Below are 86,949 nucleotides of genomic sequence, written 5' to 3'. Positions count from 1 at the left end.
CAAGAAGCGTGCACGGCTGCTGCAGCGTTTTGGCGGGGTGCGCGGTGTGGCTGCGGCCAGTGTGGAGGACCTGGTCACCGTGGACGGCATCTCGCGTGAGCTGGCCGAAGAGATCTATCGCGCCTTGCGTTGAGTCCCCGGCCGGACTGCTCGCCTGCCGTGACACAATCGACCCATGTTCTGGACTATCCCCACCTTGATGACCTGGACGCGCATCGTCGCGATACCTTTGATCGTGGGGGTGTTCTACGCGCCACTGGACCCGGCCACGCGCAACCTCATTGCCACCGTGATGTTTGTGGTGTTCGCCGCCACCGACTGGCTGGACGGCTACCTGGCCCGCAAACTGAACCAGACCTCGTCGTTTGGCGCCTTTCTTGACCCGGTGGCCGACAAGTTTCTGGTGTGTGCATCGCTGCTGGTGCTGGTGCATCTGCAGCGTGCCGATGTGTTCGTTGCGCTCATCATCATCGGCCGCGAGATCGCCATATCAGCCCTGCGCGAGTGGATGGCGCAGATCGGCGCGAGCAAAAGCGTTGCTGTGCACATGATCGGCAAGGTCAAGACTACGGTGCAGATGGTGGCCATCCCCTTCCTTCTTTATGACGGGCGCCTGTTCGGCGTCATCGATACCGGCGTGTGGGGCACCTGGCTCATCTGGGCCTCGGCTGTGCTCACGGTCTGGTCGATGGTGTACTACCTGCAAAAGGCATTGCCGGAAATCCGGGCGCGTGTGAAGTAGCAGGAGTGGAGCGCGCGCATCCTGTCGGTGGTTTGGCGGATGAATGCGAGGGACTGTGGCCTGCGCTGCATTGTCGGAACTGGGGTGTCAATACGGAGTGCTGCCCATACGGCGTGTTTGAGACAAAAACGCCCCACAAGCCCTGTCGCAGCGTGAAATACGACTAGAATTCATCCCAACGCTGCGCCAAACCAGCGTGTTGTATTGACACCCGGAAACTCGATGGCTTTAATCTGATACAGCAGCCACTGCTGTGTATGCCAGTCATTCCCCCGTCTGTTTTCAACCAGCCTCCGGCTGCGCTTTCGGACGTGTGAAGACCAGATATCCGCGAGACATTCCATCAACTCTTTTCCGAGAGGCTTCTTGTGAACAAAACCGAACTGATTGAGCACATCGCTACCAACGCCGACATCTCCAAGGCCGCCGCTGCTCGTGCCCTGGAATCCACGATCGAGGCCGTCAAGAAGACCCTGAAGAAGGGCGGCACTGTTTCGCTCGTCGGTTTCGGTACCTTTGCGGTCGGCAAACGCGCTGCTCGCACGGGCCGCAATCCCCGTACCGGCGCTACGATTAAAATCAAAGCTGCTAAAGTTCCAAAGTTCCGTCCTGGCAAGGCATTGAAAGATGCCTTGAACTGAGGATCAGTTTAGGTGGGGTCCTTAGCTCAGTTGGTAGAGCGGCTCCTTTACACGGAGTAGGTCGGCGGTTCGAGACCGTCAGGACCCACCACCACCGAACAAAGGCGAACGCAAGTTCGCCTTTTGTTTTTTGCCTTCTGAAAGATCGACCATGTTTGAATCCATCCGCAAGCACTCCAAGATCGTGATGATCTTATTGTTCTTGCTGATCATTCCATCGTTTGTGCTGGTAGGCATTGACAGCAACTACTTCTCTGAAAAGAGCCCAGTGGTGGCGCGCGTCGATGGCGACAAGATCAACCAGACTGACTGGGACAATGCCCATCGCATGGAGACCGACCGCATGCGTGCGCAGTCTCCCTCGGTCGATCCCAAGCTTCTTGACTCTCCCCAGGCCCGCTACGCCACGCTGGAGCGCCTGGTGCGTGACCGCGTGCTGGCAGCTGCGGCCAAGGAAATGCACCTGGTGACGAGTGATTCGCGGCTGGCACGCAGCCTGCAGGAGATTCCCGCCATCGCAGGACTCAAGCGCGCTGACGGTACGCTGGACGCAGAAGCCTATCGGGCCCTGGTGGGTACGCAAGGTTTGACGCCGGAAGGCTTCGAGGCCAATGTGCGCCGCGATCTGTCGATCAACCAGGTCATCGGTGGTGTGATGGGTACCGCCTTCAGCACCAATGCCCAGGTCAAGCTCGCGCTGGACCCTCTCTATGAGCAGCGAGAAATCCAGGTGGTGCGCTTCAAGTCGGCAGATTTCTCTGCCAAGGTTGCGCCCACGGACGCGGATCTGGAGTCCTACTACAAGGCAAATCCTGCAAAGTTCCTTCAGATGGAGCAGGCTTCGGTGGAGTATGTGGTTCTGGACCTCGACAGCGTGCGTTCCGGTATCACCCTCAATGAGGACGACTTGCGCACCTACTACAAGGAAAACGTGGCGCGCATGGCCGGCAAGGAAGAGCGTCGCGCCAGCCACATCCTGATCAATGCCTCCAAGGATGCATCGTCTGCCGACCGTGAGAAGGCCAAGGCACGTGCTGCGGAACTGCTGGCGCAGGTGCGCAAGGCGCCAGCCACGTTTGCGGATGTGGCCAAGAAGGCCTCGGACGACAAAGGCTCGGCCACCGCAGGTGGCGATCTGAATTTCTTCGGACGGGGCGCCATGGTCAAGCCGTTTGAAGACGCGGCCTTTGCCCTCAAGAAGGGTGAAATCAGCGATCTGGTGGAAACCGACTTCGGTTACCACATCATCCAGCTGACCGACATCAAGGCACCCCGCCAGCCTTCCTTTGAAGAGTTGCGCCCCACCATGGAAGCCGAACTCAAGCAGCAGCAGGCCCAGCGCAAGTTTGCCGAGGTGGCGGAGTCATTCACGAACAGCGTGTATGAACAGGCCGATAGCCTCAAGCCGATGGCAGACAAGCTCAAGCTCAAGGTGCAGACCGCGTCCGGCCTCACCCGCACGCCAGCACCTGGCGCGGTGGGGCCGCTGGCCAACCCCAAGTTCCTGGAAGCACTTTTCTCTTCGGATTCGGTGCAGAACAAACGCAACACCGAGGCCGTGGAAATAGGCCCCAGCCAACTGGCTGCTGGCCGCGTGGTGCAGTACACCCCGACCAAAACCCTGCCGCTGGACGAAGTGCGAGCCCGCGTGCGCGAACTGTATGTGGGGCAGAAAGCCTCTGAATTGGCGCGCAAGGATGGCGAAGCCAAGCTGGCTGCGTGGAAAGCGGCCCCGGCCACCGCCAGCGGCCTGGGTGCTCCCATCCAGATTTCGCGTGAGCAGGTCCAGAACCTGCCCCGTCCTCTGATTGATGCAGCGTTGCACGCGCCGACAGCCGACGCGCTCCCAGCCTGGGTTGGTGTGGACCTGGGGAGCGAGGGTTATGCCGTGGTCAAGGTAAACCGTGTGGTGCCTCGGCCGGCTCCAGAGGGCCAGCGCGCGCAACAGGAACGGCAGCAATATATGCAGTGGTGGGCTTCGGCGGAAGGCCAGGCGTACTACGAGATGCTCAAGAAGCGTTTCAAGGCAGAGATCAAAGCGCCGCGACCCTCGGCCACTTTGCAGGCCGCTGCAGAAAATTAAGCAAATTGGCCTTGGGACTCAAAATCCCAGGCTATAATACAAAGCTACGGTGGCTGTAGCTCAGTTGGTAGAGTCCAGGATTGTGATTCCTGTTGTCGTGGGTTCGAGCCCCATCAGCCACCCCAAATCAGAAAAAGCGCCGCAACAAATGTTGCGGCGCTTTTTTGTTTTGGGCCTCCAGCATGTGAGGGGCAGTCCGGAGCCATTACTTCTGCCCACTCTTCGAACAGTCTTTCTTGGCGGGATTTGGGTAGTGCCGGGATGGAGCGCGTCGTATGCAGCGCATACTGCGTCTTTAGCTTTTTCTGGAGTCTTCCATGAGCCTTGTGATCCGCGACGCGTCGCCCAGCGAAAAACGTGGCAACGCCATGTCAGCAGCCCTTGCCAAGGAGCAGCTGGAGTACGCGGTCCAGATCGTTCGGGAGGTTTTGCCTCAGAGTGCGGGCGATGGCGCGCTCATTGGCGCAGTGGTCCAGGCCATTGCCATGAACTACGCTGCAGTCCCGCAGCCAAACCGATAGTGCTCCGATTTTTGATGGAAGGGAGTGTCACTTCAGGCATCAGTGCATGAAATGTCCGTGCCGACGTAGAACTGAGCCACCGCGCCGCTTGAATCGTGAGCCAGGGGTGGAAGCCGACGCTGTGATGGTCGGCTGTGGACCGCATTCCATGCTGTGGCTGTGCCGTCTCCTGATCCATTGAACGCTGATGATCCTGACGCTGAGAATCGACAAGATAGAACCCGGGAGCTACCGGGCCCAAGTATTTGACGGCCTAGAGGGGCTGGGTGAGTTCGGAGCCCCGGGAGGACATAGACAAATTCACCAGCTTGGCGCCTTGCATCGCCCTTCGGGAGCTGGAGGGGCCGACCTTTTCACCACCCCAAAACCGACGTTACATGGGCCGTGCTCGCAACTTTGGCTTAGGCTGGATTAAAGACATCCTCTACACTTCAAATGATACGTATTCTTATGAAGGGGTGGAGATGAATTTGCGAGACGTTGGCGTGGGCTTGATTTTCTTCCTGGGAGCGAACCTAGCTCAGGCCGTCTACACGATCAACATCGAACAGGTGGGGCCTGATGTTGTGATGAGTGGCTCAGGCTCGATAAACACCAGTTCTTTCTCCTCCGTGGGCCTCATTGGACCGTGTCTTCTTGGTGATGGATTCATCGGTACAAATGCCCTCTGCGTTGGCTCAGACACAAACGGAGATTGGTATCCTGGGGCGCTGTCGCCTGGCATTTCGCTGCCTTCTATAGTGCCGACCGCTGGGTCAAGCTCTTCGGGGCCCAACGTGTTCCTCCTGGGAACTGAACTGTACCTACCTGAAAACTATGTTTCAGCGTCTCCGCTCGTCAATCAAACGACTTTTGCAGGTACGACGTTGGCAGCGATTGGCCTCAACGTGGGGACTCAAACGTTGTTCGTGCCATCTGGCGACGAGATCATCATCAATGTGGGGCTAGCGCCACCCGCCGCTCCAGCTAGCATTCCCACGCTCGGTGAGTACGCCTTACTTGGACTGTCGTCATTGCTAGCTATTCTGGGCATGGTAGCTATGCGGCGTCAGCGGGGCTAAGGGACGTCCGCAATCGGAAGAAATCTGGTCCTGGGCGACAGGCCCACAGGATCTGCACCTTCATCCTCAATTTCGCCAACGTAGTCCGGCCCTGATTGGGGGAGCTGGGGCTGCGGGGGGATAGTCGGCGTCTCGGTACTGGGCGGCAGGTCGCCCGGGGGAAGGGGATAGGTCTCGGGGACCTTGTGGGCTGGGTGTTCGTTCGGGTCGGTGGCCATGGCGAGCTCCTTGTGGAAAGAGTCCATTGGGACACTCGCCTGTGTCGGCCGTCGTAGGAGGTCATCCATATAGAACGACCGTCCAGAGCTGGCTTCAGGCGTGAGCTAGTTGGTCAAAGTCCGCCAGCGGCATCTCGGTGCCATCGTGGGCCACAAGAACGCCAGCAGTGGCATCCGATACCTCTATCGGGCTGCCATTGAATTTGCCTTGCTCTGGCTTCACGCCATTCATTGGCACGCAGCCATAGAGGCGGCACAGAAGCAGATCGTCGGCCTGGGCCCTGGTCAGGACCAGCTTCTGCGGTTGCGCTGTACCGTGTGCGCGCCAGTGTGCGCGGAATGCGTTTGTCGCGCGGCGGTGGGTGTCTGCCATGCCTGGGCGGCAGGGTGGGAGGTCTACGATGTTCTGGGCGGCCATGCCTGCGATTTTGTCAGGATGGCGTCGCATGAATCGAAAATTCCTCCCCGATTCTTCCCTGGCGCAATGCAGAAAAGGTGTTTTTCAGAGGGGATGGGGTGGCCTGCCCGGAGGGACTCGAACCCCCGACCTATAGCTTAGAAGGCTATTGCTCTATCCAGTTGAGCTACGGGCAGTAATGTTTTCAGCGATAGCGCTTACTAACTTATTGCGTATTGCTACGCAAAGTCACCTTATGCAGGTGCCGAATCATACCTGCTGCGCCTACCTGGTCGGACCAACAACACGGCCTTTTCGCAGGTAGTGGCGCTGGGTGGTAGTCACGCTGTCGTGGCCTAGTAGCTCTGCCGCCGCCGCCTCGCCACGCACTTCCGACACATCGTCTGCAGCCTTGGCCCGCAGGTCGTAGAAACGCATGGTTTTGATCTGGTCTGCCAGCTTTGGGTTCAGCTTGGCCGCCTTCTTCCGAGCTCGCTTGTAGACCTCTGCCAACGCCTTCTGAGAAAGCGCTTCCCCGGCCTGGTTCACCACAAGCGCAGAGCTCCACATCTTGCAGGCATCCTTGCGGGCCTTGATGCGGTCCAGCAACACAGCCAGTTCTCCTTCTATCCGGATGCGCAGCTTCGCCCCGGTCTTCCCTTGGGTTACTTTCAGCCGACCGTCTTCAATGTCGCCGTCCGTCATGCCCACGGTGTCGGCGGGGCGCTGGCCGGTCAGGTAGGCAAGATCCATAGCATCTCGCAGCGGCCACGCCGCGACGTTCCACACCGCACGGAACACCTCGTCGGTGATGTACTGCTCGCGCTTTTTTACCGGCAGGCCCTTGATCCCCATGCATGGGTTTGCTTTATCGGTGTAACCCCAGGCCCTTGCCATGTTGAACATGTGCGAGAACGTGCGCTTGAGCCGGTTTGCCGTGGTGGGCTGGTGCTTCTTCCACTGCAGCAGGGCATGGATGTGGCTGGGTTTGATCTCGTCCAGTGGAGCAGGGGATGGCAAGCAAAAGAACTCACGAAGCAGATTGATGTCGGACGACTGCAGTACCTGCGTGCTTTTTGCCTTCAATGGCACCACCTCGCGTTCGTACTTGTCCGCCAGGGATGCAAAGTTTGCAACGGCTGCTTTCTCGGTGGTGGCGATCAATTCGGACCACTTGCGCACGGCCAGCACGTAGTCTCTCCCCAGGGGGATCTCCTTGCGCGGCTTCCCGCCCTTGTCGAAGTAGTAGTACGTGATGCCCGAGCGATGGGTTCTTGAGCGGAAATATTGCATGGTCAGGCCAAGGCCGGTTCCCAGCCCTTGTGTTGTTGTGGTGGTTGTTGTGCCCCGCCCTCGATGACGGCACGCGCCACCACCGGGCAGCCACGGGCGTTGACGAAGTGGGGGATTTTCATGCGCTTGAGCTCGGCAACTTGCAGCTGCTCACGGGTCTTGCCGCCTTTGCCGATGCGGACCCCGGTAAGGTCCGCGATCTCGCGCTGATTCAGGAAGGTGCTCATGGTGTCTTTCTCCTGTGTTCTCGTTCCGGCTGGCCGCCGTAGTAGATGCGGGCGATTCCGGCTTTCATGGCAATACCGCTCCTTTGACGATCTGCTCGCCCGTCTGCTCTGCGTGGCGGCGGAAAAGCATCTCCAAGATGAGCAGGGAATCCGCTGCGTTTTCTGCGCCATCGTTTAGCAGAGCCCTGTCCAGCGCATCAAGCCGCAATCTCGCAATGTCGTCGCAACCGATGGAGCCGTGAAACTCGATGGTCTTGTCCAGGGCCTTCTTGCAGATGTAGAAATCCATGGTTACTCCCATTCGTCGGGGTCAACCTCCGGCACCTTCCATCCTTGAATGAGCCCAGATTCATCGACCTTGAAGATGATGTAATCGCCATACCCTTGGGATCCATGGCAAAGGAAATCGTTTGGCACGTAGCAGCCGCGCCACTTGGCGATGCGCTTTTCTTCGTCGCGCAACCAGTATTCGCCCTGGTCGCACACCTTGTAGTGAACGTCTGCAGTGGTGCCTTTGGGCCAGCTCATGATCTGGCCGTCCTCCAGCCTGATGACTGGAACCCAGTTTTTGCCCAGTTTCATGGGGATCAATTCACCGTCCGTGTCATCCAGTCCGTTCACGGTTGCATCTTCCCAATAGCGCACCTCTGCGCTGACCTCGATGTAGATGGCGCTCATCTAGTTTCCCCAAAAAAAATAGGCCCCTCTCGGAGCCCTGGTGTGGTGTGTTTGCCTGTTAGGCGGTGGTGGGTGGCCGTGTGAAGGTGCGCTGTGTGACTGTCACTTGCTTTTCTTCGCAGTTCAGGTCATATGCCTCGTCCATCCAATCAATAGCTTCTGGTTCGCCGTGCTTGCCGCCGCCATACCAGTAGGTCCAGCCGACCCATGAACCATCGATGTACTGGGCTGCAACAGACTTGGCTTCGTAGTGGCTGGATGAGGGTGGCCGGATGTTGGTTTCAATGCCGCTGCAGCGTATTTCGCTCCTGGCGTCCTGCAATGCGTAGCCCCCGTCAGCATCATCTGCTTCGTTGTAATAGCGTTCGATGTTCTCGGCGCTCAAGTCTTCAGGGACGGTGTAAACATCGTCAAAGCTCGCGTGATTGATAAGCACCATGTGCATGAGTTTTTGTTCAGGCGTCATTTCGGTTCCCCATAAAAAAAGCCGCTCAGTGGCGGCTAGTGAAAAGTGTGAATCGGTTCCGGTTCCTCGGGCTCCGGTGGTGGCTTGTCGGCTTCATCCCGCTGTTCCTGCCACCGCTGAGCCTCCCAGCGGTCGCGCTTGTCGTCGCGGTCATGCTTGCGTTGATGGCTCATTTCCTTCTCCTTCGGTATTGAGGGCGCGGATAGCGGCGGCAAACTCGAATCCGCAAGCCGGGATGTCGTTGCGCTGCGGCTCAATCCACGCGGCAATCCGCTCCCGCTCTCGCGCAGCCACAAGGGCGGCATCCTTGCACAGCCGCTCAAGCTCCCGCGCCTGCGCTTCCAGGGCGTTGGCGGCTGCATAAGCGTCGTCAGGGGTTAGCCCGTCTTCAGACGACGCGTGCAGCCGCTCAATCAAATCAGTGTGTTGGGTCATGGTGCTTTCTCCGGCCAAACAGTGCGGTAATCGGGCCACGATTCCTTGATGGCATCCTCTGCCACGAGCTGCGGGTGCACATCGTCATAGTCCTCCGGACGCTTGAGCGCCACCAGGACTTCGTCGTCTTCGACTTCTACAGTGATGGTTTTCACAGAGCACCTCCTTCGCGCAGCTTCTGCGGATCAACACCGGCCCATGCCTTTGCGCCGCGCTCGGTGAGTTTGGATAGGTCAGAGTCGAACAGGCGGGCGCGGGCGGCTGCAATGGCAGACATGTGCAGTGCGTGCAGCGCTTCCCCATCCACTGGGGCGGTTAGCGCCTCCAGCATCTGCCTGATAAGCGATTCGTCGTCCTTGCGGACCTCGGCCTCGATGGCGTAGCCAAATCCAAACAACCTCTCCCATTGGGACTTGTAACCACTCAGTTGCTTTGCCCAAAGGTTCATCATGTCGAGTTCACTCAGCGCCATGCTGGCCTCCTTTGATGCCGCGCACCCATGACTCGGCTTTCTCGTCCCAGTAGTAGCCAAGCTCCCGCAACTTTTCCGCCGCGCTGTACGCAGTCAGACGGTTGGGCTGAGACATGGGCGCTGCCCCGGCCTGCGCCTTGGTTGCAGCCTTCTTTCCGGCGTAGTAGCCCTTGGAATACGCATTGGCCTCGGCATACGTCTGGAAAGACTTTGCGCCAGATTTAAAACCGGCCTGCGCCTGGGTGGGCTGCGGGGTGGTGTCTCCGAACACTAGCGGTCTTGCTGGGTCGGTATCTTTTGGCTTCGTGAAGCACAAATACCGCTCTCCGATGCTATCTGTTGATAGCCACGCCACCACTTCTTCCGCCCCTGCAGGTGTGCCCCACTTTGCCAAGACTGCGCGTCGGTTCCAAGCTGCGATAGCGCCGTTTCTGTAGCTGCTCACGCTCCCTGTCGCCCCGCAGCTCAAACAGCCTGCATGGAAGGTGAGCAGATCGTCATACACGATTGCGTTTGCGTTGCCGCAGAACGGGCATGCCTCCAGTTCTGCATCCGTGGGCTGTGTTTGCTCAGTCATGTGTGCCTCCTTGCTTGCGGGCATCCACCTTGTCGCTGGCGATGATGTTTGTGCATTGCTGGATATCGTGCGCACAAGCATCTGGCATGCCGTCCGGGAACGACATACAGCAACTTGAGCAGATCCATGCGCACTCGCCACGGGCGGCTCGCATAGTCCATTCCTTCGTCAGTTTGTCCATGAGACTGATCTGATCTTCGAGCGCTTTGCCTGTCGCTGTGGTTATGAAAACTCCTTCCATCACGCACCTCCTGGCTTCTGAGTTGCGACGATGGCGGCGTTCGAGCAATCACGCCCAAAGGCAAGCATCTGGGCGCCGCTGTATGCGTCCCAGTCGAGGCCAACAGTCCCGGCTGGCGCTTCTGGCTTCGGGCGTTGAGGGAGTTGCAGAAAGAATCCTGCGCTCGCCGCGTCCTCCAGCACGCTGTCTGCCTGGGCGGCTGGGGTGGGCTGGGGTGCGGCGGCAAGCATGGCTTTGTAAATCTTGCAGGCTTCGGCCATTGAATCGACTCGGCGCGATGCTTCTTTACCTTCCCACTCTTGGTCCACGGAGGGCTCCAAGGGCACCAGTTTCCAGCCCGCTTGCTGTGTGGCTGGTGCTGGCTGCATTGGCGAAATGGAAGCGTCATATTTGTCTCCATTCGCCTCCCACCAATTCACTTTGGCCGCGCCCTCGGCTGCTGGCTGCGCGGGGGGCTGCTGAGACCATGTTTTGCGGGTTGCTCAGCCACGTTTCGCCTTTGCCATCGGTCATTTCAAACCAGCGGCCTGGGTTCACGCCACCGCCTGATCGGTGCACCTCTCGGATAAAGTAAGCATCGCGGCGCGGGTTGCTCTCGCTTGCCATCGTATTTCGCAGCAGATCGCCAAACTTTGGCCGCAGCGCTTCTGTCTGGGCGTGTTCGCCTTGGGTGGGGGATGTCATGGGGTTTCCTTGATGGTTTTCACCAGTTGTCTAGGCTGGCCAATCGGCTGAGGCTGACGCTTTTGTGGTGCGACCTGTTCAGCTTTTGAATATCTTTGTCGGTCATGTACGGCGCCCACCGCTGACTCTTCGCGTCCCAGTTTTTCACTGTGTCCACAACTCGTTCAAGATCGAACAATGGGTAGCGTTTTTTGTACGGGGCAAGCCTTTCTCGCAGCTTTCCCTCTACCCATGGCTCGCAGAATTCAGGTTCGTTGCTCATATCGGCTCCTTTGCCTCAGATGCGGGAAGTGGTGGGGCGGCGGCGATCATCGCCTCGTAGACCTCGCCGTAGATGCCTTCCTCGATGCGCAGCACTTCGGCCTTCACGTTCTTGTAGACCGCAGTCCCGTTCGCATACTTCACTGCCGCAGCCTTCATTTCTTCAGTCGGCTCCACCGGAACCCATTTCCACCCTGCCATTCCCTCTGGGGGAGAGGGGTGGGTGGACAACAGGACATCGGACATTGCGCGCAATGGTTCAGCGCAGCCCGTGTAGCCGTGCCGCGCCAAAAGATCGGATGCAGTTCGCAGAAGCCGTCCATCGGGGTGTTGAAGGTAGTGCGGGAATGCGTGCCATCCAATTACCGGCTCACTCCCCGCACTTGCTGCGAGAGATGCGCGGGCGGCATCTGCGTATTCCCAGACTGGGTGGCATCGGCTCAAGTCTTCCAATTCCTCATCGCAGCGATCTTCGTGCTCGCGCATCAGAGCCCAAATTGCTCGCGCAACAGCCTCGCGCTCTGCTGTATTCGTGTCGGTCATGTCTTTTGCTCCTGTGCCCATTGAAGGACTTCGCGAATTTCATCAAGCGCGACTTTTTGCGCAGCCCGCTCCCGCGCAGACGTCAGTTCTTGCTGAGCCTCCAGAGACCGCACGTTCTGGATGAACTCGATCTGCGCTTCGGCTTTGAGCGCTCGGCGCTTCCACTCTTTCAGGGTGGGCTCTTTGTCAGCCATACGGCCTCCATGTGGTGGTGCACCAGGGGTGCGGTTATGCGGCCTTCTTCAAACCAGCCCAGACCGTCTCAGGCTTCTTCGCTTCTTTCTCGCCAAGCCACCACACGCCGCCCTTGCCGTCATCGCAAGCGCGCTTGGTGCGGATAACCGGCTGCTTTGCGCCCAGGTTCTTCACCAGCCACTTTTCGTAAGCGTGGGCAATGGCGCCTGCGCGTCCTGGTGGGCAGACGATGCGCTGGCCTTGCTTGACCTTGCAGAAGATTTCTGCGTACTTGCCTTCGTTCGTGCGCTCGCGCCCGGTGTAGGGGTCGTTGGAAATGCTCAGTTCGGATGGGTCAATGGGTTGGTATGTGGTTGGCTTCGTCATATCTGGTCCTGAAATGAGAAGACCCGCTACTGCGGGCCTTTGGGTGGGGTGGGGGAGTGGTTACGCGGCTTGCGCCATTTGAAACGTCATACGTTTGTAAGCCTCGCGTGTGGCGGTCACATCTTTCAGGCAGTACGCTGCGACCTCGTCAATCCGCCCATCCCGTACCGCGTCCCACACCATGGCGCCAGTAATTCCGTCTTTCGGGGTGGGGATGGAAAGAGCCTTGCATAGCTTGTCGAGGCTGATGCGCACACTGGCGGAGCCAGTCCACTGCACCATGGTGTCAAAGACCTTGTCACCTTCCCATGGCTTTGCCTGGGCGGCTCGCGCCAGCGTCGCGTGCGGGCGGATGCCGTTCACGATGCTTCGCTGAAGCAGGAATCGCAGGTCAAAGGCGCTGACGTTGTGGCCGATCACGCATGTTGTGAACGTACCGTTTGGCGCAATCAAGTCGGTTAGCTGGCAACCCAGTGTCTCCAAAATACGTCGCTCTGCGCCTGGGTCTTCCCAGTCCAGCTCGCAAATGGCAACGGGGTCAAAGTCATTCACAGCCAAGCCCACCACGCAAATTTGCCCGTAGGCTCCATCTAATCCGGTTTTGCGGTATGCCTCTTCGACGGCGCCGGGGCCTTCTGTGCGCATCCATTCCGCGATGCTTTCGGGCTTCTTGAACGTGGCTGGCGGCTTGATGTTGGCTTTGATTTCCTCCATCACATCAGGGCGTTGCGCTGGGATGGTTTCAATATCAATGAAGAGGTTCATTTTTTCCCCAAGAAGTAAGAAGGCCAGCGACTTGTGCAGTGCTGGCCTTCGGTTGTTGATTCAGTTCACGGCGTTTTTCGATGTACCGTGCATGCGCCCTGGCTCTTGCTGCCTTGCCCTTGGGCGATTGGGCGTAGGCACGGTAATCGCGCTGCGGCATGGTCAGTAGGGCGCGTCGCCGAAGTCGTCAAACCCACCCGCTGCCGGATGGCCTGGGGGAGGACCGCCATGATCGGTGCGATGTGATGCACCGGCGGGGCGGGTCTTCAATGGGCGATCTGCTATGGTCGCCAGGATTGACGAAAGCTTTTGCGGCTGCGTCTTGTTGCCAACAACTTCGCTTGCGGTCAATTCGGTGTCGGCTTGAAATGGCACCACCAGCTCAAGGCGCCAGCCGGTTTCCCCGGTCAATTGACCATCGCGCATCTTGGCGTACTCGGTGTTGCGCATCACCAGCCCAATCGGACGATTGATCAGGTCGGGGAAGGTTTCGGCTGTCACCTTGTTGGTTTGCCGCGTGTCGTAGTCGTAGCGGTCTACCTGGGCTTGAAGAACCTTGAGTTCTCGTCCTGCCGGGAAGCGCAGCACAGCCAGGATTGCCTGCACTGATTTGAAGCCCATCAGCGGCTTGTTGTCGCGGTCCATCGTCCAGAGGTCAAAGCGGCACGTGCGCTTGGACTCATCTTCAAATGTGAAACCGATGCCGTGCGTTCCCTTGTTGGTGCTTACCAGCTTTTCGGCCCGCGTGAACTTGCCTTTGTACTTTCCGGTTTCGTCGAGGTAAGCGCTGATGTTGTCGGCTTCTGCCGCAGTTGCTGCATTGAATTGGTACATGATGTGTCCTTGGTGTTAGACGGTTTCTTGAAGGCCGTAGTAGGAAAAAATGGCCGCATCGACAGCGGCTAGGTCGTTGTCGATCTGGTCTGCCTCGAACAAGCCCATGGGACTTTTTACGGTGTCGAGGCCGTTGTTCTTGGTGGTGAAAAGGTACTGACCGTTGATCACGGTGGTGCGCAGGACAATGGTCAGCAGGCCCTCCAGCGTGATCTTTTCATCCAGCAACTTGCCGATGGTCTTGGCCTTCACCCGTCCGTTCTCATCCTCTTGGGTGTGCCCTAGGATGTAGACGCGCTTGTGGTCTGGCAGCTGGCTTGCGGCCATCAAAATCGACCATGCGTTGTGCGCAATCTCGTTGTATTTGGCAAACGCGGCATTGCCGGTTTCTTTGTCCAACACGCGACGCATGAACTCGTTTGCCAGGATGTACTGGAAGTCATCCAGCACGATCACATCCCGGCGTGTGCCCTTCATCATCTTGATGATCTGGTCAGCGTTGTCGGATACAAAGACATTGCCGTGGGGCTTGTTTTCTTTGTGGAACCAGCCCCACCCCTCAGAGCGGAATGGAAGCGGCTTTTTGACCGCCTGAATCAGAAGCGTGTGCGCCGGGTCCAGATTGCGAAGGCTGGTCGTCTTTCCCGTGCCGGACTGGCCCAGGATGAGGGTTGCGATTGACATGGTGTGTTCCTTGGAATGCTTGGTGTGATTGGTCGAATTCAATTTGTGCGCAGGCCATAGCCTCATCGCACGACTCTTGCAAAACTGGATGCATGGCGCACCTCTCAATAAATCGGTGTTGAATACCCCCGCACAAAAGCAAGTGCGAGAGCTAGAGCGCAGGCAAGGAGCCACGCGGCAAAGAATGCGAGGTGCTTCATGCAATCCACGGCGATGCAACCACCACCGCCAGCATCAGCGCAACGACAAAGGCCAGGGCGATTTCGATTGAGTCGCGCTGGCCTTCGGTGATGTTGAGTTCGTCTTCTGTCATGGGGATGGCTCCTTGGTCTGTTGTTCACCGCGCATCTCGCGGACGTAGCCGATGTAGCGAGCGCCTTCTTCTTCAAAGCCCTTGCGGCGCAGCGCCTCGCCAGCGTCTTCCAGGGCTTCTTTCGAGAACAAGAACTGCTCGTGTTCGGTCATTTGAGAGAGTGGGATCATTGCCGTGCTCCCGGCATAGGAGAGCGCTTGATGGCGACTGCCATGCGACCCAATTCAAAAGCAAGGCCGCTTCCTTCTGCGCCTGGAGCAATGTCGCTCCATGTATCAATAGCGTCACCGAGCAGGTTCCCGTGCGCCCAGCAGAAGCATGGAGCGTGGGCTTTTAGATGCTCCCGCAACGCTGTGCAGCGACTGCAAGTCTTGAATACATCTACGATGCCCTCCCACTTTGCGCTGACACGCTCGTAGGTCTCGCCCGGGCTGATGGCGTGCCCGCATTCATAGCAGCGGTGCTCCTTCCGCGCCACGGGCTTCGTAGCGCAGTAAAAGTCCGCTGGGTCGTAGTCGCAAAAGCATGAATCATTCATTGCCCGCTCCTTGCTTGCGCCACAGCATCCCGAAGGCTTGCGGCTGTGTTTTCTTCTGATGCCATGTCAACGCATCCGGCCAGGACAATGACAGCCAGCACCACAGGCACTAGCAGCCATCCACGACGCACAAAGGCGTAAAAAAACCGGCGATGGGCCGGGGTCTTGTAGTAGTAGATTGCGTGTCCGTCGCATCGCGTGGTGCGGGGAAAGCGCAGGGTCCAGTTTGAATCACTCATGTGGCTCTCCTTGTGCTTTGGCGATTGCTGCGCGGACGAAGCCTTGATAGAACGAGTCATAAGCCTCAGCAGCAGATGCCCCGGCTTCGGCGCACAGCGTGAACCGCTGGTCAATCGTTATGAGCGTGCTGAGAAGCTCTGCTTTCAGGTTCTCCGCCTTCACCTTAGCCTGCGCCTCAGCGCTTGCCTTCCGTGCTGCTGGGAGGTCTTTGAGTAGCCTGGTCATGGCTCAAACTCCGGCTCTGGTTGGCAGGTTGCGAATTGTTCTTCCAACTCCGCGATCTGCTTCTGACTGAGAAGCCGGTAGCAGTCCCAGCCCCGCACATATGAGCTGGTGAGGTTCACTTCTTCCGGGCAACCCGGGTAGTCAATGGTTTGAGCCTCGCCAGGGATGTACTCAAAATGGCACACCACTGGTTCGTCGTTGGCCCATTCTGGGTACAGGGTTAGCTCATGCTCCCCCTTTGGGCAGCGCGGCGCCCGATACTCTGCAGGTATTGATGTTTGCGACATTGCTGCCTCCATGAAAAAGCCCGACTAAGCGGGCTCAAGGAAATCAGGCGGGAGGATGACGGCTTCCTCTCCGGGCCACCAACTCAATGGCGGTTCTTCTCGTATCACTGCATTGAGTGCATCGAACGCAGCCATGAGCCGGTCGCTTACCTCGCCATCTTCTGGAAGGTCGTCGTGGTAGTGCTCGTTCGGATCAATTTCGCTGGCCGTTTGTGGCTTGCAGAACACCAAGCGTGCGTCTTCTGGTTTGATGTCGTTATCAACCAGCCAATCCGCTATTTCTTGGGCGTCGAAGAAGTAGGTCTCCCCATCAAACACAGCCACTGGCGTGCCGTCGTATGCGCGGCGCGGCATCGCTGCGAACCTCGCATTCATGCGCTCATCGCGGCACATCCGGCACCATCCGCGCGTCTCGACAACGCCATGCGCCGGGTTCTCGCTACAGACTTTGTGAGTAGACCCGTCGTAACGAGCCATATGCTCATCCTGGCCCCAGAAGTGCCCCGTGCGCGATACCCAGCCAGTGACGGTTTGTAGGCTGGCTGCCTCATCGGATTCGTAGAGGACAATTGCTTTGTCTGCTGGCATGCGTTTCTCCATGAAAAAGCCGCCTCAGAGGGCGGCTAGGGTGGGTGTATGGTGCTGGTTACGTCTCCAGCGTCCCGAGGGACCGCGCCAAATTGCCAAGGGCATTCGCCACTAACAGGCTTCACGGCTTTGGATGGCCGGTTGTTGCTTTTTCAAGTCGGTGTGCTCCGACCGGGTCATGCTCCGCGTTTACAAGTCGCTGCAGTCATCCCGCTTTCCGCCCCACTCATCAAACACTGCACGCAACGCTTGATGAGTGGCCCTGGGGCCTTTCACCCAGGAGGTTGTCGGAGCTTCCATCCGCACCAGCCGCGATACCGCAGCCTGTGGAGTTTGTTAGCCTTCGATTCCCTGCAGCACTTTCATCGAGCGAAGCATTGCGACAACATCGCCGGATGCCATCGCCTTATCTGCAGCGCGCAACTCCGCTTCGATCATCGCCGCGCCAAAAAAGCCTGCCGGGCTTACTGCTTTGTAGTAGCCAAGCACCTCGCGAACACGTGCGCATTCTTTAGGCAGTGCGTCTGCCAGCGTTTCGGTTGTCATGCTCTCTCTCCTGTTCGTTGATTGGTGGAGCTGGTTAGCACCATTCATTCGGGATACCTGCTGCATCGCAGGCATCACTCAGATCCTGGTATCCATTCCCGCGAAACCAAGCGCGGCATTCGTCGTGCTTTGCATCAAGCCAAACATCAGCCGCCTCGCTATCTCTCGCAACTCCATCTGGCAGCGGTCCGATGTAGTCAAGCCAAGAGTCATCGTTATCAAGAACGAGCGTGTAGTGATCGCGGTTCAAATCGCCACTACGAAACGCTGCGGCAAGTTCAGTGAGGTTTTGGTATTTCATGCTCTCTCTCCTGTTCGTTGATTGGTGATTGCTTTGAAGGGCGGGCTAGGGTGCGAACCTAGCTAGGTCTTATGTGGGCGTCACTTATTTCAGCTTCTTACCTACCTGTCTCGACAACAGGTCACCGGCATGGCCTTCCTCAATGCCTGCACACACAGCCCCTACTGGCCTCTTTGCGGGTCCAACCCGCCAGAATTTCCATCTACTCACTGTGTGTCGCGCTTCTCTCAGCGCTTCCGCCCATCAAAGCAATCACCCCTGGATAGCCTGTGGGGTGGGGGGGTGGTTACTTGATCAACTTAGCTACTGCTTCTGCGACCTTGAGTTGCGCTGCGGCGACAGCGGCTTCCACGGCCTGTTTGATCTCTTTCTGCATCGTGTAGTCGATAGTGGCCTCGACGTTCTTTTTCACGATGTAGTCAAGGCGGCTTTGGTTTGCTTGATAGCCGCCAGCTTCGCCGCGATCATTGACTTTGGCGCCTAGATAACCTTCTGCAGCCTTTCCGATCAGTGCCTTCAAGGTGGTGGGTTCGCCAATTTTTTCGCCGTAGCCGTTGTGCTGCTGGATAGGTTCGTTTACAACCTTCTCGATGATCGCGCCAACGCTGGATTGAATCGTCAGCCGAACCTCGTTTTGCACGGCTTGGCGAATGTCTCCGCGAGACTGCTCCACGATTTGGTGGGCAGCAATGCGCGCAATGGAGTCAAACATCTTTTCCGCGTCGTACTGGATCACGTTCGGGTTGATCGTCACTGCGCCTTTTGCTTCTGGTGCTGGGTTGCTTTCTACTTCATAGTCTTCGTCGTACATCTCTATCTCCTAGTTGAAAACAAAGCGCCTCTGAGGCGCTGGTGGGGGGGGGGGGTTACTTTGGAAGGCTGGCCGTCACGCTCAGCTGCAGCACAAACGGCTCACCGCGTGGAGTTCCCTGCGGAGTGGTCTTGTAGTTCTTTGCGAACCACTGCCGGTTTTCTTCGGCGGTCTGCTCGTTGTCGAACAGCAATGGCCTCGGGTCCTCAGGCCAACACAAAGCCCAGGCCTTGAGCTTGCTGTGGTCAATGGCCATGGGCAGCATCCACTGAAACCTTGGCTTGCTCTGGCGTTTGGTTGCGCGCAGCACAAGGTGTGCAGCGGCAGGTAATGGGCTGCCCTTTGCCCCACTGAGTAAGGCGCACACAGCGCTCTGGCATAACGCGCTTGAACTCGACACCGCTGATGATGATTGCGTGCATGTCTATCTCCTGTTGAAAATCCAAAGCAGCCTCTGTGAAGCGGCTTTGGGTTTGGCCCACGTTGGCAGGCCGGGGGGTTACTTGATTTCCTGCGCATCTACTGGATGCCATCCGCCCTTTTGGCACATGGCCATGGCGTCGCAGGCCGAAAACGCTTGCACTGTCACGCGCTTGCAGCGGCCGTCGTAGTTCTCCAGCGTGACGCGGAACTTTGTTGGGACTTGAATGCTGATGGCCATGTCGTTCTCCTGTTGAATGTCAAAGCACCGACCCGCGATGCTTTGAAATCGCCCCGCGTTAGCAGGGCTCCGGTCTTGCTTTTCTTGGCGACCTAGCCTCACCGCCGTATAGAACCCAGCGTTGGATTTCGCAGTGCTGGGGCAGCCGGTCGTTTCCTTCCTTCGCCCTACATATCTCGTTCGCGTTGCCTGATCCCATCCGGGGGCAGAGCGCTACTAGCCTTCACACCGACGATCTTTTCTATACCGCTACCGCCTGCGGTTGCCTTGTGTTTATCCAGCCGGGCTTGCTGCAAGAACCCGAGGTGTGCGCCGATCCGCTTCACCCGTCGCCGCGTTTTGCGTCGATGGGTGTTACTGTAAGTGCGCTAACAATCAAAGTCAAGTGCTTTAACAATATTTTTGTAAATGCACTAACATTTGTTCTACGCCCAATCCGGGCGGGCAACAAAAAACCGCCTCGATGGGCGGTTGGAAGGGTGGCTATGGCCGGTTATCTAGAGTGGGTGGCGATCACAGCGGTTGTGGTTGCGGTCGCCGCACTGGCGGCGGGGCTGGCAGAGATGCGCAAGCGTCGGCACCGCGAAACAGCGGTGCGGGCGGGGTATGAGGCTTGGCAGGGCCTTGCCGAGAGGCGGGTGGACCCCGAGCTGGCCGCCTGCAATCAAAAATGGGAGCGTGAAATCAAGAAGCACGAGGCCGATCAGGATTCCACTATTTCACAGTGGTCAGCGGGGCTGCGGGAAGCTGTTTATCAACCAATTTCTGAAAGCGATCTAGCACATCGATTTCAGCGTCCGTGAGGGTGGTGTTTAGCAGCCGGTCTTTCGATTTGTTAGCAAGTTCGTTGAAGTTGGAGCGCAGGATCGCGGGGCTGTTGCACTGTAGCGCGAGGGAGACGACGAGATGGTGGTCCACCGCAAACTGCAGGTACAGCTGCCTCAATTCTCTTTTCAAGACCACGACTTCGGCTTGCAGTTTTTCAACGTCCGTTGGTTTTTTAGGCATAGGCAATCGTTGCTTTGGCGGCTTCGGGCCAAGCCGCCTATTTGGCTTATCCGTCTTCCCACTTGCCCAGCACGGTGCCCAGGATGTGGAATTTCTCGCGGATTGGCTCATGTGACGGGTTAAGTGGCTGCAGCCACTGGCGGCCGTCTTCATTCTTGTAGACCTTGAATGTCACTTCGTCCGTTCCATCCAAACAGGCCACCACGCGATCACCGTTCACCGGGTTTTTGCGCTCGGGGTCCACAAAGATGTAACAACCCTCTGGGTAAGTCCGGCTGTTACCGCTGGGCGCTGTCATGGAGTCACCGCGCACTCTGAGGGCGAAGGTGCTGCTGCTGTGGTTGACGGGGCAATCCATCCAGCGATCCGCTTGGCCTGGCAGATGTGGGTCCGCTGCGTTGCACCACTCGCCAGCCTGCACCCAGGAAATCAATGGCACTTTGCCGCGCAGGTCCGGCCCAGCTTCGGTGTTGGAAACGCCGTGCGACATTTTTGGGCCTTCGCCGCTGGATAGCCAGAGTGCACGAAATCCCGTCTTTGCCGAGAGCCTGGCGGCTGGCGCGGCTTTCAGCGTTTTGGTCGGCCCATCCTTCCACTGTGTGGCTGCCGAAGAAGTTACGCCAGCAATGTCGGCCAGCTCTCCAACAGTCAGCCCAGCAACGGCCATTACTTCAGCGATCCTGTCCTGCAGCGTATTCATGTAAGCGAGCTTACTGTTTCCGCTTGTTAGTGTGCTTGACTTCATTTGTAAGAGTGCTAACATGACGACATGGAAAAGATCAAAGCCATCGAATTACTGGGCGGAACCGTTGCAAAAGCAGCGGATGCCATAGGCATCAACTCCCAGGCCATTTCGCAATGGCCAGACACATTGCCGCCCCGGCTGGCCGACCGAGTGATTGCTGCCTGCGTTCGATCAGGCATTGCAGTTCCCCGTGAGTTTGCTAAGCCCGCCCGCAAGGCAAAGCAGCAGGAGGCCGCGTGAGATCAGCGTCCCTTCATGTAGCGCCGAATGGCTGCTTTCTCCCTGGCCTCCAGCAGTGCCCAGTGGTGAGCGCGCACCAAGCTCATGGTTTCGTAGAAGACATAGATGCCGAAGTGCGCTGTGGTGACCGCGCCCAAGAAAAAGTAGCGCCATGCCTCGAAAGTGGTGGTTGCCGTGGCTGAAAACCAAAACAGCAGCACCGGCACTGCGCCAAGGCTCCAGAAGCGTTTTGCCGCCGCCAGCGCAAACCGTCGCCTTCGCCACATTGGCAACGCCATGACCTTCATTGCTTACCTCCTGATGGTTGCTGGCGCAACTGTAGGCGGTTTGCCGGGCGAGCTGCTTTTGATCGCTGCGTTCATCGCGCTCCCCATCGGCAGCGTCTGTCTCGCCAAAGGCGCCTAACCCATGGCCCGCACCCATTCCCTCCTCAGTCGCTTCGCAGCGGCCTTTCCAGTCGGCGCTTCGTGCGTCGGCTGGCTTTTCTTCACCAACCAACCGATGAGGTAATTCATGCAGAACTCTGAGCAACCCCGCAGAACCCTTCAGTCCATAGCCGATGGATTGGTAGTTAAAGCTCAAGCGCCGATCAGCGATGTGCAGGCCCAGATCGAGTACCTGGAGGACTCCATCGCGAAATTGGACGCGGCAAGCTGCAACTTGCTCGCACGCCTTTCGCCGGTTTTGTGCCCATGCGCTGATCCAAGCGAAAGGCCCGGACCCGCCCGCGCTCTTGCTTCCACCGAGCTGGCCGTACAGATCAGCACCTTGGCCAGCCGGGTCGATTCCGTTCGCGGCGCACTGGCCGACGCACACGGCCGCCTGGGCATCTAAGCCGTGCCCCTCTCCATTTCCCTCCTCGCCGCTGCAACGGCTTGCTCCTGCTCCGGCAGGGGCCTTTTTGATGCATCCCCCCGCCTGGTCATGCGCCATCCGGCTGCCCTCCGTGGCGCTGGTTTGGTGGGTCGGGTGCATCAAAAAGGCGTTTTGTTTCATGCCTCCATCTTGCTTTTTATTTGCCCCAACAGGGTACACAAACGGGTTCAAACATCATGACGCAGCTTGTAGACCAGCCTGAACTGGCCCTGGTTCGTGCGCCGCATCGCGGCACTGTTCCTCTTGAAATGGTCCGCGCACAGAAGACCGCCGCAGCAGCTTTCACACTGGCCTGCAGCGTCTCTGGCTTGGAAGACAAGGAAATCTATTTGGCACTCGGCATTGACGCCGGGTACTTCTCCAACATCAAGAAGGGCAAGGCCACCCTGCAGGCTGATCTTGTTTCGCAGTTCTGCGAGCTGGTTGGCAACACGATCTATCCAGAGTGGTCCGCTTATCAAGTCGGGTGCACCTTGGTGATGGTGAAGACAGAAGCCGAGCGCCGCGCCGAACTGGCAGAGCAGCGCGCTCAAGCCGCCGAAGCTGAGAACCGGCTGATGCGTCAATTGCTGCAAGGGAGGGTTGCAGCATGAACGAGCCCATCAAATCAGGCGACGTTTGCGTTGTCATTGACGGCATCTTTGGTGCCAACAGTCCAAACATCGGCAAGCAAGTAACGGTCCATGGCTTGCGCGGTGAGCACTCCAAGTACGGGCGCATCTGGCTCTGCGCTGGCAAAGACCTTGTGACCGAGTACGGCGCGAAGGGCAACAGCTGCGAATTCGCCGCCGACTGGTTGCAAAAGCTGCCAGAGCAAGTGATTGAGGTTCAGTCGGAAATGAGGGCAGCCGCATGAACAACAGCCTCCCACTCAACGCCTTCATGGCGGTCCGCCCACGCGGCGCTGACCTCGACATCCCCGCAGTACCCCCACGCAAGACCAACACCAGCCGCGCACCCATGGACGGCCCTATCCGCGCTCTGGATCGCAATGGGCGCCCAACGGTTGGACTGCCGCCTCGGGTGCTGGGCGGTATCTCAATCCAGAACCGCGAAGACGGCCGCGCCAGCCAGGACCGCAATGACGCGATCAAGCGGGGGACTTCGGCATGAGCTGGCAAGCCTACGAAGCCTCCAAGCGCGCATGGATCGCGGCCAATCCTGGCTCTACCACCGAGCAATACGAAGCGGCCATGAAGGCGCTTGCGCGGCGGTTCAAGGTTTGACCATGCGCACCGCCATCAAGCGCGCCGTGATGACGGCCTATTGCTGGGGTCTGGTGCCCGCGTGGCTGGTGGCTTTTGTTTTTCGCGTGTTTCGGTTGAAGCACGTATGAGTTTCACCCGGCTAGGTTCGCTACCGAAAAGCAGCCTCACCCACTGCCTGCCGACGTGATTTTTCTGGGTTTTCTTGAAAGGGTATCAAGTGCAAACGTCCTTCAAATTCCAAAACGGCGCCATTGGCGAACTGGCGCTGGCGGACGGCCAGCCGCTGTTCGTACTGACCGGCGTGCCCGGCCTTCCAGGTGAATTGCGCTACTTTGCGGCGCAGTGGGTGGATGCGGCGGCGAGAAGCAGTGGTTTCACTATGGCTGGCGGCTATATCGACGACCCGCTGGTCACAGTTTCCCCCGCTGAAACCGCCTGCGCGGCGGAATGGGTGCGAGCCCGCGTATCTTTTCTCCGACTGGGGGAGTTCAAGGTTGCGTTCGTTGATTCTGACCCAAGCATGCCGTTCTGAAAGTCGCAGGCATGATCGTAGATCCTGATTTCTTCGACCATTGGCGCACGCGCATGGTGGCCGACATGCTGAAAGACCAGCTCGCGCCGGTTTACATCATGCGGCTGTGGGCGCACTGCCAAAACCGCAAGGGCGATGTTTTTGATATCCCCGCCGCAGGCTTGAAGGCTTTATGCCAATTCCCTGGCGCAGCCCAAGACCTTGAGGAAGCACTGATTGCTGCCGAGTACATCGCCCGCGATGGCCTGACGGTGACGGTTACCGGGTGGGCTGAAAAGAATGCCGCATTGCTTGCTGCATGGGAGAACGGAAACAAGGGCGGTAGGCCAAAAAAGAACCCAAAACAAACCGATGGGCAACCCGAAGAAAACCCACCGGTAACCCATGGGTTACCCATGGCTAACCCATCGCTAACCCAGACGAAACCGATAAGAGTAGATAAGAGAAGAGAAGAAAGAAATACCCCCCCTACCCCCCACGGGGGGTTTGCGGAGTTTTGGGCAGCGTTCCCGAAAAAAGTCGGCAGGGATGCCGCGTTGAAGGCGTTCGAGAAGCGAAAACCGGACGCGGACCTGCTCGCCAGGATGCTGGCAGCAATCGCAGCTCAGGCCGCATCGGAGCAATGGCGCAAGGACGGCGGACAGTTCATCCCGAACCCGGCGACGTGGCTGAATCAAGCCCGATGGGAGGATGCGGGCGTCCACCTTGGCGGATCAGGGCCGAGGCGCGACAGCGACGAATACGCCGCGCTCCATCGCAACGCATCGTGGTGGCGCGATGCCGGGTTTGATAGCGTCTGGTCCGCCATATCCGCCAAGTGTTGGCACAACACCGCCCACCAGTTCCGCGACGGCAAGCGCGTGGAGGTGGCGGCATGAATGCGAAGGAATTGTCACAGCGCATGGCCGGTGAAGCCGCCGCGATTGCCCAGTACCTGCTGCCCGGAGGCAAGCGCAAAGCGGGCGAATGGGCCGCAGGCAGCACCAGCGGCGAAGAAGGCCAGTCCTTGTCCGTCAGGCTAACCGGTGCCAAGGCCGGTGTTTGGGCTGACTTCGCATCGGGCGAGAAAGGCGACCTGCTCGATTTGTGGGCGGCTGTCCGTGGATGCTCCATTTCTGAGGCCATCAGCGAAGCAAAGGACTATCTTGGTGTGCGCGACTCCATGCCCGAGCGCGAGAAAAAGACTTTCAAGCGTCCCGCCAAGCCGCAATGCCAATCCGCCAAGGCTGGCGCGCTGGAATGGCTCAAAGGCCGGGGCCTGACGCCTGAAACCATCGCCGCGTTCCGCATCGCGGAGCAGACACGCGGGGACAAGACCTATGCCGTGTTCCCGTACCTGCGCGACGGCGAGCTGGTCAACGTCAAGTATCGCAACATCGCGGAGAAGAAGGACATGCGCCAAGAGGGCGGGGCAGAGCCTTGCCTGTTCGGCTGGCACCTGATCGACCCGAAGGCCCGGACGGTGGCAATCACCGAGGGCGAGATTGACGCAATGACGCTGCACCAGTGCGGAGTACCGGCGCTGTCCGTGAACGCCGGGGCAGGCAATCACCAGTGGATGGAAAACGACTGGGAGCGGCTGGATCGGTTCAGCGAAATTCTGATCTTCTTTGACAGTGACGAAGCCGGGAAGGCCGGGGCGCAGGAGATTGTTCGCCGCCTCGGGTTGGAGCGCTGCAAGCTGGTCACGTTGCCCGCCAAGGATGCGAACGATTTCCTTTTGCAAGGTGCCGATGCTTCGGACTTCTGGGAGGCAACCCGCACCGCGAAGACGCTCGACCCCGAGGAACTGCGGCAGGCGTCCGACTTCATCAACAAAGTGAAGTCGATGTTTTACCCCGCTCACACAGACGAGCGCGACCCGGTGCTGAGGCTGGACAAGGAGCTGGATTGGTTCGAGTTCCGCCCCGGCGAGCTATCGGTGTGGACGGGCTACAACGGCCACGGCAAGAGCTTGATGCTGTCCCAAGTTCTCCTTGGCCTGATGGCGCAAGGCGAGCGCGTGACGGTGTTTAGCGGGGAGATGACGCCAGAGCGCCAGCTCAAGCGCGTGGTGAAGCAGGCGACCGGACTGGACCGCCCGACGATGAAGTACATCGACGCTGTGGGCGAGTGGGTCACGGACAAGCTGTGGTTCTTCAACGTGGTTGGCAGCGCCAGTATTGACCGTTTGTTGCAAGTGTTCCTGTACGCGAATAAGCGCTATGGGATGCGGCATTTCGTTATCGACAGTCTGATGATGACGGACGTGCCCGAGGATGGCCCCGGATCCATGACGGCGCAGAAAGAGGCCGTGCGCAAGCTGTGCGACTTCGCCCGCCGCAATGGTTGCCACCTTCACCTGGTAGCCCACCCACGCAAAGGTGCGGACGAAACCAAGGGGCCGGGAAAGCTCGACGTGGCCGGATCATCAAAGATCACCGACGGCGCAGACAACGTATTCACCGTGTGGAGTGCCCGCCGGGATGAAAACGATCCCGACATTGACCCCGACAAGCCGGACGCCCGCCTGGAGCTGCAAAAGCAGCGCAACGGCGACACCCAGCACTACACGCAGCACCTGTGGTTTTGCAAATCGGCGCAGCAGTTCGCGACTACACCCCGTCGCCAGCCGGTTTCATACGTCCCCTATTCGGGCGATGCGGTCTATGCACAGCAATGACGGATTACGAAAAGCAGCTATCCCATCTGATCAAGTTGGCAAGCCATCAATCAACAAAGGCCCATTCGTGGCACAGAGCACAGGAGTTGGAGCGATGCGAAACGGGAATGTGGAACGGAATCAGCGAGGAACTACGACAGCACATGGCAAAGCGTGCCGAGTGGCAGGTGGAGCCGCAAGGAAGGAAGGGGTGAAGTGATGCGATGCAAAGTTGGAGATTTAGCGGTGATCGTCAGCAGCCAACGTGGTCCAAAGCCAGTCGGTTCCTTCGTTCGCATTCTGCTAAGAGGGCCGGATTGGCTTGGGCATGCCACGTGGTTGACGACAGCAGCGAGGGATGGAAGCGACTGGCATCGCGACTGTGTTCTCAGACCCATCCGCGACCCAGGCGACGACGCCCGCGACGAGAGCCTGTCCTGGCTCCCAGTGCCCAGCACTGTGAAGGAGGTGGCATGAACTACTTTTTATGGGTGATGGTAGTCATTTTGGCAGTCGATGTTGCTGGCAAAGGCCTCATGGTGGGAACTGGGATGTTCCCTCCAAGAAGCAGAGGCGCTACCTGCTTCGACCTGATTCTCAATGTCGTGTTGCTGTGCTGGGTCGTTGCGCTCTTGATGGGGGTGAAGTGATGAAGACACGAAAACAGAGACCGTTGACTAGTCGTCAGCAGCAGGTTCTTGCATTCATGCGTGAGTTCTTTTTGGACAACGACCAAATTCCTCCCATTCATGCGATTCAGGAGAAGTTTGAGTTTGCTTCCATCAATGCCGCGACAAGCCATGTCATGGCACTTGCGCGCAAGGGGTTCATTGAAAAGAACCTTGTCGGCAAATGGAAATTTGCCCGGGGCCAAAAGGAGGGCGCATGCTGATCCTAGGCATAGACCCCGGCACCCACACCGGCATCGCCAGCTACATCAACGGCAAGCTGATGAACCTTGCCACAGTCGCCCCGATTGACATTGCGGAGTGCATCGAGGCCACACGCCCGGCCAGAGTGGTGTTTGAGGATTCCCGCCTGGAGTCCTACACCTGGACCTCGATCAAATCCCGGCCGGCCGCTTTGAAGATGGCGCGCAACGTTGGCGAGGTTGATGCGTGGTGCAAGCTGATCGTGGCTATCTGCGCGAAGCTGGACATCCCCGCCCACGGCATCAGCCCCAAGGGCAAGGGCGCGAAGGTTGATGCGGCGCGGTTCGCGGAAATTACCGGCTGGTCCGGCGCCAGCAATGAGCACACAAGGGACGCTGCAATGGTTGCGTGGCCGTACAGAGGGGCTAGCAATGTCTGATGACCGCATTTCAATCCGCCTGACGAACATCCCACAGGCCGCCTCAGACCTGCCAAACGCATGGCGCTGGATCAAGGCAATGCTGTTCTCCGGCCGCCGTGTGCTGCTGGAAGCCCGCACCGAAACCCGTAGCGCCAAGCAGAACCGCGTGATGTGGTCCTGCCTCACCGACTTGTCCAATCAGGTGACGTGGTTTGGGAAGAAGTTGACCAAGGAGGGCTGGAAGGACTTCATCACCGGACACCTCGACGGACAGGACTTGGTCCCCAACATGGACGGCACGGGCTTCATCAGCATTCAGCGCGGGCGCAGCACCAGCCAAATGACGATCAAGGAAATGATCGCGGTCATCGACCTTTGCCACGCCTTCGGCAGCGACAAGGGTGTGATCTGGTCGGTCACTTCGCTGGGGATCAACGAGGTGGACCAAGACACGGGCGAAATCATGGGGGGTGTGCAGTCATGAGCAAGCTGTCGCAACTCAAGTCCAAGCTGAACTATCAGGAGCAGGTGCCCCGGTGTTCCACCTGCAAGCACTTCAAGCAAAAGAGCGAGAAGCGCGTAACGGGCGCCGTGTTCTGGGTAAAGCACTGCGATCTGCACGGGTTCGTCGTCAAGACGCATGCCTGTTGTGATTCTTGGGAATCGTCAGCCGGGGAGGTTGTTGCATGAGCGCTAGAAGCCATCTGTTCGCACACATGCGGGCGAATCGGGCCAAAAGGAATGAAGCCCTGGAACGGCTCGCACAGGCCGACCACGAAGCATGCGCCATCAACAGCCTTGCTGTGTCGCTTGGAATGCGGCCATCGCACACCGAGGCAAGCAACTACCAAGAGTGCCTTCAGCGGTTCGCGACCCCAGTGGTGTGGAGGGACAGGATTTTCCCAGATTGGAAGAAAGCATGAAGCGCACCGGATTCAAACCCCGCGCACAACACCGCGAGCCACGCGACCCAGACCGCGCCCGCGCCACGCCGACCGTGACGCCGGGGGCATTCCGCGCGCCGCAGTCGGTGGTGGCCGCGCCAGTAGCTGCGCCGAAGTCGGCGGCCCACCGCAACGCCCACTTGCGCGAAATGGCCCGGGGTATGCCTTGCCTGCTGCGCGTCCCGGGCGTGTGCACCCAGGACCGCGCCACGGTGGTGTGCTGCCACAGCAACCTGAGCATCCACGGCAAAGCAGGAGCCCGCAAGGCAGACGACCACTACAGCGTGTGGGGCTGCGCCGCGTGCCACCAATGGCTGGATCAAGGGGCCGCGCCGCGCGCGCAGAAGGCCGCCGCGTTCATGTCCGCCCATCTGGCCCAGGTGCTGGAGTGGCGCGCCATCGCCTTTGACACCAACAGCTCGCCACGCGACCGGGGCGCCGCGCTCTGGGCGCTGGGGCTGTTGAACGCAACGCCTGCAGGAGCACAACCATGACAACCCGCCACTACCTTGGAGAAAACACCAAGGCGATTCTCAACACACTGGACGCCAACGGCCCAATGAGCCGGGATCAGGTGGTCGCCGCCACTGGCATAGAGCGCGACACCGTGCGCCAGTACCTGCGCCGCTGCGCATTCCGTGGACTGGTGACGGCAGACAGAACCGTGAACCCGCCAGTTTTTGCAACAAAGCCTGGCTGGCAAGCCTTCCTTGTGACGACCCGCCCACCGGACAAGCCAAAGAAGCCCAGGCCCGAGCCCGTCACCACTGTGGCCATCGCCCGGCAGACACAACCGAACAGCGTCTTTGCTCTGGGAGCGCATCAATGACGAGAAAACACTGCAAACGCAAGGTGTGGAGCACCGCCATCAACCCGATACAGCACGCCATAGAGGGCGCGGCCATCACATCCGAGGCCCTGCTGAACCAACTCCGCGCCCGCGAACTGGCTGCAGTGGAGGCTTTCCGGACGGGGTCCGCCACGCTGCAGGAGTGGGCGGACATCACCGGAATGCTCAACATCTGCGAAACCATGGCGCGCGGAGGGATTGGCCCCGAAGCGTTGGAGGCCTGCGAGCGGGCCGAACGTGAACTGATTGCCGCAGGGCTGCGCTTTGAGAAAACACGGCGCATGGCAACCAGCGGCCCGGGGCTGCAGGCCTTCCGAGACATCTACCAGTTCCATGATTTGCAAAGGCAATGCGTGAGCCGTGCGGAGTACGACCGCTGGATTAAGAAGACATCACTGCGGACCAAGTCCAAGGCGCCAGAGGTGCGCGACATGGCAGAGGCGGAGAGGTGAGCCCCTGAAAAAGGAAAGCCACCCGTAGGTGGCGATCCCGGTCCATCTGACCTGAGCAATCAGATTTTACCGGGAGAATGATGATGACCGACAAGAACCTCAGTGAAAAGCGCAGCAGCCGTGTGCAGGTGCTGGAAGCTGTGCACGCCTTGAACGATCAAGAGATGGAGATCAACGTGTCCGCGCTGGTCCGCCACACCGGATTGAAGGTGGTCACGGTGAACGACTGCATCAAGGAGTTGAAGGAGCGCGGGGACATTTTTTCACCGGCCCGGGGGATCTATAAACCCAGCCTGCGGCACGAACCGAGCGAGTCGGTAATCCTGATCGCAATGCCAACAGGGCATGTGAAGCTGGAGAAGGGCGACACGGTGATGGAGTTCACCCCGCATGAGTGGCGGCTGCAGGTGGCGCCGTTCGCGGCCGGAGCATCTGCGCAGACGGCAGTGATTGAGGCCACGCACCACACGCTGCAGCTGCTGGAACAGGTCCGCAAGCTCCAGCGCCAGGTGGACGGGCTGCGCACGGTCATCGCCACTAACCCGGCGCAGCTGGCGTTGCTGGAGGCGGCGTGAAGTTCTTTGAATGGGTGTTTTGTGCAGCGGTGGCCGTCGCCTTGGTTGCTGTTCTGTGGCTGGCAATCAATCGTGACGGGTGCGAAGATCACGGCGGACGGTTGGTGTTCACGCACTACGCAATTAACACCATCATGGTTGGCAAGGTCTTGATGCCTATATCGACACCTCAGTACCGATGCGACGGGGCACGGCCGTGAGGTGTGCCGAGTCATCTCAACACCCGCCCGCTACCATACCCACCACACATGAAAGGCCGCTATGTCAGATGAAGCGATGACTGAAATCCAGATGCTTGAACTAGCCGCAAAGGCGATTGGGTACAAGCCCACAGGAGAGATGTGGATGGGCGGTTTGGTGTGCGCCTGGGATGGCAAAACACAAGTGCGAAATCTAAAGCAGCACATGGTCGATGACGGAGACAAGATTCGTATCAGTCATACGTTCGTCTGGAACCCACGAAATGACGATGGAGACTCACGAAGGTTGCAGAACCATTTGCGGATTGGCGTGGAGTATGAAAAGCTGCATACCGTAGTGGTGTGGTGCCAGGTTGTTGACGGATGGATCACTGAGCACTGCGAAGACGGAATGGGGGCGGACATTGACGACAAAACACGGCTTGCAGTTCTTCGGGCTGCCGCCGAATTCGGGAAGGCGATGCATTGATCAGGGCACTCGAACCAGCCGCTTGCATACGGGTGTGGAGTTGGATAGCTGGGGTGGATCTGGACGAACGATGAATGGAGAATGACGACATGACGCAAGACGATTGGAACGACGGAGAAACCCCGCCAACAGCTCACGGCTGGTATGCGATTCAGATTTGCTTTGACCTCCAATAAGGCATCCATGTATATGCTGTGGAGTTTCCCGGCCAAGGTTGGGATGGATTCGCGTCGCATCAGCCGAAGTGGCACGGTCCGCACCCATCAAAGCAAGCCGCCCAGGATTGGGGGTATGCACATGATCCAGAGGGGCCGCTATGAACGAAACCGCAGAACAAGCCGCCCGCGACATGCTTGAACGCATGGGAATCGAAGACGCCCAGAGCTTCACAAGCGGGGATCTTATGGAGTGGGCAAACCTCATCGCCGCGAGCAAAAAGGCAACTCCAGCCCAAGCATGGGAGCCCCTGACGCCTGAGCGGCTGGAGAGGTTGCAGAAGGAGCCGCTGCATACCAAATACTGGCTGGCCTGCAAGCAGTATTACCCAGAGCCAGTGATAGCAGCTACCAAGCTACATGCTGGCCGTGTGTATTTCAGTGGAGAAGAGGAAGGCTACGACCCCGACTTCATCACCCACATCATGCCGTTCATAACGCCGGAGATGCCAAAGGCTTGACACCACCGCAGAGCGCGGCATCATGTTCAGGGATGGTGAATGCGCAAGAGCATACGGCGCCACGCTCGGCAAGTAGGCGCCCAAGCCGATCCAACTTCTACGACTGATGAGGCCATAAGGCCGAAACCTTCGGGTATCGTAGTCCCCCATGGATCGGCTCGGTGGGGGAGTGAGCCGAGCACCAATGCCGGGAATGCCGCACCGGCCACCACATGGGGTGAAAGTCCCACAAGCCATCCGGGGGAAGGGCGCCTGGAGCCATTGAAATATCGCGGTGTAGCTCAGACAGTAGAGCGCCGGGTTCATACCCCGAAAGTCGAGGATGCGAGCGCCTCCACCGCAACCAACACGGGCATAGCTCAACGGTAGAGCGCTTGCTTTCTAAGCAAGAGGTAGCTTGTTCAATTCAGCAACCCGGGTCAGATAAAGCCGTCCAGTGAGGCGGCTTTTCTTTGCCACCCCCAGTAGGGTTCGCCTGCAAAGCCCGTCCTCGGAACACTCCGGGGAATGGTCAAACCCACCGCGCCGAAGAAGGCGCCCACCAAAGCCAACAAGCCAGCCACCGCAGTAAAGGGTGCTGGCGTTGTCGCGCCTGGAAAGCAGCAGAGAAAGCCAAAGACCGAATACACCGCCGAACTGGCGTCGCAAATATGCGACCACATTGCATCCGGCCTGCCGTTGCGTGCGATTGCGGCTATGCCAGGGATGCCAGCCCTGAGCACGATGATGGTTTGGCTGGATGGGCGACACGCCGAATTCACGGAGCAGTACGCGCGCGCGCGCGAGGCCCAGGCCGACAAAATGGCCGAGGAGATCCTATCCATTGCTGACGAGGAATGCACGATGGTGCGCTCCGACAAGCACGGCAGCAAGGATGACGACGGCGCAGGGAACACCGAAGTTTTGTTCGATGCGACGGCGGTGGCCCGGAATCGCCTGCGTGTAGACGCGCGCAAGTGGCTGGCATCCAAGATGGCGCCCAAGAAGTACGGCGACAAGATCCAAGCGGAGCACAGCGGCCCCAATGGTGGGGCCATTGAGGTTCGCTCCACCGTGCGCCTGGTCAAAGCTGCGCCTGCAGAGAGCCAAGAATGACCGAGGCGCTTGAGCTTGAAATCTCGGTGCCTGAAATCCTGGCGCCGCTGTATGAGCCGCGCCGGTACAAGGTCATGCACGGCGGTCGAGGGGGAGGCAAGAGCCACACCGTCGCCCAGGTGCTATTGGAAATGGGCACGCGCGAGCAGCTGCGCATTCTGTGTGCACGTGAAATCCAAAAGTCCATGCGGGACTCGGTTCACCGGCTGCTCAAGGACTACATCGTCAAACTGGGCCTGACCGCCTTCTATGAGGTGCTGGACACCGAAATCCGAGGGGTGAACGGCACGCTGTTTCTGTTTGCCGGGCTGCAAAGCCACACGGTTGACTCGATCAAATCCTTTGAGGGTGTTGATCGCGTATGGATTGAAGAGGCTCACGCAATCAGCAAGAAGAGCCTGGACACGCTGATTCCAACGATCCGTAAGGATGGCTCTGAAATCTGGATGACCTTGAATCCAGATATGGAAACCGACGAGGTTTACCAGCGATTCATTGCGACCCCAAGTCCTGACACGTGGGTCTGCCAAGTCAACTGGCGCGACAACCCATGGTTCCCTCAAGTGCTGGAGGAAGAGCGCCAGAAGGCCAAGCGCTCCATGTTGGCCGATGACTATGCGCACATCTGGGAAGGCAAGGCAAGGCGAGTCGCAGCGGGGGCGATCTATCGGCACGAAATAGAGCACCTGTACGCGGATAACCGAGCTGGCCGGGTGCCTTATGACCCGCGCATCCCGGTTCACACCGTCTGGGATTTGGGGTGGAACGACTCCATGACCATCGCGATGGTGCAAGTCGGGCCGCAGGATGTGCGCGTCATCGACTACATCGAAGACAGCCACCGGACCTACGACTGGTATGTGACCCAGCTTGAAAAGCGTCCGTATCGGTGGGGCACGGATTACCTGCCACACGATGGGAAGACGAAGAACGCCCAGACCGGGAAAAACGCCGAAATGGTGTTGAAAGAGCTGGGGCGCTCGCGCGTCGTGTGTCTGTCGGCTTTGGACGTAGAGGAGGGGATCAAGTCCGCACGGATGATGTTCCCCCGCTGCTATTTCGATAGCGCCAAGACTGCCCGACTGTTGGAATGCCTTAAGAGATACCAACGCGCAATCCACACAAGCACAGGTGAGGCGATGGGGCCGCTCCACGATGAATTCAGCCACGGCGCCGACTGTTTCCGTTACCTGTCGCAAGCGGCAGAGCACATGTTGCGTTCGCAGCAGCAAAAGCCACTTGCGCCAGTTGGTGGCGGCTGGGCTCCCTTGGACAAAGAGATTGGTTGGTGATGCCATGGAAAAGCAATGCTACTGCTGCATGCAGATAAAGCCAGTGGAAGCCTTTTCTTTGCACAAGCGAATGCGCGACGGCCGATTGAATAAGTGCAAGGAATGCCACGTCGCGTATGTGCGCAAGATGCGCGACAAAAAAACAAAGGCCGAGTTGCAGCAGATACGCCATTTGGAATACCTGGCGTGTATCAAGACGGGCTCTAGAAGTAGGAGTAGATCGCTCTCCGAAATCCGAGAGCAGCACGACCCTGTAAATCGAAAAATCTCGGCTCTTCGGCATTTCCACCAGAAAAGAGCGAATGCCACAAAACCTACCGAACTTGATGATTTGGTTTTTGAAGAGGCAGTGCGCTTGTGCCATATGAGGGCGGCATCGACGGGCATCCGTTGGGAAATTGACCACATCGTTCCAGTCAAAGGACGACATGTTTGCGGGCTTCACAACGCCCACAACATTCAAGTCGTGCCGAAGTCGTGGAACGAAAAAAAGTCAAACGTCCACGTTATCGAATTTTTGCCTAGAACTGGGTACTGATATGCAAGCCAACGTACAACACGGGGGCGAGCAGCCCGGCGAAGACCCCAAAGACATGCGCGCGATCTTCGTGCAGACGCTTCTGTCCAAACGGAGTGAGGCGATTTCCGGCCGCGCCAGCTCCGGCATCGAGGAAGAGTGGACCGAAGACGAGGAGCACTACCAAAGCATCGACGACGCCAACCGGGCGTACCAGAACGCCAATCAGCTGTTTCGCGGGCGCAAGGCTGCGATCACCGGGCAGTCGCCAAGCGTCAGCGGGCCATCGCGCTCTGTGGTGTTCTTGAACATCACCCGGCCATACACCGACGCCGCCAGCGCGCGGGTGGCGGACATGCTGCTGCCTACTGATGACAGGGCCTGGGAGATCAAGCCGACACCACTGCCAAAACTGAGCCCTTCGCAGCTGACGCAGCTTGCTACATCGATGGGCATGGCGGACCCAGCAGAAGCGCAGGCCCAGATCGAGGCCAACCAGGCGCAGGCAAAGCAGGCCGCCACGAAGATGCAGCAGGCTATCGAAGATCCGCTTGTCGAAAGCAACTGGCACGGCGAGGTTCGCCAGGTGATCGAGGACGCCGCGCGCATCGGCTCCGGTGTGCTCAAGGGGCCATTCCCCATCCAGCGCACCCAGCGGATGGTTCGGCGCGACCCAGTCACGCAGATGACCGCAGTAGTTCGGGTGGACAGCATCCAGCCCGGCTCCAAGCGCATTGACCCGTGGAACTTCTTCCCTGACGCTGCCTGTGGCGAGAACCTGCACAACGGCAGCCACACGTGGGAGCGCGAGTACATCGGCAAGCGTCAGATCAAGATGATGCTGTCAGACCCGAGCTATGACCGCAACGAGTTGCTGGCGGCACTGCGGGAAGGCCCGGCGCGCACGCGACAAGGCACCGAGGCGGTGTACCGCGCCAGTGACGACGAGTATGAAATGTGGATCTTCTACGGCCACTGCGCGGGCGACCAGCTTCGCACCGTGGGCGTGGAACTGGACGAAGGCGACGAAGACCGCGTGCCGACCATGGCGGTTCTGATCAACGACCGGCTGGTGAAAGCCACCCAGAGCCCGGTCGAGAACGGCGAATTCCCCTATGACATCCTGGCCTGGCAGCGCCGCCCCGGTATGCCGTGGGGTATGGGAATCAGCCGCCAGATCCGCACCGTGCAGCGCATGCTCAACGGGTCAACGCGCGCCATGATGGACAACTCCGGACTGTCTGCAGCCCCTCAGATCGTCATTGGCAACGGCATCACACCAGAAGATGGGCGGCATTCGATCAGCCCTGGCAAGGTGTGGCGGGCCAATTCAGAAGCTGACGTGCAAGACGTCCGCGCCGCTTTCTCCGCGTTCGTGGTCCCCAGCGTGCAGACCGAGCTGATGAACATCATCAACTTCTGCTTGAAGATGGCCGAGGACACCACCGGGATGCCCGCCATGCTGCAGGGCATCCGGGGCGACGCCCCGAACACGCTAGGCGGGATGCAGATGCAGAACAACAACGCCACCAGCGTTCTGCGCCGTCTTGCCAAGCGCTTTGATGACTACCTGACCCGCCCGCACATCCAGCGTTACTTCGACTGGATGATGAGCTACAGCGACGACGAAAGCATCAAGGGTGACTTCGAGATCGACGTCCGGGCGTCGTCGGCGCTGGTTGAGCGTGACGCACAGCAGCAATTCCTGATGTCGCTGCTGCAGGTGGCGAAAGACCCTGTCTATGAGCTGGACCCCGCCAAACTGGCGGCCGAACTATGCAAGGGCCAGCGCCTGGACCCCAAGAACTTCCAGCTGGACGAACAACAGAAGGCGCAGCGCGCGCAACTGCCGCCCGATCCTGTCGCTATCGCAAAAGCCAAGCTGCTAGAGGCCCAGACGCGCAAGGTCGAGTCGGACCGATCCGGGACGGATATGAAGACGCTTTACAGCGGAGTGCAGACCGCCCAGGTGCTCGCAACCAATCCTGGCGTGGCGCCACTGGCCGACGAATTGGCGCAGTCTGTCGGGGTCGAGGACCAAAACGGCGGCACGATTGTTCCCCAGCTGGCAGAGGCCGCAATGACCCAGCCGGAACCCGTTTCCGTGCCTTCCAGCACCGACCCACTCACTCCCACAAGCCCTGCGCTTGGGTTCCAAGACGGCATCGAAACACCCGAGGCTGATGGCCTCCAGTGACGCGACCCCCCAGTAGGGTTCGCGCAGATCGTCGGCCATCGGAACACTGCAGCGCATGAAAGGCATCGACCTCACCTCACCAACGTGGCGCGCTATCGAGCGAACAGCTCAAGAGCAGATCGACACGTTGCGAGCGAAGAACGACACCCCTTCTATGGACGCTTTGCGAACCGCTGAACTCAGGGGGCGCATTGCGGCTTGGAAAGAACTGCTGGCGCTGGCTAAACCGGCCCCGGCTCCAACCGTTGACGCTGGCGGTTACTGACCCCGGCCTCAGCACAAGCATTTAGGAGTGCATGACGCATGGACGAACAACAGCAGGAGCTGGCCGCTTTCCAAAGCAGCATCAATGACACCCAGGTGATTGAGCCGACCACCACTGTCGCAGACAACGCGACGGCCGTGGAAAGCCAGGAAACCCAAGCGGTGGATGGTGCTGCCGAGCAAGGAGCTGTAGCGCAAGCCGAAGTCTCAGATGCCGCACAAGGCCAGCCTGAAAAGGCCACGCCTGCAGCGGAGGATGACGACCCGGTATTGCTGGACGGCCTCAAGCGAAGCGAACTCCGGCGCCTGTTTGAGAGCGCTGCTGAAGTTGGAACTTTGAAACGCCAGATCGACAAGGCGCATGGGCACATTGGGGAGCTGAATCGCAAGCTCCAGCAAGCCGCCCAGGCAGCACCGGCCCAAGTGCCGGAGTTGCCCGCCGAGATCAAGCAATTCGAAGCCGACTATCCAGAAGTCGCTCAGTACGTCCGAGCGTTGGGCGTCACGCCTCAACAACCGCAGACCGCCCCACCGGCTGATGTGCAGCAAACCGCCCATGCGGATGCACAGCCAGCGCAGGCCGGGCTCGATCCGCTGGATATTGAGCTGGTTGTGATGGACCGCATGCACAAGGGTTGGCGCGAAAAGATCAGCACGCAGGACTTCAACCTGTGGCTGGGATCGCAAGGAGAACAGGCACAGCAAGTGTTCCACACGGCGCAAACCGCCGATGAACTGTCTGCTGTGTTGGGGCAATACGACCAATGGGCCAGCGCTCGCGCCGCCGCCTCCGACAAGGTGGCGAAGGGACAGCAACGGCTGCAACGGGCGTTGACCCCAAGCGGAAACGCACCTCTCCCGCAAAGCGCGCCGACCGAATTGGACGCATTTAGGGCCGCGCTCAAGTCGTAGGCCGGGAGAAGACCATGTCAGCATTTACCAGCACCAGCCCAGCAGCTCGCATCGGCAAGCTCAAGGGCGACATCCTCAAGCACGCAATGCCTGCTGAGGTACTGGGTATCACGGGCCAGCAGCGCATGATGCCGAAGAACCAGAGCAAGACGATTTCCCACCGTATGTACCTGCCCTATGGTGCCGCGAACACGAACTGGGACACGCGCAACCGCCCCGTTGTGGACGCCGCCGCGCATGAGCTGCAGGAAGGCGTGACGCCGACTGCCGACAGCCTGACGCCCTACGACATCACCGTTACGCTCAAGCAGTATGGCTGTCTGTATGAGCTGACCGACCAGACTGCCGACACCTACGAGGACGACGTCCCCGAGGAAATGAAAAAGCAGTGCGGCGAACGCATCGCCCTGGTGCGCGAAATGATTCGCTGGGGCACGGTGAAGGCTGGCACCAACGTGTATTACGGCGGTGGCGGCTCGACCCGTGTCAGCGTGAACGCAAAGATCACGCTGCCGATCCTGCGCCGCATCAGCCGCAACCTGCAGGCGAACCATGCCAAGCGCATCACCGGCATTCTGGAGCCCAGCGACAAGATCTCCACGCAATCGGTGGAAGCTGCGTACATGGTGTTTGCGCATACCGATGCTGAATCGGATATCCGTGACCTGCCAGGGTTCAAGCACGTTGCCGAATACGGCTCGCGCAAGGTGGCCAGCCCTTACGAAATTGGATCATGCGAGAACTATCGCTTCATCCTGTCTCCTGAGCTGGCTCCTTACGCCAATGCCGGTGCGGCCGTTGGCTCGACGGGGCTGTACTCCACTGGTGGCTCCAACGTGGACGTGTACCCGTTCATCGTGGCTGGCGAGGATGCATGGGGCCATGTCGCTCTGCGTGGTCTGGATGCCATTGACCCAACCTACATCCAGCCGGGTGTGAAGGACAAGAGCGATCCGCTGGGCCAACGCGGCTACGTAGGCGCCAAGTTCTATATGAGCTGTGTGCTGCTCAACGAAGGTTGGATGGCTGTGGCTGAGGTTGGTGTTTCCAGCCTTGCCTGATGAATAGGGGAGGGCTTCGGCCCTCTCCGAACTACGGGAGAACTACATGACCACATCGATTGCGCAGCGCATCAACGCTGCCCCGCTGAGCCCCGCCGAATCGCGCGAGCTTCTGGCCTTGTTTTCGTCTGTCCACGCCGATTTGACAGCCCTGGCAACGCAGTTCAACCAGCTGCGCACGGACTACAACGCGAACGCGACCATCGCCACCGACACGACCGCCACGGCCGTGACCCTGAACACCACCGCTTAAGGAGCCCATCATGGCCGACAACTCTGCGGGCCAAACCCGCACCAACTCCGACAAACAAGACTCGCCAGCAATTGCTCGCGGCAAGGTGGTCTATGACGCCACCGCGATCACCGCCACCGAGTACACCCGTGTCCTGACCGGCTTCAAGCCGCGTTACGTGCGCTGGGTCAACCTGACCGACCGCGTGGAAGTGGAGTGGTTTGAAGGCATGGCCGACAACACCAGCCTCAAGACCATTGCTGACGGGACCCGCACCCTGGAGACCACGAACGGCGGTGTCACTGTGGACGACAAGGGCTTCCGCGTGCTGCAGAACGCCACGCTGGCCGCGATCTTGGCATCCAAGACCTGCTACTACGAAGCCCAAGGCTAAACCCCAGCGCCCTGGCTTCGGCTGGGGCGCCAATTTTGGAGAACTTGCATGAGCAGAAAACCCGCAGTGGATGCGACCGACGAATACCTGGGCCGCACGGACAGCATGGAGTTTGGCGTAGTGCCCAATTTCAGTGCCGAGCTTATTGATGCCCCGGTGACGATGGAGGGCGTTGATCTTGAGGCGTTCATGAATGAGCCCGTGATGGTCACCGTGCTGTCGGGCAGCAAGGATCATGAGGCCGTGTATGTTCCCGTGTCGGTCAACGGCATCACGCAGATGTTCAAGCGCGATACCCCCATGGTGGTCAAGCGCAAGTACGTCGAACGCCTGGCCCGCGCTAAGGAAACCGGCTACGACCAAACCGTCGATGACCGTCTTGGCGAGCGCATGAACACCTTGCACAACCGGCACAGCCTGCGCTACCCATTCCAAGTGAACCGCGACGACAACCCACGCGGCGCCGCCTGGCTGCGCTCCATCCTGGCGGGCCGTTGATATGACGCTGTCGGAGTTGATCACGCTGTACCGGGCGCAGGCGCAGGACACAGCAGAGCCCTATTTCTGCTCCGACGAACTGTTGACCATCTACGCCAACGAAGGCCAGGACGAAGCCTGCCGCCGTGGGCAGCTGCTGCGCGATGCAGCATCGCCCCTGTGCGCGGTGGCATACGCGCAGGACGCTGAATCGGTGGCGCTGGATTATCGGGTCTGGACCGTTCTGCAGGCATTCGTAAACGGGCAACAGGTTGACGTGGTGGGCGCCGACGAGATGGCTGCGTTCATGCCAAACTGGACCGCACAGGCATCCAGCGCAAAGCAGCCGACGCGGGTGGTGACCGGTGTCACCGCTGGCCGACTGCATCTGTGGCCCATTCCTAGTGAGGCCGGGCAGATCAAGCTGCATGTGCTGCGCCTGCCGCTCAATCGCATGTCCAATGTGAACGACAGGCCAGAGATCCGCCAGGAAGCCCACCCAGCCCTGGTGGAGTGGATGCTGTACCGCGCGTACAGCCGACAGGATGCTGACCTTGGCGACCCAACCAAAGCCGCGACTGCCCTGCGCAAGTTCGTTGCTGAATTTGGCGAAAAGCACGGCGCCCGCAATGAGCAGTGGATGCGCGACCGCGACACGCACGCTCCCGGCCCCATCGCCTGACGCCCCCAGTAGGGTTCGCCAGAACCCATCCCAATCGGGAGACTTGGCGGCAAGACACCCCGAAAGGCTCACCGATGTACGGCTACCAGCCACCGGCAGCGCGCCGTCTCGCGCAAACCCCTGAACAATATGCAGACGGCGGCCTGGTTGCGCGCATGAAAAGCGCCGATGCTGGGCCTGCTGCGTTTGGCTCGCGCGGCCTGAGCCAATTGCGCGAAATGATCCCAAAGATGGCCGCGATGGGCTACCCACAACAAGCCCAGGCACCAGCTCCAGCCCCTGTATCCGACCCACGCGCTGCCCAGTTGATGGCCATGATCCCGAAAATGGAAGCCATGGGTTTCAAGCAACAGCCGCAGATGCTAGCCCGTGGCGGCATGGTGCGCGGCCCTGGCACAGGAACAAGCGACAGCATCCCAGACGAAGCCGAGCCGGGCACGTTCATCATGCCTGCCGACAGCACCGAGGCCATTGGCCCGAGCGCGCTGGAAAAGCTGGGCACCATGCCCGTGCGTCTCAGCGACGGTGAATTCAAGATCCCTCCCGAACAGGTGATGGCGTTGGGCGCTGCTGTGCTCAAGCTGTACAAGGACGCCACGCACACACCCGTGAACGGCGAAGACGGCGGGCAGACCGACGCCGAGGTGGACGACGATGACGGCGCCCGTGGCTTCAACCCAGCCGACCGCATGGCGCAGATGCCCCAGATGTACGCAGACGGCGGCATAGTGGACCCGAACCGCCCCAACAGCTTTGGCGATGCCGCAGCGGTGACGCGCGATCCTGGTGTGACCCAGGTGGATTCCGGCTATCAGCCTGGAAACGGAACGGTCAGCGTTGTGCCATCGCAGCCCGTCGCACCACCTGCACCGACACGCCCACCAAACACGGTGGTCAGCATGATCAACCCTGAGTGGGACCGCGTCGCCAAGCAGCAGAACGCGGCAGCGCCTGCTCCACAGAATGCAGCGGCTGCGCTTGCTGCGCCTCCTGCTCCGGCAGCGGCACCAACTGCGCCCACTCCAGCACCGCAACCAACGGCTGCCATGGGCTGGTTGGACCGCAACAAGCAGCGCAATGCCGAAGTGTCGGCGGCGTCCATCACGAACCGGCCCGAGTGGAGCAAGACGCCGATCAAGCCTCCCGCACAGCCACCTGAGCCCACGCCACCCGCACCGCCGCCAGTCGATTCGCGCATCTCCATGCCGCAATCCACGTTCCAGAGCCGTGCAGCCTATGGCTATCAACCGCGCCGGTATGCGGACGGTGGGATGGTCGAAGACGACCTGCAGAAACGCCTGATGCAGATTACATCTAGCGCACCTCCTGGCTGGAATGGCGGCGGCGGCGGTTCTGGCGGTGGTGGGGGCGCCGGAGGTGTCACGGGCAGCTGGGAAGCGCCACAAGCCGCGCCAGCACCCGCACCTTCGCAACCCGCTGGCGCCCTTACGCGCGCTGCATCCATGTCGGCTCCGGCTCCAGCAGTGCAGGCCATGGGCACATTGCCATTGAATCCCAACGGCGGGCAGGTCAGCACGCAGAGCATGGGTGCCGCCGATGGGCTTGCGCGCCGTGGTGCTGCCGATGCCTTGGCCCAGATGCCAAACGCCCCGGCTCCAGTGCAAGCGCCTACCGTGCTGACCAGCGAGAACAGTTGGCAAAAGCGCAACGACCTGCGCAATGCCCTGGTGAGCGCGTCCTCGATCACCGCAAACGGTGGCCGGTTCGACCGCAACAAGGGCGAATCTCCCGAATCGCTGACCTACCGCGCCATGCTGGGCACCGACCAAGCGCTCCAAGCCAGCGCGCCGGGCCTGGCCCAGGCTGCCATGCGGGAGCAGGGTGACACCCAGCGCGCGGGGCTGCAGGTTTCGGCAACTACCGCAGAAGGTGCTGCCAATCGGCAGAACGACTTTGTGCGGACCCTGTTGAAGGAGCAAGGAGACAACACGCGAACCGGATTGACCAACCAGGCTACGCTGGATGCAGCAAAGATTAAGGCCCAGCAGGAGCTCGCGGAGCAGCAGCGCAAAGCCGCCCTCAAGAATCCCGAGATATCGACCGCCTTGCGCAAGGAATTCGAGGGTCTTCCAGAGGTGAAAAACTACAAGCAGGCGCTGCCAGCTTACAAGGGCATCGAGGATGCGGTGACGCGCAACACCCCAATGTCTGACATCAACATCGTGTACGGCATTGCCAAGCTCTACGACCCGAACAGCGTGGTGCGAGAGGGTGAATACGCCACTGTGGCCAACGCTCCAAACATCCCTGAGCGCGTCAAGGGCTGGGTGCAGTACGCCACCAACGGCGGGAAGCTGACGCCCGAGGTGAAGAAGCAAATCATGGATGAGGCCAGCTCTCGCATGATGTCGTTCCAGAATGAGTTTGAAGGCTCAAGCGCCCGCTATCGCGACATTGCGGAGCGGTCCAACGCCGACCCGACTCTGGTGATTTCGAGCGACTACAAACCAGCAGTTGCCAAAAAGGAGGATCAAGCGGCGGTGCCACCGCAGATCGCTGAGTTGCAGCGGCGCGCCGCTTCCAACCCGGCGCTCGCTGCGCGCCTGAAAGAGATGGGGTACTGAAATGGCGACACCTGATTTTTCCGGAATGAGCGACGACGATCTGCTGGCTTCGGTAAAGCCGCGAGCGCAGACTCCAGCCAGCACACCTTCTGCTACTCCAGATTTCTCCGCAATGTCGGATGACGATCTGTTGGCCAGTGTCAAGCCAAAGGCTGCTCCAGCACCAGCAGCACCACAGCGATCCCTTGTTGACAGCGCAGCACGCGGCTTGGGCATCGGCGTACGAGGCGCAGTTCAGGGTCTGACCGACCTTCCCGCCATGGTCACAGACAACCTGATCGCCAAGCCCATCAATGCGGGGTTGAACGCAGTCATGGGTGAAGGCCAGGGGCCGCGCATGAAGATGTTGGGAGAAGCCACGGGCGACCTGCTGACAAAGGCTGGACTACCCACCGCAGAGACGGCGAGCGAGCGCGTGGTTCAGGACATAAACCGAGGCGGCGCTTCTGCACTGACGGGGATTGCCACTGGCGCCGGGCTGGCAAATGCCGCAGGTGGAGTTACCCAGGCGGTTGGCAAGACGTTGTCTGCCGCGCCGCTTGCACAGGTTGCCAGCGGGGCATCCGGCGCAGGGGCGCAGGGCCTCACGCGCGAAGGCGGGGGCGGTGAGGGCGCGCAGTTCGCCGCCAACGTTGCTGGTTCACTGGCGCCATCCGTGGTGCCGTTCGTGGCTCGGTCTGCCGTGCGTGGTGCGCTGCGCGGCGGTGAGGCTGGCCGCCAGCGGGTGGCCGAGAACATCAAGATCTTCGAGGAAGCATCGGGCACGGTGCCCACCATGGGGCAGGCCACGCAGTCGCGCACGCTGCAGGCGGCGGAAACCGGGCTGTCCAACGTGATCGGCGGCTCTGGGCTCATGGCGCGCCGTGGCGAGGTGCAGGCAAAGGCGCTGGAAGATTCTGTTCAGGCGCTGTCGCGCGAGTTGGCGCCGGACGCTACGGGCTGGGGCGCGGGCGAAGCTATCACCAAGGGCGTGAACGCCTTCAAGGACAGCGTGGAGACCACGCAAAAGCAGCTCTATGGCAAGCTGGACGAGTTCATCCCGGCGAACACGCCTGTCAGTGTCAATCGCACGCAGGAAGCGCTCAAGGCGTTGAACGAGGGGATCGAAGGCGCGCCCAACATCTCGCAGTTCTTTCGCAATGCCAAGATCGGCAACATCGAACGCGCCATGCTCAAGGACGTGGAAGGCGCCACGCTGGCCAACGTACCGCCCGGCATGTCGTCCACGGGTGTGACGCCCACTGCAGGGCAGTTGCCTTACCAAGCCATCCAGAAGCTGCGCACCCTGGTAGGACAGGAAATCTCCGAGAACTCTCTGACAAGCGACGTTCCAAGGTCGAAATGGCGCGCCTTGTACGCCGCCCTCAGCGATGACCTGGGCACGGCTGCCGAAGCTGCAGGCCCGCAGGCACAGCAGGCATGGAGCCGGGCGAACCAGTACACCCGTGGCAGTATGCAGCGCCTGGACCAACTCGAATCCATCGTGAACCGGGATGCGCCGGAGAAGATTTTCAAGGCCGCGACCACGGGGCTTTCTGACGGTGGCACGCAGATCAACCGCCTGATGAAGTCCATGCCAGAGGAAAACCGCCGCGAGGTGGCCGCCGCCGTCCTGCAGCGCCTGGGCCGGGCCAAGAACTCCAGCCAGAACGAGATGGGGGACGCTTTCAGCAGCGAGACGTTCCTGACCAACCTTGCGGCAATGTCGCTGCCTGCGCGTCGGGCGCTGTTCTCGAATTCCGGGTTTCCGGGTTTGGAACAGAAGATTCAGACCATGGGGAAGATGGCTGCCAACCGGCGCGAGGGTGCGCAGGTGTTTGCGAACCCATCGGGGACGGCGCGGCAGATCGGTCTGGGGGCCTGGGCCAGCACGCTGATCGGCGGCTTGGCAACAGGAAACCCAGTGATGATTTCGGGCGCACTTGCGGCGCCAGCTAGCGCCAACGTGCTGGCGCGCGGGTTGACTTCAGAGAAGGCTGTCAGGGGACTTGCAGAGCGGACTACGCTCAATCCAGCGGCAGCGCCTGCGGGCTTGGCGGCGCTGGCAAGAGAAGACCGGGAGCGTTGAGCTACTTTTTACCGGCCTTGGAAATTTCCACGATGGCGTATATCAGCACAGCCGCCGCGACCGCCCACCCGATGACTGGGACGGATATGCACAGGTATGTGATGGCGGCAATGGCTGCGACCACCAGAAGGAACTTGCCAACGCCTTTCGCCAGCCCAAACCAGAACCCAAACAGTTCAGCGTCTGCGTTGCGGCCCTTCAGCAGCTCTTCAGACTCTGAAAGAGACATGGGCGGGCGGTGGGGGTCGAACTGGGCCATGCGTGCACTTTATCAGGTTGGCCTCTTTGCAGATGTCAACGTGACAATTTCAAACTCACACGCCGTAGAGCCACCTGTACAAACCGAACGTCAACAACACCAATCCAATACCCGCACCAAGTGGCGGAATGTTCATCTGCCGCAATGGCCCGGCCATGCTCCCATTTGCGTAGGTCATGCGGACCCTTGAAGAAAACTGCAGGTAGCAATACCACAATGCGCATCCCACGAAGGCCTTGGCGACCCCTTTTGCGCCTTCCTCTCGCAACACCGACATTACTTCAGGTGGAAATCCTTGAATTGTGGAGAGCGCAACGAGTTGCACCAATGACATAAAGAAGACCGCCACTAGATAAACCTTTGCAAACACTACCGCGCTGGCAAACCGTTTCCAGAGTAAATATGCCGCCATCATTCCCAACCCTGCGGTAAGAACTCCGCTTGTGGCTTCTATTCCGAACAATTGCCGGAACTGCGGGTACTGCGCGTAAAACGGCGCTACTTCAGCATACCCAGCCCGAATGTTTCCAAGAATGATCAAAGGGTTGAGAAAACCAAGAAGCACGCAAAAAAAGCGAAGCCAGCCATAGACCCCGAGGATTTTGGAATCTGTGATTGGCGCTTTGATTTCAGGCTCTACAGATGCGGTTGGCTCTGAGGTTTGGGGCTTCGCTTCTGTGTTCAGCAAGGCCCCTGGCGCTGTCTCTTGCCAAGTCGGCACGCCGCACTTGTAGCAAAAATTGGCCCGATCTGAGTTTGATGAGCCACATTGAGTGCAGAACATTTTTCCCCTCCTGCCCCAACTCTATCAGGAGCAGTAGGGAACGGGTGATTTACGCCGCTATTCGCGCCTGCCCGGCCCGCCTTTGCAGACGCTGCATACAGGCAGATGCCATCTCGATCAAATCAGAGTTGGAACGCAGGCATTCCCCGCCCTCCACGTCCTTGACCAATCTCGGCCAAGGGGCGGCAATGGCTCCGACTTCCATCGGGTGCACGTAAGCCAGCAAGTTCTTTGCTACATCCTCACGGAACGTGATCATCCAGCGGTCGTCTTTCCAGTCGTCGCCGCCAGACATAACGGCGTTGAAAACCGCGTTTTGCACGAATGCGGCTGCTTGCGTCGCAGCGTCAAATGCTGCGCGGGTGCGGTCTGCGTCGTGGGCGGGCTTCTGAAGTTCGGCCTCCATCTTGTTGAAGGCGTCGATGTAAGCCAACTTCCACTGCAGCGCTTCCTTGCCCGTGAAGCCCATGGCCAGGAGGGTGAAACCGTCGCGGGTGATCCGGTAGCAGGGCGAGGGAATAGGAGCGCCACCGCTAGGATTGGCGCGGGTTTCGACCGTGCGCGCAAAATTGCGCTGACGGTCTGCGGGCATTTCCGCGAGCAGGTTGCGAATGGCGCGCAGTACGTCGTTGTGACGCTTGCCGAAGTGCTCGGCCAGTTGAATGCTGGTGGTTGTGACCACGCCGTCATCGGTGGACAGTTCGGGGGTTACGATCGCGCAGAGTGTCTTGGGCATGATCGACTCCTTACTTGACTGTCACGAACGTAACGGATTGAGGAATCGCCACCTTTAAAACGGGGGCGACCGCTATCCCATGCGAGCAGCCGAATACACGCATGTATCGCGCCAATTGCTCAAGTGCTGCTTTATCGAAGAAGTCACGCTTCACCTCAACCGGTGAGACAACGCCATTCCATTCGACCCAGGCATCAGGTTGGTGCCGATGATCTTTTGCCGGTGGGGTGATGATTCGCGCACCCGGAAGCAGGGCGGAGACATTTTCACGAAAACGGTTTTGGGTGCCGCCGATCTCCGAGCTGTCGATTATCGAATGCCACGAGGTTTGCATCCTCGCCGCCCCGTATAGATCAAGCATGTCGCTACGCTCGTCCCCCTCCGGCATATGGGCAATGATTGTCATCGCCTCGCGGTAGCCTGCCTCCTGCATTTCGCGGGATTCGCTCTTGAGAACGGCAATAAGGAGCCGTATCGCAATGGTCGCTTGAGGGCCGAATGGGTGAAACACTTGAGAATGCGCCGCGCTAGTCATTTTTAGCTCCTGGTGGTCAAACTGTTAAGCCACTACCAACCGCCAAGAAGGTGGTGACCCAGAGCGGGATTGGCGGACCGGGACCACGCGGAGCGTAAACCGGCGAGCCTTGCGGCTCTCCCACCTGGGCCACCGAAACTGGTTGCGCCAAGGCATGAAAAAAGCCGCTGACTGCGGTGTCGAAGCGGCTTTTGGGCCGCGTGGTCTTTCCGGGCCGCCAAGCCCGTATCCCCGAAAGGACAGCGCCAGTGTAAGCGGGAAGTGGGGCGTGGCGCAAGGAGTAGGCTCTACTCAGACTCGCACGGGCTCCAAAGTCAGCTTGAACCCCATTGCGTGGATGACCTTGAAAAGCGTGTCTGAACTGGGGGCACGTTCTCCGGACAGGCTCTTGTAAAGGCTCTCTCTGGACAGTCCTGTTTCCTTTGCAAGCTGTGTCATTCCACGCGCGCGGGCAATGTCGCCAAGCGCTGCAGCAAGCTCCACGGGATCACCTTCCTCCAGGACTTGGCGCAAATACTCGCCCACCTCGACATCTGTGCCGAGGTAGTTCGCCATATCAAACGGGCGGGTCTTGATCTTGCTCATTTTGCAACTCCATGGCCATAGCTTGGGCCTGTTCAATGTCACGCTCTTGGGTCGATTTGTCACCACCGCCGAGCATCACGATGATTGCTGAGCCCTGCTTCAGGTAGTACATGCGCCAGCCAGGGCCGAAGAACTCGCGCATTTCCCATACGCCCTGGCCAACTGACTTCACATCGCCCAAGTTCCCGCGTGCAGCCTTGCCTAGGCGACGGCGCAACCTGATGCGCGTTGAGAGGTCACGAATGCCGTCAACCCACTCCGCAAACGTTTCGGTTTCAAGGACGCTGTACATGGTGTGATTGTAGCCGCGTGGCTACGAATTGCAACCCATGAAAGCCCCTGGGATACCCTCGCGCCCCCAGTGGGGTTTTCTGAAATCTTGTCTTCGCTCAATCATTGCGCCATGGCACACACCTACACCAAACTACGAGCCCAGCAGTCTGGATCTATCGCTTGGCGGAAACGCAAGCGCATGCGCGCTGCAAAGGATGCGCTCGCCTGCATTTCCCAGCAAGTTGTGGATGCATGGGCGAGAATCAGGGCGGAGAACCTGAAGGAATTTCAGCGCTGTGCTGGAAACTACATCAGAACGGAGCAGGAAAAAATAGACCGCTATATCCAGTCACTCAGCCCAGAAAAGCGAGAAGCGTGGGAGCGATGGAAAGCCGCTGTGGGGGTGCAAAAGCCCCCACACGAGGACTTTCGTTGATCAGTCTCGGTAGAGCACAGCCGCGCCGTATCGGCGACGGATCACTTCCAGAGCCCGCTGCGCCCGATCCATGCTGGTGTACCAGGGCGTTGCCATCTCCACGCCGGAGCGCTTGAAGATGACGCAGCGCTTGATGGTGGCGGCGCTCATGCCGCAACCTTTCGAGACTTCCGCACGCGCCGGGGCTTGGCTAGCAGCCGCAACTTGAACGACTGAAATTCTGTGTCGGCCTGCGCCATTGTCAATGGCGTAACCGGCGTGGACTGAAAGACCCGCACCACACCGTCAGAAATCAGGCCCTGAGCCAGAAGTTTGTCCCGTGGAGACAGGTGTGGGGTGCAGGCGATTGCCGCTAGCAATGCTGCTGCACGCTGGGCTACCGTTTCGCAGCCTTGCAAAAATTGATCGCGTGTTGTATCGTTCATCTCGATTCCTACTCTTGCGTGAGGGGGTTTCACCTTGAAGGCCTGTCGAGTTCCAGTCGACGGGCCTTCGCCTTTTGTGGGGCTGATCCCACTGAAGAACCACCTGTTGCCAAGTGGCTCCCCGCTGTTTACAGCCCATGTCCTGCCGCATCCAACCTCGCCTGGCCGCGCCCGAACGCGCTCGCGCCGCAGATGCTGATCGCATCAGGTTGCTCCCTCTCGCGAAGAAGCAGCCTGCTGTTGACAGCCCATGCCTGACCTTACCTGCCCGAACCAAATCTCGCCATACCGTAAGGCGCCGAAGATGCTTACCGCATCCCACAGCCCTCTCTCTCGAAAGGGCTGGGAGCTGTTGTCAGCCCTTGCACTACCGTGCCGCGCCTTTCCGGGCCGCACCTCACCTTGCCAGACCGAGCCTGGGCCGGTCATATCCAGGCCTTGCTGCGGCTGATGCTTAACCGCATCCCCAAGCACCGCACGCGATGCTTGAGGCTGTTGTCAGCCCATACCCTGCCGATGCGTACACCAGCCGACCAGACCAAACCTGACCCGACCGCGCCCTGCCTAACCGCGCGATACCCGATCAAACCGATCCATGATGCTTTTGCATCCACAAGCCCTCACCCGGAAGGCTTGCAGCTGCGTCACTTCAACACCGTGCGGGTCATGCCTCGCAGTTGTGACACCTTCGCCACGGCGTCCGAGTTCTCCCGGCGTTGCTCGTCGCTCAGTTCGTGCAGCCGCACGTGGCGCAGCCGCTGGCCCACGGCGCGGAAAGCCTTGCCCGCATCCCGCTCAAACTCCTTGGTAGCCAGGCCTGTCTGCTCGCCCGGTGTGGCCCAGCGGTAGCCAGACCCCCGCACTGGCTGCAGGTATATCTGGTGCTTGGTCAGCAGCTCGTGCTTGAACTGCTCTACGTTGGACATCAGATCTAACTGGCGGCGCTTGAACTGTGTTTCTGTCAATCGATGGCCTTCCAGCGAGGTCATTCCGAAGTGCTCCAACAACCACCCGTGCGAAACGAGGTCGCCGTATTTGTGTTCGGCCATGAAGTCCACTACCGCCTGTTTCCAGCGTGGGGACAGAGAGATTGCTTCATCAGACATAAGACACCTCAAAACGGCCAAAGCGTGGGCGGTACTCGCAGGTTCCGATAAGAGCACCACCGTCTTCAATGGCCTTGCGTGCTTCCTGCATGTCCAGCACTTCGGTGTTGATGGTTACCGACAGTTCGGCGGCCCAGTTAAGGAAGATGGGGCGGTAGCGCATCAATTTCGCGGCGCCGACCTTCACGCCACGGCAGTCCACGAAGGCGGGGTTCTCCCACAGCGCATCAGGGGTGTCTGGGCCGTCGTGCAGCAACTTGACTTTGTTCTCCAGCACCAGGGCGCCGCGCTTCCAGCGCACCCCGTTTTTCTGCAGCTTCGCGCCGCCCAGAAAAGTCGCGTCGAGGTTTTGGCCTGGGACGAAGAATCCGTCTGCGGCGCTCCAGTAGCAGCCCGCCACGAACTCGCTACGCGCGATAGCCAGATGGTCGTCATCCGTCTTTTTGCGCTTGGAGGTCAGTTCCTTGTGCGCCTTGGTCACCGCCGCCAGGGGATTGGCGAGAGTGTCGGCATGCATCATCAAGGGGCTGGTGCCGGTTATCTTGATCTTGAGCTGTTCCATGGTGTTCTTTCTTGCGTGAGAGTTTTCAAAGTGCTCGACAGGAGTTCCAGTCTTGACGGGCGTTCAGGGGCGGACGTTCATCAGTTGAGCAACACTGTGCGCTGCGTGATCACAAGAATCGGCGCACGCTTGATTGCCGCGCTGGTTCTTCACCTCGATCCGCTTCTTGGCTACCAGCTCGCTCATGGCCGTCATGATCAGTTGGTCGGAGTTCATGACGTTGCGCAGGTTGGTTGTCTTGGGCAGGCCGCGCGCTGCGCAAACTTCGCTCTTCTTGCCGCCCAAGATGTTCTTGTAGATTGCATTGGTGCAATCTGCGAATCCCTTCCCGGCGACACCATGGGCAGCCAGGGTGCTAGTGAGCTGATTGCGGGCTACGGTCCCTTGAACTCGTCGGGCGAGCCATTCGGCGTCTTTGGGCGCTGCCTTGTCTGCGATCTCGGCCGCGAGGGTCACATCGCCCGACTTGTATCGCGCAAAGACCTCGTTGACTTCCATGTGGAGCACATCGCTGAGGTATTTCGCGTAAGCCAGTGCTATTTGCCAGTGCGCATAAGTGCCGCCGGACTTTCCCCGTGACGTGGCGTAAATATGTCGCTCCGACATATTCAACTGCGCGCCCACGAAACCAATGAAGTGCCGCCCATCCCTGCGCGCCCAATTGGATGGGTCCTGCTTTCCTTGCACAAGATTTGCCGCCTTGCCTGCTTTGAACATGTCTGTCAGGCTGACCAAGCCATCATCGTTCGTCTTGACGGGCTTTCCGCAAACTTGGAGCGCCTTCATGCAGGTACTCCTTCCGGCTGCAGCGTCTTGGCGCGAGCTTCTTCCAAAACTTTGTTGATCACCCAGTTAGCTGAGCGCTCCTGCCCAGCAGCTTGGCTATGCACCCACTCGTGGAGTTCTGGCTTCAGTCGTACCTGCACAGGCTTGGGTAGATAGTTCACATGTTTCGTGTTCATTTACATCCTTTCGTATGGCATTGAGCCATGACGCAACTTTAATGGCTTTGAGCCATGTTGTGTTGGGAAATTATGGCTCTGAGCCATTGTTTTTTTCTATGGCTCGACGCCATATGATGTGGCCATGGCTGAAGACAGAACTCCCCAAGACGCTGACAAGTACATCGTTCGTTTCCCGGAGGGGATGCGTGAACGTCTGAAGAACTTGGCAAAGGCCAACAATCGAACGCTGAACGCTGAAATCATTGCGCGTCTTCAAGCCAGCTTCGCCGAGCCAGCTCAAGACGTTGATCGTGATGCTGCGATTGCATCAAGCACAGCAGAGGCCATGCTGAAGGCTCTAGACCGGGCGAACGAGCACGGCAAGTTGCTTCTGAAAAAGGTGGAGGCCATTGAGGCCCGCCTGATTCAGCCAGAGGGCGCGAGTTTGTTCAAGGCTGGCACACCCAGAGTTCGATAGAGAGCCGCGCAGCACGGTACAGCCCGCCACGCGCGGGCTTTTTCGCGCCCCCCAGTAGGGTTCGCCCAATACACCCATCGTCGGAACACTGCAAGGCATTCACCTCGCAGGAGTTCCCGAATGGCCAATAAGCTTTATCCTCTTGGCGCCCAGAAGATCCTTGGCGCCGTCAACCTCTCTACGGACACCATCAAGGCGGCGCTGCTGTCTGATGCCTACACCTACAGCGCCGCGCACGAGTTCCTGTCGGATGTGTCGGCAACCGTGCTCGACACCGCAGTAACCCTGACCTCCAAGTCCATCACGGGCGGCGTGTTTGATGCCGCTGATGCGGTTTTCACGCTTGTAGACCCGGGCGCAAACGCGAAGTTTGTGGTGCTCTATGTCGATACCGGCGTGGCTGGCACATCGTCGCTGCTCTACCTTGTGGACACTGCAACGGGCCTGACCATGACCACCAACGGCGGCGACATCACCGCACAGTGGGATAACGGCGCCAACAAGATTTTCTCGCTGGTGTAAGGGGCCGCAATGGCCGACCTGGTCCCCACCACGTGGAACCCTGCCGACAAAGACGCGACGGTCACCCTCAGCGGTTCTGACCTGACAGCCGCGTCCACGGCGGGCGGTGTCCGCTCGGTCTTTGGCGCCACGTCAGGGAAGTTTTACTGGGAAATCACCGTACCCGACAACGTCGGGCAGATGGTGGGGATTGGAACCGAGGCCTACAGCACCGGCAGCTGGCCTGGCAATGACGCTGAGTCCTGGGCGTTTGATGTCAGCGCTGGCATTCTGTACAACAGCGGTTCGAGTCTTGCGACGCTTTCCGGGTACGCAGGGGTCACGGTCATCAGCGTTCTGCTGGACGTCGACGCCCAAACTGTGCAACTTCTGCTCGATGGTGACGCACTCAGCGGCCTGTTGATTGCTAGTTTTGCCGGTAGAACCGGGGCGCTGATGCACGCGACTTTCGGGTACGCTGGCAGCGCGACAGCCAATTTCGGTGATACCGCCTTCGTGTACACCCCGCCGGTTGGGTATGAGGCTGGTTTTGGGTTAGATCCTGACCAGTTCCTGCAGGTCCCGGGCGTCAAGGTCTTCACGGCTGGCTCGCCATCTGTCATTCGCGGCCCCAACCAGGTTATCGGCGTCAGCGGGCTTGCGGCCTTCAAGGCTGGCACACCGGTCGTTCAGCTCGGCTATCCCGAGACCATCCTGCCCAGCGGCGCCAGTGTGTTTTCCGCAGGCGCTCCCACGCTGCTGCCGTACTCCCACCGGACGGTGCAAGTCGCTGGCGCCTCATTGTTCCAGGCGGGCTATCCAACCATTGGGTACAACCCCATCGTGGGCGGGATGGGGTTTATTGCGCCCCCCGGGGTGAAGGTGTTCACCGCTGGAACGCCGACGATGGCTGCATCGGCATCCATCCAAGTGAGTGGCGCGTCGGTGTTCTCCGCTGGCACGCCGACATTGCACACCACGTTGGGAGTGACAGGGACTTCTCTGCTGTCTACCGGGACGCCCACCATTGGGGTGGGCCTGGGCGCCGCTGGCGTCTCGGTGTTCCGCGCGGGCACCCCCAAGATGAACGTGACTGTTCAGCCGCAGGGACAGTCGCTGTTGCGCGCTGGGCTACCCAAAGTTATCGCTGGCGGATACGTGATATCGCCCCCCGGAGCCGCTGTGTTCACCGCAGGCACGCCGCGCATCTCCAACATGACCATCCACCCCTGGGGCAAGTCGCATTTTCGCGCCGGGACGCCCAAGCTCCTGCGGGGGACGAAATGCTGACTTTCGAAGGCTTCACCGGCATCAACAATCAGGTGCCAGCCCATCGGCTCAAGGGCTCCGACCTGGTTGCGGCAAACGACGTTGACATTGGGTTGACGGGCGAGATACTGCGCCGGGGCGGCTATGCCAAGACCGACACCGACTGCCACAAGAACGTGCACCAGTCGGCTGGCTACAAGCTGGCCACAGTCGAAAGCGATCTGACGGCCATCCACCCGAACGGCGACCGCCACATCATCTATGAATCGCTGGGCATGTCCCGCGTCTGGTACACCGACCTACCGGACGGCCGCACAACGTTCAGCAATGGTTTGATCAACGGCATCACGGACGGCCTCACCGGCAGGGCGTGGTCAGTGCCTGTGCCTGCATCGCTTGGCGTTGCGCGGGCGATTGGGGGAAGCATGTTCCCCGGGGCCTACACCTACCACCTGACGTTTCGGCGCAGCGATGGCGCCGAGAGCCCGGCCGCCAGTGCTGATGCGCTGCAGATTGACTCTGGCGGCATCTACCTGTCCGGCCTGCCCATGCTGGACGGCCACACGCTGCAGGTCTATCTCAGCGGCCCGAACGGGGAGGGTGCCTACCTGGCAGGCAGCACGGCCAACGACGAATTCCAGTACACCGGCCCATCGACTGACCTGATCCTGCCCTGCCGCACCATCGGCACGGTGCCCATGCCGGTTGGCACCATCAGCGCATTTTGGCGCGGGCGGCTGCTGGTGGCGCAAGGCCGTGTCTTGTGGGCTTCCCGCCCCATGGCACCGCACCTCGCGGAGTGGCGCGACTTCCGGCCCATGCCTGCCGACATCACGGCCATCCAACCTATGGACGGCGGGATCTACGTGGGCACAGAAGACGACTTGATCTGGCTCGGTGGCGACACCTTCGACCAGCTGGCCTATGTGCCGACCAAGCGCGGCCCCGTGGTGCTGGGTTCCGGCGTGGCCGCGCCAGGCGATCAGATCAAGCTGGGCGACGGCACCGGGGTGGGCAACGCCATGCTGTGCATTGCTGGTGGCAAGATCGTGGCCGGGTTCAACGGCGGGCAGACATCGAGCCTCACCGGTAATCGGTACAAGACCACGGCCACGGAGGTGTGCTCCACGTTCCGCGTCCTGAACGGCATCCCCCAATACGTCGCGGTGCCGCAATGACCATCTGGAACCCGCTGTTTTTTACCCCCACGGGGCAACCAGTCGGCGCAGTGGCGCCGCCGACCTTGCGCGTGTATGGCGCCATGGCCACGGCCGCGCAGGTGGCGATGGCGCAGACGGCTTTTCAGAACTTCACGGCGAGCGCGCGCTTGTCTGCGGCCCCTAACCCCACGGGCATTGGAGCACTGCCTGATGGCTCGCGGTTCAGGATCTTCGTCGTCGGCAACCAGAGCATCATGGAACTCTGGACGGCGGGCGGCGTGGCCCCTGGCACTGGCGTTTTCAGCGGCATCCTGTTCCGGGACCACAACATCGTCTTGGTCAACGATGGGACGGTGGACGTAGCCTTGAAGCAGTGGGTGATTCGGGACGTCACCAGCGTCCCCACCTTGACTGGCTATTTCAACGCATTCGCCAACCAGTCCCTAGCCCCGTACAACACGCAGGCCATCGTGGCGCCGTCGTCGATCATTCCGGCACCGATGCGCTACATGTACCGCAGTGCCGAGATAGTGGCGCGGTACGGGCACAACTACGCCAACTACATCTGGCCTATCGGGGTCAATGCCGCGCGCGACAAGTTCATCTCGCTGGTTTACGGCGTGGGTGGCAGCCAGGCATGGAGCATCGTCTATTCGTTCGCCGTGGATGTGGAGTCCTTGTTCAAGGACTTTGGCGCGCCGCTGGGCTCGGTGCCGACCGTTTCCCTCGATTACGACTCTGCCGTGGAGATGATCGCGCAGTCCCCAGGCGATCCAGATGTTTCCATTTCAGGCCCCTACATCCGCAAGGATGGCGCCCAGGTGCTGTTTCGCAAGTACGTCAGCAGCAACAAATACACGGAGGCCGATGCTGGCTTTCTGTTCCGGGTAAAGCGCATCGACCGCGCCACCGCAAGCCGAAGCACCGTCAATGGCGCGATCACCGTGCCGAACACGGTGGTTCGAATGAGCTTCAAGAACATCGACCAGACGGCCGTGGTGTTCGATCGCGACGGAGATTCGTTTGTCGGCCCGACCGTGGTGCACACCGTGCCCCAGGACGACATCAGCGCCGAAGGGCTTTATTCCGGCACGTGGGATGGCGCGCAGTCGGCCATTGTCACCAGCGACGATGTGGGGGTCCACGTTGACTACAAGAGCGGGCCTTCGCGCGTCATCACCAACGAGTACACAGACACCGAGGGCGACGACCCAGCGCACAGGGGCAGTGAGGCCATTGCTGGCCCCATCAGCGGGCGGTTCACCCGCATTGAAAAGACCTACGACTGCCAGCCGCATTTCGTGGCCGGTGAGATGGTGCTGCTGCCGCGCGCCAAGGTGACTTCGCACGAATCGGAGTGCACGGGCAGCGTCAGTTACAGCTACCTGGATGGGTATTTCGACTTCGAATCCACCCACACCGGCCCCCATGAGCCTGGTCAATTGACCGAGGCCAAGGAGGTGCACCTGCTGTCCAACCAGTCGCCATCCAGCAGCCTGCACATTGATGAATATCTCACGCTGAACGATGGCTCGCGGTTCTACCTGGTCAAGTATGACTACGTGGAAATCGGGACGGTGGACACCGAAGAGCACTACCTGAACAACGTCATCGGGGAGCCCGCGCAACGATACGGCCAGGACTCCAAGGCGTTTCAGTACACCGTCCAACGGGAGCAACGGGAACTGCTGGTGTACGACCCGGCCCTTGATCTGCTGTGCTACTTGGAGTGCACATTCCAGGCCACGCGGAGTTTCAGCCAGTTCTTTGCCTGGGAAAGTGAACCCGACACCAGTTCGACCTACACCAACTCGGGCGGCGGCGGGCTTCCTACAGCTCCCACGCCAAAACTGGTCATCAAGTGCAAGTCCGTCGAGATCCGGCTGGACGTGCCTTTCAACTCAGGCAATTTCAACCTCGCCAGCCTGCTGCCTGCCACGGGGATTTCGCCCTACGCAGACCCAAACGGCGACCTGCTGACCTCGCAGGGCTTCCCGGGCTGGACGATTCAGGAATCCGCCGCGATACCCGAATTTCTGCTGGCCGACACCTTCTTGCTGGATGGTGAAAACCGCTCTGGTGACTTCAACGTTTCCGGCGTGCGCGGCCTTGCTCCAAGGATCGTGACCCGGGTTCCGACCGTGGAGTACGTCAAAACCCCGGTGACGGGCGGCGCCTACCTGCGCGCCACACTGACCGTTGACGGTTCTTCGGTGTTGGACAAGGCCTATCTGATCGACGGAACCGGCATCCGGCCCGTGCAAAACGTGTTCCCGGCTTTCAACGTGGACAACGAAAAAGGAGTGCCATTTTGACCGCCATTGTCTGCAACACCCTTCTTGGAGCCGTGACCGAATACACGGGGCACGCATTCCAGAGCATCACCCCCACACACGCAGGTTCGTCGGCTGGGCTGTTCGAGTTCGGCGGCGAAACCGACGACGGCGCACTGATCGTGGCCGACATCCGCTTGCCGTCCACGCTGCGCGAAACCACGCTCAAACAAGCCATCGACATGGTCTATGTGTCGGCCGTGGGTAGCGGATGCCTGCGCTTCACGGTGCATGGAGCCCGGCATTCGTGGGCCTATTCGTTCCCGCTGCGCCCGAGCGGCCAAACCCGGTGCCAGGTGGGCAGGGGCATCCGGGAGAACTACCTGGGGTTCAGCCTGAGCAATCCGGCCGGACAGGCGTTCTCACTGGACCGCGTGGAAATCCTCAACCTCGCATCGAAGACAAGGAGGGTCTGAAATGGCCACGATTGACAATTTCAACTTTGACGGCCCGGCATCCATCGTCGAGGACAAATACGAGCGCTCCATTGAGCTGGCCGAAGAAGCCTTGGGGCGCGTGGATGAGTTCGTTGCCAAGCTGACGGACAACTTCTACCAGCCGCCCACGGTAAGCGTGCAATGGCAATCCATCGCCGCGCCAACACTGCCAGAGCTTCCCACGACCCCCACGCTGCCATCGGTGGAGTTCGTGGAGCCCACCGGCAAGCCCACGCCGTTCACGGAATCGCTGGGCAGTGTCGCCATTGATGACATGACCCTGGAGATGCCCGAGCTGAACTTCGGCGTGGCCCCGACGCTGAACATTGGCCAGGCGCCCGCGTTGCCAGAGGTCCGCGAAGTGGCGGTGCCGGACGCCCCCGAGGTGGTGCTGCCCGACCTGCCAACATTCCTGGCGCTGCAGACCCACACCTTCGGCGGTATCAACCTGCACGAGGACCGGCTAGCCAAGCTGGACGACATCCCCGAGCTGTCGATTCTGCAGCCCGCCCCGCTCTCGTTCACGCCGAACGCGCGGTATGCCTCGCAGCTTCTGGACAACCTCAAGGCCCGGCTGAACGAGCGCATCCAAGGCGGGACCGGGCTCACCGCTGCCGACGAGGCCGCGATCTTTGGCCGGGCGCTGGACCGCGAAACCAAGGTGGCGCTGGCCCGCGAGCAAGAGGTAATGCGCGCAGCGGAGGCTATGGGATTCCCCTTGCCATCGGGCGCACTTGCCGGGCAACTTGCCGACGCCCGCCGCGAATATCACGAAAAGCTGTCCGGCCTGTCACGCGACATCGCCATCAAGCAAGCCGAACTCGCCCAGGCCAACATGCAGCAGGCAACTGACCTTGCACTGCGCTTGGAAGGCACGCTGCTGGAGGACGCCTACAAGATGGAGGTGCTGGCCATCGACGCCGCGAAGGCCGTGGCGCAAAACGCCATCGACGTGCACAACGCCGCCGTGGAGCACTACAAAGCCTTGCTGGCGGGCTACCAGGCCTATGCCAACGCCTATGACACCGTCATCAAGGCCGAGCTCAATAAGGTGGAGGTGTTCAAGGCGCTGTTGTCGGCCGAGCAAACAAAGGCCGACATCAACAAGTCGCTGGTGGACCGCTACAAGGCCGAGATCGAAGGCCGCATGGCTGCGGTGGAAATCTACAAGGCCCGGGTGAGTGCAGCCCAGACCCTGGTGGAACTGGAGCGCACGCGCATCCAAGCCGGTGCCGAGCAGGTGCGTGCCTTCGTGGCCACCGTCAACGCCGAGACTGCCAAGGCCGATTTGTACAAGGCCACTATCAGCGCAGAGGGCACCAAGGCCGAGGCATTCGGCGCCCTGACGCGCGCCTATGGCTCCAAGGTGGGCGCACAGGCCGAGAAGGCGCGGGCCGAGGTGGCGAAGTTCCAAGCGCTTGTTTCCGCCAAGGGCCTGGAGTGGGATGGCTGGAAAGCGCAGGTAGCGGCGCAAACCGCGAAGGTAGATGCTGCAGCCCGCCAGTCCAACATCATGATGGACGGCTACCGCGTGGCATCTGCTGCCCTGGAGTCGAAGGCTGGCATGTTCACTCGTCTCTGGGAATCCAAGATCAAGGAGTACGAAGCCGGGATGAACATCACATTCCAAGCCGCCAAGCAGAACGCCGAGGCCGTGATGCACGCAGGCGATGCGCGACTCGATGCCAACAAGGTGGCCCTGGCCGCCATGTCGCAGCAAGTGGCCAGCGCCTGGACGGCAGTATCTGCATCGGCGCAGATCAGCGGCAGCTCTTCATTGCAGATTTCGCAGACCATTTAAACGCCCCCCAGTAGGGTTGGCGCCCATGCCCTGCAGTCGGAACACTGCGGGGCATGACTGTTACCCCGTCCACGCTCACTATCGAAATTCACCAGGGCGCGTCCCTGATCGAAGACTTCGAGCGCGCGTTCTACCCGTATGAAGTGGTGTGGGACTGCGGGCAGTGGTTGAAGAAGTGCACCGGGCTGCCAGCCCCGGATGCTGACCGCGTGCTGGAGGATTACACGGGCTGCTCTGCGGTGGCTGTAATGGTTCCCGAAATTGGCGCGCCAGAAGACGACGAGATCTTCACCCTGTCCACGGCTGACGGGACACTGATTCTTGATGAGGCTTGGATTCGCTTTCGGCTGTCGCCAGCACAGACGGCGGCTTTTGCATACGGCGACACGCTGCCTGCATGGAAAACCTGCAAGGCCTATGTCTACGTGACGCGGGCGGATGGCACCGTTGAGCCGCAATACCTTGTGACTTTCAACCTGACCCAAGGGACACCGATCCCATGAAAACGGTTGTCATCCCGCCACCAGATACCCCGGTGGCAGAGCGCCTTTCGTCTGTCGTTGTCTACCGCGAGAAGGATGGCAGCTGGACAGCGACACCGCAGGGCGCCGGGAAGACGTTCATCGTGTCTCGGGCAACTGGCGGCGGTGGTTCGGGTACGGGGCCAATCGGCCCCACGGGGCCAACTGGTGCCACTGGAGCGACGGGAGCAACCGGCGCCACAGGAACAACTGGCGCTGCGGGCGCCACCGGGGTGGCGGGGGCAACTGGTCCTACTGGTCCTACTGGAGCAACTGGCGCGACAGGCTCTACCGGGGCCACAGGTGCGACTGGCAATGCCGGGGCTAGTGGTCCAACGGGTTTCACAGGGGCGACGGGTTTGGACGGCCCCACCGGCGCAACGGGTGGCACCGGGCCGACTGGAGCAACGGGAGCTACTGGCCTGGATGGTCCGACTGGTGCGACTGGGGCCACTGGCGGTACTGGGCCAACAGGGGTTACCGGTGGCACTGGTGCTACTGGTGGCACGGGACCCACTGGCCCCACGGGGGCGACAGGCGCAACCGGCGGGACCGGTGGAACTGGCCCAACCGGTGCAACGGGAAGTAGCGCTTATGAAGTCGCAGTGGCAGAGGGCTTCGTGGGTGATGAGGCCGCATGGCTGGCATCTTTGGTGGGGCCCACTGGGCCTACCGGTGCGACGGGTGCAACGGGAGCCACAGGCGGCACCGGCCCTACGGGCTCTACAGGCGCCACCGGGGCGACTGGGCCCACGGGTGCGACGGGTGCTACTGGAGCAACCGGGGCCACGGGTGGCGCCGCAGACATCGCGGCCGAGATTCATGCGGCCACCAGCAAGGCAACCCCGGTCGATGCCGATGAGCTTGGCCTGGTGGATAGTGCGGCCGCGAACGGTCTCAAAAATCTGACCTGGGCGAACCTTAAGGCAACGCTGCTTGCCTACTTCCAGGGCTTGTTCCGCGAAAAGCTCACGGCAGCCCGCACGTACTACGTGCGATCCGATGGCAGCGACAGTAACAACGGCCTGGCCAACACCAGCGGCGGCGCATTCCTGACAATCCAAAAAGCAATTGACACTGTTGCGGCACTGGACCTCGGAATCTACGACGTGACCACGCGGTGTACAGGCGCATTCACTGCCGGCGCGACCCTCAAGACTTTGGTCGGTGCGGGCAAGCACATCATCCGCGGCGCTGCCGACGACACAACGACGATGACCGTGACGGTCGCCGGCGGGCATTGCTTCTATTTTGGCGACTCTGGCTTCTCAGGCGCGTACCAGTTGCAGTACATGAAGCTGTCAACCACGACCAGCGGCAACTGCATATCGGGCGCTGGCGGCGGCGGCATTGTCTTCTTTGGCAACAACGATTTCGGCCCCTGTGCTGGTGCACATATACAGGTATCACAGGGGCAGCTAGTGCGGGCCATGGGGGCGTACACGATCTCCGGGGGCGCGGCGGTGCATGCAGGCGCATATGACACCGGACTTTGCCGCCTGAGCAACTTTGCCGTAACCATCACTGGCACTCCGAATTTCTCAAGCGCGTTTGCTGTTGTCGGGCGCATGGGCGTGTTGCATGCATACGGGGTGTCGTACTCTGGATCGGCTACCGGGGTCAGGTACTCAGCAGACTCGAACGGAGTTATCGGAACTAGCGCTGGGGACACATTCTTCCCAGGCAATGCTGCAGGGACAAAAACCAACGGCGGGCAGTACGTATGACATACACGTATCAACTAACGAACGAAGGCTATGTCCGGCGCTCGGACGGGGTCAGGATTTCCACTTACGACACGCCCGAGAACCCCAACTCGAACCCTGATTTCCTTGGTTACTTGCAGTGGCGCGATGCGGGCGGGGTGCCGGTGCCAGCCGAACTCCCGCCCATCGCAGAACGCCGCGCTGCAGTGTGGGAGCGCATCAAAGCCGAGCGCGACCGCCGCGCAGCCATGGGGGTGAAGGTAGGCGCGCACTGGTTCCACAGCGATCAGAAAAGCCGCACGCAGCAGCTCGGGTTGGTGCTGCTCGGACAGAGCATCCCGGCTGGGCTGCAGTGGAAAACGCTCACGTTCACGCCGCCTCCTGTCTTTGTGACCATGACACCGGCCCTGGCCGTCGGCATCGTGCAGAGCACCGCCGCCAGCGATACAGCCATCTTCACCGCAGCCGAAGTGCACCGCATGACCATGGAGGCCAGCGCAGCGCCGCAGGACTACGACTTTTCCACGGGCTGGCCCGTGTCCATTGAAGAGGAGGCGCACGATGCAGGCATCCAGTTCGACGGCAACGCGGCTTAGGAACGTGTGGGCGCTGGCCCTGGAGTACCTACAACAAATTTTTATAGCACTCGACCAACTTGCAAACGCGCTGATTCCACCGCTCGACGGCACGATCAGCTACGCCGACGAAACCCTGTCAGCACGCAGCTACCGCGCGTGGCGAGACGGGAAGATCCTGGGCAGGCTGACCATGAAGCCCATCAACCTGCTGTTCATCTGGCAGGGGCCAGACCACTGCAAGAACGCCTACACCAAGGAGTTCGAGCGCAAGAACTACCCGAGCGAGTACCACCCGCCAAACGGTCCGCGCTACACGTCGCGAAACAACGCCCCCCAGTAGGGTTCGACCGCATGTTTCATGGCCCGGATCATCCGGGCTCATGAAGACAGAAACCCTCGAAGCCATTGGCGCGGCCGGGAACAAAGCCACGATCTTTGGCGGATCGATGGCTGTTTTCGGCAAGCTCTCATCCACCGACATTGCGGCCTACATAGGCGCGGCGGTGGCAATCATCGGCCTGCTGATCACTTGGTACTACAAGCGCGAGGCGTTCAAGCGGACGGCGCGCTACTACCAGTTGAAGGAGCAGGAAAGCCAGCTGCGCATGGAGATGATGCGGGCCACGGGCAGGCCGATCTCTAGCAATACGGATCTTGGCGAGCTTGGGGCAGACGAATGAGTCGCGTCCCCGCCCAACTTAGAACCAGCATCGCGGCCCTGGTGCTGCTGATCGGCGCGGGTGGCGGGGCCTATTACGTGGACGAAGCCGCGACACGCGAGGCCAATACCAACGCCTACATCCAGGCCGTGGCCGCTGACCCCGAAGTTTCGGACGCCATCCGCATTGCGATGGTGATGGCCAGCTTCTACGAATCCAGCAATCGCCACATCGGCACACCCTACGTGGACAAGCTGGGCAAAGGCCGCCCGCTGACCGTCTGCAATGGCCTGACCGGCAGAGAGGTGGTGGCTGGCCGCTACTACAGCCCCGCCGAGTGCTACCGGCTGGAGAAGCGCCGGTATGTCGGCTACGAGGTGGAGGCTGCGCGCCTGCTCACGCACTGGAAGACCTATGACCCTTTCCAGCAAGCCACGTTTCTCGACTTCCTCCACAACAAGGGCGAAGGCAACTTCTTCGACAGCACCATGCGCCGAAAGGCCAATGCCGGTGACTGGCTGGGTGCCTGCCGAGAAAACACGCGCTGGAACCGGGGCACGGTCCAAGGTGTGTCCACCGTCCTGCCAGGCCTGCAGCTGCGCGGGGATTCCAACGACGAGATTTGCCGCACTTGGCGGCTTGGAGCGCCAGCATGAAGAACATTGCACTGATCCTGTCCGCCGCCGCATTGCTCACCGGCTGCGCAACCACCAAGGGCCTTGAAGTTTCTGCCGACGATGCCAAGGAGTGCGCTGAAGTTGGTTGCACGCCGTGGTCTGAGCGCCAGCTGGAAGGCTTGGCAAAGCACTTTTTCAGCCTGGGCGTGAAGGCTGGCATCCAGCGGCAGAAAGGGAGCATCTGATGAATCCCATCCTGATCGCAATGTGGTGGTTCTGGTGGAGGGCGTGGCGGTGATCCCCGGCCTATACACCTACGTGGCCACAGCCCTTGCCGCTGGCGCCATTGCGTTTGCTGGTGGCTGGAAGGTGCAGGCGTGGCGCTACGACGCGCAGATCGCTGGCATACATGCCAAGCACGCAGAAGCCAGCCTCAAGCGCTCCGAAGCCGCGCGCGCCGACGAGACGAAAACGGCAGGCAAGGAATCTACCCACGCCACCGCCACACAGGAGAACTCCGATGCCTTCACCACTTCGCAACCTGTGCGCGATGCCATTGCTCGCGCTGATCTTGCTCGCGTTGAGCGGCTGCGCCTCGATGCAGACCGCCGAGCCGCCACTTATCGCGCGCAAGCCCAAGCCGACGACGCTGCCCGCCGCGATCTCGCAAATCGACTTGAAGCCTTCGACCGCCACATTGTCGAGGGGGCAGGAGTGGTTGCAGAACACAGAGAAGCTCTTGCCCGGCGCGACGCAGAGGTAGTTTTGCTGCGCGGACAGATTGATGCAGACCGGGCGCTGATGGCGCCTTGATGGTCACGGCTTCTGTAACTGGAAATCAGGAATGTCCAACACCGGTATCGACGGAGGCTGAATGTCGAACGAAGGAATGTCGATTGTCGCAACGTCAAATTCCGGGGGCTTCATTGCAGGTATGTCCGGCAATTGCCTTGCCATTTCTTGCACAAGCGGGTGGTCCTTGTTGAATACCGCTCGCTCAGCAATTGCGATGTATGCGTCCACTTTTGCATGGTACACATCCATGAGGCAACGGTTTCGCTCCATTGGAGCCCGCGCTTCCTCTGCGCGGCGTTCCAAGTCTTGCTTCCAGAAGGTTTCCCATTGCGGATTCATGGCTCGGATTCTCCACCGATTGCCAGCATCTTTCAACCCGTCCCGGCCGGTTGCCGGGTCAACACACTGAGAAACCCAAATGGCAAAGTTCACAAAGAAGCCCGTCACCGTTGAAGCCATCACCTTTCAAGAGCTGGTGGACCACGGCCGCAGGGTGGCGCCGGAATCGATCAACGGCGGGATGCCCTGGTCCTTCACCTATGTCGGGCACCACATCAGCCACGAGAACGACACCTGCTACCTGATTCCGACACTCGAAGGCACCATGAAAATGGGCCCGGGCGACATGCTGATTACGGGTGTGAAGGGTGAAATCTATCCTTGCAAGCGCGACATTTTCGAGGCGACCTACGACGCCGAGCCATCACCAGCTGCCAGCACGCATCCGCCACACCAGCAGCGCGTGCTGGACGAAAAGCGCGAACTGGACGAGCGCCTCTCCAAGCTGGACGCCTTCATTTTGGACAACCCATTGTTCACCAAACTACCTCCCGACGAGCAGGAGCGCCTTGCCCAGCAGTCGAAGGCCATGGCCGTCTACTCCGGCATCTTGGACGAGCGGATCGCCTGCTTCTGATCACGTCGGCAAGGCCCGCCCCGGTGCGCCGGGATGGCCAAGTGGTTCGCCCAGCCAGGCCGACACCAAACACCATGACCTGGCTTGTCGCCTCCACCGACGACGGAATCCACATCACACCGATGGACGACTACCGCCCGCACGACTACACAAGCAAGTGCTGGTGCAGGCCGGTCGAGGATGCGGAAGATCCGGACATGTGGATGCACAACAGCTTGGATGGGCGCGAGGCGTTTGAGACGGGGGAGCGGCTGGTGTCGTGATACGCAACACCGTCACCAACAACGAAAGAATGCGGCCTAGATCGCTGGTTAAACATACAGGATTGCGAATCGGAAAACGTCTCGCAGCCCGCATGAATCCTTGATTTTCCGAACAGCTTAGAAGGCTATTGCTCTATCCAGTTGAGCTACGGGCAGTAGACAAGCTTTTTGCAGAGAAGCGCCTACTTGCTTGTATTGCAAAACATTTCGCAACTGCGCTGTAGCGCAGACCGCGAATCATACCCTGCGTGCGGAGCTGGCCCGAAGATGGCGGCTCCGATGTTGGTAGTAGCAAAAGCCCTGTGGATGCGGGTATAACGAGGTCACCTACCCGCTAACGCATTCCCCCACCCCGCCCGCACCATGCCGCACAGCGTCACGCTCATACACACCATCGCTGCCGCGCTTGGGCTGGCCCTGGCGTTGGGTTTTGTGGCTACGCGGTTGCGGTTGCCAGCGTTGATCGGGTATCTGCTGGCGGGCGTGGTCATCGGGCCGTACACACCTGGTTTTGTGGCAGATGCGGCAATGGCCAGCCAGTTGGCTGAAATCGGCGTGATGTTGTTGATGTTTGGCGTCGGCCTGCATTTCTCGTGGGGTGATCTGCTGGCCGTGCGCAAGATTGCGGTGCCCGGGGCGGTGGTGCAGATGATGGTGGCCACGGCGCTGGGCATGGCTTTGGCCACCTGGTGGGGCTGGGGCTTGGGTGGGGCTTTGGTGTTTGGCTTGGCGCTCTCGGTGGCTAGCACGGTGGTGCTGTTGCGTGCGCTGGAGACCCTGGGCATTCTGGACAGTCACACCGGGCGGATTGCCGTGGGCTGGCTGGTGGTGGAAGACCTGGCCATGGTGTTGGTGCTGGTGTTGCTGCCGCCGCTGGCAGGCTGGCTGGGTGGCGGCAAAGGGGGGGAAGGTTCCGCCGCCCAGGGCGTGGATGGCGCGGCGCTGTGGCAGACCTTGGGATGGACGTTGCTGCAAGTTGGAGGGTTTGTTGCGCTGATGCTGCTGGTGGGGCGCCGTCTGTTCCCTTGGGTGCTCTGGCAGGTGGCGCGCACGGGGTCGCGGGAGCTGTTCACGCTCTGCGTAGTAGCCGCTGCGGTGGGCATTGCGTTTGGGTCTGCCGCGCTGTTTGGGGTGTCGTTTGCGCTGGGGGCTTTTTTTGCCGGCATGGTGATGCGCGAGTCGGAATTCAGCCACCGGGCTGCGCAAGAGTCCTTGCCGCTGCGCGACGCTTTTGCCGTGCTGTTTTTTGTCTCGGTGGGCATGTTGTTCGACCCCGCCGTGTTGTGGAGCCGGCCATTGCAGGTGCTGGCGGTGGTGGCAATCATCATGTTGGGCAAGACGCTGGCGGCTGCCGCGCTGGTGCTGGCATTTCGCTACCCGCTCAACACGGCGCTCACCGTTTCGGCGAGCCTGGCCCAGATCGGGGAGTTCTCTTTCATTCTGGTGGCGCTGGGTTCGTCACTGGGGCTGCTGCCGCCCGAAGGGGCCAGCCTGGTGCTGGCGGGGGCGTTGATCTCGATGGCGCTCAATCCGATGCTTTTTCACGCCATTGCCCCGCTGCAGGCCTGGCTGCGTGCCCGTTCGGCATTGGCGCGGCGACTGGAGCAGCGCGACGACCCCCTGGCCGAACTGCCCATGAGCACCGACGCCCGCTATCTCGCGCGGCAGGTGGTGCTGGTGGGATACGGCAGGGTGGGGCGCCGCGTTGCCAACGTGCTGATGGTCAACGACATCCCGTTCGTGGTTGCCGAGCAGAACCGCGAACTGGTGGAGTCATTGCGGGAGTCCGGCATTGCAGCAGTGTTTGGTGATGCGGTGGACCCTGCCGTGCTCATACAGGCGCACATCGCCCGCGCCGCCATGCTGGTCATTGCTACGCCGGACACCCTGAATGTGCGGCAGATCATCACCACCGCGCGCACACTGAACCCCCATATCGAAACCGTGGTGCGCAGCCACAGCGGCGATGAAGCGCGGCGGCTTGCGCAGGAATGCGACAGCACGGTGTTCCTGGCCGACGAGGCGCTGGCTCAGGCCATGGCCCGCCATGTGCTGGAGCGTACCGAAGCACGCCTTGCGCGGCATACCCGCCCTGCATCGCTGCACGGTGGGGCCTGAATTCAATGCATTTTTAGCTGCTAGCGCTTTATGGATAAGCGTTGGTAGCTATTATTTTTATAGTATTTTCTCTGTCGGGGCACTGGTTGCAGACTCCTTTGGGCTGCTTCAGCGTACTACCCCCTGCGCCTTGGCCCGCATTTCTGCCGCCTCGACCCACAAGACCTTGCATTGTTCGTCGGTGGTGGGTTTCAGGCAGGCGCGTTCAAGGCTAGTTGATGTCTTCAAACACCAGGGCAGGGGGTGACATGATGCGCGCGGTATTTCCCAGCTCTTCAATCAGGTGGTTGGCGAAATAGCTGTTCTGCGTGTCGGGCTCCAGGGCGGCCACTGCCAGGTTGGCGCGGGGCTGGTTCAGTGGCACATAGAAGCTGCCCGCAGGCACGTCAATGGCACTGCGCACTGGCGATACCTGCACGCGAACAATGCCCTTGCCGCCAGCGATGGTGCCGATCACGTCCTGCCGGTCGCCGGACTCACGCGCTGTTTCGCGGTAGATATCGGCCAGTGCCGATCCGGATTCGGCCACGCGCATCACCTGCAGGCCGAGCATTTTCAAGCGCTCAACGGCGGCGGTGGAGCCGGCCGACAGCCAGTAGCCGCAGGGGCGGGCGCGGGTTTTGGTGGGGCGCAAGGTGAGGGATGAGTTCCAGTCCACCCGGATGGCGCGGTCTGCACCCGTTTCGGGGTCCAGGAAGTCCAGCTCGCGCTGGGTGGGCGTGGCCGCTGCTTCTACCACCACTTGGTCGCGGCAGGCCTGGGCGCTCACGTCGCGAGCAACGAAGGATCGGACCTGCTCCAGGTTGGCCGCCCGCTCTGCGGTGCTGCGCAGCGCACTGGTGATGGCTGTGACCTGCGAATGCACGCGGCGCTGGATGTGCATGCGCCCGATGCCCACGCCCCGTGTTTCGATCAGCAGGCTGATGGTGTTCTTCAGGCCGTTCACATTGCGGCCGGTGTCGGGTTGGGTGCCCCCCATGGAGATGCGCTTGTCGTCCGGGTTCGTCGAGGTGGTGTAGTACCAGTCGCTGGTCAGGCCCTGGGCCTTGAGGGCCGCCACCATGGGCTGGTGGTACCACTCTTGCGAGGCCTTGGTCAGAAACTCGGGGTAGTTCGCGGTGGTGGTGTACTGCAGCAGGGCGTCATAACGCTGGATGGCGTTGAATTTCTGCAGGTAGCGGCCCACCACCGTGTATTCATGGGCATCCACCACCAGGATGGGGCGGTAGTCGTTCACCACCTTGGCCAGAGCGCGGGCCTCGGGGGTGTTCAGCAGCAGGTGGTCGCGGTTCATGTCCACGCCATTGGCCGTGACGCGGGTGCCAACGGCGGCGCCATCGGGGTTGGCGCGCGGCACTATCACCACGTTGATGCGGTCCAGCAGGGGTTCCAGCAGGCCATGGGCCAGTTCGCGGCTGATCACGAGCAGCGCTTCGCTGCCTGCGGGTTCGTCGCCGTGCTGCTGGCCGACGAGCACTACGGTGGGCCGCCCGCTGGTGTCCAGGTTGGCGGGTTCCGTGCCCGCAGCGCGGGTCACCAGCAGGCCAAGGATGGGTTCACCGCGCTGCGACATGCCCAGGTTGAGCAGCTTGGTGCGCGTGGGCCCACGGGGAGCCGGATCGGCCAGGGAATGCAGCCACTGGCCCAGCTCGGCATTGGTGGTGAAAGCTCTGCGGTCCGGTCCCAGGCCGGGTGTGCTGTAGGCCATGGGTGGATCAGGGAACCGGGCAGCCACGGCCGCACCGTAGGGGGGCGCCATCGGGCCTTCGTTTTGCACGACCAGCGGCGCGGGTGGTGGCAGCGGGCTGGCGATCGCCCCTTGGCGCGGGGCCTGAGCCTGTGGGGCCCGGCCCAAGGGCGCTGGCACCACCGTACCTGGCTGAGCGCGGGGCAAGGGGGCCGGCGCGCTGGTTCGCGTGGCTGGCGCTGATGGCCAGGGTGGCAGCGGGGTGCTGGAGCACGCCGTCAGCAGCACGGCTGCCAGCAACGCCGAGACCTTCCAGGGCATGCGCTGTGGGCGAGCCGGTGGCGGCAGGGCCGATGACGCTTCTGGTGGGGTGCGGTGAGGGTTGGAGTACATGTTCATGGTGGTATCTGCCTTCTGAGGCCTGACCGGGCGGCTTTGTTACGGCGATGTTACCTGCCCGTCACTGCCATGCCGTGTCAGCGTACATCCCGTTGCAAACCCGGGGTTGACGCGCCAAAGCCCTGTGCGATGTCACAGTTTTGGGGCCGATGGGACTGGATTCGAGGCCAGCGAGCTGCCGGCGGAGGTGGACGGTGCAGGTGAGGGCTCCGTCTGCTGTGCCATCTTCAGCCGCAGCAGTGCGCGCACAAAACCGTGGTCCGATCGGGTCCTGTCACGTCCTTCGTGCAGGTGGTCGTTGAAGTAGTCCACGCGCCGCACGTCGCCCATGCTGTTCCTGCCGTTGTGCACGAATTCCTCGCTCACCAGAATCTGGTCCAGCACGCTGGGCGAGCTTTGGTGGATGTGTGAGTACGCGACATCCTTCTTCAGCGCCGCATCGCCCTGCAGGTCGTAGGCATTGAACAGCGCGACATCGCGTGCCGAGCGGTCGTAGGCGATCTCATTGGTGGCGCAGATGAGCTGTGTGGTGACGCTGTCCGGGGTGTCATTGAAATCGCCCAAGACCACCAGCGGCACGCTGGTGCGGTGCAGCAGGTCGATGACCAGGCAGCGCAGCGCCATGGCTTCGGCGCCCCGCATGATCAGCGAGCGCAGCGATGCCAGCGCCATCACCTTGCGGTCGTCCCGGTCTTCCGTGGGGTTGCCCTGTGCATCCTGCAGGAACTTGGGCCGTTTGGATTTGAGGTGGGCCGTCAGTACGTTCAGGCTCTGTCCGTGTTTCATGCGCAGTGTTGCAACCAGAGGCGGCCGTTCAAAGCGCGTGTGCAGGCCCAGGCCCGGTATTTCTACCTGGAAGCCCGGGGGAAATTCCGCAAACGACTGCAAGGCATCCACCTTGAGCCGTGTCGCAATGCCGACCCGGGGCGTGCCTTGTGCTCCGGTGCGCGTCGCATCGTTCTCCGCCCCGGGTACCGCCACGAAGTCGTAGCGCAGGCCGCTGCGGCCGAGGGCGCCCTTGAATGCTGCGTCGTCCCACACCTCCTGTACTGCCAGCACGTCGGCATTGAGCATGCGAAACCGGTCGCCCAGCCAGGTGAGCTTGCGATCAAACTCCGTCTGGCTGTAGGGGTCTTGGTTCTCGTAGAACAGGCGGCCAGGATTGGCCAGGTTGAGCACATTGCAGGTGGCCACCATCAAAGTGGCCAGGGGCTGGGGGAAGTCGTTGGGGCGCATAGGCCACAGCATCGCACAGGCAACTGCAGTGGACTGGGGAGGAGGTCAGAAGACCTGCAGCGCGTTGCCTGACAGGACGTGCAGCCCCGAAGGCCGCGTTTGCACGGCATGGACAAGCGCTCGCGCCACATCGGCACCGGGGCGGGCGCGGTAGCTGGCGGGGATGAGCGGGTCCAGCAGCTTGAAGGCCTTGATGGACAGGGACTCGGCGGGGCGCGCGGCCTGGCCCAGAGCCCGGCGTTCACCCAGCAGCAGCGATGGGCGCGCGATCACGAGCGTGTCAAAGCCCAGGCTTTTAAGCGCCTGCTCGACCTCGCCTTTGATACGGTTGTAGAAGATGCGGGAATTTGCGTCTGCGCCCATGGCGGTCACTACCCCGCAGCGGGTGGCACCGGCCGCCATCGCTGTGCGCGCGGTGGCAATGACCGCGTCGTGGTCCACCGCGCGAAAAGCCTGCTGGCTTCCGGCCGCTGCGATGGTCGTCCCCAACGTGATGTAGACATCATCCACATGCGGCAGGGCCGGGACCGCGGGCCGGGCGCCCAAGGCCGCAAAATCCACAGCGTGCAGGTGCAGCCGTGGATGCGTGATGTCCGGCATGCGCCGACCAAGGGCATACAGCGCATGCACCTCGGGTGGCAGCGCTTCGCCCGGCGCTGTGCCGGTATGGACTGTGTTTTTGCCTACCGACGGATCAGCGGCCAAAAGAGCCGCGAGAACCGCCCGGCCCACGAGACCCGTTGCCCCGGCCACCAGAACCACCCGTGCCTCCGCCATAGCCGCCACCTCCACCGTTGTTGCCACGATAGCCACCACCGCCACGGCGACCGCCGCCGCCCAAGCTGTCCACGCTGGTGCGCATGGGATCTGGCTGGCCGCCAGCGCCGCCGCCTGCATGGCTGGAGTTACGATGGCCTGGGTTGGCATGGCCCATGTGCGTGCCCAGGTGGGCATTCGCGCGTGGGGGTTGCGAGTCGTCGTAGCGATTGCCGCCTTCGTAGCCGCCGCCTCCGCCACCGGCGCTGCCGCCGGAGCGGCCGCGTGCAGGTGCTTGGCCGCCAGCGCGTGCGCCGCCGCCCTGGGCGCCACCGCCACCACCGGCACGGCCACCGCGCGGACCATTGCCGCCACCGCCCGCTGCAGCAGGTGCACCACCGGCGCGGCCGCCACGGGCACCACCGCCGCCGCCAGTGCGGGGGCCACGGTCACCGCCACCGCCGCCGCCGCCGCCAGCACCCTGGCCGGCCTTGTTGGTGCGGATGCGGTCCATCATTTCGCTACGGGCTGCCTTGGCGGCTGCCTGCATCACGTCACGGCTCGGGGGCTTGCCTGCACCGCCCCAGATGGTCTGGCGACCCATGGCGATGGGCTCTGCCTTCTCGCCCGCGTCGGGGCCGAAGCCTTCGATGATCTGGACCGGGATCTGCTGCTTGGTGAAGCGCTCGATGTCCATCATGAAGCCTTCTTCGTCCATGCAGACCAGGCTCACGGCTTCGCCAGTAGCACCAGCGCGGCCCGTGCGGCCAATCCGGTGCACGTAGTCTTCAGAGACGTTCGGGATTTCGTAATTGACGACGTGCGGCAGGTCGTCGATGTCAATGCCGCGCGCCGCGATGTCGGTGGCCACCAGGGCACGGATCTCGCCGCTCTTGAACCCAGCCAGCGCCTGGGTGCGGGCGCTCTGGCTCTTGTTGCCGTGCAGGGCCATGGCCTGAACGCCATTTTTAGTCAGAAACTCGGCCACATTGTTGGCGCCAAACTTGGTGCGGGTGAACACCAGCACCTGGCTCCAGTTGTGCTGCTGGATGATGTGCAGCAGCACCTGCTTCTTCTTGCCACGGCCCACGGGGTGAATCACCTGCGAGATGCGCTGCACGGTGGTGTTGCTGGGGGTGACCTGGATGCTCTGAGGGTTCTTGAGCAGGGTATTGGCCAGGTCGCGGATTTCATCGCTGAAGGTGGCCGAGAACAGCAGGCTTTGCTTGTCCTTGGGCACCAGGGCCAGCACCTTCTTCACGTCGTGGATGAAACCCATGTCCAGCATGCGGTCGGCTTCGTCGAGCACCAGCACCTGCACGGTCGACAGGTCCAGGAAGCCCTGCTGCTGCAAGTCCAGCAGGCGGCCGGGCGTGGCCACCAGAATGTCCACGCCGCGCTTGACGCGGTCGATCTGCGGGTTCATGCCCACACCGCCGAAGACGACGGTGGAGTTGATATCCAGGTATTTGCCGTATTCGCGCACGGATTCTTCCACCTGGGCGGCGAGTTCGCGGGTGGGCGTCAGCACCAGGGCACGGATGCCCTTGCCACCGAACTTGTTCTTGGGGGCAGCGCTTTGCGAAAGGCGGTGCAGCATGGGCAGGGTAAACGCGGCGGTCTTGCCGGTGCCAGTCTGCGCGCCAGCCAGCAGGTCGTGGCCTGCGAGCACGGCGGGAATGGCCTGGGCCTGAATGGGCGTGGGGGTTTCGTAGCCCGTTTCGTGCACGGCCTTCAGGATGGCAGGAGCCAGGTTCAGTTCGTCAAATGTCATGTCTTTGGATGCGCCCGTCCGGGGCGCTGGGTATCGGCCTGTCGTGCAACCGGGAGGTTGTCGAGCCAGTCTCAAGCCGATGAGGTTCAAGAGTGGGAGCCTGGAAGTTGATGCTTCCTTCGTCCCCAGCAGTGTGCTGATGTGGCGGGCAACTGGAGCCCGCTACGGTGGGTATTGTCGCATGGCCCGATAATCTCGGTTTGCACGCAGAATTTCTGCTCATTTTTGCAGGTTTGACACTCAATGGCCCAATACGTTTTTTCCATGAATCGCGTCGGCAAGATCGTGCCGCCCAAGCGGCAGATCTTGAAAGACATCTCCCTGAGCTTCTTCCCGGGCGCCAAGATTGGCGTATTGGGGACTAACGGTTCGGGTAAGTCCACCCTCCTGAAGATCATGGCGGGCCTTGACAAGGAAATCGAAGGCGAGGCCATCCCAATGGCCGGTCTGAACATCGGCTATCTGCCCCAGGAACCCCAGCTGGACCCGACACAAACCGTGCGGGAGAGCGTGGAAGCCGGCATGGGCAAGGTTTTTGCCGCCAAGGCCCGTCTTGAAGAGGTCTACACCGCCTATGGCGCTGAAGATGCCGACTTTGACGCGCTGGCCGCCGAGCAGGCCGAGCTGGAAGCCATTATTGCAACGGCGGGTACCGACTCCGAGCACCAATTGGAAATCGCAGCCGATGCGCTGCGCCTGCCACCTTGGGATGCCAATATTGGCGTGCTCTCCGGTGGTGAAAAACGCCGCGTGGCCCTGTGCCGCCTGCTGCTGTCCAAGCCCGATATGCTGCTGCTCGACGAACCGACCAACCACTTGGACGCCGAATCGGTGGACTGGCTGGAGCAGTTCCTGCAGCGCTACTCCGGCACCGTGGTGGCCATCACCCACGATCGCTACTTCCTGGACAACGCCGCCGAATGGATTCTGGAACTGGACCGTGGGTCCGGCATCCCGTACAAGGGCAATTACTCCGACTGGCTGACCCAGAAGGGCGCCCGTCTGGAAGCCGAACAAAAGGGTGAGGAAGCCCGCGCCAAGGCCCTGAAGAAGGAACTTGAATGGTCGCGCCAGAACCCCAAGGCCCGCCAGGCCAAGAGCAAGGCCCGTCTGGCCCGCTTTGAGGAACTGAGCGATTACGAATACCAGAAGCGCAACGAAACGAACGAAATCTTCATCCCCGTGGCGGACCGTCTGGGCAGCCAGGTGATCGAGTTCAAGAACGTCACCAAGTCGTTTGGCGACCGCGTGCTGATCGACAACCTGAGCTTCAACATTCCTGCAGGCGCCATCGTCGGCATCATCGGGCCCAACGGCGCCGGTAAGTCCACGCTGTTCAAGCTGATTGCGGGCAAGGAAAAGCCGGACGCGGGGGAGGTCGTTATCGGCTCCACCGTCAAGATGGCCTTTGTGGACCAGCACCGCGATGACTTGTCGAATGACAAGACCGTCTGGGAAGACGTATCGGGCGGGCTCGACATCCTGAACGTGGGCAAATTCCAGATGGCCAGCCGCGCCTACTGCGGTCGCTTCAACTTCAATGGCGGCGACCAGCAAAAGAAGGTTGGCATGCTCTCAGGGGGGGAGCGCGGTCGTTTGCACCTGGCCAAGACCCTGATTGCCGGCGGCAACGTGCTGATGCTGGACGAGCCGTCCAACGATCTGGACGTGGAAACGTTGCGGGCTCTCGAAGACGCGCTTCTGGAATTTGCCGGCACGATGTTGGTAATCAGCCACGATCGCTGGTTCCTGGACCGGATCGCCACCCACATCCTGGCGGCTGAAGGTGACAGCCAGTGGACGTTCTTTGACGGCAATTACCAGGAGTACGAGGCCGACAAGAAGAAGCGCCTGGGTGAAGAAGGGGCAAAACCCAAACGAATGAGGTTCAAAGCCCTCAAATAAGGCGTCAGGTCAAGTAGCATTGCATCTGGAAACCTGTTGTCCGATCGATTCCTCCCCACCATGTCCCAGACTGCTTCTCGTTCGAGAACTGTTTTCCGCGCCTGTGTCGTCAACGCCGTGCGCGGCGGCGAGGCGTTGATGCAGGAATTGGTCAAGGTCACGCAAGGGGCCCTGACGGGTGAGGAGTCTGTCGTCCGCAATATCCAGCAGCGCAATCTGGTCAGTGACAGCCTGCGCTTGCTGAACCAGCATGAAGCTGCGCTGGTCAAGGGTTATCCCATGGCCCTGCTGGAGATTTTTGCCGAAGGTCCCGCTGCCAAAGGCCGCAGTTCTGCCGAGGACACCGGCATGGACTTCGGTGAACTCTCGCTCATGGATGAGAACGAGATGCAGGCGCAGGTGGAGCTGTCCAAGGCGCAGCAATCGGCGCTACATGCCACTGATGCGGTACTGGCCGAACTCAACACCCTCGTCAGTTCCGCACAAGGCTTGCGCAGTGTGCAACCCGAACGCAACCCACTGCGCCCCGAAAGTTATATCCGCGCGCTCCAGCAGGTGGTGGGAGACACTGGTGTATCGCCCGAAGTGCGCCAGCTGTGGATGCAGCACATGCGCGACCTGTTGGGTAAGCTGCTGGTGGATGAATACAAAAAAACGGCTGCCAGCCTGCGCGAGCATGGCGTTCAGCCCGTGGGGTACGCGGTGCTCGGCACGCCCGGCGGCAACGCGGGTCGTGGCGGTGGCTACGGTGGCCCTGGCACCAACACCGGCATGGGTACCGGCTATGGTGGGGGGTACTCCGGCTATGGCAATTCGATGGGCGCGCCCATGGGGGACTATGGCAACACCGGCTATGGCCGTGGCATGGGGCCTTTCACTGGCTGGAGTGGCGATTCCCTGCAATCGCCGATGGCGCCAGCCGCAGAAGAAGCATTGTTGACGGTGGGCATCCTGCGCCAGATGTTGGCTGGCGGAGATCCTTTTGATCCACGCGCATATGGCGCCATGCCTTCGCAGCCGGTGGCTTTGCAGCCTGCGTGGGGTGTGCCTCCTGCGGGTGCCCAACCGATGCCGCAAGGCGGTGGTTACTACCCTGTGGGTGCAGCGGCCGAGGCCATCGAGGACATGGCCCAGCTCGAACGCTTGGTGGGAAGGCTCGCCAGCGGCAGCCAGGCAGCTTCGCTGTCGGCGCCTTTGACGGGGTGGCGGGGCCCGGGTGTGGCTCCTGTGGTGTACGCGGCCATGCCGATGGAGGCGGCCACCCAATCCCCGGCCATGGCCATTGAGGTGGTTGGCCGCATGATGGAGAACATTGCCCAGGATGCTCGCCTTCTGCCGCCCGTGCAGAAGGCTGTGAAGAGTTTGGAGCCCGCACTCAAACAACTGGTGACACACGATGGGCGGTTTTTCACCGATGGCACCCATCCCGCGCGCCGTTTGCTGGATGAGCTGACGCAACGCAGTCTGGCGTTCACCGCAGAAGCAACGCCGGGGTTCAGCAGTTTCATGCGCTTGGTGCAAGGTGCGGTGGAGCACCTGACTGCCAACGAAATCAAAGATGCAGGGCCTTTTGATACCGTGCTCAAGGCCCTGCAGTCTGCCTGGGAGACTCAGGAGCAGAAGATCAAGGCCCATCAGGAAGCGCAGCAAAAAGCCTTGCTCCAAGCGGAGCAGCGGGAAATGCTGGCCGAAAAGACTGCGGCCGACATCCGCAGGCTGCCTGATCTGGAGAACGTGCCTGCCGACGTGCTCGATTTTGCCGCCGGCCCATGGGCGGATGTGATCGCCTTGGCGCAGGTGCTCAAGGGCGGAGATGGGCAGGATGAGGACCCCGGTGGCTACCTGGCGCTGGTGCCTGTGCTGCTATGGAGCGCCCAACCCGACCTGACCCGCCAGGAACCTGAGCGCCTGAACGAGGCCATACCCGGCCTGCTGGCCAAGCTGCGCAAGGGGCTCAAGACCATCAATTACCCCGCTGTGCAGACCAGCGCCTTCTTGCAGCGTTTGGTGGGGCTGCATCAGTCGGCCTTTGAAAAGCCAGCGCCCGCACCTGTGGCGGCGCCTCAGCCAGAACCCGAGCCGGTGGCCCAAGAAGCAGCCCCTGCTGAAGCGCAAGCCTCCGCTGTGGCCCCCGAGGACAGTGTTCAGGCGCCCGTGGATGCGCCCGATCCCTACGCTGACTTTGTAATTGGCGCGTGGGTCGAGCTGGTCACCAACGGCCGGGTCGTCCGCACGCAACTTACCTGGGCCAGCCCACACGGCACTCTGTTCCTTTTCACCGCACCGGATGCAAGCACGCAGTCCATGACCCGGCGGATGCGTGACAAGCTGGCTGCGGACGGCTCCTTGCGGGTGGTTCCGGCAGTGTCCACGACAGCCCGTGTTCTGGACGCTGTTGCAGCAGGATCATCCCGGAAGGCGGCCAGCGGCGCTCCTTCCTCCAAAGTGGCCTCGCTGGGCTCAAAGTCTTCCAAGACCCGCTAGTGGGGGCGCCCTCCAGGCGTTCTGAAATCACGTTGACGGTTCGCACCACCTGCTGTCCCGTAGAAAAGAGGCGCTCAATCCACCGATGCGCATTGGTGCGCCCAGATGCACTCAGCTGCGGAGCAACTTTTTGCGCACCAGGTGGATGTGATTGCGCAGCGCGTACAACTCGTCTGCGTAGGACAACGGTACGCTCACCTTTTCGGCCTGTGCCTCCAGTGTATTGAGGGCCTTGAGCAGTTCTGCGGAATCTGCCTTACCAGCCTCCATGTCGTTTTCAATCTCACGAAGCCGGCCATACCAGCGGAACACGCGTGAACGCACGCGGAACTGGTACAGCGGCGGCACGACGCGCGACAGCGGGAGCATGATCGCCAGCAAAATGCCCAGTACCAGCCACATGCGCTCAATCAGGTTTGCCATCCAGAACGGCAGGTAGCGTTGCAGCATCGGCACCGGCTCGTTCATGGCCCGGTCGCCTTCTTTGGCAATCGGAAGTTCGCTATTGCGTGAGTTGGGGAACTCGCGGGCCCGGTTGAACCAGCCCGATCCACCGTGCAGTTTCTGCGCGTTCTGCGCAAACAGGGTGAGCAGGGCAGGGTGCGTGGCATCGCGTGCCAGCAGCGAGGTGGTGGATGCCACCAGGCGCACATCCCGCGCGGGCACGTTGGCCGCCAGGTCCACCACGCCGCGCGGCAATGTGACCGGGGTCAGGAACGGAAACCGCCGCGCATAGGCCTCGTGCTGGGCAAAGTCCTGCAACTGCACGCCGGGTGTCTGCAGCAGCATCTGCACCATCAGCGATTCGGGGGCTGAGGCGAACACCAGCGCATCAAGTCTGCCCGCCAGAAATTCCACGGTGGCTGGCGTCTGCTCCAGCCGGGACATCTGCACCGCACCAGGCGCCACCTTGTTGGCGTCGAGCAGACGCTCCATCAACTTGGGCACGCCACTGCCGTCCGAGCCTACATTGACCCGCCAGCCACGCAACTGCCGCAGGCTGTCGATGCGCGGCGTGTTGTACACACGTTCTGCAGTCTCCGCACGGTAGAACAGCCACACGGGCTCCACAAAGAGACTGCCCAGAGACACCAGCTCGTCGGCATCATCGGGTTGCAGTTCGGCCGTGCCACCCTGCACAAACGCCACATCGGCCTTGCCCTCACGCAACAGCTGCAGGTTGTGCGAAGAGCCATCGCTGGGCAGCAACCGGACTTCGATGCCGTCCACCGCCAACGCCTTCTGGTAGCGCTTGCCAAACTCCTCGTAAGCGCTTTGCGCCGGGCCTGTGGCCAGCGTTACGGTTTTGGGTGGGTTGGGGTTGAGCCACCAGTACGCCAGCACCAGCAGTCCCACCGCCAGAAACGCGAGAGGACCGGCCGACACGATCAGATCGCGCAGAGAAAGCAGGGTATTGCGGAAAGCCTGGGACATGGAATAAGTGCTGAACATGGGGTGGAGCAACCACGAGGCCTCTGCGACCATCCGAGGCCCCGTGGTTTTTCATGTGGCTGTGGCGTACGCCCTCCAGGCACATGGGGCCAGGAGCGACAGGAGTTCCTGAGATCTATGGCTTGCTGCCGCGCCGCTGGCGCTCGTAAGCCACACATTCCGAAAGGGAGAGCTGGTCGTCCTGATCGGTATCCGCCGCGTCGAAATAGGCCATGCGGCTTTCAACGACTTCCTTGAACGACAGCTTGCCGTCGCTGTCCGTGTCAACGGCTGCAAGTCGCTTCAGGCGGCCTTTGCCCATGCGCGGCACCTGGGCCAGGTCGGAGAGCTGGACATGGCCTGTCGCATCGGGCGAGAGGTTGTGCCAGCCTTGCACGATGTCCCGGTGAAACTCTTCCAGAGACACCTTGCCGTCGTGGTTCAGGTCAGCAGACGAGCAGATCGCCTGGAGCCGGTTGGCGCGCGATGGTGCTGCTGGCTTCTGGGCCGTGGTGGTCACCTTGGGTGGGGATGTGGGGGAAGACACCGGGGCATCCGCTGCCTGCGCGGCGGATGCACATGCCAGAGCGAAGGTGCCTGCCGCTGCTGCACTGCACAGCAAGCGCATGGTGCGCAGAGCGTGTGGGGTTTGGGTTGTGATCATCATTGGGCCCTCTTTACCACCACCAGCGTTGGCTGGGACTGCGGTTGCAGGGCCAGACCATGGTGTGTGCGCCCTGGCGGACCCGGCCATCCTCCACGTCCAGGCATTTGCCGGTGAGCTGGCTCACGATCTGGCCGCCCCGGGTGGCCCAGCTTTGGCTGCGCGAGCCCGAGCACGACCACAGCACCACCCGTGCGCCATCGCGCGGGTCGCCACGGTCCACGTCCACGCACAGGTCGCGTACCCGGATCTCACCCCCGCGCCCCACAGCAAACCGCTGGGACGCGGTGCCGTTGCATTCATACACCTGCAATGTGGTGCCTGGCTGGAACTTGCCACCCCGCACGTCCAGGCACAGGCGGCCGTCCACGCGGACTTCTCGCCCCCAGTCGCCACCTTGGCCGGGATAGTCCGGGTACTCGGGTCGCCGGTCGTTGTCGTGCCGGTTGTGGTTGGCCAGCAGCGCAAGGCCCGCGATGGCAGCCACCGCGGCCACCGCTGCGCCAGCGTTGGACCCACTGCTGTTGCCAGAGGCGTAGCTGCGGGTAATCTGGAAGCGGCCGCCACACCCCCCGTTGGTCCACAGTTCCCGGTTCGTCAGGTCATAGCCCCAGGTGCGATTGAAACGGCAAGCCCCCTGTGTCTGTGCGCTCAGGTCCACCTGTGTGGTGTCGTCCGGCAGGCGATAGGACGTGTAGCCACCGTTGGATTGCAGGTCCACGAACTGGTCCTGGGCGATGGCGGCTTGGGTATTCAGGAGCAAAGGCAGGCACAACAACCAGCTGTGCCGCAGACGGTTTAGGTCTTTCATGAATTCTCCTTGTCGCGATTGATAGGGTGGCAAGACTGGCGCGTGGGGGCCGCGGTGCGCTGCGGGCGTGTTCTGGCGGCTGAGCCCTGCGCCGTGTGGGCATCATATGGGCTCATGGGCCATGGCCCCATGACCATTGTTTACCCCAACTCACCAGCCCACGGCAAGTACAAACCTTCCGCCGTGGTGATGGACCGCGCCGCGCGTGCAGCGCGTGCCGTGGCAATGGCCGTGGCCTCGGCTGCCATGGTGGCCAGCACCATCATGCCCAGGCTTTTGCCTGCGCGGCCAGTGCCCAGGCTGAAGAGCGTGTCGCCGTCGGACATGGTGTGCACCGGGTTGATGCTGCGCGCCAGGCCGTCGTGGGCGGCCACGGCCAGGCGGTGGGCCTGTACCTTGGTGATGACGGCGTCGGTGGCCACCACGCCGATGGTGGTGTTGGTGCCCGCCAGCAGGGGCTGGGGCGGGTCGCCGCGCAGCAGGGCACGGCGCGTGTCGCGCAGGCGCAGGCCGTCGTCGGTGCGGGCGCCTGCAATCACTTGTGCGGTGTCGGGGTCGATCACGTCACCCAGGGCGTTGCAGGCGATGAGTGCGCCCACCGTCACGCCATCCACCGTGACAGAGGCGGTGCCAATGCCGCCCTTCATCGCGCGCTGGATGCCGAAGATCTTGCCCAGTGCCGCACCCGTGCCCGCACCTACATTGCCCTCGGCCGGGTCGGCGGTGGATGCCGCATCGCACGCCGCGTAGCCCGCCGCAGCGTCGGGGCGAATGTGCATGTCGCCCACCAGCAGGTCAAACAGCACGGCAGCAGGCACGATGGGCAGGCGGCCCACGGCCACATCGAAGCCGATATTGCGCTCTTCCAGCCAGCGCACAGCGCCGGTGGCGGCGTCCAGCCCCCAGGCGCTGCCCCCGGCCAGCATGATGGCGTGCACCTTGTCCACCAGGTTGGAGGGGTGGAGCAAATCCGTCTCGCGCGTGCCCGGTGCTGCGCCCCGTACATCCACACCGGCCACGGCGCCTTCGCGGGTGATGATGACGGTGCAGCCCGTGGGACGGCGGGTTTCGGTGAAGTGACCGACCTCGATGCCCGCCACGCGGGTGATGCTGCCAGCGCTGCCGGCCAGAACGTGTTGAGAACTCATGGCCGTCGATTATGGTGCCCGGGCGCACGAGCTGGTTTGTGCGACGTCAGTCAGCCGGCAGGGGGATCACGGGGCCTTTTCGATCTGCTTGACGTGGTAAGCGCCATTGACCTGCTCTGCCCGAAAGCGCACCTTGTCACCCGGTTTCATGTCACCCACCACGCTGGCGTCCGCCACGCGGAAGACCATGGTCATGGGCGGCATTTCCAGGTTCTTGATCTCGCCATGCTTCAAGGTGAGGCGCAGTGTGCGCGGGTCCCAGCGGGTGATTTCGCCTTCGCTCAGTTCCGCTTGGGTCGCCGACGGGGCCGGATGGTGGCTGTTGTGGCTATCGGAGGCTGCAGCGGTGGGGGCTTGCGCCAGAGCGGGCCCTGCGCCCAGGAGAAGCAGGCTGGCGACCAGTGGGATGTAAAGGATTTTCATGTCGATGCCTTCTTGTTGTAGCTTTTGAAAACACGGGTGCTGCCGTCGCGCGCCACCAGCAGCACGTCGTACGGGTCACGCCGGTCGCCATACGCAGGGCCGTCCATGCCGGGCGAGCCCACGGGCATGCCAGGCACCGCCAGGCCCAGGGCCTTGGGCTTTTGCTGCAGCAGCGCGCGCACGTCGCTGGCAGGCACATGGCCTTCCACCACATAGCCGCCGACGAGGGCGGTGTGGCACGAGCCCAGCTTTTGCGGCACGCCCAGCCGTGCGCGCACGGCGTTGTTGCCGGTGGCGTGCACCTTCACGGCAAAACCGTTGGCTTGCATGTGGTCCACCCAGTCCTGGCAGCAGCCGCAGTTCGGGTCTTTCCACACCTCCAGCGGTGTAGGGGTGTTGGTGGCTGCTCGGGACAGGCCGGGCAGCAGGGCGACGGCCACACCCGCACCCAGCAAAGGCAGTGCGGTGGTGAGCCATTGGCGTCGTGCAGGGTGGGCTGCGGTGGATGCGGAGCGTGGATTGCGTGAGTTGGTCATGGCGTGTCTCTCCTGGCGTTATGGGTTGCGCGGCAGCACAGTGATGGTGCCGGTCATGCCGGCCTGGTAGTGGCCGGGGATCAGGCAGGCAAAGTCAAAACTCCCGGCGCGGTTGAAGTGCCACACGATGTCACCGGTCTTGGCCGCCGCCACGTGGGCCATGTAGGGCTCGTCATGTTCCATGCCGGGGTGCTTTTTCATCATCTCGGCGTGCTGGTTCAGCTCGGCCTTGGTGCCGATCACGATCTCGTGCAACACCTTGCCTTTGTTCTCGGCACGCAGCCGCACGGTGTCGCCCTCACGCACTTCGATGTGATTCGGCGCAAAGCGCATGTCGTCGGTCATGCGGACGGTGATGGTGCGGCGCACGGCCTTGGCGTCGCCTGCGATGCCCCAGTCCTTTTGCTCCTTGACCACCGGGCTGTTCGATGCGGTGTGATGGGCGTTTTCATGGGCAAAAGAGGTGCTAGCGCTTATCCATAAAGCGCAAGTAGCTATCAATTTAATAGTATTCATGGTGTGTGCTGATGGGGAGGTTCAGTGCTGGTGGCCGCTGGCAGCGGGCTTGCGTGCGCTCGCTGCGCCGGGCGCGGTGCCTGGGGTGTCTGCGCGGGCGGGGCGTGGTGTGCTGGCGGGGGGCACCCTGCCATTCGTAGGCCACCATGCCCGCAGGTTGCTTGAAGTCTCCAGGGTCGCGGTAATCGCCCGCAGGCTGGTCGGCGCGCACCTTGAGCGTGGTGAACATGCCGCCCATCTCCAGCGGGCCAAAGGGGCCGGTGCCGGTCATCATGGGGAAGGTGTTGTCCGGCAGCGGCATCTCCATCGCACCCATGTCGGCCATGCCGCGCTCGCCCATCACCATGTAGTCGGGCACGATCTTCTGGATCTTGCCCACCAGGCCCCGGTGGTCCACGCCGATCATGGTCGGCACGTCGTGCCCCATGGCGCCCATGGTGTGGTGGCTCTTGTGGCAGTGCAGGGCCCAGTCGCCCAGTTCGTCGGCAATGAACTCGACCTGCCGCATCTGGCCCACGGCCACGTCGGTGGTCACCTCGGGCCAGCGCGCGCTTTTGGGCACGGGGCCGCCGTCGGTGCCGGTCACTTCGAATTCGTGGCCGTGGATGTGAATCGGGTGGTTCGTCATGGTGAGGTTGCCGATGCGCATGCGCACGCGCTCACCCTGCCGCGCCACCAGCGGGCTGATGGCGGGGAACACGCGGCTGTTCCAGCACCAGATGTTGTGGTCCAGCATGGTGTTGACCTTGGGGGTCATGCTGCCGGGCTCCACGTCAAAAGCGTTGAGCAAAAACGCGTAGTCGCGCTGCACCTTGGCGATGTGCGGGTGCGCAGCCTTCGGGTGGGTGATCCACAGGCCCATCATGCCCATGGCCATCTGCACCATCTCGTCGGCATGCGGGTGGTACATGAAGGTGCCGGGGCGGCGCGCCACAAACTCGTACACAAAGGTTTTGCCCGGCTGGATGGCGGGCTGGGTGAGGCCGCCGACGCCGTCCATGCCGTTGGGCAGGCGCTGGCCGTGCCAATGGATGGTGGTGTGCTCGGGCAGGCGGTTGGTGACGAAGATGCGCACGCGGTCGCCTTCAACCACCTCGATGGTGGGGCCGGGGCTCTGGCCGTTGTAGCCCCACATGTTGACCATGAAGCCGGGCGCCACCTCACGCACCACGGGCTCGGCCACCAGGTGGAACTCCTTGACGCCTGCGTTCATGCGCCAGGGGGCGGTCCAGCCATTCAAAGTGACCACCGGGTTGTAGGGGCGGCCCGTGGGCGGGTGCAGCGGCGGCGCGGTGTCGGCGCTGGACTGCATGGCGGGCTCGGGCAGCGCGGCCAGGGCCACGCGGCTGACGGAGGCTGCGGCCACGGCCGTGGCGGCGCCGGAGAAGAAATTGCGGCGGTTCATGTCAGTGGCCTTGTGGGGTGGTGGAGGCTGCGGCGCCCGATGCGAGGCCCTGCAGGGCGCCTGGCGATGTGCCCGTGAGTGCGAGCTGCAAATCGGTCTCGGCCAGCCAGAAGTCGCGCTGTGCTTCGATGGCGTTGGCCACGGCCTGGGTGCTGTTGCGCGCTTCGGCCAGCATGTCCCACACACTGGCCAGCATGCCGTTGTAGCGCAGGGTGGTCTCGTCGCTGATGAGCTGGCGCAGGGGTACCACCTCAGCCTGCTGCTGGCGTGCCAGGTCGAGCGCGGTGCGGTAGGTGAGCCAGGCGGCGCGCACCTCGCTGCGGGCGCGCACGGCGGTGTCCTGCAGCTGGGCGGCACTTTGCTCCACCTCGGCCTGGGCGCGAGTGCGGGCTGCGCCGCCCCAGTCGAACAGGGGCAAAGGCAGTTCCAGCTCCCAACCCCGCGTGATCTCGCGGTGGCCGCCATCCCGCTCGGTGGTGGTGTTGCGGCTATAGGCCAGGCCGATATCGCCAAACACGGCGCCTGCGCGGCTCCAGCCCTGCCGGGTGGCCTGGGTGTCGAGCTGGCGGCGGGCCGCTTGCACATCGAGCCGTTCGCGCAGCGCGGTGGCTTCGATGCCTTCCGCGGGCAAGGCGCTGGAGGGCAGGGGCGGCAGCTGGTTGGCCAGCTGGTACTGCGTCTGCAGCCCCCACACGCCCATGCGGCGGTTGAGCTGCTCGCGTTCGGTGGCTGCGGCAAGGTGGGCGCGGGCGCGCTGGCGGGTGGCCTCTTGCAGCACGGCCTGCTCGCGGGCCTGCTGCAGACGGCTCCAGTTGCCCACCTGCACCATGCGGCGGGCCAGCTCGGCCCCGGCCTCGGCCGCCTCGACCATGCGGTCGTGGGTGGCGGCTATTTGCTCCGCGGCCACGGCACGCAGCCAGGCGCGGCGGGTGTCGGCGGCAAGCGTCACCACGTCCTGCGCGGCTTGCAGCGTCGCGATCTGCAGGCGCTCGGCCTGGCGCGCGGTGCGCCAGGGCAGGGTGATGAGGTCAATCAGGCTGAAGGCCAGGGTGCGCTCGATTTCGCGCTCGTGGCTGTTGGTGAATCTCCCCAGTGCAAGGTGCGGGTTGGGCAGGGTGATGGCCTGCACGCGCTCAGCGTCGGCCACGCCCAGTGCGGCCAGGCGGGCTTGCAGGCCAGGGTTGTGGAGCAGGGCAATGCGCACTGCAGCGTCTTGTGTCAAGGGCTGTGCCAGCCAGCCTTCGACGGATTTTTCTGCAGAGGCGCGGGCGGCAGGGTCTGCTGCAGGCAGGCTCGCTTGCACGCCCCCGGTGCGGCCCGCAGCGAGATTGGCGACGTCACCGCGCAGGCCATCGGGCGAGACACTGGCGCAACCGGCCAGTACGGCTGCAGCGGCCAGCAGGCAAAGGCGCGGGGACAGGCGTGGGGAAAGGTGTGGAGAAATGTGCGGCATTTGGGCGGGGAGGTTCATGGCTTGCCTCCCGGTGCGTGGTGGCGTTGGTGCATCGGCGTGGGTGAAGCGGACTGGCCGTTGTTGCTGCTGCCGTGGTGTCCGTTGTGATGACGGTGGGGGCTTTTTTGCTCTTCGACGGTGGACG

Annotated in this window: 120 protein-coding genes, 4 tRNA genes and 1 pseudogene; 65 read left to right on the top strand and 60 right to left on the bottom strand. The window is 61.3% G+C overall.

All coding sequences use genetic code 11. The features are described 5' to 3' along the window. From NFX52_RS05550 to NFX52_RS05515, 8 genes are all read left to right on the top strand, one after another. Positions 1-133, top strand: a 133-nt coding sequence (locus NFX52_RS05550; protein ID WP_252635571.1) for a helix-hairpin-helix domain-containing protein, incomplete at its 5' end; no start/stop codon positions are given. 42 nt (positions 134-175) lie between these two features. Then, positions 176-742, top strand: coding sequence for a CDP-diacylglycerol--glycerol-3-phosphate 3-phosphatidyltransferase (gene pgsA / locus NFX52_RS05545; RefSeq protein WP_055400785.1), 567 nt, complete (start codon positions 176-178; stop codon positions 740-742). A 368-nt stretch (positions 743-1,110) separates the two neighbouring features. Further along, positions 1,111-1,383 (top strand): HU family DNA-binding protein, encoded by a 273-nt coding sequence (locus NFX52_RS05540; protein WP_008906675.1) that lies wholly within the window; start codon positions 1,111-1,113, stop codon positions 1,381-1,383. 15 nt (positions 1,384-1,398) lie between these two features. Beyond that, positions 1,399-1,474, top strand: a tRNA-Val gene (locus NFX52_RS05535). Positions 1,475-1,534: 60 nt separating this feature from the next. Further along, entirely contained in the window at positions 1,535-3,466 is a 1,932-nt protein-coding gene (locus NFX52_RS05530; protein ID WP_055400782.1) for a SurA N-terminal domain-containing protein, read from the top strand. A gap of 49 nt (positions 3,467-3,515) precedes the next feature. Continuing rightward, positions 3,516-3,591 (top strand) — tRNA-His (locus NFX52_RS05525). A 192-nt stretch (positions 3,592-3,783) separates the two neighbouring features. Further along, the gene (locus NFX52_RS05520) at positions 3,784-3,987 is read left to right on the top strand and encodes a hypothetical protein (protein ID WP_055400780.1); all 204 of its coding nucleotides are present in this window, start codon (positions 3,784-3,786) and stop codon (positions 3,985-3,987) included. Positions 3,988-4,364: 377 nt separating this feature from the next. Then, positions 4,365-5,048 carry an IPTL-CTERM sorting domain-containing protein gene (locus NFX52_RS05515; protein WP_082437565.1) on the top strand — a complete coding sequence of 228 codons (684 nt, stop codon included), beginning with the start codon at positions 4,365-4,367 and terminating at the stop codon, positions 5,046-5,048. A 312-nt stretch (positions 5,049-5,360) separates the two neighbouring features. Here NFX52_RS05515 and NFX52_RS05510 read toward each other — a convergent pair whose 3' ends face one another. From NFX52_RS05510 to NFX52_RS05355, 32 genes are all read right to left on the bottom strand, one after another. Then, a complete protein-coding gene (locus tag NFX52_RS05510) occupies positions 5,361-5,639 on the bottom strand; it encodes a hypothetical protein (RefSeq protein WP_156358811.1) in 279 nt (92 codons plus the stop codon). A 144-nt stretch (positions 5,640-5,783) separates the two neighbouring features. Beyond that, positions 5,784-5,860: transfer RNA gene (locus NFX52_RS05505), tRNA-Arg, on the bottom strand. Between the two features lie 88 nt (positions 5,861-5,948). Continuing rightward, complete coding sequence (locus tag NFX52_RS05500; protein ID WP_252635570.1) at positions 5,949-6,956, bottom strand: tyrosine-type recombinase/integrase; 1,008 nt, start codon at positions 6,954-6,956, stop codon at positions 5,949-5,951. A gap of 2 nt (positions 6,957-6,958) precedes the next feature. Further along, the gene (locus NFX52_RS05495) at positions 6,959-7,183 is read right to left on the bottom strand and encodes a DUF4224 domain-containing protein (RefSeq protein WP_252635569.1); all 225 of its coding nucleotides are present in this window, start codon (positions 7,181-7,183) and stop codon (positions 6,959-6,961) included. A gap of 64 nt (positions 7,184-7,247) precedes the next feature. Next, positions 7,248-7,472 (bottom strand): hypothetical protein, encoded by a 225-nt coding sequence (locus NFX52_RS05490; protein ID WP_055396516.1) that lies wholly within the window; start codon positions 7,470-7,472, stop codon positions 7,248-7,250. A 2-nt stretch (positions 7,473-7,474) separates the two neighbouring features. Further along, positions 7,475-7,861, bottom strand: a complete 387-nt coding sequence (locus NFX52_RS05485) for a hypothetical protein (RefSeq protein WP_055396518.1) — start codon at positions 7,859-7,861, stop codon at positions 7,475-7,477. Between the two features lie 58 nt (positions 7,862-7,919). Beyond that, on the bottom strand, positions 7,920-8,327 hold the full coding sequence (locus NFX52_RS05480; RefSeq protein WP_055396520.1) for a hypothetical protein: 408 nt from the start codon (positions 8,325-8,327) through the stop codon (positions 7,920-7,922). Positions 8,328-8,362: 35 nt separating this feature from the next. Then, entirely contained in the window at positions 8,363-8,500 is a 138-nt protein-coding gene (locus tag NFX52_RS05475; protein ID WP_156358657.1) for a hypothetical protein, read from the bottom strand. Next, a complete protein-coding gene (locus NFX52_RS05470; RefSeq protein ID WP_252635568.1) occupies positions 8,478-8,762 on the bottom strand; it encodes a hypothetical protein in 285 nt (94 codons plus the stop codon). Before NFX52_RS05470 ends, NFX52_RS05475 begins: the two co-directional genes overlap by 23 nt. Continuing rightward, complete coding sequence (locus NFX52_RS05465; RefSeq protein WP_252635567.1) at positions 8,759-8,917, bottom strand: hypothetical protein; 159 nt, start codon at positions 8,915-8,917, stop codon at positions 8,759-8,761. Before NFX52_RS05465 ends, NFX52_RS05470 begins: the two co-directional genes overlap by 4 nt. After that, positions 8,914-9,234 (bottom strand): hypothetical protein, encoded by a 321-nt coding sequence (locus NFX52_RS05460; protein WP_252635566.1) that lies wholly within the window; start codon positions 9,232-9,234, stop codon positions 8,914-8,916. Before NFX52_RS05460 ends, NFX52_RS05465 begins: the two co-directional genes overlap by 4 nt. After that, positions 9,221-9,811, bottom strand: a complete 591-nt coding sequence (locus tag NFX52_RS05455; protein WP_252635565.1) for a Lar family restriction alleviation protein — start codon at positions 9,809-9,811, stop codon at positions 9,221-9,223. Before NFX52_RS05455 ends, NFX52_RS05460 begins: the two co-directional genes overlap by 14 nt. Further along, entirely contained in the window at positions 9,804-10,052 is a 249-nt protein-coding gene (locus NFX52_RS05450) for a hypothetical protein (protein ID WP_252635564.1), read from the bottom strand. The genes NFX52_RS05455 and NFX52_RS05450 overlap by 8 nt, the downstream gene beginning before the upstream one ends. Continuing rightward, positions 10,052-10,360: a hypothetical protein gene (locus NFX52_RS05445; RefSeq protein ID WP_252635563.1), complete on the bottom strand. Its 309-nt coding sequence runs from the start codon at positions 10,358-10,360 to the stop codon at positions 10,052-10,054. The genes NFX52_RS05450 and NFX52_RS05445 overlap by 1 nt, the downstream gene beginning before the upstream one ends. Before the next feature lie 395 nt (positions 10,361-10,755). Further along, the gene (locus tag NFX52_RS05440; protein ID WP_252635562.1) at positions 10,756-10,998 is read right to left on the bottom strand and encodes a hypothetical protein; all 243 of its coding nucleotides are present in this window, start codon (positions 10,996-10,998) and stop codon (positions 10,756-10,758) included. Continuing rightward, positions 10,995-11,540 carry a hypothetical protein gene (locus NFX52_RS05435; protein WP_252635561.1) on the bottom strand — a complete coding sequence of 182 codons (546 nt, stop codon included), beginning with the start codon at positions 11,538-11,540 and terminating at the stop codon, positions 10,995-10,997. Before NFX52_RS05435 ends, NFX52_RS05440 begins: the two co-directional genes overlap by 4 nt. Further along, positions 11,537-11,734: a hypothetical protein gene (locus tag NFX52_RS05430; RefSeq protein WP_055396532.1), complete on the bottom strand. Its 198-nt coding sequence runs from the start codon at positions 11,732-11,734 to the stop codon at positions 11,537-11,539. Before NFX52_RS05430 ends, NFX52_RS05435 begins: the two co-directional genes overlap by 4 nt. Before the next feature lie 34 nt (positions 11,735-11,768). Then, the gene (locus NFX52_RS05425) at positions 11,769-12,101 is read right to left on the bottom strand and encodes a hypothetical protein (RefSeq protein WP_055396534.1); all 333 of its coding nucleotides are present in this window, start codon (positions 12,099-12,101) and stop codon (positions 11,769-11,771) included. Between the two features lie 60 nt (positions 12,102-12,161). Further along, complete coding sequence (locus tag NFX52_RS05420; RefSeq protein ID WP_055396535.1) at positions 12,162-12,866, bottom strand: 3'-5' exonuclease family protein; 705 nt, start codon at positions 12,864-12,866, stop codon at positions 12,162-12,164. 162 nt (positions 12,867-13,028) lie between these two features. Continuing rightward, positions 13,029-13,700, bottom strand: a complete 672-nt coding sequence (locus NFX52_RS05415) for a hypothetical protein (protein ID WP_055396538.1) — start codon at positions 13,698-13,700, stop codon at positions 13,029-13,031. A gap of 15 nt (positions 13,701-13,715) precedes the next feature. After that, positions 13,716-14,384 (bottom strand): DEAD/DEAH box helicase family protein, encoded by a 669-nt coding sequence (locus NFX52_RS05410; protein ID WP_055396745.1) that lies wholly within the window; start codon positions 14,382-14,384, stop codon positions 13,716-13,718. Between the two features lie 309 nt (positions 14,385-14,693). After that, positions 14,694-14,867 carry a hypothetical protein gene (locus NFX52_RS05405; protein ID WP_156358658.1) on the bottom strand — a complete coding sequence of 58 codons (174 nt, stop codon included), beginning with the start codon at positions 14,865-14,867 and terminating at the stop codon, positions 14,694-14,696. Positions 14,868-15,231: 364 nt separating this feature from the next. Beyond that, entirely contained in the window at positions 15,232-15,474 is a 243-nt protein-coding gene (locus tag NFX52_RS05400) for a hypothetical protein (protein WP_156358659.1), read from the bottom strand. Then, positions 15,467-15,700 (bottom strand): hypothetical protein, encoded by a 234-nt coding sequence (locus NFX52_RS05395; protein ID WP_055396540.1) that lies wholly within the window; start codon positions 15,698-15,700, stop codon positions 15,467-15,469. The genes NFX52_RS05400 and NFX52_RS05395 overlap by 8 nt, the downstream gene beginning before the upstream one ends. Next, positions 15,697-15,987 (bottom strand): hypothetical protein, encoded by a 291-nt coding sequence (locus tag NFX52_RS05390; RefSeq protein ID WP_156358660.1) that lies wholly within the window; start codon positions 15,985-15,987, stop codon positions 15,697-15,699. The genes NFX52_RS05395 and NFX52_RS05390 overlap by 4 nt, the downstream gene beginning before the upstream one ends. A gap of 24 nt (positions 15,988-16,011) precedes the next feature. Beyond that, positions 16,012-16,575, bottom strand: coding sequence for a hypothetical protein (locus NFX52_RS05385; RefSeq protein WP_055396543.1), 564 nt, complete (start codon positions 16,573-16,575; stop codon positions 16,012-16,014). A gap of 336 nt (positions 16,576-16,911) precedes the next feature. After that, positions 16,912-17,121 (bottom strand): hypothetical protein, encoded by a 210-nt coding sequence (locus tag NFX52_RS05380; protein ID WP_055396545.1) that lies wholly within the window; start codon positions 17,119-17,121, stop codon positions 16,912-16,914. Between the two features lie 34 nt (positions 17,122-17,155). After that, positions 17,156-17,422, bottom strand: coding sequence for a hypothetical protein (locus tag NFX52_RS05375; protein ID WP_156358661.1), 267 nt, complete (start codon positions 17,420-17,422; stop codon positions 17,156-17,158). A 286-nt stretch (positions 17,423-17,708) separates the two neighbouring features. Further along, positions 17,709-18,233 carry a hypothetical protein gene (locus tag NFX52_RS05370; protein WP_252635560.1) on the bottom strand — a complete coding sequence of 175 codons (525 nt, stop codon included), beginning with the start codon at positions 18,231-18,233 and terminating at the stop codon, positions 17,709-17,711. Between the two features lie 55 nt (positions 18,234-18,288). Beyond that, positions 18,289-18,489, bottom strand: coding sequence for a hypothetical protein (locus NFX52_RS05365; protein ID WP_156358662.1), 201 nt, complete (start codon positions 18,487-18,489; stop codon positions 18,289-18,291). After that, positions 18,479-18,715: a hypothetical protein gene (locus NFX52_RS05360; RefSeq protein ID WP_156358663.1), complete on the bottom strand. Its 237-nt coding sequence runs from the start codon at positions 18,713-18,715 to the stop codon at positions 18,479-18,481. Before NFX52_RS05360 ends, NFX52_RS05365 begins: the two co-directional genes overlap by 11 nt. 17 nt (positions 18,716-18,732) lie before the next feature. Next, positions 18,733-18,894: a hypothetical protein gene (locus NFX52_RS05355; protein WP_252635559.1), complete on the bottom strand. Its 162-nt coding sequence runs from the start codon at positions 18,892-18,894 to the stop codon at positions 18,733-18,735. A 185-nt stretch (positions 18,895-19,079) separates the two neighbouring features. Between NFX52_RS05355 and NFX52_RS05350 the strand changes: the two genes are divergently transcribed. Beyond that, positions 19,080-19,697 carry a hypothetical protein gene (locus NFX52_RS05350; protein WP_252635558.1) on the top strand — a complete coding sequence of 206 codons (618 nt, stop codon included), beginning with the start codon at positions 19,080-19,082 and terminating at the stop codon, positions 19,695-19,697. A gap of 251 nt (positions 19,698-19,948) precedes the next feature. Here the strand turns inward: NFX52_RS05350 and NFX52_RS05345 are convergent, their stop codons facing one another. Further along, the gene (locus NFX52_RS05345) at positions 19,949-20,602 is read right to left on the bottom strand and encodes a LexA family protein (RefSeq protein WP_252635557.1); all 654 of its coding nucleotides are present in this window, start codon (positions 20,600-20,602) and stop codon (positions 19,949-19,951) included. A gap of 69 nt (positions 20,603-20,671) precedes the next feature. Between NFX52_RS05345 and NFX52_RS05340 the strand changes: the two genes are divergently transcribed. Beyond that, positions 20,672-20,887, top strand: a complete 216-nt coding sequence (locus tag NFX52_RS05340) for a Cro/CI family transcriptional regulator (RefSeq protein ID WP_252635556.1) — start codon at positions 20,672-20,674, stop codon at positions 20,885-20,887. A gap of 2 nt (positions 20,888-20,889) precedes the next feature. Here NFX52_RS05340 and NFX52_RS05335 read toward each other — a convergent pair whose 3' ends face one another. After that, positions 20,890-21,174 (bottom strand): hypothetical protein, encoded by a 285-nt coding sequence (locus NFX52_RS05335; protein ID WP_252635555.1) that lies wholly within the window; start codon positions 21,172-21,174, stop codon positions 20,890-20,892. On the opposite strand from NFX52_RS05335, the gene NFX52_RS30845 reads away from it, so the two are divergent. From NFX52_RS30845 to NFX52_RS05170, 34 genes are all read left to right on the top strand, one after another. Beyond that, positions 21,164-21,292, top strand: coding sequence for a hypothetical protein (locus NFX52_RS30845; RefSeq protein ID WP_255354200.1), 129 nt, complete (start codon positions 21,164-21,166; stop codon positions 21,290-21,292). The two genes, NFX52_RS05335 and NFX52_RS30845, sit on opposite strands and share 11 nt — an antisense overlap. 108 nt (positions 21,293-21,400) lie before the next feature. Next, positions 21,401-21,721, top strand: a complete 321-nt coding sequence (locus tag NFX52_RS05330) for a hypothetical protein (protein ID WP_055396561.1) — start codon at positions 21,401-21,403, stop codon at positions 21,719-21,721. A 218-nt stretch (positions 21,722-21,939) separates the two neighbouring features. Then, positions 21,940-22,356 (top strand): transcriptional regulator, encoded by a 417-nt coding sequence (locus tag NFX52_RS05325; RefSeq protein WP_055396563.1) that lies wholly within the window; start codon positions 21,940-21,942, stop codon positions 22,354-22,356. Next, the gene (locus tag NFX52_RS05320; protein WP_055396565.1) at positions 22,353-22,619 is read left to right on the top strand and encodes a hypothetical protein; all 267 of its coding nucleotides are present in this window, start codon (positions 22,353-22,355) and stop codon (positions 22,617-22,619) included. The genes NFX52_RS05325 and NFX52_RS05320 overlap by 4 nt, the downstream gene beginning before the upstream one ends. Then, positions 22,616-22,876, top strand: a complete 261-nt coding sequence (locus NFX52_RS05315) for a hypothetical protein (protein ID WP_252635554.1) — start codon at positions 22,616-22,618, stop codon at positions 22,874-22,876. Before NFX52_RS05320 ends, NFX52_RS05315 begins: the two co-directional genes overlap by 4 nt. A 312-nt stretch (positions 22,877-23,188) precedes the next feature. Further along, on the top strand, positions 23,189-23,503 hold the full coding sequence (locus NFX52_RS05310) for a hypothetical protein (RefSeq protein ID WP_252635553.1): 315 nt from the start codon (positions 23,189-23,191) through the stop codon (positions 23,501-23,503). Between the two features lie 11 nt (positions 23,504-23,514). Then, positions 23,515-24,381 (top strand): LvrA C-terminal domain-related protein, encoded by an 867-nt coding sequence (locus NFX52_RS05305; protein ID WP_252635552.1) that lies wholly within the window; start codon positions 23,515-23,517, stop codon positions 24,379-24,381. Beyond that, positions 24,378-26,165 (top strand): toprim domain-containing protein, encoded by a 1,788-nt coding sequence (locus tag NFX52_RS05300; RefSeq protein ID WP_252635551.1) that lies wholly within the window; start codon positions 24,378-24,380, stop codon positions 26,163-26,165. Before NFX52_RS05305 ends, NFX52_RS05300 begins: the two co-directional genes overlap by 4 nt. A gap of 452 nt (positions 26,166-26,617) precedes the next feature. Next, positions 26,618-26,794, top strand: a complete 177-nt coding sequence (locus NFX52_RS05295; RefSeq protein WP_162239757.1) for a hypothetical protein — start codon at positions 26,618-26,620, stop codon at positions 26,792-26,794. Next, the gene (locus NFX52_RS05290) at positions 26,794-27,036 is read left to right on the top strand and encodes a LexA family protein (RefSeq protein WP_162239758.1); all 243 of its coding nucleotides are present in this window, start codon (positions 26,794-26,796) and stop codon (positions 27,034-27,036) included. The genes NFX52_RS05295 and NFX52_RS05290 overlap by 1 nt, the downstream gene beginning before the upstream one ends. Then, positions 27,030-27,455, top strand: a complete 426-nt coding sequence (locus NFX52_RS05285; protein ID WP_055396579.1) for a hypothetical protein — start codon at positions 27,030-27,032, stop codon at positions 27,453-27,455. Before NFX52_RS05290 ends, NFX52_RS05285 begins: the two co-directional genes overlap by 7 nt. Beyond that, on the top strand, positions 27,448-27,921 hold the full coding sequence (locus NFX52_RS05280; protein ID WP_252635550.1) for a recombination protein NinB: 474 nt from the start codon (positions 27,448-27,450) through the stop codon (positions 27,919-27,921). The genes NFX52_RS05285 and NFX52_RS05280 overlap by 8 nt, the downstream gene beginning before the upstream one ends. After that, positions 27,918-28,127: a hypothetical protein gene (locus NFX52_RS05275; RefSeq protein WP_252635549.1), complete on the top strand. Its 210-nt coding sequence runs from the start codon at positions 27,918-27,920 to the stop codon at positions 28,125-28,127. The genes NFX52_RS05280 and NFX52_RS05275 overlap by 4 nt, the downstream gene beginning before the upstream one ends. Positions 28,128-28,356: 229 nt before the next feature. Further along, the gene (locus tag NFX52_RS05270) at positions 28,357-28,875 is read left to right on the top strand and encodes a nuclease domain-containing protein (protein ID WP_252635548.1); all 519 of its coding nucleotides are present in this window, start codon (positions 28,357-28,359) and stop codon (positions 28,873-28,875) included. Then, positions 28,872-29,210, top strand: coding sequence for a winged helix-turn-helix domain-containing protein (locus tag NFX52_RS05265; protein ID WP_252635547.1), 339 nt, complete (start codon positions 28,872-28,874; stop codon positions 29,208-29,210). The genes NFX52_RS05270 and NFX52_RS05265 overlap by 4 nt, the downstream gene beginning before the upstream one ends. After that, positions 29,207-29,683 carry a hypothetical protein gene (locus NFX52_RS05260; protein WP_156358667.1) on the top strand — a complete coding sequence of 159 codons (477 nt, stop codon included), beginning with the start codon at positions 29,207-29,209 and terminating at the stop codon, positions 29,681-29,683. The genes NFX52_RS05265 and NFX52_RS05260 overlap by 4 nt, the downstream gene beginning before the upstream one ends. A gap of 83 nt (positions 29,684-29,766) precedes the next feature. After that, entirely contained in the window at positions 29,767-30,258 is a 492-nt protein-coding gene (locus tag NFX52_RS05255) for a hypothetical protein (RefSeq protein ID WP_156358668.1), read from the top strand. Further along, the gene (locus tag NFX52_RS05250; RefSeq protein WP_156358669.1) at positions 30,255-30,458 is read left to right on the top strand and encodes a hypothetical protein; all 204 of its coding nucleotides are present in this window, start codon (positions 30,255-30,257) and stop codon (positions 30,456-30,458) included. Before NFX52_RS05255 ends, NFX52_RS05250 begins: the two co-directional genes overlap by 4 nt. 61 nt (positions 30,459-30,519) lie before the next feature. Beyond that, positions 30,520-30,927 (top strand): hypothetical protein, encoded by a 408-nt coding sequence (locus tag NFX52_RS05245; protein ID WP_055396596.1) that lies wholly within the window; start codon positions 30,520-30,522, stop codon positions 30,925-30,927. A gap of 316 nt (positions 30,928-31,243) precedes the next feature. Next, on the top strand, positions 31,244-31,603 hold the full coding sequence (locus tag NFX52_RS05240; protein ID WP_055396598.1) for a hypothetical protein: 360 nt from the start codon (positions 31,244-31,246) through the stop codon (positions 31,601-31,603). A gap of 270 nt (positions 31,604-31,873) precedes the next feature. Then, positions 31,874-31,949, top strand: a tRNA-Met gene (locus tag NFX52_RS05235). Between the two features lie 161 nt (positions 31,950-32,110). After that, positions 32,111-32,698: a terminase small subunit-like protein gene (locus tag NFX52_RS05230; protein ID WP_055396600.1), complete on the top strand. Its 588-nt coding sequence runs from the start codon at positions 32,111-32,113 to the stop codon at positions 32,696-32,698. Next, positions 32,695-33,990, top strand: coding sequence for a PBSX family phage terminase large subunit (locus tag NFX52_RS05225; RefSeq protein WP_252635546.1), 1,296 nt, complete (start codon positions 32,695-32,697; stop codon positions 33,988-33,990). Before NFX52_RS05230 ends, NFX52_RS05225 begins: the two co-directional genes overlap by 4 nt. A 4-nt stretch (positions 33,991-33,994) precedes the next feature. Continuing rightward, positions 33,995-34,528, top strand: coding sequence for a hypothetical protein (locus NFX52_RS05220; RefSeq protein ID WP_252635545.1), 534 nt, complete (start codon positions 33,995-33,997; stop codon positions 34,526-34,528). 1 nt (position 34,529) lies between these two features. Beyond that, complete coding sequence (locus tag NFX52_RS05215; protein ID WP_055396604.1) at positions 34,530-36,704, top strand: portal protein; 2,175 nt, start codon at positions 34,530-34,532, stop codon at positions 36,702-36,704. A 55-nt stretch (positions 36,705-36,759) separates the two neighbouring features. After that, the gene (locus NFX52_RS05210) at positions 36,760-36,969 is read left to right on the top strand and encodes a hypothetical protein (RefSeq protein ID WP_055396606.1); all 210 of its coding nucleotides are present in this window, start codon (positions 36,760-36,762) and stop codon (positions 36,967-36,969) included. A 38-nt stretch (positions 36,970-37,007) separates the two neighbouring features. Further along, entirely contained in the window at positions 37,008-37,880 is an 873-nt protein-coding gene (locus NFX52_RS05205) for a hypothetical protein (RefSeq protein ID WP_055396608.1), read from the top strand. Positions 37,881-37,894: 14 nt separating this feature from the next. Beyond that, on the top strand, positions 37,895-38,941 hold the full coding sequence (locus NFX52_RS05200; RefSeq protein ID WP_055396610.1) for a N4-gp56 family major capsid protein: 1,047 nt from the start codon (positions 37,895-37,897) through the stop codon (positions 38,939-38,941). Positions 38,942-38,987: 46 nt separating this feature from the next. Then, entirely contained in the window at positions 38,988-39,194 is a 207-nt protein-coding gene (locus NFX52_RS05195) for a hypothetical protein (RefSeq protein ID WP_055396612.1), read from the top strand. Positions 39,195-39,204: 10 nt separating this feature from the next. Continuing rightward, complete coding sequence (locus tag NFX52_RS05190; protein WP_252635544.1) at positions 39,205-39,567, top strand: hypothetical protein; 363 nt, start codon at positions 39,205-39,207, stop codon at positions 39,565-39,567. Positions 39,568-39,615: 48 nt separating this feature from the next. Further along, positions 39,616-40,065, top strand: coding sequence for a hypothetical protein (locus tag NFX52_RS05185; protein WP_252635543.1), 450 nt, complete (start codon positions 39,616-39,618; stop codon positions 40,063-40,065). A gap of 1 nt (position 40,066) precedes the next feature. Next, positions 40,067-40,726 carry a phage adaptor protein gene (locus NFX52_RS05180; RefSeq protein ID WP_252635542.1) on the top strand — a complete coding sequence of 220 codons (660 nt, stop codon included), beginning with the start codon at positions 40,067-40,069 and terminating at the stop codon, positions 40,724-40,726. Positions 40,727-40,800: 74 nt separating this feature from the next. Continuing rightward, the gene (locus NFX52_RS05175) at positions 40,801-43,311 is read left to right on the top strand and encodes a hypothetical protein (protein WP_252635541.1); all 2,511 of its coding nucleotides are present in this window, start codon (positions 40,801-40,803) and stop codon (positions 43,309-43,311) included. Positions 43,312-43,570: 259 nt separating this feature from the next. Continuing rightward, the gene (locus NFX52_RS05170; RefSeq protein ID WP_252635540.1) at positions 43,571-45,379 is read left to right on the top strand and encodes a hypothetical protein; all 1,809 of its coding nucleotides are present in this window, start codon (positions 43,571-43,573) and stop codon (positions 45,377-45,379) included. Between the two features lies 1 nt (position 45,380). On the opposite strand, the gene NFX52_RS05165 is transcribed toward NFX52_RS05170, so the two are convergent. From NFX52_RS05165 to NFX52_RS05140, 6 genes are all read right to left on the bottom strand, one after another. Continuing rightward, positions 45,381-45,638 carry a hypothetical protein gene (locus NFX52_RS05165; RefSeq protein ID WP_252635539.1) on the bottom strand — a complete coding sequence of 86 codons (258 nt, stop codon included), beginning with the start codon at positions 45,636-45,638 and terminating at the stop codon, positions 45,381-45,383. Between the two features lie 55 nt (positions 45,639-45,693). Then, on the bottom strand, positions 45,694-46,422 hold the full coding sequence (locus NFX52_RS05160) for a DUF2569 family protein (protein WP_252635538.1): 729 nt from the start codon (positions 46,420-46,422) through the stop codon (positions 45,694-45,696). A gap of 49 nt (positions 46,423-46,471) precedes the next feature. Then, positions 46,472-47,158 carry a Rha family transcriptional regulator gene (locus tag NFX52_RS05155; RefSeq protein ID WP_252635537.1) on the bottom strand — a complete coding sequence of 229 codons (687 nt, stop codon included), beginning with the start codon at positions 47,156-47,158 and terminating at the stop codon, positions 46,472-46,474. Positions 47,159-47,168: 10 nt separating this feature from the next. Then, entirely contained in the window at positions 47,169-47,693 is a 525-nt protein-coding gene (locus NFX52_RS05150) for a hypothetical protein (protein ID WP_252635536.1), read from the bottom strand. Between the two features lie 291 nt (positions 47,694-47,984). Next, a complete protein-coding gene (locus NFX52_RS05145; RefSeq protein ID WP_252635534.1) occupies positions 47,985-48,278 on the bottom strand; it encodes an addiction module antidote protein in 294 nt (97 codons plus the stop codon). Further along, a complete protein-coding gene (locus NFX52_RS05140; protein ID WP_252635533.1) occupies positions 48,250-48,570 on the bottom strand; it encodes a type II toxin-antitoxin system RelE/ParE family toxin in 321 nt (106 codons plus the stop codon). The genes NFX52_RS05145 and NFX52_RS05140 overlap by 29 nt, the downstream gene beginning before the upstream one ends. Positions 48,571-48,681: 111 nt before the next feature. Between NFX52_RS05140 and NFX52_RS05135 the strand changes: the two genes are divergently transcribed. After that, positions 48,682-48,987 (top strand): hypothetical protein, encoded by a 306-nt coding sequence (locus NFX52_RS05135; RefSeq protein ID WP_252635532.1) that lies wholly within the window; start codon positions 48,682-48,684, stop codon positions 48,985-48,987. Here NFX52_RS05135 and NFX52_RS05130 read toward each other — a convergent pair whose 3' ends face one another. The 6 genes from NFX52_RS05130 to NFX52_RS05105 all read right to left on the bottom strand — a co-directional run bounded on the left by NFX52_RS05130 (position 48,988) and on the right by NFX52_RS05105 (position 52,042). Continuing rightward, positions 48,988-49,137 carry a hypothetical protein gene (locus NFX52_RS05130; protein ID WP_252635531.1) on the bottom strand — a complete coding sequence of 50 codons (150 nt, stop codon included), beginning with the start codon at positions 49,135-49,137 and terminating at the stop codon, positions 48,988-48,990. Beyond that, positions 49,134-49,412: a hypothetical protein gene (locus NFX52_RS05125; RefSeq protein ID WP_252635529.1), complete on the bottom strand. Its 279-nt coding sequence runs from the start codon at positions 49,410-49,412 to the stop codon at positions 49,134-49,136. Before NFX52_RS05125 ends, NFX52_RS05130 begins: the two co-directional genes overlap by 4 nt. Positions 49,413-50,056: 644 nt before the next feature. Then, positions 50,057-50,518 carry a hypothetical protein gene (locus NFX52_RS05120; RefSeq protein ID WP_252635528.1) on the bottom strand — a complete coding sequence of 154 codons (462 nt, stop codon included), beginning with the start codon at positions 50,516-50,518 and terminating at the stop codon, positions 50,057-50,059. Further along, the gene (locus NFX52_RS05115) at positions 50,511-51,080 is read right to left on the bottom strand and encodes a hypothetical protein (RefSeq protein WP_252635526.1); all 570 of its coding nucleotides are present in this window, start codon (positions 51,078-51,080) and stop codon (positions 50,511-50,513) included. Before NFX52_RS05115 ends, NFX52_RS05120 begins: the two co-directional genes overlap by 8 nt. A 63-nt stretch (positions 51,081-51,143) precedes the next feature. Beyond that, positions 51,144-51,866: a KilA-N domain-containing protein gene (locus NFX52_RS05110; RefSeq protein WP_252635524.1), complete on the bottom strand. Its 723-nt coding sequence runs from the start codon at positions 51,864-51,866 to the stop codon at positions 51,144-51,146. After that, positions 51,863-52,042: a hypothetical protein gene (locus NFX52_RS05105; RefSeq protein WP_156358672.1), complete on the bottom strand. Its 180-nt coding sequence runs from the start codon at positions 52,040-52,042 to the stop codon at positions 51,863-51,865. The genes NFX52_RS05110 and NFX52_RS05105 overlap by 4 nt, the downstream gene beginning before the upstream one ends. Positions 52,043-52,166: 124 nt before the next feature. Here NFX52_RS05105 and NFX52_RS05100 point away from each other — a divergent pair, with 124 nt between their 5' ends. From NFX52_RS05100 to NFX52_RS05030, 15 genes are all read left to right on the top strand, one after another. After that, the gene (locus tag NFX52_RS05100; RefSeq protein ID WP_252635522.1) at positions 52,167-52,502 is read left to right on the top strand and encodes an Arc family DNA-binding protein; all 336 of its coding nucleotides are present in this window, start codon (positions 52,167-52,169) and stop codon (positions 52,500-52,502) included. Between the two features lie 120 nt (positions 52,503-52,622). Continuing rightward, complete coding sequence (locus NFX52_RS05095) at positions 52,623-53,024, top strand: hypothetical protein (RefSeq protein WP_252635521.1); 402 nt, start codon at positions 52,623-52,625, stop codon at positions 53,022-53,024. A 9-nt stretch (positions 53,025-53,033) separates the two neighbouring features. Further along, complete coding sequence (locus tag NFX52_RS05090) at positions 53,034-54,293, top strand: SPRY domain-containing protein (protein ID WP_252635520.1); 1,260 nt, start codon at positions 53,034-53,036, stop codon at positions 54,291-54,293. Further along, positions 54,287-55,450: a hypothetical protein gene (locus NFX52_RS05085; protein WP_055396646.1), complete on the top strand. Its 1,164-nt coding sequence runs from the start codon at positions 54,287-54,289 to the stop codon at positions 55,448-55,450. The genes NFX52_RS05090 and NFX52_RS05085 overlap by 7 nt, the downstream gene beginning before the upstream one ends. Continuing rightward, positions 55,447-57,747 carry a hypothetical protein gene (locus tag NFX52_RS05080; RefSeq protein WP_055396648.1) on the top strand — a complete coding sequence of 767 codons (2,301 nt, stop codon included), beginning with the start codon at positions 55,447-55,449 and terminating at the stop codon, positions 57,745-57,747. The genes NFX52_RS05085 and NFX52_RS05080 overlap by 4 nt, the downstream gene beginning before the upstream one ends. Then, complete coding sequence (locus tag NFX52_RS05075; RefSeq protein ID WP_055396650.1) at positions 57,744-58,181, top strand: hypothetical protein; 438 nt, start codon at positions 57,744-57,746, stop codon at positions 58,179-58,181. Before NFX52_RS05080 ends, NFX52_RS05075 begins: the two co-directional genes overlap by 4 nt. 1 nt (position 58,182) lies before the next feature. Further along, on the top strand, positions 58,183-60,003 hold the full coding sequence (locus tag NFX52_RS05070) for a hypothetical protein (RefSeq protein ID WP_252635519.1): 1,821 nt from the start codon (positions 58,183-58,185) through the stop codon (positions 60,001-60,003). A gap of 53 nt (positions 60,004-60,056) precedes the next feature. Then, positions 60,057-60,506: a hypothetical protein gene (locus tag NFX52_RS05065; protein WP_055396654.1), complete on the top strand. Its 450-nt coding sequence runs from the start codon at positions 60,057-60,059 to the stop codon at positions 60,504-60,506. A gap of 890 nt (positions 60,507-61,396) precedes the next feature. Continuing rightward, entirely contained in the window at positions 61,397-62,251 is an 855-nt protein-coding gene (locus NFX52_RS05060; protein WP_252635518.1) for a hypothetical protein, read from the top strand. Then, a complete protein-coding gene (locus tag NFX52_RS05055; RefSeq protein ID WP_252635517.1) occupies positions 62,248-62,826 on the top strand; it encodes a DUF4376 domain-containing protein in 579 nt (192 codons plus the stop codon). Before NFX52_RS05060 ends, NFX52_RS05055 begins: the two co-directional genes overlap by 4 nt. Then, on the top strand, positions 62,792-63,148 hold the full coding sequence (locus NFX52_RS05050; RefSeq protein WP_252635515.1) for a hypothetical protein: 357 nt from the start codon (positions 62,792-62,794) through the stop codon (positions 63,146-63,148). The genes NFX52_RS05055 and NFX52_RS05050 overlap by 35 nt, the downstream gene beginning before the upstream one ends. Before the next feature lie 40 nt (positions 63,149-63,188). Further along, the gene (locus NFX52_RS05045; RefSeq protein WP_055396662.1) at positions 63,189-63,488 is read left to right on the top strand and encodes a phage holin family protein; all 300 of its coding nucleotides are present in this window, start codon (positions 63,189-63,191) and stop codon (positions 63,486-63,488) included. Continuing rightward, positions 63,485-64,123, top strand: coding sequence for a glycoside hydrolase family protein (locus NFX52_RS05040; RefSeq protein ID WP_252635514.1), 639 nt, complete (start codon positions 63,485-63,487; stop codon positions 64,121-64,123). Before NFX52_RS05045 ends, NFX52_RS05040 begins: the two co-directional genes overlap by 4 nt. Next, positions 64,120-64,329 carry a hypothetical protein gene (locus tag NFX52_RS05035; protein WP_252635513.1) on the top strand — a complete coding sequence of 70 codons (210 nt, stop codon included), beginning with the start codon at positions 64,120-64,122 and terminating at the stop codon, positions 64,327-64,329. The genes NFX52_RS05040 and NFX52_RS05035 overlap by 4 nt, the downstream gene beginning before the upstream one ends. Positions 64,330-64,351: 22 nt before the next feature. Further along, positions 64,352-64,897 (top strand): hypothetical protein, encoded by a 546-nt coding sequence (locus NFX52_RS05030; RefSeq protein ID WP_252635511.1) that lies wholly within the window; start codon positions 64,352-64,354, stop codon positions 64,895-64,897. Between the two features lie 3 nt (positions 64,898-64,900). On the opposite strand, the gene NFX52_RS05025 is transcribed toward NFX52_RS05030, so the two are convergent. Beyond that, positions 64,901-65,218 (bottom strand): hypothetical protein, encoded by a 318-nt coding sequence (locus tag NFX52_RS05025; protein WP_252635509.1) that lies wholly within the window; start codon positions 65,216-65,218, stop codon positions 64,901-64,903. A gap of 79 nt (positions 65,219-65,297) precedes the next feature. On the opposite strand from NFX52_RS05025, the gene NFX52_RS05020 reads away from it, so the two are divergent. From NFX52_RS05020 to NFX52_RS05010, 3 genes are all read left to right on the top strand, one after another. Beyond that, positions 65,298-65,795 (top strand): crAss001_48 related protein, encoded by a 498-nt coding sequence (locus tag NFX52_RS05020; RefSeq protein WP_252635508.1) that lies wholly within the window; start codon positions 65,298-65,300, stop codon positions 65,793-65,795. A gap of 74 nt (positions 65,796-65,869) precedes the next feature. Then, complete coding sequence (locus NFX52_RS05015; RefSeq protein ID WP_252635506.1) at positions 65,870-66,058, top strand: hypothetical protein; 189 nt, start codon at positions 65,870-65,872, stop codon at positions 66,056-66,058. Between the two features lie 363 nt (positions 66,059-66,421). Then, positions 66,422-68,176 carry a cation:proton antiporter domain-containing protein gene (locus NFX52_RS05010; protein ID WP_055400772.1) on the top strand — a complete coding sequence of 585 codons (1,755 nt, stop codon included), beginning with the start codon at positions 66,422-66,424 and terminating at the stop codon, positions 68,174-68,176. 211 nt (positions 68,177-68,387) lie between these two features. Here the strand turns inward: NFX52_RS05010 and NFX52_RS05005 are convergent, their stop codons facing one another. The 4 genes from NFX52_RS05005 to NFX52_RS04990 form a co-directional block, all read right to left on the bottom strand. Beyond that, a complete protein-coding gene (locus NFX52_RS05005) occupies positions 68,388-70,262 on the bottom strand; it encodes a M14 family metallopeptidase (protein ID WP_055400770.1) in 1,875 nt (624 codons plus the stop codon). Positions 70,263-70,394: 132 nt separating this feature from the next. Continuing rightward, a complete protein-coding gene (locus tag NFX52_RS05000; RefSeq protein ID WP_055400768.1) occupies positions 70,395-71,510 on the bottom strand; it encodes an endonuclease/exonuclease/phosphatase family protein in 1,116 nt (371 codons plus the stop codon). Between the two features lie 33 nt (positions 71,511-71,543). Then, positions 71,544-72,203: a Rossmann-fold NAD(P)-binding domain-containing protein gene (locus NFX52_RS04995; protein ID WP_055400766.1), complete on the bottom strand. Its 660-nt coding sequence runs from the start codon at positions 72,201-72,203 to the stop codon at positions 71,544-71,546. Then, positions 72,193-74,028, bottom strand: coding sequence for a DEAD/DEAH box helicase (locus tag NFX52_RS04990; protein ID WP_207402064.1), 1,836 nt, complete (start codon positions 74,026-74,028; stop codon positions 72,193-72,195). The genes NFX52_RS04995 and NFX52_RS04990 overlap by 11 nt, the downstream gene beginning before the upstream one ends. A gap of 243 nt (positions 74,029-74,271) precedes the next feature. Between NFX52_RS04990 and ettA the strand changes: the two genes are divergently transcribed. Continuing rightward, positions 74,272-75,933 carry an energy-dependent translational throttle protein EttA gene (gene ettA / locus NFX52_RS04985; RefSeq protein ID WP_055400762.1) on the top strand — a complete coding sequence of 554 codons (1,662 nt, stop codon included), beginning with the start codon at positions 74,272-74,274 and terminating at the stop codon, positions 75,931-75,933. A 60-nt stretch (positions 75,934-75,993) separates the two neighbouring features. Next, a complete protein-coding gene (locus NFX52_RS04980) occupies positions 75,994-78,417 on the top strand; it encodes a DUF1631 family protein (protein WP_055400760.1) in 2,424 nt (807 codons plus the stop codon). Positions 78,418-78,528: 111 nt separating this feature from the next. On the opposite strand, the gene NFX52_RS04975 is transcribed toward NFX52_RS04980, so the two are convergent. From NFX52_RS04975 to NFX52_RS04935, 9 genes and pseudogenes are all read right to left on the bottom strand, one after another. Next, on the bottom strand, positions 78,529-79,851 hold the full coding sequence (locus NFX52_RS04975) for a TAXI family TRAP transporter solute-binding subunit (RefSeq protein WP_055400787.1): 1,323 nt from the start codon (positions 79,849-79,851) through the stop codon (positions 78,529-78,531). 133 nt (positions 79,852-79,984) lie between these two features. Continuing rightward, a complete protein-coding gene (locus NFX52_RS04970; protein ID WP_238385691.1) occupies positions 79,985-80,512 on the bottom strand; it encodes an EF-hand domain-containing protein in 528 nt (175 codons plus the stop codon). A 13-nt stretch (positions 80,513-80,525) separates the two neighbouring features. Further along, positions 80,526-81,323, bottom strand: coding sequence for a lectin (locus tag NFX52_RS04965; protein ID WP_055400756.1), 798 nt, complete (start codon positions 81,321-81,323; stop codon positions 80,526-80,528). Positions 81,324-81,463: 140 nt separating this feature from the next. Next, positions 81,464-82,471, bottom strand: coding sequence for a P1 family peptidase (locus NFX52_RS04960; RefSeq protein WP_055400754.1), 1,008 nt, complete (start codon positions 82,469-82,471; stop codon positions 81,464-81,466). A gap of 66 nt (positions 82,472-82,537) precedes the next feature. Further along, positions 82,538-82,894 (bottom strand): copper-binding protein, encoded by a 357-nt coding sequence (locus tag NFX52_RS04955; RefSeq protein WP_055400753.1) that lies wholly within the window; start codon positions 82,892-82,894, stop codon positions 82,538-82,540. Further along, positions 82,891-83,430 carry a DUF411 domain-containing protein gene (locus tag NFX52_RS04950; RefSeq protein ID WP_055400751.1) on the bottom strand — a complete coding sequence of 180 codons (540 nt, stop codon included), beginning with the start codon at positions 83,428-83,430 and terminating at the stop codon, positions 82,891-82,893. Before NFX52_RS04950 ends, NFX52_RS04955 begins: the two co-directional genes overlap by 4 nt. Before the next feature lie 18 nt (positions 83,431-83,448). Continuing rightward, positions 83,449-83,946 carry a cupredoxin domain-containing protein gene (locus tag NFX52_RS04945; RefSeq protein WP_055400749.1) on the bottom strand — a complete coding sequence of 166 codons (498 nt, stop codon included), beginning with the start codon at positions 83,944-83,946 and terminating at the stop codon, positions 83,449-83,451. Between the two features lie 21 nt (positions 83,947-83,967). Then, positions 83,968-85,351 (bottom strand): annotated as a pseudogene (locus tag NFX52_RS04940) (multicopper oxidase family protein). A gap of 1 nt (position 85,352) precedes the next feature. Further along, positions 85,353-86,804: a TolC family protein gene (locus NFX52_RS04935; protein WP_055400745.1), complete on the bottom strand. Its 1,452-nt coding sequence runs from the start codon at positions 86,802-86,804 to the stop codon at positions 85,353-85,355. Between the last annotated feature and the right edge of the window lie 145 nt (positions 86,805-86,949).

Source organism: Acidovorax facilis (assembly GCF_023913775.1).
GTDB lineage: Bacteria > Pseudomonadota > Gammaproteobacteria > Burkholderiales > Burkholderiaceae_C > Acidovorax > Acidovorax facilis.
The sequence above is the reverse complement of the archived record's forward strand: the minus strand, read 5'-3'. Positions and strand labels throughout refer to the sequence as shown.

What these genes read in the sequence shown, in the direction of transcription:
- pgsA (WP_055400785.1), top strand. Translation starts at nt 176, where the DNA reads ATGTTCTGGACTATCCCCACCTTGATGACCTGGACGCGCATCGTCGCG.
- NFX52_RS05530 (WP_055400782.1), top strand. Translation starts at nt 1,535, where the DNA reads ATGTTTGAATCCATCCGCAAGCACTCCAAGATCGTGATGATCTTATTG.
- NFX52_RS05520 (WP_055400780.1), top strand. Translation starts at nt 3,784, where the DNA reads ATGAGCCTTGTGATCCGCGACGCGTCGCCCAGCGAAAAACGTGGCAAC.
- NFX52_RS05515 (WP_082437565.1), top strand. Translation starts at nt 4,365, where the DNA reads ATGGGCCGTGCTCGCAACTTTGGCTTAGGCTGGATTAAAGACATCCTC.
- NFX52_RS05510 (WP_156358811.1), bottom strand. Translation starts at nt 5,639, where the DNA reads ATGGCAGACACCCACCGCCGCGCGACAAACGCATTCCGCGCACACTGG.
- NFX52_RS05500 (WP_252635570.1), bottom strand. Translation starts at nt 6,956, where the DNA reads ATGCAATATTTCCGCTCAAGAACCCATCGCTCGGGCATCACGTACTAC.
- NFX52_RS05495 (WP_252635569.1), bottom strand. Translation starts at nt 7,183, where the DNA reads ATGAGCACCTTCCTGAATCAGCGCGAGATCGCGGACCTTACCGGGGTC.
- NFX52_RS05490 (WP_055396516.1), bottom strand. Translation starts at nt 7,472, where the DNA reads ATGGATTTCTACATCTGCAAGAAGGCCCTGGACAAGACCATCGAGTTT.
- NFX52_RS05485 (WP_055396518.1), bottom strand. Translation starts at nt 7,861, where the DNA reads ATGAGCGCCATCTACATCGAGGTCAGCGCAGAGGTGCGCTATTGGGAA.
- NFX52_RS05480 (WP_055396520.1), bottom strand. Translation starts at nt 8,327, where the DNA reads ATGACGCCTGAACAAAAACTCATGCACATGGTGCTTATCAATCACGCG.
- NFX52_RS05475 (WP_156358657.1), bottom strand. Translation starts at nt 8,500, where the DNA reads ATGAGCCATCAACGCAAGCATGACCGCGACGACAAGCGCGACCGCTGG.
- NFX52_RS05470 (WP_252635568.1), bottom strand. Translation starts at nt 8,762, where the DNA reads ATGACCCAACACACTGATTTGATTGAGCGGCTGCACGCGTCGTCTGAA.
- NFX52_RS05460 (WP_252635566.1), bottom strand. Translation starts at nt 9,234, where the DNA reads ATGGCGCTGAGTGAACTCGACATGATGAACCTTTGGGCAAAGCAACTG.
- NFX52_RS05455 (WP_252635565.1), bottom strand. Translation starts at nt 9,811, where the DNA reads ATGACTGAGCAAACACAGCCCACGGATGCAGAACTGGAGGCATGCCCG.
- NFX52_RS05450 (WP_252635564.1), bottom strand. Translation starts at nt 10,052, where the DNA reads ATGGAAGGAGTTTTCATAACCACAGCGACAGGCAAAGCGCTCGAAGAT.
- NFX52_RS05440 (WP_252635562.1), bottom strand. Translation starts at nt 10,998, where the DNA reads ATGAGCAACGAACCTGAATTCTGCGAGCCATGGGTAGAGGGAAAGCTG.
- NFX52_RS05435 (WP_252635561.1), bottom strand. Translation starts at nt 11,540, where the DNA reads ATGACCGACACGAATACAGCAGAGCGCGAGGCTGTTGCGCGAGCAATT.
- NFX52_RS05430 (WP_055396532.1), bottom strand. Translation starts at nt 11,734, where the DNA reads ATGGCTGACAAAGAGCCCACCCTGAAAGAGTGGAAGCGCCGAGCGCTC.
- NFX52_RS05425 (WP_055396534.1), bottom strand. Translation starts at nt 12,101, where the DNA reads ATGACGAAGCCAACCACATACCAACCCATTGACCCATCCGAACTGAGC.
- NFX52_RS05420 (WP_055396535.1), bottom strand. Translation starts at nt 12,866, where the DNA reads ATGAACCTCTTCATTGATATTGAAACCATCCCAGCGCAACGCCCTGAT.
- NFX52_RS05415 (WP_055396538.1), bottom strand. Translation starts at nt 13,700, where the DNA reads ATGTACCAATTCAATGCAGCAACTGCGGCAGAAGCCGACAACATCAGC.
- NFX52_RS05410 (WP_055396745.1), bottom strand. Translation starts at nt 14,384, where the DNA reads ATGTCAATCGCAACCCTCATCCTGGGCCAGTCCGGCACGGGAAAGACG.
- NFX52_RS05405 (WP_156358658.1), bottom strand. Translation starts at nt 14,867, where the DNA reads ATGATCCCACTCTCTCAAATGACCGAACACGAGCAGTTCTTGTTCTCG.
- NFX52_RS05400 (WP_156358659.1), bottom strand. Translation starts at nt 15,474, where the DNA reads ATGAGTGATTCAAACTGGACCCTGCGCTTTCCCCGCACCACGCGATGC.
- NFX52_RS05395 (WP_055396540.1), bottom strand. Translation starts at nt 15,700, where the DNA reads ATGACCAGGCTACTCAAAGACCTCCCAGCAGCACGGAAGGCAAGCGCT.
- NFX52_RS05390 (WP_156358660.1), bottom strand. Translation starts at nt 15,987, where the DNA reads ATGTCGCAAACATCAATACCTGCAGAGTATCGGGCGCCGCGCTGCCCA.
- NFX52_RS05385 (WP_055396543.1), bottom strand. Translation starts at nt 16,575, where the DNA reads ATGCCAGCAGACAAAGCAATTGTCCTCTACGAATCCGATGAGGCAGCC.
- NFX52_RS05380 (WP_055396545.1), bottom strand. Translation starts at nt 17,121, where the DNA reads ATGACAACCGAAACGCTGGCAGACGCACTGCCTAAAGAATGCGCACGT.
- NFX52_RS05375 (WP_156358661.1), bottom strand. Translation starts at nt 17,422, where the DNA reads ATGAAATACCAAAACCTCACTGAACTTGCCGCAGCGTTTCGTAGTGGC.
- NFX52_RS05370 (WP_252635560.1), bottom strand. Translation starts at nt 18,233, where the DNA reads ATGTACGACGAAGACTATGAAGTAGAAAGCAACCCAGCACCAGAAGCA.
- NFX52_RS05365 (WP_156358662.1), bottom strand. Translation starts at nt 18,489, where the DNA reads ATGGCCATTGACCACAGCAAGCTCAAGGCCTGGGCTTTGTGTTGGCCT.
- NFX52_RS05355 (WP_252635559.1), bottom strand. Translation starts at nt 18,894, where the DNA reads ATGGCCATCAGCATTCAAGTCCCAACAAAGTTCCGCGTCACGCTGGAG.
- NFX52_RS05345 (WP_252635557.1), bottom strand. Translation starts at nt 20,602, where the DNA reads ATGAATACGCTGCAGGACAGGATCGCTGAAGTAATGGCCGTTGCTGGG.
- NFX52_RS05340 (WP_252635556.1), top strand. Translation starts at nt 20,672, where the DNA reads ATGGAAAAGATCAAAGCCATCGAATTACTGGGCGGAACCGTTGCAAAA.
- NFX52_RS30845 (WP_255354200.1), top strand. Translation starts at nt 21,164, where the DNA reads ATGACCTTCATTGCTTACCTCCTGATGGTTGCTGGCGCAACTGTAGGC.
- NFX52_RS05335 (WP_252635555.1), bottom strand. Translation starts at nt 21,174, where the DNA reads ATGAAGGTCATGGCGTTGCCAATGTGGCGAAGGCGACGGTTTGCGCTG.
- NFX52_RS05330 (WP_055396561.1), top strand. Translation starts at nt 21,401, where the DNA reads ATGCAGAACTCTGAGCAACCCCGCAGAACCCTTCAGTCCATAGCCGAT.
- NFX52_RS05325 (WP_055396563.1), top strand. Translation starts at nt 21,940, where the DNA reads ATGACGCAGCTTGTAGACCAGCCTGAACTGGCCCTGGTTCGTGCGCCG.
- NFX52_RS05320 (WP_055396565.1), top strand. Translation starts at nt 22,353, where the DNA reads ATGAACGAGCCCATCAAATCAGGCGACGTTTGCGTTGTCATTGACGGC.
- NFX52_RS05315 (WP_252635554.1), top strand. Translation starts at nt 22,616, where the DNA reads ATGAACAACAGCCTCCCACTCAACGCCTTCATGGCGGTCCGCCCACGC.
- NFX52_RS05305 (WP_252635552.1), top strand. Translation starts at nt 23,515, where the DNA reads ATGATCGTAGATCCTGATTTCTTCGACCATTGGCGCACGCGCATGGTG.
- NFX52_RS05300 (WP_252635551.1), top strand. Translation starts at nt 24,378, where the DNA reads ATGAATGCGAAGGAATTGTCACAGCGCATGGCCGGTGAAGCCGCCGCG.
- NFX52_RS05295 (WP_162239757.1), top strand. Translation starts at nt 26,618, where the DNA reads ATGAACTACTTTTTATGGGTGATGGTAGTCATTTTGGCAGTCGATGTT.
- NFX52_RS05290 (WP_162239758.1), top strand. Translation starts at nt 26,794, where the DNA reads ATGAAGACACGAAAACAGAGACCGTTGACTAGTCGTCAGCAGCAGGTT.
- NFX52_RS05285 (WP_055396579.1), top strand. Translation starts at nt 27,030, where the DNA reads ATGCTGATCCTAGGCATAGACCCCGGCACCCACACCGGCATCGCCAGC.
- NFX52_RS05280 (WP_252635550.1), top strand. Translation starts at nt 27,448, where the DNA reads ATGTCTGATGACCGCATTTCAATCCGCCTGACGAACATCCCACAGGCC.
- NFX52_RS05275 (WP_252635549.1), top strand. Translation starts at nt 27,918, where the DNA reads ATGAGCAAGCTGTCGCAACTCAAGTCCAAGCTGAACTATCAGGAGCAG.
- NFX52_RS05270 (WP_252635548.1), top strand. Translation starts at nt 28,357, where the DNA reads ATGAAGCGCACCGGATTCAAACCCCGCGCACAACACCGCGAGCCACGC.
- NFX52_RS05265 (WP_252635547.1), top strand. Translation starts at nt 28,872, where the DNA reads ATGACAACCCGCCACTACCTTGGAGAAAACACCAAGGCGATTCTCAAC.
- NFX52_RS05260 (WP_156358667.1), top strand. Translation starts at nt 29,207, where the DNA reads ATGACGAGAAAACACTGCAAACGCAAGGTGTGGAGCACCGCCATCAAC.
- NFX52_RS05255 (WP_156358668.1), top strand. Translation starts at nt 29,767, where the DNA reads ATGACCGACAAGAACCTCAGTGAAAAGCGCAGCAGCCGTGTGCAGGTG.
- NFX52_RS05245 (WP_055396596.1), top strand. Translation starts at nt 30,520, where the DNA reads ATGTCAGATGAAGCGATGACTGAAATCCAGATGCTTGAACTAGCCGCA.
- NFX52_RS05240 (WP_055396598.1), top strand. Translation starts at nt 31,244, where the DNA reads ATGAACGAAACCGCAGAACAAGCCGCCCGCGACATGCTTGAACGCATG.
- NFX52_RS05230 (WP_055396600.1), top strand. Translation starts at nt 32,111, where the DNA reads ATGGTCAAACCCACCGCGCCGAAGAAGGCGCCCACCAAAGCCAACAAG.
- NFX52_RS05225 (WP_252635546.1), top strand. Translation starts at nt 32,695, where the DNA reads ATGACCGAGGCGCTTGAGCTTGAAATCTCGGTGCCTGAAATCCTGGCG.
- NFX52_RS05220 (WP_252635545.1), top strand. Translation starts at nt 33,995, where the DNA reads ATGGAAAAGCAATGCTACTGCTGCATGCAGATAAAGCCAGTGGAAGCC.
- NFX52_RS05215 (WP_055396604.1), top strand. Translation starts at nt 34,530, where the DNA reads ATGCAAGCCAACGTACAACACGGGGGCGAGCAGCCCGGCGAAGACCCC.
- NFX52_RS05210 (WP_055396606.1), top strand. Translation starts at nt 36,760, where the DNA reads ATGAAAGGCATCGACCTCACCTCACCAACGTGGCGCGCTATCGAGCGA.
- NFX52_RS05205 (WP_055396608.1), top strand. Translation starts at nt 37,008, where the DNA reads ATGGACGAACAACAGCAGGAGCTGGCCGCTTTCCAAAGCAGCATCAAT.
- NFX52_RS05200 (WP_055396610.1), top strand. Translation starts at nt 37,895, where the DNA reads ATGTCAGCATTTACCAGCACCAGCCCAGCAGCTCGCATCGGCAAGCTC.
- NFX52_RS05195 (WP_055396612.1), top strand. Translation starts at nt 38,988, where the DNA reads ATGACCACATCGATTGCGCAGCGCATCAACGCTGCCCCGCTGAGCCCC.
- NFX52_RS05190 (WP_252635544.1), top strand. Translation starts at nt 39,205, where the DNA reads ATGGCCGACAACTCTGCGGGCCAAACCCGCACCAACTCCGACAAACAA.
- NFX52_RS05185 (WP_252635543.1), top strand. Translation starts at nt 39,616, where the DNA reads ATGAGCAGAAAACCCGCAGTGGATGCGACCGACGAATACCTGGGCCGC.
- NFX52_RS05180 (WP_252635542.1), top strand. Translation starts at nt 40,067, where the DNA reads ATGACGCTGTCGGAGTTGATCACGCTGTACCGGGCGCAGGCGCAGGAC.
- NFX52_RS05175 (WP_252635541.1), top strand. Translation starts at nt 40,801, where the DNA reads ATGTACGGCTACCAGCCACCGGCAGCGCGCCGTCTCGCGCAAACCCCT.
- NFX52_RS05170 (WP_252635540.1), top strand. Translation starts at nt 43,571, where the DNA reads ATGGTCACAGACAACCTGATCGCCAAGCCCATCAATGCGGGGTTGAAC.
- NFX52_RS05165 (WP_252635539.1), bottom strand. Translation starts at nt 45,638, where the DNA reads ATGGCCCAGTTCGACCCCCACCGCCCGCCCATGTCTCTTTCAGAGTCT.
- NFX52_RS05160 (WP_252635538.1), bottom strand. Translation starts at nt 46,422, where the DNA reads ATGTTCTGCACTCAATGTGGCTCATCAAACTCAGATCGGGCCAATTTT.
- NFX52_RS05155 (WP_252635537.1), bottom strand. Translation starts at nt 47,158, where the DNA reads ATGCCCAAGACACTCTGCGCGATCGTAACCCCCGAACTGTCCACCGAT.
- NFX52_RS05150 (WP_252635536.1), bottom strand. Translation starts at nt 47,693, where the DNA reads ATGACTAGCGCGGCGCATTCTCAAGTGTTTCACCCATTCGGCCCTCAA.
- NFX52_RS05145 (WP_252635534.1), bottom strand. Translation starts at nt 48,278, where the DNA reads ATGAGCAAGATCAAGACCCGCCCGTTTGATATGGCGAACTACCTCGGC.
- NFX52_RS05140 (WP_252635533.1), bottom strand. Translation starts at nt 48,570, where the DNA reads ATGTACAGCGTCCTTGAAACCGAAACGTTTGCGGAGTGGGTTGACGGC.
- NFX52_RS05135 (WP_252635532.1), top strand. Translation starts at nt 48,682, where the DNA reads ATGGCACACACCTACACCAAACTACGAGCCCAGCAGTCTGGATCTATC.
- NFX52_RS05130 (WP_252635531.1), bottom strand. Translation starts at nt 49,137, where the DNA reads ATGAGCGCCGCCACCATCAAGCGCTGCGTCATCTTCAAGCGCTCCGGC.
- NFX52_RS05125 (WP_252635529.1), bottom strand. Translation starts at nt 49,412, where the DNA reads ATGAACGATACAACACGCGATCAATTTTTGCAAGGCTGCGAAACGGTA.
- NFX52_RS05120 (WP_252635528.1), bottom strand. Translation starts at nt 50,518, where the DNA reads ATGTCTGATGAAGCAATCTCTCTGTCCCCACGCTGGAAACAGGCGGTA.
- NFX52_RS05115 (WP_252635526.1), bottom strand. Translation starts at nt 51,080, where the DNA reads ATGGAACAGCTCAAGATCAAGATAACCGGCACCAGCCCCTTGATGATG.
- NFX52_RS05110 (WP_252635524.1), bottom strand. Translation starts at nt 51,866, where the DNA reads ATGAAGGCGCTCCAAGTTTGCGGAAAGCCCGTCAAGACGAACGATGAT.
- NFX52_RS05105 (WP_156358672.1), bottom strand. Translation starts at nt 52,042, where the DNA reads ATGAACACGAAACATGTGAACTATCTACCCAAGCCTGTGCAGGTACGA.
- NFX52_RS05100 (WP_252635522.1), top strand. Translation starts at nt 52,167, where the DNA reads ATGGCTGAAGACAGAACTCCCCAAGACGCTGACAAGTACATCGTTCGT.
- NFX52_RS05095 (WP_252635521.1), top strand. Translation starts at nt 52,623, where the DNA reads ATGGCCAATAAGCTTTATCCTCTTGGCGCCCAGAAGATCCTTGGCGCC.
- NFX52_RS05090 (WP_252635520.1), top strand. Translation starts at nt 53,034, where the DNA reads ATGGCCGACCTGGTCCCCACCACGTGGAACCCTGCCGACAAAGACGCG.
- NFX52_RS05085 (WP_055396646.1), top strand. Translation starts at nt 54,287, where the DNA reads ATGCTGACTTTCGAAGGCTTCACCGGCATCAACAATCAGGTGCCAGCC.
- NFX52_RS05080 (WP_055396648.1), top strand. Translation starts at nt 55,447, where the DNA reads ATGACCATCTGGAACCCGCTGTTTTTTACCCCCACGGGGCAACCAGTC.
- NFX52_RS05070 (WP_252635519.1), top strand. Translation starts at nt 58,183, where the DNA reads ATGGCCACGATTGACAATTTCAACTTTGACGGCCCGGCATCCATCGTC.
- NFX52_RS05065 (WP_055396654.1), top strand. Translation starts at nt 60,057, where the DNA reads ATGACTGTTACCCCGTCCACGCTCACTATCGAAATTCACCAGGGCGCG.
- NFX52_RS05055 (WP_252635517.1), top strand. Translation starts at nt 62,248, where the DNA reads ATGACATACACGTATCAACTAACGAACGAAGGCTATGTCCGGCGCTCG.
- NFX52_RS05050 (WP_252635515.1), top strand. Translation starts at nt 62,792, where the DNA reads ATGCAGGCATCCAGTTCGACGGCAACGCGGCTTAGGAACGTGTGGGCG.
- NFX52_RS05045 (WP_055396662.1), top strand. Translation starts at nt 63,189, where the DNA reads ATGAAGACAGAAACCCTCGAAGCCATTGGCGCGGCCGGGAACAAAGCC.
- NFX52_RS05040 (WP_252635514.1), top strand. Translation starts at nt 63,485, where the DNA reads ATGAGTCGCGTCCCCGCCCAACTTAGAACCAGCATCGCGGCCCTGGTG.
- NFX52_RS05035 (WP_252635513.1), top strand. Translation starts at nt 64,120, where the DNA reads ATGAAGAACATTGCACTGATCCTGTCCGCCGCCGCATTGCTCACCGGC.
- NFX52_RS05025 (WP_252635509.1), bottom strand. Translation starts at nt 65,218, where the DNA reads ATGAATCCGCAATGGGAAACCTTCTGGAAGCAAGACTTGGAACGCCGC.
- NFX52_RS05020 (WP_252635508.1), top strand. Translation starts at nt 65,298, where the DNA reads ATGGCAAAGTTCACAAAGAAGCCCGTCACCGTTGAAGCCATCACCTTT.
- NFX52_RS05015 (WP_252635506.1), top strand. Translation starts at nt 65,870, where the DNA reads ATGACCTGGCTTGTCGCCTCCACCGACGACGGAATCCACATCACACCG.
- NFX52_RS05010 (WP_055400772.1), top strand. Translation starts at nt 66,422, where the DNA reads ATGCCGCACAGCGTCACGCTCATACACACCATCGCTGCCGCGCTTGGG.
- NFX52_RS05005 (WP_055400770.1), bottom strand. Translation starts at nt 70,262, where the DNA reads ATGAACATGTACTCCAACCCTCACCGCACCCCACCAGAAGCGTCATCG.
- NFX52_RS05000 (WP_055400768.1), bottom strand. Translation starts at nt 71,510, where the DNA reads ATGCTGTGGCCTATGCGCCCCAACGACTTCCCCCAGCCCCTGGCCACT.
- NFX52_RS04990 (WP_207402064.1), bottom strand. Translation starts at nt 74,028, where the DNA reads ATGACATTTGACGAACTGAACCTGGCTCCTGCCATCCTGAAGGCCGTG.
- ettA (WP_055400762.1), top strand. Translation starts at nt 74,272, where the DNA reads ATGGCCCAATACGTTTTTTCCATGAATCGCGTCGGCAAGATCGTGCCG.
- NFX52_RS04980 (WP_055400760.1), top strand. Translation starts at nt 75,994, where the DNA reads ATGTCCCAGACTGCTTCTCGTTCGAGAACTGTTTTCCGCGCCTGTGTC.
- NFX52_RS04975 (WP_055400787.1), bottom strand. Translation starts at nt 79,851, where the DNA reads ATGTCCCAGGCTTTCCGCAATACCCTGCTTTCTCTGCGCGATCTGATC.
- NFX52_RS04970 (WP_238385691.1), bottom strand. Translation starts at nt 80,512, where the DNA reads ATGATCACAACCCAAACCCCACACGCTCTGCGCACCATGCGCTTGCTG.
- NFX52_RS04965 (WP_055400756.1), bottom strand. Translation starts at nt 81,323, where the DNA reads ATGAAAGACCTAAACCGTCTGCGGCACAGCTGGTTGTTGTGCCTGCCT.
- NFX52_RS04960 (WP_055400754.1), bottom strand. Translation starts at nt 82,471, where the DNA reads ATGAGTTCTCAACACGTTCTGGCCGGCAGCGCTGGCAGCATCACCCGC.
- NFX52_RS04955 (WP_055400753.1), bottom strand. Translation starts at nt 82,894, where the DNA reads ATGAAAATCCTTTACATCCCACTGGTCGCCAGCCTGCTTCTCCTGGGC.
- NFX52_RS04950 (WP_055400751.1), bottom strand. Translation starts at nt 83,430, where the DNA reads ATGACCAACTCACGCAATCCACGCTCCGCATCCACCGCAGCCCACCCT.
- NFX52_RS04945 (WP_055400749.1), bottom strand. Translation starts at nt 83,946, where the DNA reads ATGAATACTATTAAATTGATAGCTACTTGCGCTTTATGGATAAGCGCT.
- NFX52_RS04935 (WP_055400745.1), bottom strand. Translation starts at nt 86,804, where the DNA reads ATGCCGCACATTTCTCCACACCTTTCCCCACGCCTGTCCCCGCGCCTT.